The 115,343-nt window shown below is 33.8% G+C and carries 115 protein-coding genes, 1 tRNA gene, 1 pseudogene, 2 riboswitches and 1 other annotated feature (2 of these 120 cut by a window edge); of the genes and pseudogenes, 17 read left to right on the top strand and 100 right to left on the bottom strand.

The window, feature by feature from the left end:
* On the top strand, positions 1-506 hold the end of the coding sequence (locus tag LN736_RS05025) for a CotS family spore coat protein (RefSeq protein ID WP_179976980.1). Its footprint begins 538 nt before the window's first position; the window shows 506 of its 1,044 coding nt (coding positions 539-1,044); its start codon lies beyond the left edge, outside the window; its stop codon occupies positions 504-506.
* Between the two features lie 80 nt (positions 507-586).
* On the opposite strand, the gene ppdK is transcribed toward LN736_RS05025, so the two are convergent.
* The 24 genes from ppdK to gpr form a co-directional block, all read right to left on the bottom strand.
* Positions 587-3,217 (bottom strand): pyruvate, phosphate dikinase, encoded by a 2,631-nt coding sequence (ppdK, locus tag LN736_RS05020; RefSeq protein ID WP_229981093.1) that lies wholly within the window; start codon positions 3,215-3,217, stop codon positions 587-589.
* Between the two features lie 76 nt (positions 3,218-3,293).
* Positions 3,294-3,938: a helix-turn-helix transcriptional regulator gene (locus LN736_RS05015; protein WP_150357231.1), complete on the bottom strand. Its 645-nt coding sequence runs from the start codon at positions 3,936-3,938 to the stop codon at positions 3,294-3,296.
* 212 nt (positions 3,939-4,150) lie between these two features.
* A complete protein-coding gene (locus tag LN736_RS05010) occupies positions 4,151-4,750 on the bottom strand; it encodes a DUF4342 domain-containing protein (protein WP_150357230.1) in 600 nt (199 codons plus the stop codon).
* A gap of 14 nt (positions 4,751-4,764) precedes the next feature.
* Positions 4,765-5,550, bottom strand: a complete 786-nt coding sequence (gene recO, locus LN736_RS05005) for a DNA repair protein RecO (RefSeq protein ID WP_229981110.1) — start codon at positions 5,548-5,550, stop codon at positions 4,765-4,767.
* A gap of 50 nt (positions 5,551-5,600) precedes the next feature.
* A complete protein-coding gene (era, locus tag LN736_RS05000) occupies positions 5,601-6,485 on the bottom strand; it encodes a GTPase Era (RefSeq protein ID WP_150357228.1) in 885 nt (294 codons plus the stop codon).
* A gap of 15 nt (positions 6,486-6,500) precedes the next feature.
* Positions 6,501-7,199, bottom strand: coding sequence for a diacylglycerol kinase (locus LN736_RS04995; RefSeq protein ID WP_150357227.1), 699 nt, complete (start codon positions 7,197-7,199; stop codon positions 6,501-6,503).
* 37 nt (positions 7,200-7,236) lie between these two features.
* Positions 7,237-7,731 (bottom strand): rRNA maturation RNase YbeY, encoded by a 495-nt coding sequence (ybeY, locus tag LN736_RS04990; protein WP_150357226.1) that lies wholly within the window; start codon positions 7,729-7,731, stop codon positions 7,237-7,239.
* Positions 7,728-9,836 carry an HD family phosphohydrolase gene (locus LN736_RS04985; protein WP_179976977.1) on the bottom strand — a complete coding sequence of 703 codons (2,109 nt, stop codon included), beginning with the start codon at positions 9,834-9,836 and terminating at the stop codon, positions 7,728-7,730. Before LN736_RS04985 ends, ybeY begins: the two co-directional genes overlap by 4 nt.
* Positions 9,837-9,896: 60 nt before the next feature.
* Positions 9,897-11,048, bottom strand: a complete 1,152-nt coding sequence (gene yqfD, locus LN736_RS04980; protein ID WP_229981091.1) for a sporulation protein YqfD — start codon at positions 11,046-11,048, stop codon at positions 9,897-9,899.
* Complete coding sequence (yqfC, locus tag LN736_RS04975; RefSeq protein WP_268253773.1) at positions 11,035-11,304, bottom strand: sporulation protein YqfC; 270 nt, start codon at positions 11,302-11,304, stop codon at positions 11,035-11,037. Before yqfC ends, yqfD begins: the two co-directional genes overlap by 14 nt.
* 150 nt (positions 11,305-11,454) lie before the next feature.
* Positions 11,455-11,904 carry a GatB/YqeY domain-containing protein gene (locus LN736_RS04970; RefSeq protein ID WP_150358119.1) on the bottom strand — a complete coding sequence of 150 codons (450 nt, stop codon included), beginning with the start codon at positions 11,902-11,904 and terminating at the stop codon, positions 11,455-11,457.
* Positions 11,905-11,932: 28 nt separating this feature from the next.
* Positions 11,933-12,109 (bottom strand): 30S ribosomal protein S21, encoded by a 177-nt coding sequence (gene rpsU / locus LN736_RS04965; RefSeq protein ID WP_007061146.1) that lies wholly within the window; start codon positions 12,107-12,109, stop codon positions 11,933-11,935.
* Between the two features lie 173 nt (positions 12,110-12,282).
* Positions 12,283-12,627, bottom strand: a complete 345-nt coding sequence (locus LN736_RS04960) for a histidine triad nucleotide-binding protein (protein WP_150358120.1) — start codon at positions 12,625-12,627, stop codon at positions 12,283-12,285.
* A gap of 59 nt (positions 12,628-12,686) precedes the next feature.
* Positions 12,687-13,991 carry a tRNA (N(6)-L-threonylcarbamoyladenosine(37)-C(2))-methylthiotransferase MtaB gene (gene mtaB / locus LN736_RS04955; RefSeq protein WP_229981109.1) on the bottom strand — a complete coding sequence of 435 codons (1,305 nt, stop codon included), beginning with the start codon at positions 13,989-13,991 and terminating at the stop codon, positions 12,687-12,689.
* An 83-nt stretch (positions 13,992-14,074) separates the two neighbouring features.
* Positions 14,075-14,833, bottom strand: a complete 759-nt coding sequence (locus LN736_RS04950; RefSeq protein WP_150358121.1) for a 16S rRNA (uracil(1498)-N(3))-methyltransferase — start codon at positions 14,831-14,833, stop codon at positions 14,075-14,077.
* Between the two features lie 4 nt (positions 14,834-14,837).
* Positions 14,838-15,779: a 50S ribosomal protein L11 methyltransferase gene (gene prmA / locus LN736_RS04945; protein WP_179976975.1), complete on the bottom strand. Its 942-nt coding sequence runs from the start codon at positions 15,777-15,779 to the stop codon at positions 14,838-14,840.
* Between the two features lie 89 nt (positions 15,780-15,868).
* The gene (dnaJ, locus tag LN736_RS04940) at positions 15,869-17,017 is read right to left on the bottom strand and encodes a molecular chaperone DnaJ (RefSeq protein WP_150358123.1); all 1,149 of its coding nucleotides are present in this window, start codon (positions 17,015-17,017) and stop codon (positions 15,869-15,871) included.
* A gap of 140 nt (positions 17,018-17,157) precedes the next feature.
* Positions 17,158-19,050 (bottom strand): molecular chaperone DnaK, encoded by a 1,893-nt coding sequence (gene dnaK / locus LN736_RS04935; protein WP_150358124.1) that lies wholly within the window; start codon positions 19,048-19,050, stop codon positions 17,158-17,160.
* A 68-nt stretch (positions 19,051-19,118) separates the two neighbouring features.
* Positions 19,119-19,835, bottom strand: coding sequence for a nucleotide exchange factor GrpE (grpE, locus tag LN736_RS04930; RefSeq protein WP_268253767.1), 717 nt, complete (start codon positions 19,833-19,835; stop codon positions 19,119-19,121).
* Between the two features lie 80 nt (positions 19,836-19,915).
* Entirely contained in the window at positions 19,916-20,959 is a 1,044-nt protein-coding gene (hrcA, locus tag LN736_RS04925; RefSeq protein ID WP_150358126.1) for a heat-inducible transcriptional repressor HrcA, read from the bottom strand.
* A gap of 190 nt (positions 20,960-21,149) precedes the next feature.
* Positions 21,150-22,283, bottom strand: a complete 1,134-nt coding sequence (gene hemW, locus LN736_RS04920; RefSeq protein WP_150358132.1) for a radical SAM family heme chaperone HemW — start codon at positions 22,281-22,283, stop codon at positions 21,150-21,152.
* Between the two features lie 148 nt (positions 22,284-22,431).
* A complete protein-coding gene (gene lepA / locus LN736_RS04915; RefSeq protein ID WP_179976973.1) occupies positions 22,432-24,240 on the bottom strand; it encodes a translation elongation factor 4 in 1,809 nt (602 codons plus the stop codon).
* 92 nt (positions 24,241-24,332) lie between these two features.
* Positions 24,333-24,656 carry a hypothetical protein gene (locus tag LN736_RS04910; RefSeq protein ID WP_150358128.1) on the bottom strand — a complete coding sequence of 108 codons (324 nt, stop codon included), beginning with the start codon at positions 24,654-24,656 and terminating at the stop codon, positions 24,333-24,335.
* Between the two features lie 147 nt (positions 24,657-24,803).
* Positions 24,804-25,778: a GPR endopeptidase gene (gpr, locus tag LN736_RS04905; protein WP_150358129.1), complete on the bottom strand. Its 975-nt coding sequence runs from the start codon at positions 25,776-25,778 to the stop codon at positions 24,804-24,806.
* A gap of 302 nt (positions 25,779-26,080) precedes the next feature.
* Between gpr and rpsT the strand changes: the two genes are divergently transcribed.
* On the top strand, positions 26,081-26,347 hold the full coding sequence (gene rpsT / locus LN736_RS04900) for a 30S ribosomal protein S20 (RefSeq protein WP_229981088.1): 267 nt from the start codon (positions 26,081-26,083) through the stop codon (positions 26,345-26,347).
* 28 nt (positions 26,348-26,375) lie between these two features.
* On the opposite strand, the gene holA is transcribed toward rpsT, so the two are convergent.
* The 13 genes from holA to LN736_RS04835 all read right to left on the bottom strand — a co-directional run bounded on the left by holA (position 26,376) and on the right by LN736_RS04835 (position 42,870).
* Positions 26,376-27,410, bottom strand: coding sequence for a DNA polymerase III subunit delta (gene holA, locus LN736_RS04895; protein ID WP_229981087.1), 1,035 nt, complete (start codon positions 27,408-27,410; stop codon positions 26,376-26,378).
* 31 nt (positions 27,411-27,441) lie between these two features.
* Positions 27,442-29,190 (bottom strand): ComEC/Rec2 family competence protein, encoded by a 1,749-nt coding sequence (locus LN736_RS04890; protein ID WP_229981085.1) that lies wholly within the window; start codon positions 29,188-29,190, stop codon positions 27,442-27,444.
* Between the two features lie 79 nt (positions 29,191-29,269).
* Positions 29,270-31,858 (bottom strand): cation-translocating P-type ATPase, encoded by a 2,589-nt coding sequence (locus tag LN736_RS04885; protein ID WP_229981083.1) that lies wholly within the window; start codon positions 31,856-31,858, stop codon positions 29,270-29,272.
* Positions 31,859-31,981: 123 nt separating this feature from the next.
* A complete protein-coding gene (locus LN736_RS04880) occupies positions 31,982-33,448 on the bottom strand; it encodes a DUF4179 domain-containing protein (protein ID WP_229981080.1) in 1,467 nt (488 codons plus the stop codon).
* Positions 33,441-34,013, bottom strand: a complete 573-nt coding sequence (locus tag LN736_RS04875) for a sigma-70 family RNA polymerase sigma factor (protein ID WP_229981078.1) — start codon at positions 34,011-34,013, stop codon at positions 33,441-33,443. The genes LN736_RS04880 and LN736_RS04875 overlap by 8 nt, the downstream gene beginning before the upstream one ends.
* A 23-nt stretch (positions 34,014-34,036) precedes the next feature.
* A complete protein-coding gene (locus LN736_RS04870; protein WP_229981075.1) occupies positions 34,037-35,173 on the bottom strand; it encodes an acyltransferase in 1,137 nt (378 codons plus the stop codon).
* Between the two features lie 189 nt (positions 35,174-35,362).
* Positions 35,363-37,186 (bottom strand): glycosyltransferase, encoded by a 1,824-nt coding sequence (locus tag LN736_RS04865; protein WP_229981073.1) that lies wholly within the window; start codon positions 37,184-37,186, stop codon positions 35,363-35,365.
* Between the two features lie 68 nt (positions 37,187-37,254).
* Positions 37,255-37,980, bottom strand: a complete 726-nt coding sequence (locus LN736_RS04860; protein WP_150358100.1) for a DUF6385 domain-containing protein — start codon at positions 37,978-37,980, stop codon at positions 37,255-37,257.
* A 103-nt stretch (positions 37,981-38,083) separates the two neighbouring features.
* Complete coding sequence (locus tag LN736_RS04855; protein WP_179976966.1) at positions 38,084-38,932, bottom strand: DNRLRE domain-containing protein; 849 nt, start codon at positions 38,930-38,932, stop codon at positions 38,084-38,086.
* Positions 38,933-39,116: 184 nt separating this feature from the next.
* A complete protein-coding gene (locus LN736_RS04850; protein WP_229981071.1) occupies positions 39,117-40,721 on the bottom strand; it encodes an NAD(P)H-dependent oxidoreductase in 1,605 nt (534 codons plus the stop codon).
* Positions 40,722-40,966: 245 nt separating this feature from the next.
* The gene (locus LN736_RS04845) at positions 40,967-41,980 is read right to left on the bottom strand and encodes a CPBP family intramembrane glutamic endopeptidase (protein WP_229981068.1); all 1,014 of its coding nucleotides are present in this window, start codon (positions 41,978-41,980) and stop codon (positions 40,967-40,969) included.
* 185 nt (positions 41,981-42,165) lie between these two features.
* Positions 42,166-42,321, bottom strand: coding sequence for a hypothetical protein (locus LN736_RS04840; protein WP_229981067.1), 156 nt, complete (start codon positions 42,319-42,321; stop codon positions 42,166-42,168).
* Between the two features lie 186 nt (positions 42,322-42,507).
* Positions 42,508-42,870: a hypothetical protein gene (locus tag LN736_RS04835; RefSeq protein WP_229981066.1), complete on the bottom strand. Its 363-nt coding sequence runs from the start codon at positions 42,868-42,870 to the stop codon at positions 42,508-42,510.
* Positions 42,871-43,435: 565 nt separating this feature from the next.
* Here LN736_RS04835 and LN736_RS04830 point away from each other — a divergent pair.
* From LN736_RS04830 to LN736_RS04820, 3 genes are read left to right on the top strand one after another with little or no spacing between them, the layout of a single operon-like run.
* Positions 43,436-43,813 (top strand): GtrA family protein, encoded by a 378-nt coding sequence (locus LN736_RS04830; protein WP_179976963.1) that lies wholly within the window; start codon positions 43,436-43,438, stop codon positions 43,811-43,813.
* 24 nt (positions 43,814-43,837) lie between these two features.
* Complete coding sequence (locus LN736_RS04825; RefSeq protein ID WP_150358157.1) at positions 43,838-46,060, top strand: glycosyltransferase; 2,223 nt, start codon at positions 43,838-43,840, stop codon at positions 46,058-46,060.
* An 18-nt stretch (positions 46,061-46,078) separates the two neighbouring features.
* On the top strand, positions 46,079-46,222 hold the full coding sequence (locus LN736_RS04820; RefSeq protein ID WP_229981064.1) for a hypothetical protein: 144 nt from the start codon (positions 46,079-46,081) through the stop codon (positions 46,220-46,222).
* Between the two features lie 32 nt (positions 46,223-46,254).
* Here the strand turns inward: LN736_RS04820 and LN736_RS04815 are convergent, their stop codons facing one another.
* The 6 genes from LN736_RS04815 to LN736_RS04790 all read right to left on the bottom strand — a co-directional run bounded on the left by LN736_RS04815 (position 46,255) and on the right by LN736_RS04790 (position 50,299).
* On the bottom strand, positions 46,255-46,917 hold the full coding sequence (locus tag LN736_RS04815) for a GntR family transcriptional regulator (protein WP_229981062.1): 663 nt from the start codon (positions 46,915-46,917) through the stop codon (positions 46,255-46,257).
* A 78-nt stretch (positions 46,918-46,995) separates the two neighbouring features.
* On the bottom strand, positions 46,996-47,202 hold the full coding sequence (locus LN736_RS04810) for a helix-turn-helix domain-containing protein (protein ID WP_150358160.1): 207 nt from the start codon (positions 47,200-47,202) through the stop codon (positions 46,996-46,998).
* A 14-nt stretch (positions 47,203-47,216) separates the two neighbouring features.
* On the bottom strand, positions 47,217-47,690 hold the full coding sequence (locus LN736_RS04805; RefSeq protein ID WP_179976961.1) for a DUF2975 domain-containing protein: 474 nt from the start codon (positions 47,688-47,690) through the stop codon (positions 47,217-47,219).
* A gap of 159 nt (positions 47,691-47,849) precedes the next feature.
* Positions 47,850-49,007 (bottom strand): sensor histidine kinase, encoded by a 1,158-nt coding sequence (locus LN736_RS04800; protein ID WP_179976960.1) that lies wholly within the window; start codon positions 49,005-49,007, stop codon positions 47,850-47,852.
* Positions 49,000-49,683 (bottom strand): response regulator transcription factor, encoded by a 684-nt coding sequence (locus LN736_RS04795; protein ID WP_150358163.1) that lies wholly within the window; start codon positions 49,681-49,683, stop codon positions 49,000-49,002. The genes LN736_RS04800 and LN736_RS04795 overlap by 8 nt, the downstream gene beginning before the upstream one ends.
* 154 nt (positions 49,684-49,837) lie before the next feature.
* Complete coding sequence (locus tag LN736_RS04790; protein ID WP_229981060.1) at positions 49,838-50,299, bottom strand: DUF4342 domain-containing protein; 462 nt, start codon at positions 50,297-50,299, stop codon at positions 49,838-49,840.
* Between the two features lie 176 nt (positions 50,300-50,475).
* On the opposite strand from LN736_RS04790, the gene LN736_RS04785 reads away from it, so the two are divergent.
* The 3 genes from LN736_RS04785 to LN736_RS04775 all read left to right on the top strand — a co-directional run bounded on the left by LN736_RS04785 (position 50,476) and on the right by LN736_RS04775 (position 51,451).
* Positions 50,476-50,874, top strand: coding sequence for a hypothetical protein (locus tag LN736_RS04785; protein ID WP_229981058.1), 399 nt, complete (start codon positions 50,476-50,478; stop codon positions 50,872-50,874).
* 1 nt (position 50,875) lies between these two features.
* Positions 50,876-51,073, top strand: coding sequence for a helix-turn-helix transcriptional regulator (locus tag LN736_RS04780; protein WP_150358166.1), 198 nt, complete (start codon positions 50,876-50,878; stop codon positions 51,071-51,073).
* 114 nt (positions 51,074-51,187) lie between these two features.
* Complete coding sequence (locus LN736_RS04775) at positions 51,188-51,451, top strand: hypothetical protein (protein WP_229981057.1); 264 nt, start codon at positions 51,188-51,190, stop codon at positions 51,449-51,451.
* Between the two features lie 79 nt (positions 51,452-51,530).
* Here LN736_RS04775 and LN736_RS04770 read toward each other — a convergent pair whose 3' ends face one another.
* From LN736_RS04770 to LN736_RS04740, 7 genes are all read right to left on the bottom strand, one after another.
* Positions 51,531-52,865 (bottom strand): YeiH family protein, encoded by a 1,335-nt coding sequence (locus LN736_RS04770; RefSeq protein ID WP_229981055.1) that lies wholly within the window; start codon positions 52,863-52,865, stop codon positions 51,531-51,533.
* Positions 52,866-53,100: 235 nt separating this feature from the next.
* Positions 53,101-54,372 carry a nickel pincer cofactor-dependent isomerase, group 22 gene (locus tag LN736_RS04765; RefSeq protein ID WP_179976956.1) on the bottom strand — a complete coding sequence of 424 codons (1,272 nt, stop codon included), beginning with the start codon at positions 54,370-54,372 and terminating at the stop codon, positions 53,101-53,103.
* Positions 54,373-54,390: 18 nt separating this feature from the next.
* Positions 54,391-55,401, bottom strand: coding sequence for an ABC transporter substrate-binding protein (locus LN736_RS04760; protein WP_229981105.1), 1,011 nt, complete (start codon positions 55,399-55,401; stop codon positions 54,391-54,393).
* A 7-nt stretch (positions 55,402-55,408) separates the two neighbouring features.
* Positions 55,409-56,608, bottom strand: a complete 1,200-nt coding sequence (locus LN736_RS04755) for a threonine synthase (protein WP_179976954.1) — start codon at positions 56,606-56,608, stop codon at positions 55,409-55,411.
* Positions 56,609-56,778: 170 nt separating this feature from the next.
* Entirely contained in the window at positions 56,779-57,570 is a 792-nt protein-coding gene (locus LN736_RS04750) for an ABC transporter ATP-binding protein (RefSeq protein ID WP_150358172.1), read from the bottom strand.
* A gap of 15 nt (positions 57,571-57,585) precedes the next feature.
* Positions 57,586-58,389 (bottom strand): ABC transporter permease, encoded by an 804-nt coding sequence (locus tag LN736_RS04745; RefSeq protein WP_150358173.1) that lies wholly within the window; start codon positions 58,387-58,389, stop codon positions 57,586-57,588.
* Between the two features lie 355 nt (positions 58,390-58,744).
* Positions 58,745-58,851: riboswitch (SAM riboswitch) on the bottom strand.
* Positions 58,852-58,894: 43 nt separating this feature from the next.
* Positions 58,895-59,989, bottom strand: a complete 1,095-nt coding sequence (locus LN736_RS04740) for an ROK family transcriptional regulator (RefSeq protein ID WP_229981053.1) — start codon at positions 59,987-59,989, stop codon at positions 58,895-58,897.
* Between the two features lie 226 nt (positions 59,990-60,215).
* Positions 60,216-60,322, top strand: a riboswitch (SAM riboswitch).
* Positions 60,323-60,460: 138 nt separating this feature from the next.
* Here LN736_RS04740 and thiS point away from each other — a divergent pair.
* From thiS to LN736_RS04715, 5 genes are all read left to right on the top strand, one after another.
* On the top strand, positions 60,461-60,676 hold the full coding sequence (gene thiS / locus LN736_RS04735) for a sulfur carrier protein ThiS (protein ID WP_179976952.1): 216 nt from the start codon (positions 60,461-60,463) through the stop codon (positions 60,674-60,676).
* Positions 60,666-61,487, top strand: a complete 822-nt coding sequence (locus LN736_RS04730; RefSeq protein ID WP_150357097.1) for a HesA/MoeB/ThiF family protein — start codon at positions 60,666-60,668, stop codon at positions 61,485-61,487. Before thiS ends, LN736_RS04730 begins: the two co-directional genes overlap by 11 nt.
* Before the next feature lie 13 nt (positions 61,488-61,500).
* Entirely contained in the window at positions 61,501-61,911 is a 411-nt protein-coding gene (locus LN736_RS04725) for a M67 family metallopeptidase (RefSeq protein ID WP_150357096.1), read from the top strand.
* 17 nt (positions 61,912-61,928) lie between these two features.
* Positions 61,929-64,262 carry a sulfurtransferase TusA family protein gene (locus LN736_RS04720; protein WP_229981051.1) on the top strand — a complete coding sequence of 778 codons (2,334 nt, stop codon included), beginning with the start codon at positions 61,929-61,931 and terminating at the stop codon, positions 64,260-64,262.
* 69 nt (positions 64,263-64,331) lie between these two features.
* Positions 64,332-65,561 carry an O-acetylhomoserine aminocarboxypropyltransferase/cysteine synthase family protein gene (locus tag LN736_RS04715; RefSeq protein ID WP_229981049.1) on the top strand — a complete coding sequence of 410 codons (1,230 nt, stop codon included), beginning with the start codon at positions 64,332-64,334 and terminating at the stop codon, positions 65,559-65,561.
* A 6-nt stretch (positions 65,562-65,567) separates the two neighbouring features.
* Here LN736_RS04715 and LN736_RS04710 read toward each other — a convergent pair whose 3' ends face one another.
* Entirely contained in the window at positions 65,568-66,473 is a 906-nt protein-coding gene (locus LN736_RS04710; protein ID WP_150357093.1) for an MBL fold metallo-hydrolase, read from the bottom strand.
* Positions 66,474-66,684: 211 nt separating this feature from the next.
* Between LN736_RS04710 and LN736_RS04705 the strand changes: the two genes are divergently transcribed.
* Entirely contained in the window at positions 66,685-67,551 is an 867-nt protein-coding gene (locus tag LN736_RS04705) for a DMT family transporter (RefSeq protein WP_229981047.1), read from the top strand.
* A 141-nt stretch (positions 67,552-67,692) separates the two neighbouring features.
* Positions 67,693-67,829: pseudogene (locus LN736_RS19185) on the top strand (NAD(P)-dependent oxidoreductase); the annotation flags it as partial.
* Positions 67,830-67,947: 118 nt separating this feature from the next.
* Here the strand turns inward: LN736_RS19185 and LN736_RS04700 are convergent.
* The 5 genes from LN736_RS04700 to LN736_RS04680 form a co-directional block, all read right to left on the bottom strand.
* Positions 67,948-68,044 (bottom strand) — tRNA-Sec (locus tag LN736_RS04700).
* Between the two features lie 167 nt (positions 68,045-68,211).
* Positions 68,212-70,119 carry a selenocysteine-specific translation elongation factor gene (gene selB / locus LN736_RS04695; RefSeq protein WP_179976949.1) on the bottom strand — a complete coding sequence of 636 codons (1,908 nt, stop codon included), beginning with the start codon at positions 70,117-70,119 and terminating at the stop codon, positions 68,212-68,214.
* A gap of 45 nt (positions 70,120-70,164) precedes the next feature.
* Positions 70,165-71,547 (bottom strand): L-seryl-tRNA(Sec) selenium transferase, encoded by a 1,383-nt coding sequence (gene selA, locus LN736_RS04690; protein ID WP_150357090.1) that lies wholly within the window; start codon positions 71,545-71,547, stop codon positions 70,165-70,167.
* A gap of 28 nt (positions 71,548-71,575) precedes the next feature.
* Positions 71,576-72,622, bottom strand: coding sequence for a selenide, water dikinase SelD (gene selD, locus LN736_RS04685; protein WP_179976948.1), 1,047 nt, complete (start codon positions 72,620-72,622; stop codon positions 71,576-71,578).
* Between the two features lie 48 nt (positions 72,623-72,670).
* On the bottom strand, positions 72,671-73,288 hold the full coding sequence (locus LN736_RS04680) for a helix-hairpin-helix domain-containing protein (RefSeq protein WP_150357088.1): 618 nt from the start codon (positions 73,286-73,288) through the stop codon (positions 72,671-72,673).
* Between the two features lie 179 nt (positions 73,289-73,467).
* On the opposite strand from LN736_RS04680, the gene LN736_RS04675 reads away from it, so the two are divergent.
* Complete coding sequence (locus LN736_RS04675) at positions 73,468-74,691, top strand: D-alanyl-D-alanine carboxypeptidase family protein (protein ID WP_150357087.1); 1,224 nt, start codon at positions 73,468-73,470, stop codon at positions 74,689-74,691.
* A 122-nt stretch (positions 74,692-74,813) separates the two neighbouring features.
* On the opposite strand, the gene LN736_RS04670 is transcribed toward LN736_RS04675, so the two are convergent.
* The 19 genes from LN736_RS04670 to LN736_RS04580 all read right to left on the bottom strand — a co-directional run bounded on the left by LN736_RS04670 (position 74,814) and on the right by LN736_RS04580 (position 90,043).
* Positions 74,814-75,713: an RluA family pseudouridine synthase gene (locus tag LN736_RS04670; RefSeq protein WP_150357086.1), complete on the bottom strand. Its 900-nt coding sequence runs from the start codon at positions 75,711-75,713 to the stop codon at positions 74,814-74,816.
* A 103-nt stretch (positions 75,714-75,816) separates the two neighbouring features.
* Positions 75,817-76,197 (bottom strand): RidA family protein, encoded by a 381-nt coding sequence (locus tag LN736_RS04665; RefSeq protein WP_150357085.1) that lies wholly within the window; start codon positions 76,195-76,197, stop codon positions 75,817-75,819.
* A gap of 125 nt (positions 76,198-76,322) precedes the next feature.
* Complete coding sequence (gene yqeK / locus LN736_RS04660) at positions 76,323-76,898, bottom strand: bis(5'-nucleosyl)-tetraphosphatase (symmetrical) YqeK (protein ID WP_150357084.1); 576 nt, start codon at positions 76,896-76,898, stop codon at positions 76,323-76,325.
* A 32-nt stretch (positions 76,899-76,930) separates the two neighbouring features.
* Positions 76,931-77,542: a nicotinate-nucleotide adenylyltransferase gene (gene nadD / locus LN736_RS04655; RefSeq protein ID WP_150357083.1), complete on the bottom strand. Its 612-nt coding sequence runs from the start codon at positions 77,540-77,542 to the stop codon at positions 76,931-76,933.
* A gap of 25 nt (positions 77,543-77,567) precedes the next feature.
* Positions 77,568-78,842, bottom strand: coding sequence for a GTPase ObgE (gene obgE / locus LN736_RS04650; RefSeq protein ID WP_150357082.1), 1,275 nt, complete (start codon positions 78,840-78,842; stop codon positions 77,568-77,570).
* An 83-nt stretch (positions 78,843-78,925) separates the two neighbouring features.
* Positions 78,926-79,228: a 50S ribosomal protein L27 gene (gene rpmA / locus LN736_RS04645; protein WP_150357081.1), complete on the bottom strand. Its 303-nt coding sequence runs from the start codon at positions 79,226-79,228 to the stop codon at positions 78,926-78,928.
* Positions 79,229-79,232: 4 nt separating this feature from the next.
* Complete coding sequence (locus LN736_RS04640; RefSeq protein WP_150357080.1) at positions 79,233-79,559, bottom strand: ribosomal-processing cysteine protease Prp; 327 nt, start codon at positions 79,557-79,559, stop codon at positions 79,233-79,235.
* 3 nt (positions 79,560-79,562) lie between these two features.
* Positions 79,563-79,877, bottom strand: a complete 315-nt coding sequence (rplU, locus tag LN736_RS04635) for a 50S ribosomal protein L21 (RefSeq protein ID WP_150357079.1) — start codon at positions 79,875-79,877, stop codon at positions 79,563-79,565.
* Positions 79,878-80,020: 143 nt separating this feature from the next.
* Positions 80,021-81,460, bottom strand: coding sequence for a ribonuclease E/G (locus LN736_RS04630; protein ID WP_150357078.1), 1,440 nt, complete (start codon positions 81,458-81,460; stop codon positions 80,021-80,023).
* 31 nt (positions 81,461-81,491) lie between these two features.
* Positions 81,492-82,205 carry a TIGR03936 family radical SAM-associated protein gene (locus LN736_RS04625; RefSeq protein ID WP_229981042.1) on the bottom strand — a complete coding sequence of 238 codons (714 nt, stop codon included), beginning with the start codon at positions 82,203-82,205 and terminating at the stop codon, positions 81,492-81,494.
* The gene (locus tag LN736_RS04620) at positions 82,174-84,027 is read right to left on the bottom strand and encodes a TIGR03960 family B12-binding radical SAM protein (RefSeq protein WP_179976946.1); all 1,854 of its coding nucleotides are present in this window, start codon (positions 84,025-84,027) and stop codon (positions 82,174-82,176) included. The genes LN736_RS04625 and LN736_RS04620 overlap by 32 nt, the downstream gene beginning before the upstream one ends.
* Positions 84,028-84,169: 142 nt before the next feature.
* A complete protein-coding gene (locus LN736_RS04615) occupies positions 84,170-85,027 on the bottom strand; it encodes a M50 family metallopeptidase (protein ID WP_150357075.1) in 858 nt (285 codons plus the stop codon).
* A gap of 18 nt (positions 85,028-85,045) precedes the next feature.
* Positions 85,046-85,489, bottom strand: coding sequence for an endopeptidase (locus LN736_RS04610; protein WP_229981037.1), 444 nt, complete (start codon positions 85,487-85,489; stop codon positions 85,046-85,048).
* Positions 85,490-85,567: 78 nt separating this feature from the next.
* Complete coding sequence (mgsA, locus tag LN736_RS04605; protein WP_150357074.1) at positions 85,568-85,933, bottom strand: methylglyoxal synthase; 366 nt, start codon at positions 85,931-85,933, stop codon at positions 85,568-85,570.
* 15 nt (positions 85,934-85,948) lie between these two features.
* A complete protein-coding gene (rodA, locus tag LN736_RS04600; RefSeq protein ID WP_179976945.1) occupies positions 85,949-87,070 on the bottom strand; it encodes a rod shape-determining protein RodA in 1,122 nt (373 codons plus the stop codon).
* 76 nt (positions 87,071-87,146) lie between these two features.
* The gene (minE, locus tag LN736_RS04595; RefSeq protein ID WP_150357072.1) at positions 87,147-87,413 is read right to left on the bottom strand and encodes a cell division topological specificity factor MinE; all 267 of its coding nucleotides are present in this window, start codon (positions 87,411-87,413) and stop codon (positions 87,147-87,149) included.
* 12 nt (positions 87,414-87,425) lie between these two features.
* Positions 87,426-88,223, bottom strand: coding sequence for a septum site-determining protein MinD (minD, locus tag LN736_RS04590; RefSeq protein ID WP_150357071.1), 798 nt, complete (start codon positions 88,221-88,223; stop codon positions 87,426-87,428).
* Positions 88,224-88,414: 191 nt separating this feature from the next.
* Positions 88,415-89,353, bottom strand: a complete 939-nt coding sequence (locus LN736_RS04585; protein ID WP_229981033.1) for an AEC family transporter — start codon at positions 89,351-89,353, stop codon at positions 88,415-88,417.
* Positions 89,354-89,374: 21 nt separating this feature from the next.
* Positions 89,375-90,043, bottom strand: coding sequence for a GntR family transcriptional regulator (locus LN736_RS04580; RefSeq protein WP_150357069.1), 669 nt, complete (start codon positions 90,041-90,043; stop codon positions 89,375-89,377).
* Positions 90,044-90,516: 473 nt separating this feature from the next.
* On the opposite strand from LN736_RS04580, the gene LN736_RS04575 reads away from it, so the two are divergent.
* Entirely contained in the window at positions 90,517-90,750 is a 234-nt protein-coding gene (locus LN736_RS04575; protein WP_150358741.1) for a hypothetical protein, read from the top strand.
* A 69-nt stretch (positions 90,751-90,819) separates the two neighbouring features.
* Here LN736_RS04575 and minC read toward each other — a convergent pair whose 3' ends face one another.
* The 25 genes from minC to LN736_RS04450 all read right to left on the bottom strand — a co-directional run.
* A complete protein-coding gene (minC, locus tag LN736_RS04570) occupies positions 90,820-91,452 on the bottom strand; it encodes a septum site-determining protein MinC (RefSeq protein ID WP_229981029.1) in 633 nt (210 codons plus the stop codon).
* A 157-nt stretch (positions 91,453-91,609) separates the two neighbouring features.
* A complete protein-coding gene (locus LN736_RS04565; RefSeq protein WP_229981103.1) occupies positions 91,610-94,264 on the bottom strand; it encodes a penicillin-binding transpeptidase domain-containing protein in 2,655 nt (884 codons plus the stop codon).
* A 51-nt stretch (positions 94,265-94,315) separates the two neighbouring features.
* Positions 94,316-94,807: a rod shape-determining protein MreD gene (gene mreD / locus LN736_RS04560; RefSeq protein ID WP_150358739.1), complete on the bottom strand. Its 492-nt coding sequence runs from the start codon at positions 94,805-94,807 to the stop codon at positions 94,316-94,318.
* A gap of 11 nt (positions 94,808-94,818) precedes the next feature.
* Positions 94,819-95,682 (bottom strand): rod shape-determining protein MreC, encoded by an 864-nt coding sequence (gene mreC, locus LN736_RS04555; RefSeq protein WP_150358738.1) that lies wholly within the window; start codon positions 95,680-95,682, stop codon positions 94,819-94,821.
* Positions 95,683-95,691: 9 nt separating this feature from the next.
* On the bottom strand, positions 95,692-96,702 hold the full coding sequence (locus LN736_RS04550; protein ID WP_150358737.1) for a rod shape-determining protein: 1,011 nt from the start codon (positions 96,700-96,702) through the stop codon (positions 95,692-95,694).
* A 15-nt stretch (positions 96,703-96,717) separates the two neighbouring features.
* Positions 96,718-97,410 (bottom strand): RadC family protein, encoded by a 693-nt coding sequence (radC, locus tag LN736_RS04545; protein WP_150358736.1) that lies wholly within the window; start codon positions 97,408-97,410, stop codon positions 96,718-96,720.
* Between the two features lie 14 nt (positions 97,411-97,424).
* Positions 97,425-98,003: a Maf-like protein gene (locus tag LN736_RS04540; protein WP_229981028.1), complete on the bottom strand. Its 579-nt coding sequence runs from the start codon at positions 98,001-98,003 to the stop codon at positions 97,425-97,427.
* Positions 98,004-98,014: 11 nt separating this feature from the next.
* Positions 98,015-98,275 (bottom strand): DUF4321 domain-containing protein, encoded by a 261-nt coding sequence (locus tag LN736_RS04535; RefSeq protein WP_229981026.1) that lies wholly within the window; start codon positions 98,273-98,275, stop codon positions 98,015-98,017.
* Between the two features lie 180 nt (positions 98,276-98,455).
* Entirely contained in the window at positions 98,456-99,166 is a 711-nt protein-coding gene (locus LN736_RS04530; protein ID WP_229981020.1) for an SPOR domain-containing protein, read from the bottom strand.
* Between the two features lie 63 nt (positions 99,167-99,229).
* Positions 99,230-99,733, bottom strand: a complete 504-nt coding sequence (locus LN736_RS04525; protein WP_150358773.1) for a GNAT family N-acetyltransferase — start codon at positions 99,731-99,733, stop codon at positions 99,230-99,232.
* Between the two features lie 151 nt (positions 99,734-99,884).
* On the bottom strand, positions 99,885-100,784 hold the full coding sequence (gene thrB / locus LN736_RS04520; RefSeq protein ID WP_229981014.1) for a homoserine kinase: 900 nt from the start codon (positions 100,782-100,784) through the stop codon (positions 99,885-99,887).
* 53 nt (positions 100,785-100,837) lie between these two features.
* Positions 100,838-102,082 carry a homoserine dehydrogenase gene (locus LN736_RS04515; protein WP_229981009.1) on the bottom strand — a complete coding sequence of 415 codons (1,245 nt, stop codon included), beginning with the start codon at positions 102,080-102,082 and terminating at the stop codon, positions 100,838-100,840.
* A gap of 80 nt (positions 102,083-102,162) precedes the next feature.
* Positions 102,163-102,463, bottom strand: a binding site (T-box leader).
* A 45-nt stretch (positions 102,464-102,508) separates the two neighbouring features.
* Positions 102,509-102,946 (bottom strand): ACT domain-containing protein, encoded by a 438-nt coding sequence (locus tag LN736_RS04510; protein WP_150358770.1) that lies wholly within the window; start codon positions 102,944-102,946, stop codon positions 102,509-102,511.
* 145 nt (positions 102,947-103,091) lie between these two features.
* On the bottom strand, positions 103,092-104,936 hold the full coding sequence (locus LN736_RS04505; RefSeq protein ID WP_150358769.1) for an APC family permease: 1,845 nt from the start codon (positions 104,934-104,936) through the stop codon (positions 103,092-103,094).
* 289 nt (positions 104,937-105,225) lie between these two features.
* Positions 105,226-106,275, bottom strand: coding sequence for a PocR ligand-binding domain-containing protein (locus tag LN736_RS04500; protein ID WP_229981004.1), 1,050 nt, complete (start codon positions 106,273-106,275; stop codon positions 105,226-105,228).
* A 128-nt stretch (positions 106,276-106,403) separates the two neighbouring features.
* The gene (locus LN736_RS04495) at positions 106,404-106,952 is read right to left on the bottom strand and encodes a BMC domain-containing protein (RefSeq protein ID WP_229980998.1); all 549 of its coding nucleotides are present in this window, start codon (positions 106,950-106,952) and stop codon (positions 106,404-106,406) included.
* Entirely contained in the window at positions 106,949-108,295 is a 1,347-nt protein-coding gene (locus LN736_RS04490; RefSeq protein WP_179978251.1) for a 4Fe-4S dicluster domain-containing protein, read from the bottom strand. Before LN736_RS04490 ends, LN736_RS04495 begins: the two co-directional genes overlap by 4 nt.
* 43 nt (positions 108,296-108,338) lie before the next feature.
* Entirely contained in the window at positions 108,339-109,748 is a 1,410-nt protein-coding gene (locus LN736_RS04485; protein ID WP_179976940.1) for an aldehyde dehydrogenase family protein, read from the bottom strand.
* Positions 109,732-110,754 (bottom strand): cob(I)yrinic acid a,c-diamide adenosyltransferase, encoded by a 1,023-nt coding sequence (locus LN736_RS04480; protein WP_150355908.1) that lies wholly within the window; start codon positions 110,752-110,754, stop codon positions 109,732-109,734. The genes LN736_RS04485 and LN736_RS04480 overlap by 17 nt, the downstream gene beginning before the upstream one ends.
* 43 nt (positions 110,755-110,797) lie before the next feature.
* Positions 110,798-111,073, bottom strand: a complete 276-nt coding sequence (locus LN736_RS04475; RefSeq protein WP_150355909.1) for a EutN/CcmL family microcompartment protein — start codon at positions 111,071-111,073, stop codon at positions 110,798-110,800.
* Positions 111,074-111,103: 30 nt separating this feature from the next.
* Positions 111,104-111,910: a flavoprotein gene (locus tag LN736_RS04470; RefSeq protein ID WP_150355910.1), complete on the bottom strand. Its 807-nt coding sequence runs from the start codon at positions 111,908-111,910 to the stop codon at positions 111,104-111,106.
* Between the two features lie 35 nt (positions 111,911-111,945).
* Positions 111,946-112,782, bottom strand: a complete 837-nt coding sequence (gene eutJ / locus LN736_RS04465) for an ethanolamine utilization protein EutJ (RefSeq protein ID WP_229980992.1) — start codon at positions 112,780-112,782, stop codon at positions 111,946-111,948.
* Entirely contained in the window at positions 112,769-113,440 is a 672-nt protein-coding gene (locus LN736_RS19100; RefSeq protein WP_150355911.1) for a BMC domain-containing protein, read from the bottom strand. Before LN736_RS19100 ends, eutJ begins: the two co-directional genes overlap by 14 nt.
* Positions 113,441-113,483: 43 nt before the next feature.
* Complete coding sequence (locus LN736_RS04455; protein ID WP_150355912.1) at positions 113,484-113,927, bottom strand: glycerol dehydratase reactivase beta/small subunit family protein; 444 nt, start codon at positions 113,925-113,927, stop codon at positions 113,484-113,486.
* 15 nt (positions 113,928-113,942) lie between these two features.
* On the bottom strand, positions 113,943-115,343 hold the 3' portion of the coding sequence (locus tag LN736_RS04450) for a diol dehydratase reactivase subunit alpha (RefSeq protein ID WP_150355954.1). 438 nt of this gene lie beyond the right edge of the window; the window shows 1,401 of its 1,839 coding nt (coding positions 439-1,839); the start codon falls outside the window, past its right edge; its stop codon occupies positions 113,943-113,945.

Genomic DNA, 115,343 nt, shown 5'->3' with positions numbered 1-115,343 from the left:
ACTTTGAAATTAATTTTATACTGGCAAAAATATCAGCCAGAATATCCTCTACTATTGATTATAAAAATTTAAGCACTTGCTTATGCCATTTAGATTACGTAAATAAAAACATAATATTTGATGAAGAGGACAACATCTGGGTAATTGATTTTGACAAATGCAGCATGGACTACTGTGCCCATGATATATCCTATTTTTTAAGAAGGTTTTTAAAAAGAACCACTACCAACTGGAGGTTAGATAGCACTATATCCTGCCTTGAACTATATGAAAAAATTTTTCCATTAACTTTAGATGACTATAAATACATTATCTCTTATTTATCTTTTCCTCAAAAATTTTGGAAAATATCCAGAGATTACTACAATAATATATTAAAATGTAACCACAATTCCTTTTTTTATTTATTAAAAAAAGCTTCCAGCAATTGTATCAATCAGCTTGAATTCACAATAGAGTTTGGAAAATACGTTGAAAAAAAATTCAATATCAACTGTAAATTGTAAGCTATAAATTTGATAAATATCCAAACATTTGTAAAGCCGATCTTTCCATAAAAAGTGGTAAGATCGGCTTGATATTTTTATTATCTCGGATTTCTCACCTGAGCCTGGGCAGCAGCCAGTCTCGCTACAGGTACCCTAAAAGGTGAACAGGAAACATAATCAAGTCCAACATCATGGAAAAATTCTACAGATGAAGGATCTCCACCATGTTCGCCACACACTCCAAGGTGTATATCAGGTCTAGTCTTCTTTCCTAACTTTACAGCCATTTCTATAAGCTTTCCTACTCCAATTTGATCTACTTTCTGAAATGGATCAAATTCATATATCTTCTTATCATAGTAGGAGTTCAAAAACTTGCCTGAATCATCTCTTGAAAATCCAAAAGTCATCTGAGTCAAATCATTGGTGCCAAAAGAGAAGAACTCAGCTTCAGTTGCTATTTCATCAGCAGTAAGTGCAGCTCTTGGAATTTCTATCATGGTTCCCACTTTATATTTTAGTTCTACTCCGCTATTTTTTATTATTTCATCTGCTACTTTTACAACTGTATCTTTGATATATTTCAATTCTTTTAACTCTCCTATGAGAGGTATCATTATCTCCGGTACTATATCATATCCCTTTCTCTTCTTTACATCTACAGCAGCCTCTATAATAGCTCTAGTCTGCATTTCCGCTATTTCAGGGTAGGAAACAGTAAGCCTGCAGCCCCTATGTCCCATCATGGGATTGAATTCATGAAGAGATCCTATAGTGTCCTTCAATTCCTGGAAGTCTATACCCATTTCCGCAGCCAAATTTCTTATATCATCTGTATCTGTTGGCAAAAATTCATGTAATGGCGGATCCAAAAATCTGATCGTCACAGGTCTTCCCTCCATAGCCTCATATATACCGACAAAATCCTCTTTTTGTCTCGGTAAAAGCTTATTCAGTGCTCTTCTTCTCTGTTCCTCTGTCTTGGAAACTATCATCTCTCTCATTTCTGGTATTCTATCCTCATCAAAGAACATATGCTCTGTCCTACAAAGTCCTATTCCCTCAGCTCCAAATTCAACTGCCTGTCTGGCATCCTTTGGAGTATCAGCATTGGTTCTAACTCCCATCTTTCTTATATCATCAGCCCAGCTCATAAATGTACCAAAATATCCAGATATTTCAGGTGACACCGTTTTTATAGGCTCTCCATATACATTTCCTGTACTTCCGTCTAATGATATGTAATTCCCTTCTTTATAGATCTTGCCTGCTCCTTTAAAAGTCTTTGTCTCTTCATCTATTATCAGATTACCGCATCCAGCCACGCAACAAGTTCCCATACCTCTAGCTACCACAGCTGCATGAGAAGTCATTCCACCCCTTATTGTAAGTATTCCTTCTGAAGCTGCCATACCTTCTATATCCTCGGGGGATGTCTCTAACCTTACAAGTATTACTTTTTCTCCCCGATCATGATGTTTTTTCGCATCCTCTGCTGTAAAATATATTTTTCCACAAGCAGCTCCCGGAGATGCCGGAAGTCCCTTTGCTATTACAGCTGCTTTCTTGAGCTCATCCTTATCAAAATTCGGGTGAAGCAGTGTGTCAAGTTGTTTAGGTTCAACTTTAAGGATGGCCTCCTTTTTGCTGATAAGACCTTCCCGCACCATATCCACTGCTACTTTAAGTGCAGACTGTGCGGTTCTCTTCCCATTTCTAGTTTGAAGAAAATATAATTTTCCCTGTTCTATGGTAAATTCCATATCCTGCATATCTTTATAGTGATTTTCCAATTTCTGGGCTATATTCATAAATTGAGAATAACATTTTGGAAGATCTTCTTTTAACTTTGTTATAGGCTGTGGTGTTCTTATTCCTGCAACTACATCTTCCCCCTGCGCATTTATAAGATATTCACCAAATATAGACTTCTCCCCTGTAGCAGGATTTCTTGTAAATGCCACACCAGTACCTGAAGTTTCTCCCATATTTCCAAATACCATAGATTGTACATTTACAGCCGTACCCCATTCACTTGAAATATCGTTTAATCTTCTATACACTATAGCTCTCGGATTATCCCAGGACCTAAATACAGCAGTAATAGCTTGTATTAATTGTTCCTTAGGCTGTTGTGGAAAGTCACTTCCCATTTCACTATTGTAAATTTTCTTAAATTTCACAATTATTTCCTTTAAATCAGATGCATCTAAGTCGGTATCATATTCAAGATTCCTTGCATCCTTTACTTCATCCAGTATATCCTCAAATTTTCTTTTTTCAATTCCCATAACTACATCTGAAAACATCTGAATAAATCTTCTATAGGAGTCATAGGCAAATTTTTCATTTCCCGTAAGTTTACTTAATCCCCTGACAGTGTCATCGTTTAAACCTAAATTAAGTATAGTATCCATCATTCCAGGCATGGAAACCCTTGCTCCTGATCTTACAGAAACTAAAAGTGGATTTTCTATATTTCCAAATTTTTTACCTGTTTTTTTTTCAATTTTTTCAAGTGCGGCATAAATTTCATCCACAATGCCCCTGGATATGATCTTACCGTCTTTATAATATTTTGTACAAGCTTCTGTAGATATGGTAAAACCCTCTGGAACAGGTATGCCGATATTTGTCATCTCTGCCAAATTTGCACCTTTTCCGCCAAGTAGATTTCTCATACCAGCATTTCCCTCATTGAAAAGATAAACATACTTTTTGTCTGCCATATAGAACATCCCCTTTTTTATAAAATTTAGCATGTTTTATATATACATCAACGAATAAATTATTCCGTATACCAATCTATTTGTTTTCCCCTATTTTTACAAAAAGCCTTGTTATATTTGTCTTTGAAACTTTACCTACAATTTTAAGCACTTCATTATTCAACCTGTCTCGAGATTTTTCTACCACTGGCAAACTATCCACTTCATGCTCCATTATCTTTTTAGCTGCCATGTAAGCAACATCATCCTTTTCAACAAATATTATATTTGGCATTCTGGTCATTATTATTCCCACAGGTATTTTATGCATATCGGTACTTCCAATAGCTATCTTCAAAAAATCCTTCCTGGAAACAGCACCTATAAGAAGCCCTTTATTTTCTATAAACAAAGTGCCAACATCATTCAAAAATAAGTATACTATGGCATCATAAACGGTAGTATTCTCATCCACTACTACTGGTTTTGACATTATATCGCTTACTTTTATATTCATTATATAATCGTATATAAGGCTATGGGAAGGTTTTTTAGAATATATATATCCTACCTTAGGTTTTGCCTCCAATATGCCCGTCATAGTAAGTATAGCTAGATCTGGTCTAAGTGCTGCCCTTGTGACATTTAATCTAGATGCGAGCTGCTCACTTGTTATGGGTGCATTATCCCTTACTAATTTTATTATTTTCTCTTGTCTCGGTGATAATTTAATAATATTCACCCTCTCTCTTTGTAGTAAAGTCAATAATTTCTGCAGATATTCACTAAGAGGAAATTTAACATTAGTATTTAAGCTACAATATTACAAAATTATTATACCACATATATATTAATGAATAGTATATGTTTTTTTATTTTATCCAATATTATGAATAAATTTCAAATCTATATACTATTCATTATATGTTTTAACACTAATTGTATTATATAATTCTAATTTTTATCCTTATCAGTATCTTTCTCCTGTCCATTTTCATCATCATCTATATCATCAAATTTTACAGTATATTTATATGTGTTTTTATCCTGCTTGTCATCTTTGTGTTTGAATTTATCCTTAACTGAAGATGCAGCATCAAACACCCTATCCTTCATTTCATTTACAGTACTCTTCATTCCGCCTTTTATTACCTTATTCACCACTTCTACAGTTCCATCATCTTTCGTTATCTCTATAGTCACCTGTGTAATCACTGCAGTCAATATCCCTATAGCTATAAGCGGCGGCCATACAAGAGCTGTCAAAGTTGCTGCAATACCTGCATTTACAGGAATGTCAACTACCACCTTATCACCTTTTTTTATCTTTACTCTATTTACATTGCCTTTTTTCACTAAATCCTTCAGCCATTCCAAAAATTCATCCTTAGTGGTGTATAAACTATCCTTGGCCGATTTTTTATTTTGCTCTATATATATGAGAGCATCAACCACATTTCCTTCACAAACTTCTAATGCCTCTTTTGCCTCAGAATAATTTACCCCTGTTCTCTCTCTTATAATATCAATTTTTTCCAATGTTATCTCACTCATGTTTTTCTCTCCTTTTAGATTTTATTTTTCTCAAAATTTTCAAGATACCTTAAAGTGTCAAGACTTTTAGGTTTCCTAAAATAATTTTGGGAAATAACCAGGTTCAAAACCTTATACAGTTCTTTCTTTACTTTATCAGACAATACAACTTTATATACATTTTCAAGAGAAATCTTTGACAAATATTTAAGTGCACTGCCAGTGGCATAATCTATATGCAAACCATTGATCTTTTTACATTTATCGCAGACACCTCCTGAATATTGAAAACTGAAATAATTAAATGAAGCCATCTTTTTTCTACATATACAGCAGTAATCAAAATTCAACTCATAGCCTGTGGCCTGTAAAATTTTCAACTCAAATGATCTGGCTAGAATTTCAATGTCCACTGCATGACTCCTTATGAGATAAAACGCAGTAACCAGTTGTTTAAACATCTCTTCGCTTTTTTCCCCATCACTCATGGCTATATCTATGAGTTCACAAAAATAAGAAGCATAAGTTAAATCATTTAAGTCGTCCAATAAATCTTGAAAAGAATCTATTAAAATACTTTCGTTTATCACATATAGACTCTTTCCCTTGTATAAAACGTAGTCTCCGTAACAAAATTGAAGTGTAGTTGAAAACAATGAGTTCCTGCTTCTTTTTGCCCCTCTAGCTATGGTGGACACCTTACCCAACTTCTCAGTGAAAAGCCAAACCAACTTGTCAGATTCCTTTATATCTTGAGTTTTTATTATTATAGCTCTAGTTTTAAATATGGACAGATAATCATCTCCCTGTCTATAAGTTATATTATATCCTTTTTTAAGGAGAAAAACATTCCTTCTGAGTAAATATCACTTTATTTTTTATACCCTAATTCCTTCAGCAGTCTGTCATTGTCTCTCCACTCTTTTCTTACTTTTACCCAGACTTGCAGATATACTCTGGAATTTAAAAATTTTTCAATATCCTCTCTCGCATAAGAGGATATCCTCTTTAACATGGAGCCATTTTTACCTATTATTATTCCCTTGTGTGATTCCTTCTCGCAAATTATATTTGCCTCTATATTGTATATTCCCTTAGGATCCTTCCTCATAAATATTATTTCAACAGCTATACCGTGTGGAACTTCCTTGGAAAGGAGTCTGAGAGATTTCTCTCTTATAATTTCAGAAACTATAAATTTTTCCTGCCTGTCAGTAATAACATCTTCTGGATAATATTTAGGTCCTTCCGGCATATACTTTACCATAAGTTCCAATAATTCATCAGTATTTTTCTTTTTCAACGCAGATACAGGTATTATTTCCTGAAAATCAAAGAATTCAGAATAGTTTTTTAAAGTTTTTGCCACCCTGGAAGCAGGATTTTCGTCTATTTTATTCAACACCAAAAATACTGGTATCTTGGTGGTTTTTATATTTTCCAGTATATATCTATCCTCTCTTCCTATCCCATCCTGGGGAGTAGTCAAAAAAATTACCAGATCCACATCCTTGATGGAATCCTCCGCAGATTTCACCATATAATCTCCCAGTTTATCCTTGGGTTTATGAATACCGGGAGTATCTACAAAAATCAACTGGAAGTCCTCTTCCGTCAAAATGGTATTTATATTGTTCCTGGTAGTCTGCGGCTTACAGGATACAATAGACAATTTTTCTCCCATAATTCTATTGGTAAGCGTTGACTTTCCCACGTTCGGCCTTCCTATTATTGTAATAAATCCTGACTTAAACATAAATTTTCTCCTTATTCATCCAAATATTATAAATAAAAAAACTGTTATCAAAATGCCAAATACCGCTCCGAAAATCACTTCTGTAATAGAATGAGCTTCTGAATCCACCCTGCTTTGAGCCACTATAAAGGCCATGAGATAGCTCAATATAACTACCGCAAGCTGTCCCGTTATCAAAGCTATAGTAGTGGCTATGGAAAAAGCTATGGCACTATGTCCGCTGGGCATTCCTCCCTTAAGCGGAGTACCTTCTCCAAAAATGGCTTTTACAATTATGGTAGTTATACATACAATGGCAAGTATTATAAATATCGTATAGGGATTTGTACTTTTAACCTTTTTTATAACCATAAAATTTATATACTTCAATTTATCCCAAAATATTATATATCCCACCACTACAGCATTTATAGCCGAAATAAGCACTGCTCCCGCTGCAACATTTTTTGCAATTTTAACTAGTGGATGATAATAATTGGTAGTGGCATCTATGGCAAATTCCACTGCCGTATTAAAAAGCTCTGCCATGATGACCATACTTATGGTTATCACAATAGCTAAAATCTCCATTTTGCTCAAATCATAGAAAAAACACATAGTAAGTACTAAGACAGCTGCTATCATATGTATTTTCATATTTCTCTGTGTTCTAACAGAATATATTATCCCCTCAATTGCGTAATTGAAGCTATCCAACAATTTTTTAACTTTCATTGTACAATCACCATACTTCAGAATTTAAAATTATCTCTTACAGTTCAAATTCCCGTAATATTTCCTCTTCTCTCCTTCTCATAACTTTTTTGTCCTCATCTTCCATATGATCATATCCCAAAAGATGAAGCAGCGAATGTACTGTCAAATAGCATACCTCTCTTAAAAAGGAATGACAAAATTCTCTGCTCTGTTCCTCTGCTTTTTCAAGAGAAATAGCTATATCCCCCAATACTAAATTTTCCCCATCCATGTCACTTGGCTGAAAATCGTAATTGGTATATACATCCTTAAATACCCGGCCTTTTGGATATTCCAGCATTGGAAAAGACAACACATCTGTTGCTCTATCTATATTCCTATTTTCCCTATTTATATCTTTTATATGATCATTATCTACAAAAATCACACTTATTTCACAAGGTAAATTTACCTCTTCCTCTTTTAAAGCATACTCTATAATTTCTCTAATACTGTGTTCCATCTCTTTCGTAATCTCTATCTTATCCTGCCTATTGTCCAAAAAAATCACTTTTTATCCTCCTGTTTTAACTTATTCATGACTTTATCGGAAAATTTATCCGATGGATATTCTATTCTATGGTGATATATTCCAACCAAAACTTTAAAAAATTCATTCTTTATTTTATTTATATCTTTCAAAGTCAAATCGCAATTGTCAAGTTGACCCGCATCCAGCCTATCCTTTATTATATTGTCCACCATTCCCTGAATCCTGCCCTTATCAGTATCATTAATAGATCTTACAGCAGCTTCCACTCCATCGGCCAGCATTATTATACCAGCTTCTTTAGTCTCTGGTATAGGGCCGGGATATCTAAATTCATCTTCATTCACATCTTCTGGATCTTTACATGAGTTCTTCATGGTCAAATAAAAATATTTCACAAGGGATGTTCCATGATGTTGTTCTATAATATCTTTTATTATTTTAGGCAAATTATACTCATCAGCCATTTCCGCCCCATCTTTAACATGAGATATTATTATCAAAGTACTCAAATTAGGAGTTAATTTATTGTGTGGATTATCTTTTCCCACTTGATTTTCTTTAAAAAAATATGGCCTTTTTATTTTCCCTATATCATGATAATAAGCCGCAACTCTAGCTAAAAGTGGATTACCTCCAACTTTTTCAGCTGCCACTTCCGCTAAATTTCCAACTAATATACTGTGGTGATAGGTCCCAGGCGCTTCTATCAGAAGTCTTTTTAATAGGGCATTGTTGGGATTTGAAAGTTCCAAAAGCTTTATAGTAGTAACTATATTGAACACGCCCTCAAATAGAGGAAGAAATCCTATTACCAATATTCCGGAAGTTATACTGGCAATTCCTGCAAATATACCTTTTTTAGCTATATCCAACATATTGTTGCTGAGTAAAAACCCCATGGAGAAGGTAAGTATACCATTTATGACAAGCATGTAAAGAGAAGCAAATAATATGTCATTTCTCTGCTGCATTTTTTTAAGTATAGTAGCTCCCATTACTGCATTTACAAGAGCTACTATAGTTATATCCGGGCTAAATTCCACCGCTGCACTTATAAAAACACAATTCAACACATTTACAGCTAATGACACTTTATCATCTAAGAGCAGTGTCATTATCATAGGTACAAATGTCAGAGGTATTAAAAAAGGCGAAGCCAAATCGATAGTCCTAGATAAAAGCACACTCAAACAGCTGAGTGTATCAATCATTACAAGCATTTTGGTATCTTTATAAATCTTCCTACTATATTTATATAAATAAACCCATTGAATAGTCAATATCAAAAGTACCAATAAAGCCAACGGGAAATAAATATGCCATTGAAAATAGGGACTGTCATCTAAAAGTCCTAAATCATCCAGCATCTTTATCTGATATTTAGTTACAGGTTCCCCTTCTTTTACTATAGTCTGATCCTTTTTTATCATGACAGGCAGAACTTTTTTCTCCGCCTCTTTCCTCAATTCCTCAGTTTTCTCCTTGTCATAAAAAAAATTAGGTGAAATTAAAGAAAATCCTACATCAGTAGCCAACTGTCTTAAATTCTTATTGAAATTTGAAGTACTTACTTTAAGCAGTATGCTCTGCTGGGCTTTTTTAATATCTGCCTGGTTATCCTTCTGGGTATTATCACTTATATTATTATTATCATACATATCCGCTATAGTTTTTTGTAAAAAGTCCTGAAGCTGTTTTGCTTCGTCCTCGTTAAGTCCTATTATACTCAGGTAATCCTCATCATTTAAATTTATATTGCCTTCACTTTTTAATTTTTTCAATTTGCTTTTTTCATCTAATTGAGAAGCCCTTAACTGGTTCACTTTAGAAAAAAAGTCATTTAATTTATTTAAACTTTCCGTTTTCACTTCAGGTTTTTTGTTGTATTGAATAGGGACAGCATCCACTGCCTGCTGTATTTTTGTCTGAGTAGACAATTCGTCTTTAGCCTCTCTAGGTGCCTTTATATCAACTTTTGCAATATCCCCTTCCGATAAATTATATTTTTTTGTTGTAAGTCCAGACGCCAGCAAAGAATAAATAAATATAAAACTTATGATAAAAATAATTATCCTATCAGTCTTTTTCTTTAAAAAAATCTTCTTTAATGACAATTTTTTCAATTAAAATCACCCTTTGTTTTTACTACTCTATAAATTCACTTTAGTTTTTGAGCTTTCCCTTTATCTCTGAACATCAGAAACCGCTATATTTTCCTCCGCTGCGACCTGAACTTTCACTTTATAAGATTCACCAGGTTCATAGGTGACCCTTTTATCTACAATTTTTATGGATTTATCTAAATTGGAACATATACTTTTATAAAGTTTCTGTCCTGTATCCTTTACTATCTTCTGGGCATTCCCTTTTATTACTGTCTTTTTAACCTCATAGTAAGTTTCCCTACCAAAAATAAATTTGCTTTCCTCTATTTTATCATATTTATTAAATTTATTATTATCTTTTTTTAAATATAACTTCTTACCTCTCAAATTAATATAATAATTATCTACTTTCTTACCTGTTCTGATATTTTTTACATTATCTATTTTTACATCAGCACTGCTTTCATACAGTGTACTGCATATGACATACCCCGCGGCATGTACACTATAAGTAGATCCCTCAATTCCCTGCTCTCCTTTGACAAGAATCTGGCCCTTTTTTACCTCGTCACCCGCTTTTACAACTGGTGTACCCAGTGTAGTATATACTCTCAATACTTTGCCATCTTTTTTTGCCACCAAATTACACGGAGTATTATCCATACTTATATCCGGTGGAGATTTTTTCTCCACTACATTTATATTTAATTCAGAGCCCTGCATTCTCACTTTAACCCACATTATGTCATCATTGTCCTTCATAAGTTTCTGTTCTATTCTATATACGTTTATTTTATTTTTACTCGTCCCTGGTCCTATCCCATAAGCTTTAAGCTGCTGCCTTATTGTATAAGGTGGAATCCCTTCAGCAGAATCTATTTTTATATTCCATATAAATGTAGACAAGTAATATATTATTGCAGCAAATAAAATCACTCCTAAAACTAGGGTTATTTTTCTCTTAATCCTAATTATAAAAAAAGTAATACCCCTTCTTTTGATTATCTTTATTCTAGTACTGGTCTTCCTGGCTATATTTTCTACTTTACCATAATCTTTTAAATCTATCTCCATAGTCATAGTGGTAATACTTTTCTTTTTTATATTTTTTATACAGATGTCATTTTCCCACATAAGGTTAATAAACTTTTCAGGTATAAGGGATTGTATCTCAATTAAAATTATTCCATTTCTATAATTTTTAAAAGAAAATTTATCAGTTTCCCTCATAAACTATAGATTTAAATTTTCCTCCTATAGTTATAGTGCTTCCACCTATAAAAAGCACTTCAAATTTACTTCCATATATTGATATCAACCCTATACCTGAATTAATTTTTATCTGACTATCCTCAAATAGTATGATGCCCTTATGATTTTCTATTATTATCTCGTTATTTCCCATAACTTTAATTTGAGGCATATTCAAAATTATATCTCTTGGCAAATCCAGCTTATCCGCAATATTTTGTTTTGTGTCATACATTTTATTTTTCACGATATCACCTCTAAGAATTTATCTCCCAACTCTCTTACCTTTACTAATTTATGAAATACAGGAATGATAAATTACTTAAAGCTGTGAACTATTTAAATTTTTCCCATTAAAAAAGGTTGAGATATAATCTCAACCTTTCTATTTATTTAAATATTGTTTTACTATTTGACTTACAAGTTTGCCATCTGCTCTGCCTCTGGTTTTAGGCATTACAATTGCCATAATTTTTTTCATGTCTTTCATGCTCTGTGCCCCTACTTCATTAACTGCTTTCCGTACAATCTCGGAAATATCCTCTTTACTCAACTGCTGAGGAAGGTATTTTAACAAGATCTGTATTTCAGATTTTGTTTTATCTATTAAATCCTGTCTCTTGCCCTTTTCAAATTCAAGTATAGATTCACGTCTCTGTTTTACTTCTTTTGATATTATATCTATGATCTTTTCATCATCGTCAAGTTTTTTTCCATCAGCTTTTTCCACCAATAAAATAGCAGCTTTGACCATACTTATAGTACCTGCTCTAAGCTTATCACCTGACTTCAAAGCCTGCTTCCAGTCTTCTTGTAAATTTTCTTTAAGAGACATATTACTTGGTACCCTCTTTCAAAGAATTCTATTTAAACTTTCTCTTTCTTGCAGCTTCTGATTTCTTCTTTCTCTTTACACTTGGTTTCTCATAGTGCTCTCTTTTTCTGACTTCCGAAAGAACACCAGCTCTAGCACATTTTCTCTTGAATCTTCTCAATGCGCTTTCTATAGTCTCATTTTCTCCCACTTTTATTTCTGACACATTATCTCCCTCCCTCCGCTAGCTCAATCTAATTTTAAAAATTAAATACAGTTAACATAGGTCAAATAGCACATAGCAATTATACAATAGATCTTTGGACACTGTCAACAATTTCATATAGCTGCATATATTATTATCCCTCTGAATTCAGCATATACACCTTAATAAAATTTTTAGCCCGGCGGCCATTTAAATGATCTGCCACCTAATAAGTGAAAATGAATATGAGGTACTGTCTGCCCTGCTTCCTCACCACAGTTAGTCACAATTCTATATCCTTTTTCTGCCAAACCCAATTTATCTGCAATCTGTTTTGCAACCAAATATATATGAGCAATAATATTGGAATCTTCTTCAGTAAGATCATTTATACTCCTTATATGTTTTTTAGGTATTATGAGAACATGTACTGGAGCACCTGGTTCTATATCCTTAAAGCTTAACACTATATCATCTTCATATACTTTCTCAGATGGTATTTCACCTTTTATTATTTTGCAAAAAATACATTCTTCCATAGTCATCACCTCCTTAACAGTAATTATTCAATAATCAATATGAAATATCCTTCTGAAAGTCAAATAAAACTTTTTATTTTTCCATAAACACATCCATCTTTTACACTTTTCAGCTCAGTATTCAAAATTTTCCCTTCTAAATTCTGACCACATTTTCCTCTGGATATCACTTTTATATAATTGGGAGTATACCCCTCATAATAATCATTATTTTTCTCAAATTGGCTCTCATAAAGTACATCCATATTCTTCCCTAAAAATTTATTCATAAACTGTTTTTCCAACTTTTTATCCAATTCTATAATTTTGCTGCTTCTCTCTTCCTTTATCCTGCCATCTATCTGCTTCCTCATACTTGCAGCTCTCGTACCTTTTCTTGGACTGTACTTAAAAACATGAATTTTGGAAAACTCTATTCTATTCAAAAAATCATAGGTCTTACTGAACTCTTCTTCTGTCTCTCCAGGAAATCCCACTATAATATCCGTAGTTATAGACACATCTTTTATTTCATCTCTTAATTCTTTGACTATTTTCTCGTATTCCAGGACAGTATAGTGTCTATTCATTCTCCTTAAAGTTTCATCACATCCACTCTGAAGGGAAAGGTGGAAATGTGGACACAACTTTTTTAATCTTTTTATTCTATTTATGATACCTTCTGTAAAAAATTTGGGATCTATGGAACCAATCCTAACTCTTTCAATACCTTCTATTTTATCTACTTCTTCCAGTATCCCTGCAAGATTCCAATCATCTTTCATATCCATGCCGTAAGAGGCAATATGTATTCCTGAAAGCGTCACTTCTTTAAAATTATTTTGAGCAAGTTTTTTTACTTCCTCTACAACTTTACCTGGAGGTTTGCTGCATACTGCTCCTCTGGCAAATGGGATGAGACAGTAAGAACAAAATCTATTACAGCCATCCTGTATTTTGAGAAAAGCTCTAGTTCTGTACTGATATTTATCTATATTAAGTTCTTCAAAAACTCTGTTCTTAAGAACGTCATTGACCTCTATTATCTTGCGATGTTCCAAGCATACCCTCTTTATCAAATAAATTATGTCTCCCTTATTTCTGGTACCTAAAACAACATCCACACCCTCTATATTAGATACTTTTTCAGGTGAAATTTGAGAGTAACATCCAACTACAGCTATTATTGCGCTTCCATTTTTTCTCCTAGCCCTATGTATCATCTTTCTGGATTTCTTATCTCCCATGTTAGTTACAGTGCAGGTATTTATCACATACACATCTGCACAATCATCAAAACCAACTATATTATATCCCTCAGCTATAAATTTTTCTGCCATAGCTTCGGTTTCGTACTGATTCACCCTGCAGCCTAGAGTAAACATCCCCACTGCCTTTTTATGCCCATATACACGAAAAAATTCTTCATTGCCAAGTGATAAATCAACTTTTTCACTGTCAATTACCTTCACCTAATAATACCTCCTAAATCACCTAATTCATACATGAGAAGTGCTAGTGAAACAAAACCCGCAGTTTCTGTCCTAAATATTCTAGGTCCCAGTGTCACTATATGAGAATTCATGTTTTTGAGAAGTTCTATCTCATTTTCTTCAAATCCACCTTCAGGTCCAATTACTACAGCTACTTTTTTTATAGTATCCCTATTGTCTATAGAATCAATCACATTTCTTATGCCCAAATTTTTTTCGTTTTCATAGGGCACAAAAATCAAATCCATAGGCACTAATGATTGCAAAAGTCCTTTAAAATCAATAGGTCTATCCACTACTGGTATCCTGCTTCTCTTACACTGTTTACAGGCCTCCTTGGCAATTTTATTCCATCTTTCCGCCTTCTTAGATTGGGTAAAATCAACTTTAACCACTACCCTCCTGGTAATAACAGGAGTTATTTCATATGCCCCTATTTCCGTAGCTTTTTGTACAATCAAATCCATTTTGCTCGATTTTGGCAGTGCTTGAAATAGATACATCTTAACAGGACTTTCATTGCACAGTTCAATTTCCTCTATAATTTTTACTGTAACACTTTCCCTCTCGACACTCTCTATAGTTCCCAAAAATTCTTTGCCATCACAGTTGTTTATATTTACCTTATCCCCGCATTGAAGTCTAAGTACCTTATTTATATGCTTTACATCATCTCCCTTGATAAAAGCTGTATTACAGTGTATATCCTGTTCAGGCACAAAAAATTTATTCATCACTTCATATCATCCTTTTTGCAACTACACATATCCATTCCCCATCCTCATTTACTTCTTTTATTTTAAATCCACTATTCCTCAATTTTTCAATCACATCTTTCCTTCTGTCTTTTATTATACCTGAAGATATAAATATTCCTCCAGGAACTATAAAATTTTTTACATCATCTGTTAAGGATATTATAGCATCTGCAATTATATTGGCAACTACCACATCTGCCTTTCCATGAACCTTTTCCATGAGATTCCCTTGAAATACCTCTATGTTTTTTACATCATTATATTCAAGGTTTTTTAAGGCCGATTCCACAGCCGTACCATTTATGTCCACAGCTATAACATGTTTTGCTCCAAGTTTTGCTGCAGTTATAGCCAGTATTCCCGATCCCGTGCCTATATCAAACACCTGCGAATCCAGCTTAACATATTTCTCCAGAGCTTTTATACACATTCTCGTAGTTTCATGAGTTCCAGTTCCAAAGGCCATGCCTGGATCTAGCTGAACTACTAAATCATCTTTTTCAGGATTATAATTTTCCCAAATGGGCTTCACCACAACTCTATTCCCTGCCCTATAAGGTTTATAATACTGCTTCCAGTTATTCTCCCAATCTTCTTCATTCACTTTACTTACGGTGATAATGCCTTTTCCCTTATCTATCCCGCAGTTTTTTAAATTATTTACCCTTTCTTTTATATATTCCAGATAATTCTTAAGATTTTCATCTTCCTTATAATATCCTTTTATCACTGCGCCATCTTTTACCTTCAGCAAGCTTTCATCAAAATAATCCCAATCCTGGGGACGTTTCTTTTCAAATTCAATATCTTTAGGATCTTCTATGGACACACCTTGAACTCCTGTATTGTATAATATTCCAGAAACCGCTTCTACAGCTTCACTGCTAGTAATAATTGCCACTTCTATCCACTCTTTTTTCATGAATTTCCTCCTACACTCAATTTGGATCTACATTAAAACTATAAAGTTTGCTGACAGCCCTTAAGTTAAAAGCTGTCAGCATCTACAAATTATTTAAATCCATGTTTAAATTTATCCATAAAGGATTTTCTTCCAGTTCCTCCCGCAGGGATCTCTCCACTTGCCTCCATAAGCATCATAATAGCTTCCTTTTGCTTCTCATTTAAGTTCTTAGGCACATCCACAATCACTTTTACATATTGATCTCCTCTGCCTCTTCCATTGACTTTAGGTACACCTTTTCCTCTCAATCTAAATACAGTTTCAGATTGTGTTCCAGCAGGTACTTCATATTTCACATCTCCGTCTATAGTAGGTACCCTTATACTTGTTCCCAGAGCAGCTTTTCCAAAACTAATATGAGTATCCAAATAGATATCAAATCCATCTCTTTTAAATTTAGAATGAGATGATACTCTTATATTTATATACAGATCTCCTGGACTGCCTCCATTTTTACCTCCCTCGCCTTGTCCTCTTATAGGGATTACATTGCCATTATCCACTCCTGCAGGAATTTTTACTTTTATACTTCTACGCCTTCTAACAGTACCCGTACCCCTGCATTCAGGACATATATCCCTGTCTTTGATAATAGTACCCTTTCCGCCGCATTTGTCGCAGGTACTCATACTTACAAAACTTCCAAGAGGTGTATTTCTTTGAGTTCTCACCTGCCCCGTTCCGCCGCATTTGTCACAGGTATGTGGATGAGTTCCTCTTTTGGCACCCGTTCCATTACAGGCTTCACATTTTTCATTTCTAGTTATGGATATTTCCTTTTCCACACCGAAAACTGCCTGTTCAAAAGTCAAATTTAAGGTATATTCAAGATCTGCACCTTTTTCTGGCCCATTTTTTCTTCTTCTGCTTGAAGAAAATCCTCCTCCAAAGAAAGAGTCAAATATATCTCCAAAGCCGCCCATATCGGAAAAATCAAATCCACCAAATCCCCCTTCAAATCCAGAACCTCCGTTAAAATCAGCTGTACCAAACTGATCGTACTGAGCTTTTCTCTGTGGATCCGACAAGACCTGATAGGCTTCATTTATTTCCTTGAATTTTTCCTCGGCTTCTCTATTTCCTTGATTTCTATCAGGGTGGTATTTTAATGCTAATTTTCTAAATGCTCTTTTTATTTCATCATCACTGGCACCCTTTTTAAGGCCTAGTATTTCATAATAATCTTTTTTGGCCATCTTTTTATTTTTCACCACCTAAAACGAAAGTATTATTTAGTAAAAATCCAATTCTCTACTTAAATTAAGGGAAGAGCAAAAACTCATCCCTTAACTATTACTATTATACACGTTTATTATACAATCGTGAAGAGAAAATATTACTTATCATCATCTACTTTATAATCAGCATCAACTACATTGTCATCATTTTTATTCCCTGATCCACCCTGAGTGCCAGCTCCTGGATTTGGACCTGCTCCTGGGTTTGGACCTGCTCCTGGATTAGGGCCCGCTCCTGGATTTTGACCTGCCTGAGCATTTTGACTGTATATTTTTGATGTAACTCCATAGAGTGCCTGAGTTAGATCCTCAGTAGCTTTCTTTATTGCATCCAAATCATCGCCATCTTTTATTTTCTTAACTGCTTCTGCCTTTTCCTCTACATTTTTCTTGTCTTCACTTGAAACCTTGTCTCCTAGATCCTTTAATGTCTTTTCGCTTTGATACACAATTTGATCTGCATTGTTCTTAACTTCTATGGATTCTTTTCTCTTTTTATCCTGTTCTTCATATTTTTCAGCTTCCTTTACTGCCTTATCTATTTCACTGTCACTCAAATTAGTGGAAGCTGTAATTGTTATATTTGCCTCTTTTCCAGTTGCCTTGTCTTTAGCCGATACATTAACTATACCATTTGCATCTATATCAAAAGTAACTTCAATCTGAGGAATTCCCCTTGGAGCCGGAGCTATACCTGAAAGAGTAAATCTCCCCAGAGTCTTATTGTCAGCTGCCATCTGTCTTTCACCTTGAACTACGTGGATTTCAACAGAGGTTTGATTATCTGCAGCAGTGGAAAATATCTGGCTTTTTTTAGTTGGTATTGTAGTATTTCTATTGATGAGCGGAGTAGCAACTCCTCCCAAAGTTTCAATCCCAAGAGTAAGTGGTGTTACATCAAGAAGAAGTACATCTTTTACGTCTCCAGTAAGTACCCCTGCCTGAATAGCTGCTCCCACTGCCACACATTCATCAGGATTAACACCTTTTGAAGGTTCTTTACCAGTGAAATTCTTTACTGCTTCTTGAACCGCCGGTATTCTTGTGGAACCTCCCACTAATATAACTTTATTTATATCATTTATTGTAATTCCCGCATCATTTAAAGCTTTTTTCATAGGCTCTATAGTTTTATTTACCAAATCTCCCGTCAGTTCATTGAATTTTGCCCTTGTCAAATTCATGTCTATGTGCTTAGGGCCATTGGCATCTGCCGTAATAAACGGTAAATTTATATTTGTCTGCATGGAAGATGACAATTCAATCTTTGCTTTTTCAGCTGCTTCTTTTAATCTTTGAAGTGCCATTTTATCCTTTCTCAGATCTATTCCATTTTCAGCTTTAAAAGTATCTGCTATATAATCCATTATCTTCTGATCAAAATCATCTCCTCCAAGATGGGTATCTCCATTTGTGGCCTTAACCTCAAATACCCCATCTCCAAGTTCCAATATTGATACATCAAAAGTACCTCCACCTAAATCATATACAAATATCTTTTGATTTGTATTCATCTTATCCATGCCATAAGCAAGAGAAGCAGCCGTAGGCTCATTTATTATTCTTCGAACATTAAGTCCTGCAATCTTTCCTGCGTCTTTAGTAGCCTGTCTTTGGCTGTCATTAAAATATGCAGGCACGGTTATAACTGCTTCTGTTACAGGTTCTCCTAGATAGGCTTCAGCATCAGCCTTTATTTTTTGAAGTATCATAGATGATATTTCCTGAGGTGTATACTTTTTTCCATCTATATCCACCTTATGATCTGTTCCCATTTGCCTTTTTATTGACATTATAGTTCTATCTGGATTTGTTATTGCCTGTCTTTTAGCTACTTGACCTACCAGTCTTTCACCATTTTTCTGGAAGGAAACTACGGATGGAGTAGTTCTGGCACCCTCAGAATTTGCTATAACTACTGGATCTCCACCTTCCATAACTGCAACACAAGAATTTGTTGTTCCTAAATCAATACCTATTATTTTTGACATGTTAACTTACCTCCTAAATTTAACTCAGTTGAAATTGTCCTTATAACATTTCACTCATTTATTTAAACTTAATTTGCTACTTTCACCATACTATATCTTATTATTTTATCTCCTCTCTTATATCCTTTCTGAAATACCTCTACTATACAATTCTTATCATAATTATCATCCTCTATGTGCATAACTGCATTATGCACATTGGGGTCAAACTCTCCTTCTGAAGGAATTTCCTCCACATTTAGCTTTTCCAGTGCAGTATTAAATTGCTTCATTGTCATCTCTACGCCTTTTTTTAATGCATCCAAATTACCCTCTGACTTTGCTGCCCTTTCAAGGTTATCTAATACAGGAAGTATTTCCTTTAATATATCTTTACATGCATCAGAATAGATTCCCTCTTTTTCTTTTGAAGTCCTTTTTCTAAAATTGTCATATTCCGCCATTGTTCTGGAAAGTCTATCTTGAAGAGCTTTAAATTCATTCATAATTTTATTGTTTTCATCCTTTAGTTTAAAATTTTCCTTTTTTAATTCTTCCTGTAACTTCTTCCTTTTCTCCTCTAGTTCATCTACTTCTTCCTCTTTTACTTCTGCTTCATCCTCTGACTTTTTTTCATCGACTTTCTCTTCTTCGTCTATGTTTTCATTATCGGATTCCTGCAATTTTTCATCCAGGTCTATTTTTTCACCTGCTTTGGAATTTTTATCTTTTTCTAGACATTCATCTTCCTTTTCAGCACATTTTTTTTCAACATCCTGTGCATTCATATCCTCATCTTTCAACATTTAGACACTTCCTCCAATCCAACTAACATTTTATTGTTATCTCCAGCAAACGGCTTTCAGATTCATTCAGTATAATATCATCACTTATTTTCATCAGAATAAGCATGACTTAAAATACTATTCATTTCCTTCACCACATTTGCCAATACAGATATAACTTTAGAATAAGGTATTCTTGTAGGTCCTATTACACCAATTTCCCCTATTGGTTTTTCATTTAAACTGTACACTGCAGATATTACACTGCAGTCTTCTGCGCCTTCTATATAATTCTCATTTCCTATTTTTACCGAAATACTCGAGGCACTGTTTAATAAACTGCTTACCTTTTGTTTATTATCCAGCATAGATAAAAATTCTCTTGCCTTCTCTATGTCCTTATACTCTGGATAGTCAAATATATTCATAGCTCCCTGCATATATATTTCCGAATTATCTACATTATTCAATCTATCATACAAGACGCAAATTATTTCATCAACTACATCCTCATACCCTCTTAAATCCGACTTCAATTTGTCTACAATTTCTACACTTATATCATCAGCACATAAATTTTTTAACTGGTCATTCAATGCATTGCTCATCTTAACAAGAGTACCGTCAGAAATAGCCTTCTTAATTTTTATAAGGTTATTTTTTATAATTCCACTGTCAATTATAAGCACTAATAGAATACTGCTGTTAGATTCTATATTTATCAATTGCATATGCTTTATACGACCTTTTTTTGCAAAAGGTGCTCTAACCACAGAAGTAAGCCTCGTTAATTCAGACAAAAGATAAATAGCCTGCTTTATTATCTTATCAACTTCAAATAATGCGTCACTTATAATCTGACTTTTTATTATATATATTTCTTCCGGACTCAAATTGGGTATATGCATCAATTTATCCACATACAACCTATATCCTTTGTTAGAGGGTATCCTTCCTGAAGAACTATGAAGCTGTTCCAAATAACCCATTTCCTCCAAATCTGACATTTCATTTCTTATGGTGGCAGAACTCACTCCCAAGTTATATTTTTTAGCTATGGTTCTGGATCCCACAGGCTCAGCAGTATTTATATAATTATTTACTATTGCCTGAAGTATTTTTATCTTTCTCTCATCCATTTCCATAATATCACCTCTTTATTAGCACTCATTGCTGTTGAGTGCTAATCACTATGATTAAAAAATATCACTCATAATTTTTTTTGTCAACACCACATAAAGTATATTATTTTAACAAATAGAATAGTTTATTACATTTAAAATGAATTTTATGATATTTTCTCATGATTACTCAACATATCTGATACAAACGATATTATGTCAATATAAATTCACACATCACACTATTGGATACTTCTATTCCTCTCTTATTTAAATACATCCTATCTCCATCCACTATTAGTATTCCCTTCTCCACGTATTTATCTATTATACCGCCGTACACTGAATAAATATCCCTATTGAATCTATTTTTAAAATCTCTTATTGAAATTCCATTTATCTTTCTAAGTCCCATAAACATAAACTCTTCCATATCATCATAAATGGAATTTTTATGTTTATCCAGCCTTATAAATTTCCCCTCAATGCCTTCCAAAATATACTCTTCTATATCTGACGTATTTCTGTATCTATATCCATCTACATAGGAATGGGCACTTGAACCGCATCCTATATAAGATTTTAAATTCCAATACACCAGATTGTGCCTGCATTCATTTCCCATTTTGGCAAAATTGGATATTTCATATTGATTGTATCCACTTTTGTAAAGAAACTCCAATGTAAAATAATACATCTGCCTTTCCTCTTCCTCCCGAGGAAGCTTTAGTTCATGGTTTTTATACATGTTGTAAAAAGGAGTTCCTTTTTCCACTATCAGACTGTAACAGGATATATGTTCTGGTGCCATCCCAACCACATTCTCCAGAGATTCCCTCCAGTCCTTTAAAGTCTGCCCTGGAAGCCCAAACATGAGATCCACATTTATATTTGAGAAGCCCAGCTTTCTCGCCATCTCATAACCTTTTAAAAAATCATCTAAAGTATGAATTCTGCCAATTTTTCCAAGTAAAGAATTCTGCCATGCTTGAAGTCCTATACTCAATCTGTTGACCCCTATATTTTTTAAAAACCTTAATTTCTCTTCGGTAAAAGTACCTGGATTTCCCTCCACTGTAAATTCCAAATTGTCTTCCAATTTCAACTTTTTCAGAGCTTTATATATATTATTCCAGCTCTCAAGTGATAAATAGGTAGGTGTTCCACCGCCTATAAATATAGATTTTATAGATCTCTTACCTATAAAATCTATATCTCCAGCCAACGCCTTTGAATAATTCCACATAAATTCTTCTTTTCCACTGTAAGATGAAAAATCACAATAGAGGCATTTTTTCCTGCAAAATGGTATATGTATGTATAAAGCTGCAGGCTCCCCTGTAATCATGTTTCCTTTATCGTACACAAAAACACTCCCCAGTTTATAAATTTTACTTATAAAAAAAGCACATTCAAATATCAAATTCGGTTGATTTTCGTTACAGCCGAAAATCTTCATTAATTGTCAATTGTAAACTGTCAATTGTAAACTGTATTCAGTCTTCTGTTTTAAGTATTGCCATAAAAGCCTCCTGGGGAATTTCCACAGAACCTACCTGCCTCATTCTCTTTTTTCCTTCTTTTTGCTTTTCAAGAAGTTTTTTCTTTCTGGATATATCTCCTCCATAGCATTTCGCAAGCACATCTTTTCTCATGGCCTTGACAGTTTCCCTAGCTATAATTTTCCCACCTACAGCAGCCTGTATTGGTATTTCAAAAAGCTGTCTCGGTATTATTTCCTTAAGCCTTTCAGCTATACTCCTTCCTCTTTCATAAGCCCTTTCTTCAGGCACAATCATGGAAAGGGCATCTACAGCTTCCCCATTTAAAAGAATATCCAATTTTACCAATTCAGCAGCCTTATAGCCCTTTAATTCATAATCAAGAGATGCATAACCTCTTGTTCTAGATTTTAATACATCAAAGAAATTATATATTATTTCATTTAGTGGAATATCATAATTTAAGGATACCCTGGTGGTCTCTATGTACTGCATATCTCTAAAAGTACCTCTTCTGCCCTGGGCAAGTTCCATAACTGATCCTACATATTCCGAAGGAGTTATTATGGAAGCCTTAACTATTGGTTCCTCCATGTACTTTATCTCCGATACTTCAGGCATGTTAGTAGGATTGGTAAGTTCTATTAGAGTACCATCTGTCTTATATACCTTATATATAACAGATGGAGCCGTAGTTATTATGTCTAGGTTAAATTCCCTTTCAACCCTTTCCTGTATGACATCCATATGAAGCAGTCCCAAAAAACCACATCTAAATCCAAATCCCAGAGCTATAGATGTCTCCGGTTCAAAACAAAGTGCTGCATCATTAACCTGAAGTTTCTCCAGTGCTTCCTTCAATTCACTGTATTTTTTTCCATCTACCGGATATATGCCGCTGTATACCATAGAGACTACAGGTCTATATCCTTTAAGAGGTTCTGACGCCTCTCTTCTCGCTTCAGTTACTGTATCTCCAACCCTTGCATCTCTCACATTCTTAATGGAAGCTGTGAAATATCCCACATCTCCAGCCTTCAATTCTGATCTGGGCATGAAATCCGGGACAAATATTCCCGTTTCTGTAACTTCATATACCTTGCCTGTAGCCATGAGCTTTATCTCTTCTCCTGTCTTAATACAACCTTCTTTTACCCTTATATGACAGACCACTCCCTTATAGCTGTCATAATTTGAATCAAATATAAGAGCCCTCAAAGGCGCATTCTCATCTCCCTCTGGAGAAGGTATTTTATTTACTATGGCCTCCAAGACCTCATCTATATTTAACCCTGTCTTTGCAGAAACTAGAGGAGCATCTTCCGCATCTATTCCTATGACATCCTCTATCTCCCCTTTTACTTCATCAGGTCTCGAACTTGGCAAGTCTATTTTATTTATTACCGGAACAATTTCCAGATCGTGATCCATGGCCAAATAGCAATTAGCCAGTGTCTGTGCCTGTATGCCCTGGGTTGCATCAACTACTAAAACAGCTCCCTCACAGGCTGCAAGACTTCTTGAAACCTCATAATTGAAATCTACATGTCCCGGCGTATCTATAAGATTTAAAATATATTCTTCTCCATCAGGCCTCTTATATATAAGCCTCACTGCCTGGGATTTTATAGTTATCCCCCGTTCTCTCTCCAATTCCATATTGTCAAGTACCTGGGAATTCATCTCCCTTTCAGTAAGAGTTCCTGTTTTTTCAATTAACCTGTCTGCAAGGGTGGATTTACCGTGATCTATATGGGCAACTATAGAAAAATTTCTTATATGTCTCTGTCTTTCACTCTGCATACTACTTCCCCCAATATCAATGAAATTTCTCCACAATTCGGACCAACAACTACAGTAAATTATATCATAATCACCCTACAGTTAAAAGCACATTATTTGGTGAACCTATCCTCTATATTTTCAAATGTATTTTGAGTCATATCTATTATATAAGAAGTTCCAGAATATATTTTACTACCTACCACATCTATAATTTTTTTAGATCCGTTTTTAAAATTATCACCTATCCTATTATCTATGCTAAGTGAGTAATTTCCCATATCCACGCTAAAATCAAAAGGTGTCTGAGTGTAATCTATCTTAAAATCTGATTTATCCTTTATAAATTTAGGCAATCCTGCAGTTATAACTGTAAATCCTAAAATAATTATTACACAGCAAATTATCATTACAGTTGCAATAGCTTTCCTATTCATAAAAAAGTCACCCCCAAATAGGAATAAAATTCTCATTATAAAGGATGAGCTTTTTTATGAATTTTATACATTATATTCCAGATTATAATCCTACAGCCAATTACTTTTCACGTAATACTCAAAATTACTATAAAATATCATCTGCTACTAATTCAAGAAAGTATTTATATCGTCTAAGTCCAATGCAGGCTGGAGTGCTATGTTTATAGCATTTGCAATAACCTTTGAAATGGAATCCACTACCAGATCCACATCTTTAGGTGTAACCATGATATTTTCCTTATAAGGCTCAAGAAGTGCCCTTATCATCTGATGCTTTTCATCCTTATCCACGGATTTCAACATCTCATAAAATTTTTCTCCCTTTTTTGTCTGCCTTATCATTTCGTCCAGAACCATATCAATAGTATCATTGGCCATAGTAGCCGCATCCACCACTGTAGGAACTCCTATAGCTATTACAGGCACCCCAAGTGTTTTTTCACTCAATTCCATCCTTCTATTGCCTACCCCAGAACCAGGAGATATTCCCCTATTTCCTATTTGCACTGTATAATTCACTCTGTCCATCTTCCTTGACGCCAGCGAATCTATACAAATTATCAGATTAGGTTTTACTTTGTCCACAACACCCTGTATTATTTCACTGGTTTCAATGCCAGTAATCCCAAGTACCCCTGGGGATATGACACATACAGGCCTTATACCCTCATCTATCTTGTCAGGTACTAACTGCTTCAAATGCCTGGTAACCATAAGTTTTGAGACCACTTTAGGCCCCAGAGAATCAGGGGTTATGTTCCAATTTCCCAATCCCACCACCAATGCAGTCATGCTTTTATCTATATCTATCACACTTGACAATACTTTTCCCACGACCTTGCTCACTTTATCCCTTATTTCCCCATCGTAATGAGTGAGTCTTGGCATATCCACAGTTATGTAGGAGCCTTTTGGTTTTCCCATGATTTTTTCCCCAATATCCTCCACTATTTTTACACAGGTCACCTTTATACCATCCTCCATAGTTTCCTCCACTTCCACTCCAGGAACTTCCCCTCCTCTTTCCTTACGGCACTTTTCCCTGGCTTCTACCGCCAAATCCGTCCTTACATCAAACATTCACATATCACTCCCTTTACATTATTTAAGCTTGGTAAATTTTTTGATCAAGCTAAAGCCTGGATTTTTCTCTACATATTATTAGTTATTATCTTTTACAATATACCAGATCGACAATTCACAGTTTACAATAAACTTTTTACAATTAGATAAAAAGTTTGAAAGGCATATATTTTTGACAGTATAATTTTACTTGAAGTGGTTAAAATTTAATGCTATAATAGCACTTGTTAAATATAATGATTTGATGGCAAATTTCCCCAAAGCTATTGAAATCTATAAAAATACAAGGGGGTGAAAGCATGGCAAACATAAAATCTGCAAAAAAGAGAATAAAAGTTATTCAAACTAAGACATTGAGGAATAGAATAATAAAATCTTCATTAAAGACTACTATAAAAAAGTTTTTAACGTCTGTTGAGAATAAAAATGTAGAAGAAGCTAAGGTTACCTTCACTGCAGCTATAAAAGCTCTAGATATGGCGGCATCAAAAGGTGTTATTCACAAGAATAAAGCTTCAAGAGATAAATCTAAGCTGACTTTAAAATTAAATGGATTAGTTGCATAATAAATGACCGGCGGTGACCGGTTATTTATTATGCAATAGTATTTATTAATAAAAGCTCTAATTCGGTTTTCTCATTGAGAGAGAAACTTTTCATATCTTTTTCAGTATTCAAGCATAATTGTATGGACTTTTTAAGCTGTTTTAATGTAAATTTTTTGCTCTGCTGAACCATTATATTATATCTATATTGGGATCTAATGTTTAATAATTTCATAATCTCGGTCTTTTGTTTGCCATTTTCCAGAAGTAATTTAATTTTAAACAGAATACTAAATTGTCTTTCTATCATAACTAAAATATAATTTATTTTAGCACCGCTATATATGAGTTCATTTAACAGATGAAGTGCATCTTTTAAATTCTTATTGGATATAGCATTTACAACATCAAAGATATCCTCTTCACTGTTTTTTAGAAACATCTCCTGAATGTCTTTTCTTTTTATATCCCTGCCATAGGTATAACAGCATAGCTTTTCCACTTCATTTTCTATTGCACTTAAGTTATTCCCCTCCATGAGGTTACAGAACACTCTAAGATCAATCTTTTTTATATTCTTTCCCCTGAGTTGAAAAAATTCTTGAACTTTATTTTCAAGTTGATATCCCTTTATTTTATCAGCTCTGACCACACATATATCTTTATCCAGGCTGTATATCCTTCTACCCGGTTTATCCCTTTTACTTTTAAAAAGGTAATAAAATATTAAGACACAATGTTCGGGTATATTCTTTAAATAATCATGTATTTTTTTAAATTCACCAGAAAGCTTACTTTTACAGCCCTTTTCTTCTCCCATAAATGAAGCCCTATATATAAGTACAACTTTTTTATCACTCATAAAAGGAAGGGTTTCACAGGCATTTATTACAGTGTCAAAATCCTCCAGAGAACTTCCATCAAATTTTGCATAATTTAAATCAATAAAATCAGATTTCACGACCCTTTTGATCAATTTCCTTATATTTTCCTTTATAAGAAATTCATCACTGCCGCAGAATAAATAACAATTTTCTATATGTCCATTTTTTAAGTTCCTGTTAAAAGCAGTTATATCAATCAACCTTCACTCACTTCCTCCTTTGCTCCGATAATCATCGAAGCTTAAAAAGCATATTAAACATTATAACATAAGAGCTGCTATCTTTTATATCCATTTTCGGTATAAAAACAGCTTTTTCTCCGTCAAAAGCCAGTTTACTGTCTTTAGTATTTTTATTCAAAAGAAATTTGAATTTTTTATTTTTGGAATTAAGTGTTACCTCCATATGAGCTTTCGAGTTTTCGTTTACTTTTAAATAAGAACCATTACCTAAATTATATACAAAATTTTCATGAGGATTAGTTATAATTTTATCTACTGACTGCTGCATTTTAACTTTCCATATCCAATTGGCGTCTAAATAATTGTAATTGCATATCATAACTTTATTGAAACCTCTTTTTATAAGGGCTGCTTCTCCATTATCCGTATTTATAAAAGATATTCCGGTAAAAAAAGAATATCCTCGAAGTATCATCAGAATCACACAGGCAGCAGGAATGTGCCTGAATTTTTCATATCCCTTCTTGTACATTACAATAGCTGTAAATAATGCAATAGCCATCAATCCATCTTCATATTTTAAATACATCACTCCAGGACATAACTTCAAGGCAATTATACTTCCACCATCTATCACAGTAAAAATAAAATTAATAATTGTACATATGTATTTAAACAATATTTCCACGGGATATAGGCACAGTGCCCCATTTCCAAGCACAATTATTATCGAAAACAGGGGAATCAAGAATAAGTTTCCCAAAATAAATCCATAACTGAAATTCTGTATTGTAAAAGCTATATAGGGCAGTGAAAAAATCTGTGAGCTAAGGGTTAAACTTACACTGACCGCTAGTTTTTCAGGCAGTTTATACAATTTTCTGCATATGGCTTTACTGTATAGAAGTATACCTAAAGTCGCTAAAAAAGAGAGATCAAATCCTATATTTACTATATAATAAGGTTTAAATGCTATCAAAATAAGAGCTGCCAGACTTAAAGAGGATATGCTGTCATATTCTTTAAAAAATACACTTGACAGTTTAAATATAAGTATCATTATAAAAGACCTCATGGTTGCTGCTGCCATGCCTGTAAAAAATACATAGAATAGAGATACAAATACAGCCATTTTAAGCCCAACTGTAAACTCCAGCACTTCATATATCAATGCCATGTGGAATCCTGAAACACTTACAGCATGAATTATTCCCAATTCCTGAAAATTCTTCATCTGATCCTGGTTGATATAATTGGTTTCTCCATAACACAGAGCCATAACAAGAGCTGCTCTATCTTTTCCAATTATATTTTTGAATTTTTCATAAAGATTTTTCTTGAATTTATAAGAATAGTATACCAGATCCTTTTTACAATACTCATATCCCGTTAGATAATAGTTTCCAATAAATCCATTTTCTATATCAAAATTTTTTTGAAATCTCCCATATACTTTTGTTATCTTCTGACCTTCTTCCAGTCCCTTTGTTTTTCCCTCCAATATAATTTTTCTTCCCTTAAAATCTCCTATAAAATAATAGTTTTTACTATCTACAATTCTAATTTCAACAGGGTTCTGGATACTTACATTAAAATAAATACAAAAGCTGAATATTCCAAAGAGAAAAAATAGTACATTTATCGTAAAAGCTTTAATTTCCAATGTGAAAAATAATATTATAAGAAAAAAAGCAGCTACTAACGCTGCTGCCAAAATACTGTCTAAAAATAACAGGACAAATAAACATCCTAGATATAGGGATACAGAATAAAATACCAATGGCCTTTTCATAGTCATAGATGATACCTCCGGCTAATCTGATATTCACTGCATATGGCACAATTGCTATTATCTATATTTGCCTAAAAACAACTTATTAATCATATTGATTTTTATGAAATTTATAATTTATACATAAGATAGACCACAATATAATGCATGCAAAAAATATCTTCCAATAACCTAAATTAAATAGAATCAATAATTTGCTAGCAATGAAGATTATACCTAATTGTACAACAATATCTATAACTGTAATTATATTTGAAAGTCTGTTTTTAAAAAACTTTTCATTGGAAAAACTATATACAAATAATACAGCACAGACATTTAAAACTGAAATAGAAGTCAAAAACGGAAAACTGATTCTCCACAGTTCCGATACATACAAAGATGCAAAGGATAAAATACCCATGAAAACTCCACTAAAAAGTATAAAGCCTAAATTTTCTCCTATTATGCTTTTATCAATGGTAGATGGTATATAATCTCCCTCTTCATCCCTGTACTGATACATGATGGATAGAGATGATAAGAACATAATTACACCATTAAACCAAAGTGATTCTATAACAACATATCCGGAAACATCAAAGCCATATAAAAAGATCATCAATAAAAATGCTGCCAATCCCACACAACAGCTTATAATATACACAATTATCTTTTTAATCACACTTATAATTTTTCTTGAATCCTCTATAGTATTTAAGAAGCTCATGAAATCCATATTTTTAACAAAAATATCACATAATTTTCTCACTACTTTGCTCTTAGTATTGGTTATTCCTATATTTGATATTTTAAGTGCAGGTAAATCTGTAAGTTTCCACCCCGTTATAGCTGTTATATATCCATAACTTTTTAATGCTTTTATTATCTTCACCTTATGTTTAGAACTTATTCTGGAAAAAAAACTTACCTTTTCTCCAATACGATTGAATTCTTCATCTGTCATATTGTCCATCTCCACACCAGAAACTATCTGGGAAAGTCTGGATATAACGTTTATCTTTTTTCCTATTGCCAAAGCTGTAAGTTTGCTGTCATCTGTAACAATAATGGGTTTTACTGAAAGGGACAGAGCCTTTTTTATGGAATCTGATGCATTTTCTTTTAACATATTGTCAAAACCAATTAACCCTACGAATACCAAATTACTTTCGATATTTTCTTTAATACTCGGTTCATAATTAAAATTTCTGTAGGCAAATCCCATTACATACAAACATTCATTGGACATGCTAATATCTGCATTCTTTATAGATTCTATATCCTCCTCTGTTATTTCCAGTTCCAATCCATTTTTCAATATATGCGTACATCTGCTTAAAATAGAGTCCGTAGCCCCTTTTACGTGAGCTCTATATTTCTTGTCCACTTTATTTACAGTAGTGGTTATACGTCTCTCACTGTCAAATAAAATCTGAAATATTCTATCATATTTCTTATCCAGTTCTTTTTTATACATTCCATTTTTGGCACCAAACCTTACCAAAGATGACTCAAGCAAATTTTTTACCCAATTTTCTTCATTTTTCTTTACAGATTTTGTATCATTACATAAAAGTCCTATATTCATCATTCTATACAGGCTTTCACTTATACCGTCTTTTAAGGTCTCTCCATTTATATCTATAAGGCCATTACTTCCATAAGCTTTTACTACTTTCATTTTATTTTTAGAAAAAGCACCTATTTTATCTGTACAAACCGCTGAAACTTTTGAAAACTTCTCTACACTCAATAGGTCCTTAAAAGTTATATCCATTTTTTTGAATCTTTTTAGTAAAATTGCTCCCACAAGAGAAATAATAATGATCATCGCCTGTGGAACAGTACTTAAAAACGTAATTGATAATATTTCTAAATTGTAGGAAAAATCTTTATGAAAAATAAAATTTAACATAAATCCAAGTATTAGGATACAAATGGCCAGCAGCATACTAAAGGCATTCATTACCTCATATATTCTAGTCCCAAAAAATTCTCTCTTTTCTTCACCTTCAAGTAAAAGTTTTACTATATTTGCCACCTGAGTATCCATTCCCACTGCTGTCACCACACCTGTACCATCACCTGTAACTACAGAAGACGACTTAAAAAGCATATTTTTCATATCTGAAAGAGACGGTTCCCGATCATCTATTTTAAATTCGTATTTTTCTACTATAAAATTTTCTCCGGTAACGGAACACTCATCTACCTTTAGATCATTACTTTCAATAATTCTCATGTCCGCAGGTATTCCCTCTCCTTGTCCAACTATAACTATATCACCTACTACAAGTTTTTCAGATGGTATCCTAACAGTTCGTCCATCCCTTATTACTCTTGCCGTTCCTGAGTTCAACTTTCGCAGTTCTTTTATATCTCTTTCCCCTTTATATTGCTCCTGAACTATAAAAGACACATTTAAAAATAAAACGATTAAAGATATAATTCCATAGTTCCACATGCCTAAATATGCAAATAAAATTGCACAAAGGATCAATAACAACACCCATATTTCTTTAAACTGCATAAATATAAGATAAAATAAGCCTTTGGTCTCCGGCATTATAATTTTATTCTCTCCATACTTTTCTCTAAGAGGCCCTATTTGTTCTTCATCTAGTCCATAATATGTATCACTGTTCAGTTCTTTTATTACTTCACTCCATGTATATTTATACCACTCAATCATACATCTACAACCTCCAATAAAAAAGGACACTATTTAAATATCGTATTTACATACATTAACTTTAAAAAATCAGCTAAAAAATACCTTCACATTTTATTCTGTGAAGGTATTTTTTACGCTAAACTATTTATTATGAAGCTGTATTTTAAATTTCAAATCATTTCTCACATCGTAGGAACTTAAATCATTTGTACCTATTTTATATTTTTTGTTTTTACTCATAGGGTCAAATTCAAGTATATATTTTCGGGGATCAACGGTATCTCTTTTAACTTTATAATTCATGTCTTTTCTTCCTACTTGATTATTTTTATCATCCATTATATAAATTTCATTTGCCTGTAAAAAGGGCGCTTTACCCTCTGCTGTACATGTTACAATAGTCCTGTCCTTCTTATACTCTATACTGTCCACCGTTATTTTCCCCATATTTCCCTGCCTGAGCTCCATAGGGTATTTTCCATTTATATTCACATATACAGCTTTAGTTTCTGTTTCTGTCTTGCTGTAATTCATTTTATAAGGTATGACAGTTATATATTGGGGAATATGTTTTACATTTTCAAATCTGTACACATCCTCAAAGTCCATAGTATTGGATTTTTCAACTGCATGTCCTGAACTTCCCCTAAGTTCAATTTCATTTCCGCTGTCATCCAGTACAAAATAACTGTCATATAGAGTATTTCCCATAATCACATCTTCATTGAAGGCCTCTTTACGCTTATCAGGATTTTTATATTCTTCCTTTATATATTTCCCGGAAATTGTCATATAAGTGGCGATGGGTGTAAATCTCACTCTTTCTATATTCAAATAGGCATCAGGCATCTTTATTCTGTCATTAGGCTTATAATCTACAATATCTTTGGACATCCGTTTTTTCGAAACAATAAAGCTGAAATCCCATCTACCCTTTATCCCATATATGTCATTTATATTTATATCTACCTTGATTTTATCCGGGAGATCTTTATCACCCAGGTCTAAAATTTCAGAATTAACATAAGTATGTTCATCTTTGTATCTGCCGCCATAACTTGAACCACCTGCAGTCTCCTGGCCATTTATTTTAGCCTTTATAAAAAACGGTACAAAGCTGCTGTCTTTTGCCTGTTTTTCAATTATCTTATCTCCTGTTAAAACAAATTTTCTTATGTCGCCCTGGCTTTTTATGGTATATCCAATCATCAAGCTGCTTCCATCACAAAGTGCATCATTTATGGTAAAAGTCACTCCATTGTCTGTTATGCTCTCATTTATGGCCTGGGAATACCTCTCATACTTCGTATTGTCATTTTTACTTCCATATATATACTGAATTATTGATTTCAATCCAGGGATATTTTGGGCAAATATAGATACATTTGCAGTAATAAATACAAGTCCGATTACTATAGCTGCAGCTGCAGTTTTATATGAAAATTTTTTATGTCTGCTCTCATTTTTCACCTGCTTCATAATCCTTTTCTTCAATGCTTTTTTTCTTAAATCATCCATTTCAAATTCCAAATTCTCCTCTTTATCGTCAAGTTCAACATAATTGAACAATTCCAGCAGATCATTATCCTCAAATTTTTTACTACTCATTCATACATTCCCCCCTTTGCAGGATCTCAAGTCTTTTTCTAAGAATCTTTCTTCCCCTGGAAAGCCTGTTGTCAACTACAGATCTCTTTACCCCAAGTGAATCTGCTATATCAACTATATCCTCTTGTATTAAATATCTTTTTATAAATATTTCTCTGTCCAATCCTTTTAATTCTTTTATTGCCTCTATTATTTCTTTCTTATTTTCCTCTGAAATAACCAGGTTTTCCACTTGCTGTGAGGATTCAAAAATACAGTTTTCCATATACTCCGTATTTGTATTTCTAGTAATTTTTTTCTTATAATTTATAGCCTTATACCTGGCTACAGCCTTAAACCAGCACTTGAAGCTTCCCTTATTCTCATCAAACTTATCCGCATTATTCCACAGACACATGAATATATCATTAATGCATTCATCCATATAGGTAGAATACCTTTCAGAACCAAATACTGAAAACACTATTCTATATACATAATCACAATACCTGTCAAAAGCGTATTCAAGAGCTTTTGGATCTTTGCACTTCAATCTGTAAATAAAATTATCTTCTACAATCTTCATATTTTCCCCCTAGCAGCAGATTATCAATGTGCTGTTCTCGTATTCATTTTTATATTATGATGCAATTTATTTCCCCGGAAAACGGAATTTTTCCTGACTCCCGTAATATATCTGCTAAATGGAATAAAGCCTATGATGTAAAAAATACAGGGAGTTATAAATGCAGTCAACATCAAAAGTATAAAAGGCGAGTACAATTTCCCCGCCTGATGTATATTATTGGCAAAATACTGAAGTATCACTACATGAAACATATAGGATGGAAATGAATACCTGGCTATAAATTTAAAGAAACCGCACAATATTCTTTTTTTTACAATATGCAGTGAGATCAAATAAAAAAACATCATGCATAAAATATTGTGTATTATGCCTATTCCATAACTCAATTTATCATATACGAAAAATTCATCTCCAAATAAGTTCATGTTTTTGCAGTACACTGCTGCTGCAAAAAACGTGTACAATACAGTAATTGCCTTTCCATACCTCAAAACCATATTTTTAAACTTGCTGTAATTAAATATTATATAAACACCTATCACAAAATATATAGACCATGATAAAGGTGATATATTTATAAATTTTTGCTGAAGTTCTGTAGGATTTCCAAATATGATTCTTCCTAGAAAATTATAAACCCTATTACTATTTTGAATAAAAAATATATAGGCGGCACTGTATAATACAATAAAATTTATTTTAAATATGCCTGACTTTTTTCCTATGATTCCTATAATAAAAATTATAATTGGAAAATAAATATAAATTCTAATAGCCATGCCCATATACCAGAGATGATATGCCGCATTTCCCGTGACAATTTGTCCAAAAATATTCCTTAATTTCTCCCAGTCCTTCAGCAAGTACATGTCCAGTATTGAAAAAATCACATAGGGTACTATTAGAAATTTTATCTTTTTTATATAAAAGGATTTCCAATTAAATTTATCAATATATGTATATATAAGCGTCATGCCCATCAATATCAGAAATATTTTAACTGCCGGCTGGGCAATTGTATAAATAAATCTGGACAGTGCTAAATCCATGTATGATATATCTTTTAAATATGAATATCCCCCTATTGTGTGCTGAACCACAACCATGACAAACGCAATACCTCTGAGTACATCAAGTTCTACAAGTCTCTCCTTCATCTGTTTTACCTCAATTTCTATAATTTATTATCTTCATATATTAATACAATTTATTTTCATATTTCTATCAATAATTTCAGTAAAACATTTTAAAAATACTCAAATTGACAATAAGAAATTTCAATACTCCCTCATAAATACAAAACAATAAGGGCTTTAACTAATTTTAAAGCCCCCTGTTCATTAAAATCAACATCTTGAATTATTAAAATACAGTGCCTGTTTCATCATTTCAAGTCCTTCTACATCAATTCTATCGTATATTTTTATGGATCTTAAAAACTCCTTATAGGCAAGATCCATATATCCATTTTTGTAGTATAACTTTGCCAGATATAACAGTACATTGTCATCTTCAATTAAATTTAAAAGTTGAAGTCCCTTTTCAAATTCTTCAAAATAATTCATCTTTAACAAAATAGACAATAAATTAAATATTGGCTCCAAAAATTTTTGAGATGATTTTACATCTTCTGCCAAAGCCGTACACTTTTTCCCCTCAAGCAGATCTTTAAACTTCATGTATACCAGATACTTTTTATCATCTGGAATTTCTTTGGGATTGTCAATCAATATATCCCTAGTTGAAATGCTGTCATTAAAAGTACTGCAAAGTGCACTGTAATAAAATGCCCTATCAATAAAATCCCTTTCCGCAATTTTTCTAAATAAATTATATGACTCATTAAATTTTTTTTGATAAAATAAACAAATCCCCTTGTAGTAATATATTTTGGACATATTATATTTATCTTCACATATTCTTTCCGCTTTTTCTGTATAATCATAGGCAATATCAAATCTATTTTGACTGTAAAATACATCCGATAAAAACAAATACAGATTCTCGCCTTCACTTCCATCAAGGTAGCTGTCAAATTTCTCTTTCATTTCATCTATTGTGAACTTTTTAGCTCCCATTATCTGAGAAAGTTTGGAAAATGCCTTCATGTATCCTGAATTCAATTTCAGCACCTTGTCACAATAATACATTGCTCTGTCATATTCCCTCAGAACAAAATATATATCGGACAGAACATAATAAGTTCTATAAGAACCCACCCCTACCAATTCATTTATCTCAACAGGAGGTTCACCCATTTTAATACATTTATTCAATGAATCTATAGCTGCCAGATATTTGCCTTGTCCCATAAGAGTATTTCCTCTTATAAATTCCAAATCTGTAAAATTGGGATAATACTTCAACCCCTCGTCAATGAACTTATATTCCACTTCATAATCTTTCAATACTTGATTGCATGAAACTATCCTCAACATCAATTTAGAGCTAAATCCCTCCTGTGGTACAAAACTCTTATAACTTTTCATATAGTATTCCAGCGCCTTTTTATATTGAGCCATGGCATAGTATTCGTTTCCCATATTAAAAAGCATAAATGAGTTATTGGAATTTTGCTCCAAGCTTCTGCTTATCAAATTCATATTTCTCTTTCTCTTATTTTTATTCTTTATAATTTCATTCAAATATCCATAATGATAAAACCTTATATTTTCAACTTTTACGTCCTGTGAATGATAAGTATGATTTGGCGGAGGCACTATCTGTTCATGTATATCTCCTACGAATTTATATCCTTTCCCGTTTTTTATAAGCCTTACATTTAAATTCATAGTAACACTTTCAAAAGTAGGTCTGTCACCGGAATAACTTAATGTCCGTAGGAAATATACATAGGTTTGACTGTTCTTGTTATTGACCAGTTCAAGTAATTTGTCACTATCTTTTTTCTCGAATTCATCATCTGCATCCATTATGAGAATCCACTCTTTTGTAGCTTTTTCCAAAGAATAATTTCTGGCACTGCTGAAGCTATCATCCCATTTATAGTAAAAAATCCTGGCACCATATTTCTTTGCAATTTCAACTGTAGAATCTGTAGAACCTGTGTCTACTATTATAATCTCATCTACAATATATTTCACACTTTCAAGACATCTGATCAACACATCCTCTTCGTTTTTGACTATCATGCATAGACTTATCGACACGTCATGGCCTCCTTTTACAGAGCTATACTAATATGATGCAGTCCAAAAAAGAGGACAGCATCATCATATTAAACGCTTGCATTATAATAAGCTTCTAAATTAGCAGTGTTGTCACCAGTATCATAATAAAGCCTTGTATATTGTAGATAATACTGAGCGGTCAAAACCGTTGCAGTATTTGGAGCAACAGTTACAAAACCAGCAGCATCATTGATAAAATAACTTGAATTGCTGGTTGGAGAAATTTGGAGTGCAACTGTAACAGCATTTACAGCATCATTATTTTTAATATAATAGGAGTATATCTTTTGCTGTGAAATATCTTCCTGCAGTACAAAATTCATACCAGTCCCAGTAGTTTGAGTAATATTATCTGTGGTAAACAGCGTCCCTTCAGTTATTGAATTTACCGTTCCAGTTACGGTCACTGTATTGCCTACATCTAATGTTCCAGTCACAGTCACCGTATTTCCCACATCCACCGTTCCTGTTACAGTCACCGTATTTCCTACATCCACTGCTCCTGTTACGGTCACCGTGTTACCTACATTTACTGTCCCTGTTACAGTCACCGTGTTGCCTACATCTAATGTTCCAGTTACCGTTACCGTATTTCCCACATCCACCGTTCCTGTTACAGTTACCGTATTTCCTATATCCACTGCCCCTGACACCAATAAATTACCTGAATTATCCACTGTCAAGGCCTCAGCCTGATTTGAATTTATATTATAGGCATATAATTGAGTTCTTAACTGTTCAGCCACTTTGTTAAATACCAAATTATTAGGCATATCTTTTCATCTCCATTTTAATTTTAAAATATAGCCGGACTTTCCAAGCCTAATAATATATTATTCCTCAATTAATCAATTGTGCTTTCATACTATCATTTCTTTACCTATAAGCTTGATATATAAAGTTTACTCTTACAGTGCCCTGTTCTAAGCACTGTAATTTTACTCTATAATATTTCCCATAATATTTAGCTACTAAAATTCCAGAGCTATTGGAGTCCACTATAATTTCATCATCTTTAATCCAGCTGCACAAATCACAGCTAACTTCAACAGCAGCTTTCACTTCCCCATTACCTATATTGTCAATAAAAAATGTGCCTTGAATAATGCGCTCAACATTTATTGGCGGGGAACACCTTATTCTGCGAAACTCTAAATTCCAACTTTTTTCCATTACATTCACGGTTTCACTGCTATTGTTGTGATGATTCAACTCCGGAATACTAATTATAAGCTTGGGAATAAATTCGTAATCACAGATAGAATTGGAAGTAAAACTCCCAAGAGATTTTTTTCTCTCATTGCTTTTTATAATTATACCTTTATTTTTCATGTACCCACTGTTCCACTCATTAAATATGTCTGTTATTTCCACACGTACAGGGCCGTGAAAATTTTTATTTATTTCAAACTTAGCCTGTCTATTATAATATTGAGGTTGTTTTTCAAAGGTAGTATATTTATCAAAGTCCTCCTGAAGTGGTTGTATATAGAAAACGGTCCTGGAATGTTCAGTGTCAATTTTATTTAAGTATATATATAAATAGGCAGAATTTACGAACTCATCCTTAGGTATATTGTCTATATTAAAATACATATAACTTCTGTAAATATTTTTTCCATCAAATCCAATTTTCAAGGTATCATTTATTACATTACTTTTAGGCTTAAAATCCGTTATGGTAAGACTTCTCACACAAATGCTTTGCACTCTTATATAGGACAACTTAAAATCACCTCCTTATAATCATCATATGTACCATATGGGAAAAAATCCCGCAAAAAATATAACTTTTATAAGAAGGTTAAGACGGATATAAGAATAACTTGATAAAAATAGCGGCTGTAATCTCTACAACCGCTTATTTAGCTGATCTCCCAGCAAGAGTCAGAGCGAATTTAAAAATAAATTATCCCCTGGCAACTTTTGCAGGATACCAGCTGGCAAACCATTTTGTAAAAGCTCCCATAACTGCAGGCGCAATTGAATTCACAAGACCGGTATAACTTGATAAAACACTTCCCATCAGGAAATAGGTACAAAAGGCAATTATCAGGAAGAGTACACCCCAAGCTGCAGTCAAAATCCTATTTGTCTTCAAAAAAAGTGGATTTTCAAAGGCATCCTTCCCGTTGTAATCATTGCATGAATAGTATGCAGTCAAGGGTATTTTCCCCCAGCAGGACAATATCCACATAAAGCCAAATATCAGATATGAAAGACATATTAAAAATGTTGGATTAGTTCCAAACACCGCCAGAATACCCAGGACACAGATCAATGGAATACTTATTTCATCATAAATAGTAAGTTTAAACTTATAGGACAGAAGAGGTATAACGGAGCAAACGATTATTCCCACAACACCTCCCCAAATCTCATCTATAGGCAGTACTACCCAAAGTGCTATCCACTGAAACAAAAGCAGGGTCATATTTGTCTTATTTCCCGCAGATTTCTTCTCGGGTATCTGACTTTTTATTCCAAAATAGCCATCCATTTTAAGCATTATGCTGAAATCCCCCAGTACTCGGTACTGCTTTTTCATCAATGCCTTCGCCCCGTTGACCTTACCCTCTGAAATCTTTTTCCAGAGCTCAAAAGTAGTTTCAATTCTAGTAGTATAGGTCACAAAATTCTCAGTATTGACGGTGCATTTTTCCCTTCCCAGAAAAAGCTGATAAGTTTTGTCGATATCTGTAAAATATATTTCAATCAGAACATCCTTTGTATAACTTTTAGGATTGTATACAGCGGCCATCTGTTTCATAAAATTATATGATCTATCCTGCTGCTGCCTTTTCTCCATAGAGCCCTCTGAAATATTCCAGCTGGCATTTGCCATTTCCACAAACACATCCGGAGGATACAGCAATTTGCCAAGTTCATCTTTTGTATCACTGCTGATAGCAGAATTATATCCAAATTCTCTGCCAGCCTGTTTCGCATAAGACAGGTACTCTAAAATTCTTCCCTCAAGCTGGGAAACATGGAACAGCTCTCCTTCAGGACAAATTATTTTTGACAGTTTATCTCCAAACAGGATGTCAAACTGTTTAAAAAGAGCATCATAATTTTTCTTTGTGCTGTAAAATCCACAGGTCGAAATAAGAACATACCTTTGATTTGACAGATCATACCGGGAAGGGTGTCCGCTTGTTCCATCCTTGTTTAAACTCATATATGGCAGATTTGTAGGAAGCATTCGATCAAGAAATGCCTTGACTTTTGACGGCATACCAAAATAGTAAAGTGGAAAACTCCAGATGACAACATCTGATGTCACATAGCTTTCTATAAGCTCTCTCATGTCATCCCTTATTATGCATTTACCCGGAGTTTTAGTCCAGCAGGCAAAACATCCCCTGCAGTGTTCAATATTTTTCTCACTGATATTCACTATATTTACACTGCAGCTTTCAATTTCCTCTAGCCCTTCCAAAAAAGCTCTGGTTATCCTAAATGTATTGCTTTTTTCTCCTTTTGGACTACCATTGAGCACAAGCACCTTCATACTACTATACCCTCCAATTTATATAGATTATATCATATAACAATACAAACCTAGACAATTCACAATTTATAAATCTTAACTTGACTATGCTTATAATTATACAAATTTAGACATATGATTGCACTACAAATCCAAAAAATTAACTGTAATTAACTGTAATTAACTAGAATTTAACATTTAAACCGAATAAAAACTTTCTTATACTGGATAATTTGATGACATGAACGTGATGAAAGCGAATACCTTTAACTATAGAATTCACAGGTCCTTCGAGATGATTTTTTTCTGTACTCTTTAGTAAATATGAAGGGTAAAAATACAATTCCACAAACAGCGATATTCAATATTAATATTTCAGGTGTAAATACTATATTATTTGCATTACCGCTGCCAGAGGCCATGTAATTATTTATCAAATGAACAATTATAGTTGACCAAAGATTTCCCGTTTTCATATAGACAAGGCCTAAAAAGATACCGATGAATGTACAGTAAAATATATGAAAAATTAGGCAGTAAACAGGAGTTTTAGGACTGTACAGCATAAAGCAGAGGGGTAAATGCCACAGTCCCCATATAGGTCCCAATATTATGACACCAAGTTTTTTGCCAAACAGAACTTGAAGTCTAGGCTGCAAGTATCCCCTCCAGCCAAATTCCTCTCCAAAGAAACTTATAAAAGATATAAGAATACCCAGCAGTAAATTAAAAGGTAGAAACTCCAAAAGTTTGATGCTCTTTTCTACATTTTCAATAAAATTACCATAAATAAATCCATTTAGAATTGCTATTACAAATTCAATTCCTATAAATATCAAACATAATATAAAAACATTCTTAAAATTCTTTTGAAGAACCATACCAATCTTTTCAAAACAATTATTTCTATTGTTAAATATCAGGTAGAAAGCAGCAATACTAAATGCGCATATAAGCCCATACAATATTTTAGATATATATTGGGGAAAATCAGAAACTCCAGTGAGTAAAACAATCATGGATAAAATACATAAAACAATATAAATTTTAAAAAAATAAATCAAATTCCTGTCAATATTATTTTTTTCATTGTTAATCATCAATATAACAGCAGTTAAAGCCGGATAAAACATCTGTACTAAGGCAAAATCTGAAATAGCAGCCTTATCAATATATTTATATACAAAGAACATAACTATTCCCATGGAAAATGTAATGATAAAATTGACTGACACAAACATCAGTATTTCATTTTTAATTTTAATTGAATTGGTTTTCATAACATTCTCCTTTAATATTTGTAATTTCTGTCATAGCCTCAAGATTATTTTAAGCGGCAAAGAGATGCTCTTTACCAGTCAATTATGCATATAATTATATCATATATCAAGATAGTTTATTTTCCATAGCATTTTATATATTTCCCTCAGTTAAGTCCATTTCTTTATATTTTTTCTCCGCCGCTTCAATTGCCTGGACACCCGTTTTGCACAATACATTTACACCTTTGACAATAGTTACAATTACAAACTGGAGAATATTTAGAAAGTATTTCGGCAAAAGGTGGATTCCACTTTAACTCATTTTTATAATAATCAAGTATACCTTCAACATCTTTCATATTCAAACTTGCCCTCCCCCTATTTTACAATTATCAACTTCCTATAGTTCAATGTGCTTTACTATCGCATTTCGCCTGTTTTCTTTATAACTTCGCTGAATTCCTCAAGTTCCTTAATTATAATTTTTGCCTGACTCTTCCATATATCTGTTTTATACACCGTACCAATAACCGGGATCCCACAATTTAAAGCATTTCTCCCGGACCATCCGCAAAATTATTATTTGTCAGCTGTTCCGGCCTGCTCTCTATTAAAAGTAAATCAGGCTTTAAATTTTCAATTACTGCCTTTAGATTTAAATAGGAAAAATTTTTTGAATCCAAGCTCATGAAGTGAACAGTCCCCAGAAAATATATATTTTGATTTCCCTTAGTATATTTTTCAAAGGACGAATCTCTAAAATAAGTTGTCATAGATAAAGATGAATACATTCTGCCAGCAATTTTATTCAATAATTGAGGATAAATAACAAATAACAGCAATATTAGACATATGAACAAAATTACTATATTTCTAAATATTTTTAGCATTGATCTCAATTTATACACTGAAACTTGCACTCCTCCTATTTCATCCTTATTAGCATTATATAAAATAAATACCAACGTTATTCAATAAATCCATTTACACAATTGTATTCAACTCTCAGCTTCATATTTTTCACTCCTGTAATAAATATAAATGATTACGTCGTGTAAGGTACAAGTAAAATTTTAATAAACTTGCCGATTCGTATAAAAACCTACTATTTTATATTTTAATATGTTTATTTAATCACTATTTTAAAAAATTCTTAGGAATTTTTAATGCAATTTTAATATTCTGAAGTTACTATATTAAAGTTAAAAGGTTTTTTATAATTCTCTAACAAAAATATTTTAAAAATTTTATAACCACATATAAAAACATAAAATAGATTGGTGCATACATTATGGTATTCGTTGCAAACTATTTATATAACTTTTTTAATAATCTAATAACTTCATCAAAAGTATAATACTGGAAGGATTTATAAATTGCAATCTATAATACAACTTCTTAATCAATACGAATATATAGTTTTGTCAGGAGCACTGACGAAGGTAATTTTCCTGTAATAGGAGATGATATATATTGACTTTTAAATTCATTGGAAAATATACAATTATTTCGTTTATAGTTGGCAGCATAGATTTTTTTTTAGCATATTTTCTATATCAAGTCTTGGGATTACATTATATGCTGGCTAGCAATATCGGCATAGCTGTGGGATTCCTTCTGCAATTTATGGCAGGTATGAAATATGTGTTTAAATCTAATAGCTATACAAAATCTTTTGTTGTATACATTGTGTCACTTTTTCTAGGAGTAGCTGTATCAAATTTAATCCTGTGGTTTAGTTTCAACTTTATGAAAATGTCTTTTTTAATTTCAAAGTTTCTTTCCATGGTGCTTCCCTTTTTTATAGTCTATTTTATGCGGAGAGTTATGCTTGAAGTACATGACTCATGAGCAATAGAGCCGGTGGTGAAAATAATGAAAAAAGTACCCAATCTAAAAAGATACATTTATATAGATATACTTTTTTTATTTATATTAATTTTAATAAAAGCATACATATATTTTTTTGAAGCTGATTTTCAACATATGAATATAAGAAATATTGACGCAATCAAGACAAAAACAGAAAATAAGCAGAGTATTTCCTTTGAAGTATTGGGCAATGTCAATAATTCCATAACTATATTTGAAAACAGGATAATTAAGAAAATCAATAGTGATTTTCCTGATTTTGTTATTTTAAATGGGAATTCAGTGATTGATGGAGCAGAAGATAAATACAGGATGTTGTACAAAAGCTTAAAAAAAATAAACAGCTCAGTTATTGTTGGAATTGGAGAAAAGGAAATTAAGGATAACGGATTAAGTAGGTATTACAAACATTTCGGAGACACAAATTTTTCATTTAAATTGAGTAATTCTTATTTTATTTTTTTAGATACCACAAATGAGTCAGAAGAATCCTGGCAGAAGCAGTGGATAATCAGCGAATTAGAAAACTCACAATACAGTAAATATAAATTTATTTTTATGAACAGGCCTCCTTATAAATTACAGGATAAATCAATACTGGCATCAAATGATAAATTCATCCTGAGCGAAGAATTTAGAACTTTTTTAACTCAGGCTTTTTCCAAATATAATGTTACTGCAGTATTCGCTTCAAATATAGAGGGGCTTGATGAGCGAAAAATAAATGGGGTTTCCTATTTTACAAGCGGCGGTGCAGGGGGGATAATTACAGATGAAAATAATTTCTATCACTATATAAAAGTAAATGTTTCCCCAAAAGGTGTGTCATATAACGTCATAAAGCAAGAAAACATATCAAATTTGGGAGTGCATAATATAGCAGAATCAATATGGTTATACATTCATTCTCTATTCTACATCAACTTTATAAATATTCTTATTTTTTTAAGTATAGTAATATTGATATCGATGATAATTTATACAAAAGTATTTGTAGGCAAAGATTATTATAAAAAATACGACGAAATAACACAAACTCAGGATATAAATAAAGCGCTGAAAATAGCCATGTTTACCAATAATTTTTTACCATTTATAGGAGGTGTACCCATCTCCATAGATAGATTATCTAAAGGATTGAGATATCTTGGACACGATGTATACGTCTTTGCCCCTGAATATCCTGATTATACGGATAGCGAAAATTATGTTATCAGGAATAAACTTTTAATTCCCTATAAAACATTAGGATTTCAATTTCCTGTAATCAATATTTTTTCATCTGATATTGAAAAGATATTCAATGAACATGATTTTGACATTGTTCATGTCCATCATCCATTTTGGATGGGGAAAAAAGGGTTGAAATTAGCCAGGAAGAATAATATACCTGTTATTTTAACCTATCACACAAGGTTAGAGCAGTATGCTCATTATATACCAGTTTTTAGTATTTTATTTAAAAATGTTATATCCCATCATATGATTAAGAATTTTTCTCAAAAATGTGATGTTATAATTGCACCTACTATGAGCGCAAAGGAGTATTTGAGAAATATTGGTGTAAGCAGGCACATCGAAATTCTATCCACTGGTGTAGATTTTGAAAATTACCCTGAACCTGAAAACAGTAGTGTCAAAAATATAGAAAAAGTTTATAGAGGTGAAAGAAAAATCCTATTATGTTCGGTTTCTCGTCTGGCAAAAGAAAAGAATTTATATTTTCTTCTAGATGGAATTGAATATATTAAAAAGAATTTGGATATTTCATTTAAATGTATAATAATTGGAGATGGACCTGAAAAAGAAAATATTATTGAGGCAATAAATGATAGACATTTAAGAGATGTTGTTGAGTTGATAGGCTCAAAGAAACAGAATGAAATTTACAGCTTTTATACAGCTTCAGATATTTTTATATTTGCTTCTCAATCAGAGACGCAGGGAATGGTTATATTGGAAGCTATGGCAGGAAGGTGTCCTGTAGTATCTGTACGCTCTAGTGGAATAGAGGACATAATCCAAAACGGATTCAACGGGTTTAAAACAAGAGCTGATGTAAAAGAATGGGCAAATAAAATAATATATCTTATGAAAGATGATGAACTAAGGCACAAGATAAGTGAAAATTCTTTTGATTTTGCAAAACAGAATTCTGTAAAAGGAATGTCAAAAAAAGCTTCAGATATCTATCATAAGGCCATTATTAATAAAAGAAAGTTGTAAGCTGCAGCAGCATGAATTATGCTCATGGTAATAGATAAATATAGAAAGTTGATTTTATTATTTGCCTTATATAGTCTTTACGGTGCATCAACGGACGGCATACAAAAGGCATTAGTTTCAGATCTTGTAGATGTGTTTTATAAAAAACGGACTGCAATTTAAGCAGTCCACAATTTCATTTATATTCAAAGATGTTACCTATTTTGTTCGTTTCTTTTATTTAAATAGGATACAAGTGTACTGGATGCATTTTTCAGGTGCTGATTTATAGAGTCTACTGCTTTCTCTACGTCTTTCTGCCTGCATGCATTGAGTATTTTATAGTGCTCCTCCTGAGATTTTTTTTCAAAATTCATAAGATCCAGATATATACGAATATAGCGGGCTACATTAGTATGAAGATTCTTTATAATAGATAGAAGTCTTGGACGATTGGCTGGTAAATATAAAGATGAATGAAAATCCCAGTTAAGTTCAAGCCATTTGTTGGCATCAGGGGCATTGTCAATTTCTATCAATATATTTTCAGCCCGTTTTAAATCCTCTTCTTTCAAATTCATAATGGAAAGCTTTATAGCTCCTGTTTCCAAAAAAGATCTTATTTCATATATCTCCTGAACTTCACTGGCATTTAATTCAGAAATAACAGCACCCTTATTAGGATACTGCTTCACAAGTCCCTCCGCTTCAAGCTGTTTCAAGGCTTCACGCACAGGAATCCTGCTCATTCCAAACTCCCTTGCAATATCAGCCTGTATAAGCTGTTCACCTGCCTTTAACTGTCCCTTCAAAATAGATGTACGCAATATATCCGCTGCTATGGCTGCAGTAGTTTTTCTGTGTTTTAGCTGTTCCAACAATTTTTCATCAATAATCATATTTAAATTGTATATTTTATATTATTTAAAGTCAAGGGAAGTTTTTTTGACTTTAAGTCATTCATCTCTATACTCCAATAAATCTCCAGGCTGGCATTGAAGCTCCCTGCATATTGCCCCAAGTGTGGAAAATCTCACCGCCTTGGCCTTGTTGTTCTTCAATATAGACAAATTGGCATTGGTGATTCCAACCTTTTTCGCAAGTTCGGAAAGAGATATTTTTCTCTTCGCCATCATCACATCCAGATTTACCACAATAGCCACCTTCAACACCACCTTTATATAGTAAGATCATTTTCACTTTTTATTTCAACAGCCTTAGCCAAAACCTGAGAAATCACCAAAAATACACATCCAAGTACTATAAATACAACTACATCTATTTTCATAGAACCGTCTTTATTAAACGCAAATAATATATGAAATTCACCATTCAACATATCATTTACCATATAAAAAATGCCCAACAGGAACGTATAAATAGATACTCTTTTAAAACTCACTGCATTGTCCTGTGTGAAAACCTTTCTTTCTTCAATTCTCCCGGTTATACCCTTGAGCTCATAAATTACAAGCAATATTACAATAGAATTTATTTCTGCAATGGCAATATGTCTTACTACATGATTAGTATAATCAAAATTAAAAAACAATGCCGGAATGAAAATCAACACTATTATTGCCATTACGAAAAGAATATTAAGAAATACATATAAAAAAGTTACAATGGAACTACGGTCTTTATCAAACATATATATACCCCCAAAACAGAAAATTTACTTTTAATTGGATTATACAATATTTTTAATTGAAAATCAACAATTTTTTATTGTTTATCGATATTTTTATAACTTAATACAGCTCAAGGGCTGCAATTCGATTTACAATTGAGGATGCAGTCTTTTTACTCTTTAAACATGAAAAAGGGGAAATGTTATTTTCATTATGGTGCCAATCTGAAGCTCACTCCACACATCTATTTTCCCATAATGCTTGTCAATTATCCACTTTGCTATAGAAAGTCCAAGGCCTGTTCCACCACTGGATTTTGTTCTTGATTTATCCACCCTGTAAAATCTTTCAAATATATGAGGAATATCCTCTTTTGAAATTCCCACTCCGGTATCGGCTATAACTATAACAGCTGAATTTTCCTTTACATAGGAATCAACAGTTATAGTTCCGCCTTTCTGAGTATATTTAATACTGTTATCCACAAATATTCTCAATGCTTCCTTGATAAGCTCCCTGTCTCCATATATGCTGATTTTATCATTGTATTTACTTTCTAGGTTGTGTTCCTTATCTATAAGTTTTGTCTCTCTTATGATCTCGTCTATAATTTCATCAAGTTTGATTTTAGCTTTATTCACTTTCTGAGTGTTTTTGTCCCCCCTTGCCAGAAACAAAAGTTGTTCCACAAGCCCCTTCATATTTTCCGCTTCACTTCTAATGGATTCAATTGACTCCTCAAGAACTTTTTTGTCATCTTTTCCCCACCTTGCCAGAAGATTGGCATATCCTTGAATTACGGCAATAGGAGTCCTGAGTTCGTGCGAGGCATCTGATACAAATCTGTTCTGCTGTTCTACAGAATTCTGTATTCTTTCCAGCATTTCATTGAAGGTTTTTGCCAGATCTTTCAATTCATTTTTTGATCCCTTTACATCAATGCGCGTATCCAGATCCTCTATGGATATTTTATTTACAGTATCGGTCATCTCCTTAACAGGCAAAAGAAATTTTTTACTTGCCTTTAATCCAAGAAATATTATAATAATAAAGCCAATTACACCTGTAAGTAGCATAACTGCAGTTAAAAATTGAATATATTGATTTTTTCCTATATTTTCAACATAGTATTGGAGCGCAAACAAACTGCTTGTAATCATAAACACAAGAACTCCAAAAAATATGCAGCCATAAATTACAGTAATTTTAAAACTTATGGAAAATCTAAGTCTTTCCAGTATACTTTCCATAAGTTTGCAGATTATGTCGTACAAAAAAGCTAAAATATACCTGATTATACGATATGTAATTCTAAAAATTGATTTCGACCTATTCATATTTCAATTGATACCCCACTCCACGAATAGTATAGATGAGCTTTATATGGAACCTGTCATCAATTTTGCTTCTTAAATAACGAATATACACATCTACTACATTTGTATCACCCATATAGTCATATTGCCAAACATTTTCCAAAATATTCTCTCTGGAAAGAGCTATATTTTTATTTATCATAAGATATCCAAGAAGATCGAATTCCTTTTTGGTAAGTTCTATTAAATTATCATCATAAGCTACAATATGCTTATTTCTGTCCATCTTCAATTTCCCTATAATTATCACATTATCGTTGACTTTCACATTAGTCTTATATTTGAATATAACTCTTATACGTGCCAGAAGTTCTTCTATTGCAAAAGGCTTTGTTACATAATCTTCAGCCCCCACATCCAGTGCCATAACTTTATCTATGACCTCATCTTTAGCTGTAAGCATGATTACCGGAACATGAGATACCTTCCTAAGCCTCCTCAAAACCTCCATGCCATTTATAGAAGGAAGCATAACATCCAGTATTATAAGGTCAAATTTTTCGTTCAAGGCTTTTCCCAGCCCTTTTCTTCCATCTTCACAACAGTCTACCTCATATCCCTCATGCTGGAGTTCCAATTGAACGAACCTTGCAATTTTCGACTCATCTTCTATAATTAGAATTTTTTTACCGGCCATATTATCCTCCCTCTCTTTAAATTCATCATATTAACTTTATTATACCTTTTTTATCTCATCTTAACAGCCAAATATCCATCAAATGATCCTTAGGTTCAGTCAGATAAAAATTTAGAGGCTGTTGCACAACTAAGTTTGTACAGCAGCCCCTTTCCTAGGCATTCTTGAAATCTTCTACTATTTTATCTTTAGCATTGTTTACAGTGGAAGTTACTTTTCCTATTTTGTGGTTAATACTGCACTCCTCTCCACTGTCTTTGTGAAACCTTATCCTACAATTCGCGATTAATGCAATGACTACAGCAGCTATAACAGCTGGAAATGCAATTACGGTAAACACCACTGCCAATGTCAGCGGCAAGTTCAATATGGTCTTTTCATTTCTTGATATAACAATTCTTATTTTGTTTCCCTTTGAAATAATACTCTTAATTTTTTTTATAAAAGAAGAATCTTTAAAAACATCCTTTTCGGGCTTTATCTTATTTTCATCTTCCAGATACGAAAGTGCCTCCACTATATCCCCATTGCATCTCTCCAGCGCTTCTTTTGCCTCCTTATAACCCACATCTGCTCTCTTCCTCAATAGATCAATTTGTTCAATTGTAATAGACATATTATTCTCATTCTCCTCCAAATTTATTTGTTACTTCTATATTAAAGGGAAAACATTAGACAAAAATTAGCGAAAGATTAACATAAGATTAGAAATAGCTGCAGCAAAAATCAATTGATTTATAAATACAAATGTGATATATTTATATCATAATGAAGAAATGGATGTGATTTGTAATGAATGAAAACAATAAAATATTTACCGCAATATTTTTTATTGTTTGTACCATTATACCTATGTTCTTTGCAACTATGAACTGGTACAACACTTACAGCCATAAACCTAACTCAGGAGAAATCAACCCTGCAATATTATTAATTATAGGTTTAATTTCCCTTTTAATAATATTCATTGCTGTTTTTAAATTATTCCCTAAAATTAAAGATGAATTATTCAAATTAAATGTATTAAAGGCTTCTATGGTAGGTTTTATAAGTTGTATTATTGGTATCATCATAATGATATCAGTATTGTCGTTAAATATTATACCTAATTTTCTAGTAGTTTTATTAATTTTTTATTTTTCAATTATAGCAATTTTTATTTTCTCATTTTTTTATTTTGAGAGGAACTAAGATGAAATTAATAACAACAATTAAACAGTACAGAAAATTAAATAATATTACTCAAGAACAATTGGCAAAAATGGTCAATGTTAGAAGAGAAACTATACAAAGATTAGAAAAAGGCCGTTATAATCCATCCTTAAAGCTTGCATATGATATTTCAAAAGCCCTTAATACTCCAATAGAAAAATTATTTATATTTAAATAGAATTAGAACATTTAAGAGAGGAAGTGTTTAATAGTGGATGAAGATCAAATCACATGTATACAAAACGTCCGTATAATCTTTAAATTTTTTCAACCCTTCCCGGAAGCTTCTAAATTGGAAGACATTGAAACAGTTGTTGAATCACTGAGGAATCTAGGTCATTTGCTTGAACAACGTTTTTCGAGAATCGCCTCTATGGTGGAAATTTTAAAATCAGCTCACAATGACTGGAAAATAACTTCTAAGAAAGACAGAATAATCATGGAAACCGAAACCTTTGACTTCAACTATGCAGTTAAAATGTTAACAGAGAATGGATTCAAAGATGAGGAATACATTCTGAAAGTAGAATACGAGAGAAAATGGGGAATGCTTTAGCTTAATAGTTTTTCTCATGCAAAAAAAGAGGACATCCTGAATAAGGATATCCCCTCTCTCCTCAAATTCGAATTTCAACCTATAAGCTTGACCAATAGGATCCCAGAATTACTACAGAAACTAAATATCCAAGTATTACATTTATAACTGCACCGGTTGAAAATGCGGCAAAAGGCTTCCAGCCGACAGCTGTAAGCTGTTTAAATCGGGTGGTAAGTCCAATGGACAGAAAACAGAAAGTAAATGCCCAGGTTCTGATCTCCTTAATTGGAGCAATTACATTGGAATTGACAGTTACTGCTGCAGCAGGAGAAACACTTGAAAGCAAAATGGTGAGAAATATTGAGCCCACAAAAAATCCAATTACAAATTTGGGAAATCTATGCCAGATATCAGAAGCGTTGGCTTTTACTCCAGTTTCTTTATCCTCCCATTTTGTAATGGAGATTATAGCCAAAATAAAGCACCAGATTCCAATAAACATATCACGACCTACAACCTTCATAAGAGTAAACGTAGTTATGGCCTTATCTCCAAAAGAACTGGCTGCTGTAACTCCTGCGGCATCTGCAAATTCAGACGTTCCAATCCATGCTCCTGCCGCTCCTGCAGATATGCCTGTGACTTTTATAAATATGGAGAGTGCAAAAATCATCACCACTGCCCAAGCCACTACCAGAGAGATGGCCACAGACACATGTTCTTTTTTTGTCTGTATAGCACTTCCTACAGCTATGGATGCTGAAACTCCGCAGATAGAACCACCCGCTCCTAAAGTGGCAGCAAACCTCTTATCCAATCCCAGCCATTTCGTACCTACAAAATAAATTATCAAAAATGTAGATACAGCAATTACAGTTGCCTGTAAGAATGCAACAGGACCAGCTTTTACAATCAGTGTGAAGGGAAGCGTAGCACCTAAAAGCACAATACCCACTTTTACATATAATTCTGTCCTGAGCGCTGTTTCAAACCATTTTGGAATAGAAAACAAATTGCTGATTATAAGTCCTATGAACAGTGCAACAAGAGGCGCTTCCAAATTATACTTTTGCGCCCACCCCCAGGAACTAAAAGAATTGATTATAACACTTAAAATAAATAGAAGTAAAAATCCTATAAAAAAGTCCTTAAATCTGTAGTGTAAAAATAAATTTGCAATAGAAAATAAAATTAAAAATACAACGAACAGAAGTACAATGGACCAGATGTTATTTCCCAGTGCAGAAAAAAGAACACCTATATCTGTCCATTTTGGAATTTTGGCGGTAATAAATTTTATTGAACTTCCTAAAGACCAGAGAATAACTGCTGCCACCACCAGAATCAATCCTATCCATACTGCCCACCAATCTTCCTTTTTTACAAGATCGCTCCAGCCATTTTCCTTTGAGTTAAATTTCTTTTCAGACATATGAACACTCCTTTCATAATTCAAATATCAAAAGTTCAGAGCTAAAATATTAAATACTGTTCAATTAATATTGCTGCAACTGCTGCTCATAATTACAACACCTCACATTCCACTATATTTTTTAAAGTTATAAAAAGATCAGATTTTATTGGTATATCAATAAAACCTGATCTCTAGTTTTTCTAGTCAATCAAGTAAAAGTAAAAAATTTCTGTTAGCTTATAATAATTTTATCTTATAAAAACTCAGGCTCCCCTTTATAAAATTTCAAATCCCTTGGTTCAGTCAAAATATCTAAACTTGAATTAAGCTGCACTTCCTTCAAAAGAGGTTCGCTTACTAAGATATTCTCCAACTTCATCGTATTTTTGATCCAAACAATTTTTGTATCTTCATTTTTTATACCATTACAAATTTTTACTGCCATTTTTATTGCATCTTCTGAATTTGATGCTACCATAGGCACTTTAGCTGGCTCAACATAGGTACTTGTAAAACAATTAGTATACATTGTCTTAAAATCTATTTTATCAAATAACTTTCTGGTAATAACATCGGATACTCCTACACCATTGGCATTCCCATGAGATTCTTCAGTTAAGTCAAGTATTACACATTTTTTGAATTTCGGGCCTCCATTGGCATACTTTGTGAAATATAACCCAGTCACATTAGGATCCTGCCCATTACCGCTTATATTTTTTCCTATTTCACTTATCACAAGCACATCAAACTTAGGTATGAGTATCCTACCCATAAGTCTTCTACTTTCTTCAAGCAGCATTTCCTCTTTTTTTAAATTGATTATTTCATCTTTAGTCACAAATTCTATTTTACAAGTTTCATCATAGGCATTTTCAACTAAAGCCAGTGCAAATAGTAGATTAGTTTTTTCAGCCACCATGCACCCAATGCCTGGTATTAATTCAGAGAATCTTCCGAAGCCTTTGCTGTGTATCGAATCTGCTCCCATCTGTTTTCCAAGTCCTATCGATAGCATTTTACAAATACCGCTTTCAACTTTTCCCCTGAATCCCGTATGTGGCTTTATTCTTGGTATTATAACTATCCCATCAGCAGAAATGGCACTTTTCGAAATATATACAGGTAGCCCTGGTTCATACTCTCCTATAACTTGCACATCCATTGATGCATTTATAGAAACACCCATTGATTTTTCCGTAATACCATAAGAAGCCAATATTTCCTTTTGTCCACTTTCCGTTGATCCTCCATGGCTTCCCATTGCTGGTACTATGAATGGTACAGCTCCTTCTTCTTTCAATGAATCTACGACAGTTCTTGTTATTATATTTATATTGGCTATTCCCCTGCTGCCTACTCCTACAGCAATTCTTTTATTCCTTAAATTAATTATATATGGTTTAATACGTCCTCTTATTTTATATGATATATTTTCGATTTTATCTTTTTTAAATTTTTGTCTTATCTTGAAAAATTTCGGCAGCCTTATTTCTGAAAAACTATTTAAATCAAGTGACTCCATATGAATACCTTCTTATGATCATTTTATTCCTGCAGCATTCAAATAGGTTTTATCTACAAGTTCATCAACCTTTACATCTTTTCTTATAGTTTTATTTTGCCTTAAAGTTTTAATTGTAGATGAAAGTGAATTCGTAACCTCATCTGTCAACCTTATGTCAAAATCTTCTCTAGAAAGACCTTTTTGAACAACGACTTTATTTAATTTAAGCTCTTTAGCCATAATATTTGTTGCTTCATCGGGATTTGCTTTAACCCAATCTTCAGTCTTTTTATATACCTTCAGTAATCTCTTTACTATATCAGGGTTCTTTTTTGCAAAATCATTGTCTACTATAATAAAATTAATATCATATTTTAGATTTGTTCCATCACCTATCAATTTTGCTGTTTTTTCGTATTCAATAGAGGACGCATAGGGATCCCAAACAACTGCAGCATCAATATCCTTGGATGTAAAAGCTGTCTTTATATCGGGCGGCTGCAAATTGACAAGTTTTATGTCACTTTCCTTAAGTCCAGCAGATGCCAGATATCTTACGAGAAGGATGTGTGCAGATGACCCAACTGTAACTGCAACTTTTTTTCCCTTAAGATCTTTAGCAGATTTTATGTTTGAACCAGTAGCTGCCAATATTGAATTCAATTTATACCCTGCTGCGTAAACTCCTACTGCTTTAATGTCAATATTATTTGCCCTAGCCTGAATTGAAGGTTGATCACCAACTTCTCCTACATCAAGCTTTCCTCCCGCAAATGCTTCAATCATAGGAGGCCCTGAAACAAAACTTTGAAATTTTATTTTGATATTATCCTTTTTAAATTCTTCATCAAACCATCCTTTATTTTTAGCAATAATCAAAAGTGAATGATTTATTCCCGGCTGAAATCCTATATTTATCTCTTTAGGTTTTGAATCACTTTGTTTTTTACTGCTTGAAGTGTTATTTGTCTGTCCGCAGCCTGAAAATGCGAATATACTTATAAGTAGTATTGCAACTATGGAAAATATTTTTTTCACAACAACCATCTCCTTTTTAAATATCATTGTCAATTTCAATTACAGGAAGTTTTTCACTAACCAAATTAGGATATTTCAATCCACTCCCAGTATTTAAAAGCACAATTTTTTCATTGGATTTTAAGAAATTACTTTTTCTAAGCTTTTCAACTGCTGCAACAAGTGCCGCTCCTTCTGGGCATATAAATAGCCCCTCAGTTCTAGCAATCAAATTTATAGAATCTAAAATTTCTGAGTCTTTTACCTGAACTGCCGTACCTCCGCTCTTTTTTATGGCATCTAATACTATAAAATCTCCCAGTGCTTTGGGAACACGTATACCACCTGCAATAGTATTTGCTCCACTGCAGAATTCAGAAACATCCTTTTTCTTATTAAAAGCTTTAACTATAGGATTACAACCTTCTGCCTGAACAGAAATAAGTTTTGGTATTTTATCTTTTATCCATCCCAGTTGCCTTAACTCATTGAATGCCTTCCATATACCAATTATTCCAACACCTCCTCCTGTAGGATAAAGTATGGCATCAGGAAATTCCCAGTCAAAATATTCTGCTATTTCAATTCCCATAGTTTTTTTACCCTCGATTCTATAGGGTTCTTTTAAAGTCGCAGCATCAAACCAGCCATGCTTTTTTACACCTCTCGATATTATTTTACCTGCATCAGATATCAAACCTTTTACAAGATAAGTCTTTGCTCCATATATATATGCTTCTTTCTTAGCAAGCTCAGGAGCATCTTGCGGCATAGCAACTACAAGCTTAATGCCAGCTTTAGCCGAGTATGCCGACCACGCTCCCCCCGCATTTCCCGCAGTAGGCATAGCTATTGTTTTTATGCCCAATTCTTTCGCCTTCGACACACCAACTGCAGCACCTCTTGCTTTAAACGTTCCTGTCGGATTAAGCCCCTCATCTTTTATATACAGATTTTCAAATCCTATTCTTCTTCCCAAGGTTCTAGCCTCAGTTATAGGGGTATCACCTTCTCCAAGGGTTACTATATTATTCTCATCATCTATTGGAAGTAGTTCTTTAAATCTAAATAGCCCCTTCTTTCTTGTCTTAAAAATATTTTTGTCCACATTTTTTTTAATCTCATCAAAATCATACCTAACCAGCAGTGGTCCGCCACATTCACACAGATTATGAGGTTCATCCTTTGAGTACTTTTTACCACATTTTGAACATTCCAAATAACTATAATAGCTCATTTATTAAGTCTCCTTTATTTAAATATTTTCATTAATTTTAGTTATAAAAAAATCTCAGTGATTAAATTGAGATTTTTCAATCCAATTAAAAGTATAATCTTACCATTATTATGAATATTCCAAATAAATATATTAGCTAATTTACTTCTCTCTCCCATTATATTTTAAATCTACATACTACATGAAAATGGATTATCAACTTTCGTAAAAAACTCATCATATATTTCACTTTTAATCTGCGTAAAATCATAATTACCTCTATCCCTAGGTCTCGTCAAATTTACATGTATTATTTTTTTAATTTTTCCAGGCCTCTTTGATAATACTACAACCCTATCTCCAAGATAAATTGCTTCATCTATATCATGGGTTACAAGTATCATGGTTGTATTTTCCTTTTCCCATATTTTTAGAATCTCCTGTTGCATATTAATACGTGTCATAGCATCAAGCGCTCCAAATGGTTCGTCAAGCAATAGCAGTTTTGGTTTATTTATAAGTGCCCTTGCAATACTTATTCTTTGTTTCATCCCTCCTGAAAGCTGATTTGGATATGATCTTGCAAAGCCAGTCAGTTCGACTAATTCAAGTTGTTTATAAACTAATTCTCTTTTTTCTTCACTCGACATTTTCTCACTTATCCCAAATTCTACATTTTTTTCTACTGTAAGCCATGGAAAAAGTCTTGCTTCCTGAAATACCATTCCCCTATCTATTCCTGGTCCATTAACAGGTTTACCATAAGAAAAAATAGCTCCGCTATAATCTTTATCCAATCCGACTATTATTCTCAGCAACGTGCTTTTTCCACATCCACTTGCTCCTACAATACTTAAAAATTCTCCTTTTTTGACTGACAGGTTTATATCTTCTAACACATTAAGGTTTCCGCCATCTAATTTGAAATTTTTATTTAAATTTTTTATCTCAATAGCATTACAATTTTCTTGTTTATTCAAAATATTTATACTCCCTTCCTAATTTCCATTATTAACATCCCATTTTACAATTACATACTGTAATTTTTTTATGAAATAATCTATCAAAAATCCAATTACCCCTATTGAGAAAACTCCAACCAGCATTACATCAGGCTGTGATAACTCCCTTGCATAAGATATTGCATAGCCTATTCCAGAAGTAGCAGCTATTATTTCTGCTGTAATAACACTCATCCATGCACTTCCGATTCCGATGCGAAGTCCTGTAAAAATTGACGGAAGTGCAGAAGGAAAAACTATCTTTATTAGTTTTTCAAATTCATTTTTTTCCAATATTTCGGAAATCTCTAAATATTTTTTATCAGTACTTTTTATACCATAAATTGTATTTATTAATATTGGCCAAAAGCTGCCAATTACTATTACAGTTATTTTAGATGCCTCATCAATACCCATCCACAAAATAAGAACTGGTACCCATGCAACAATAGGAATTGGTCTTAAAAATTGTATCAGTAAATCTATGGCTCTCTCTGCTATTCTAAATAACCCAATAAATATTCCAAAAATTATTCCTAAGGCTGCACCTATACAATATCCTTTTATAACTCTAACTACACTTACATATAAATTTCTAAGAAGTTCTCCACTTTTAATCATGTCAATCAAAGTTAAGAATATTTTGGATGGAGAAGGAAGAACTGACTGTTTAATCAACCCCTTACTACTTAACACCTGCCATAATATCAATAACATTACTGGGACTATCAATGCAATAATTACATTCCCTAAAATTTTTAATTCTTTATAAGAGTTAATTTTTATATTTGCTGCCTTCATCTTTATTTTCTCCTTATAATTCAACTCATATTATTTTAAATATGTAAACATTGAAATTGTCATAATTTAGAATCACTACAGAATTCAATTCATTTATTTACACCCTTTTTACTATTTTGGTAAAAAGTATTTGAAATTTCTCTATTCTATATTTTAAATCTTCATATCACATCCTAACCTCCATTTATTTTATCAAGTAGATACACTAATACACAATAAAAGGCCAAGTATAACTTACTAAGTAGAGATTATATAATCCATCTCTATAATAAGTTCAACTTGACCTCTAGTTTTTCTAGTCAGTCCAATAAAAAAACTTCCTGTGGAGAAACCACAGGAAGTCATATCCTCTTGTCTCTCATCTTTCAGGGTATACCTGCTGGAATTAGCACCATTGAATACAAAATCTATTCAGGTTGCCGGATATCATAGGGCCAGTCCCTCCATCACTCTTGATAAGAAGTTATTCATTATTCATTTTTAATTTACGTATATGATATAACTTTTAAAATACTTTGTCAACAACAATTTTTTTATATTTTGAATTTTTATTATCAATACACCTTTCAAGAAAAAGAGCCGCTGCACCTACTGAAACCGAGTCTTCTTTAAAATATCCGTATCTTTTTACGGATACTCTTTCAGGAATATATTTTATACAGGTTTCATAAAACGTATCAAAATCAATCAGAAATCCGCTTAATACAATACATTCAATGTTCAATAAATTTGTATAGGATTCAATGCTTTTTCCCAGTTTTGATGCGGCATCTAAAATAAATTTTTCAGATGTTCCACAATTTTTCATACTCCTTGAATACACTTCATTAAAATCAATATAACCATAAATGTTTTCAATCATATGTTCAAAGGCATACTCATTATCTCCGGATGATCTCATAATCCTCCCCTGTATGACTGCCGCCTGCTTCAGTCTAGCACCACAATCAAAATAAGCCATATTTTCAAAATTCCTTCCTGCTCCATAAAAATACTCCGCAGTAACAGCTGAGTCTGCACAATTACCGCTGGTTACACTGCACCCCAACTTTTCTTCAAGTATTCTACTTATGCGCTCATTATCCCAAAACCCCGTTTCAACTGCAAGCCCAATTCCCACAAGCTGGAGAAGTTTTAGATTTAATTCCTCATAGGCACTCTTTATAATATAGAGAATTTCTTCTATGACTTCATCACAAGAATTGCAATAATCGATATAAAAGCCCTTTTTATAAAAAATTTCCATTCTCAAGTTCACTATAGATACCTGCACATGAGTGCTGCATATACTTATGCCCATAATATAAAACCTGCACACATTTACATCATACAGCACAGGTTTCCTTCCGCCTGTAGATTCGCCCATACATTTTTGAACCAAAATGGATTTTTTTTCAAGTGGGTTCATAACTCGATTCAGCGTAGTCAATTTCATACCTGTTTTAAATAAGATTTCATTCTTGGTCATAACACCATTTTTTTGTATTAAATTGAATATTTCTTTTTCTTCTGAAGCTAGATCTCTAAATAATCTGTAATTGTCTATCATAACATCATACCTTTTATCATTATTGTATACTTTAGTCAATGTACAATTCACATTTTACAATGCACAATTATGAAGATTTTCGGATAAATCGAAAATCTACCAAAATTGAATTCTTAATTCTTATTGAGAAAAGTATTCTTTGCAATCAAACTCTTTCTGCATCTAAGAACCTAATAAAAATATAGTACGAAAGGGAGGTAGGTGTCAATACGACAAAAATAAATTTATTGACAAATTTATTTTAAATGTGTTAGTATTTAATAAATTAAACATTGAATTCTTATCAAGAGAGGCAGAGGGACTGGCCCTATGATGCCCGGCAACCCGATTATTTTCAAAGGTGCCAATTCCAGCGGGTTATATAATTTGCCTGAAAGATGAGAAAATTAATTATAAAAATGACTTTCTTGTAAATTATAACAGGAAAGTTTTTTATTTTGTCACAGTTTAAATTAAGTGTAAATTCTTTTTTCCAAAATGGTTAGAAGATAAAAATGTTAAATGAACAACGAGGAGGGTATCATGAAAGTAACAATTAATGGTAAAATTAAAGATATAAAGGAGGGAGTCACTGTAACAAAAATTTTAAAAATAGAAAATGTAGAAATGCCAGACATGGTTTCTGTTCAGTTAAATGACGAATTCATAGATAGAGCCAATTTTAACAGCACCGTTCTAAAAGAAAATGACAAAATTGATTTTCTATACTTCATGGGGGGTGGAAATAGTGGATTTTAGTGAGGATCAGATAGAAAGGTATTCAAGACACATTATCCTGTCCGAAGTAGGTGTGGAAGGTCAGGAAAAACTTTTAAACTCCAAAATCCTCATTATAGGTACGGGCGGTCTGGGAGCACCTGCTGCCATGTATCTGGCTGCTGCAGGGATAGGAACTATAGGCCTTGTAGATGGAGACATAGTGGATCTTTCAAACCTTCAAAGACAGATAATCCATCGCACAAAGGACGTGGGAAAGGCTAAAGTTCAGTCCGGAAAAGAAACCATAAATGAATTGAATCCAGACGTAAATGTAATAACTTATAGGGAACTTGTAGACTCCAGCAATATCTTGGATATCATAAAGGACCAGGACTATGATTTTATAATAGACGGTACAGATAATTTTCCCGCCAAATTTTTAATAAACGATGCCTGTGTAATTTCCAAAAAACCATTTTCACATGGAGGAATAATAAGATTTCAAGGGCAGCTCACAACTTATATACCTGACAACGGTACTCCCTGCTACAGATGTATTTTTCAATCACCACCTCCTGCAGGTGTTGTACCAACCTGCAAGGAAGCAGGTGTTCTAGGTGTAATGGGAGGAATTATAGGATCACTTCAGGCAACAGAAGCCCTCAAGTATATACTTAAAATCGGCAGTACCCTTGCAGGATATCTTTTGACTTACAACGCAATGACAATGGAATTCAGAAAAATAAAGGTATCCAAGAACAAGAACTGCGGCATATGCGGTGAGCACCCTACAATAAAAAAGCTGATAGACTATGAACAGACAGCCTGTGATCTCAAAACAGCAAATTAAGCAGGTGATATTTATGATATATATAGACAAATTGCAATATGAAAAAATTTTAAAACAGGCCAGGGATGAATTTCCCGATGAATGCTGTGGTTATCTTGGAGGACTGGATTCTGGAAAAGATATTTTTATTAAAAAAATATACTCCTTGACCAATACAGATCACAGCAGCGAACATTTTTCCATGGATCCTGCCGAACAATTCAAAGCTGTAAAGCTCATGAGAAGTGAAAAATTTAATATGATTGGCAATTATCATTCTCATCCTTATTCACCTTCCAGGCCATCTGAAGAGGATAAAAGGCTTGCTTTTGATGACAAAATATTGTACGGAATTTTATCTCTTGAAAAAAAGAAACCAGTATTTAATTTGTTTAAAATCGACAAAGACAAAAATGTTGAAAAGCTTGAGTATGAAATAGTTTAAAAAAGGAGTGAGATATTATGATAAATATAAGTGAAGATCATTATAAATCCATAGAAGACATAAAAGAAAAATCACAGCAGTATTTAAACAATGCAATAGATCCTGTGAGATTTAAAGCTTTTAGGGTTTCCATGGGTGTATACGAGCAGAGAAAAAAGGAAACCTACATGGTGAGAACTAGAATACCCGGAGGAGTCATAACTTTAGAACAATTCAAACGTATAAGTGAACTTGCAGAAAAATATGCAAAAGGCAAATTGAAATTCACCTCCAGACAGGACATTCAATTTCAAAGTGTTGATTTGAAAGATGCCTATCCAATAATAAATTCTTTGATAGAAGTAGGCATAATAACAAAGGGCACTGGTGGAAATACCGTTCGAAATGTGGAGTGTTCCCCTCTTTCAGGTGTTTCAACAGACGACGTCTTTGACGTAACCCCCTATGTAAAAGCAGCCACCAATTACCTCATAAAAGATCCAACCACCATGAACATGCCCAGAAAATACAAGATAGCCTTCTCCAATAGTCCACAAGATACAGGCAATGCAACCATATCCGATCTGGGATTCATTGCAAAAATAGTAGATGGCAGGAGGGGCTTTGAGGTATATGGGGCCGGAGGATTTGGCGGAAGTCCGAGAGTTGCTTTAAAGCTTAAGGATTTCATACCAGCAGATGAAATACTATACTATATACAGGGCCTTAAAAATGTATTTGAAGTCGAAGGAGACAGAACCAATAAAAATAAGGCCAGAATAAGGTTCATACTCATGAGACTGGGTGAAAAAAAATTTGTTGAAGAATTAAGTTCAGAGATAAACAAACTAAAGGAAAAAGGCGGTCTCAACATACAGGTGGATGAAAATGAATTTATACTACACCCTGATGCCAAGATTGTCCGGGACGTAAATGTGGATGAAAAGCCTAAAAATGTACTGTTTCCGCAAAAACAGGAAGGCTACTATTCCGTCTATGTTCATCCTCAAAGCGGAAATTTAAAAGTTGAAAGCTTAAATAAAGTACTTGCTTTCATAGAAAATTTGAATTATAAAACATCCATCAGGGTTACAAACACCCAGGGATTTTTTATAAGAGATTTAAAGAAAAAAGATGCTGAAGCTCTTATAGAAATAACAGGCAGCTTTACTTCCATATACAACATAGATAACTCTGTAACCTGCGTGGGTGCTTCCACTTGCCAGCTTGGATTATGTCTTTCACAAAATCTGTTAAAAGCCATAAAGAAAGAATTTGAAGGTACATCACCTGAAATAAAAGCTGCCCTTCCAAGACTGTTTATATCAGGATGCCCAAATTCCTGTGCTCAGCACGAAAAAGGAGCCCTTGGCCTTCACGGCAGAGCCAGACGAACAAAAAACGGCCTGGTTCCAATGTACTCCATATCCTTTGGAGGAAAAATAGGATCAAATGTAGCCAGAATGGGAGATACCTATGGAGATGTACCTGCAAAGAAAGTTCCCCTGTTCATCCATGAACTTGCAGAACTAAAAATTAATTCCGGATATGAAGATTTTTATGATTTTCTGGATAACAGGTCATCGGATATAAAAACTCTTATGAGCAAGTACACCGATGTGGATAAATTTGTAGAAGATCCCGATATTTACTTTGATTTTGGAGCCTGCGAGAGATTTTCATTAAAGGGCAGAGGGCCTGGAGAATGCAGTTCCGGTGTAATGGATGTTATAAAACTGGATTTGTCAAATGCCAAATCCTCACTTGAGAAGTACAAAGACACAAAACAAAATTCCGATCTGTATTCCTCTGCACTGTCCTCGGCAAGAACCCTTCTGGTACTCAGAGGAGTGGATTCAAACAAAGACAGAGAGATATTTGAGGAATTCAACAAGAATTTTGTAGAGACAGGTTATGTAAAACCCTCAATTAAAAAGCTTTTTGGAGATCTCATAGACTACAAAATAGACGGTACAAATGATATATCCAGCAAAGCTTCAGAAGTAGAATACCTGTACAACAAAGTGGATGCAATGTATAGATCCTTAAACGGAAAATTGGAAATAACCCTTCCAAAAGAAGAGAATACGCAGTCAAAATCCTATAATGAAGACAATGGTGAAGTGAACGACCATGATAAAATTGGAGACCTTAAAATTGTGGATTTAAGAGGAGTAAAATGCCCTATAAATTTTGTAAAGGTGAAAATAGAACTTTCTAAAGTAAAATCCGGACAAAAGCTGGGATTTTATTTGGATGACGGCGATCCTATAAACAATGTTCCCCAAAGTGTAAAAAACGAGGGACACAAGGTAATCTTTAAAGATACAAACTATGACGGTTACAATCTATTGGTGATACAAAAAAAATAACATGAAGTCAATGGAGGGTGGTATGCTTGTCACACACCATCCTTCAAATAAATTACTGGGAGTGAAACAATGAAATTCAATACAAAACTCATACATGGAAATTTTAATATAGATTATACTGGAGCTACCAATACCCCCATCTACCTTTCAAATGCATATGCTCATAAAAGTGCAGAAAATCTAGAGGATATATTCACTGGAAAATCCATGGGCTATGCCTACACCAGGATATCCAACCCTACCGTCATATCTTTTGAAAGAAGAATGGCCAGCATAGAAGACGGACTGAGTGCAACATCTGCAGCATCGGGCATGAGCGCCATCTACCTTGCAATTATGAACGTATTGGAACCCGGAAACGAGATAATTGCTTCCTGTGGTCTCTATGGCGGCAGCTATACCTTGATAAGAAATTTAAAATCCTTTGGAATAAAGATAAAATTTTTAGAAGAATTAAACAAAGAATCCCTGGAACTGGCCATAAATGAAAATACCAGATTGGTTTTTGCAGAGACTATAGGGAATCCCAAGCTGAATGTTCTTGACATAGACCCTGTTTCAAAGATCTGCAGGCTGCACAATATTATTCTGATGATTGATTCAACCATGACAACTCCATATCTCATAAAACCTCTGCAGCATGGAGCAGATGTGGTAATACACTCCACATCCAAATACATAAACGGAACCTCCAACTCCATAGGTGGAATTATAATAGATGGTGGAAGCAGCAAATATTCTGACTCAAAATATAACAATTTTGAGCCTTATATAAAGAAATTCGGCAATATGTCCTTTACAGCCAAACTCAAAGATACAATAGGAAGAGATATAGGTCCTGCCATGTCACCCTTTAACGCATTTTTAAATCTTACAGGGGTGGAGACACTGGCTCTCAGAATGAAAGAACACTGTAAAAGTGCACTTACAGTGGCCAAGTATCTGGACTCTAACAAAAAAGTTTCAGAAGTAAACTATCCCGGCCTGGAAAGCTCCAAATACCATGACCTGATTAGAAAATATTATAAAAACGGAGCTGGTGGTATTTTAACTTTCAGACTGGGAACCAAAAAGAAGGCTTTTAATTTCTTAAACAGCCTGAAACTCATATTAAACCTTACAAATATAGGCGACACCAAATCCATAATAATTCATCCTTCTTCCACTATATGTTCCAATAATACAGAAGAAGAAAAAATACAAATGGGGATATATGATGATCTGCTAAGATTATCCGTGGGAATAGAGGATGTGGAAGACATAATAGAAGATATGGAGCAGGCTCTAGAAAATGTCTGAAAAGTTTTAATCAGGAGAATGTACTTTTGAATATTTAAGGAACCCACTATCTATGTTCAATTTTATAGCTCCCGTTTCATTTAAATACTCTACATAGGACTCAAGCATTTTCTTCATAATAGCATATTTGTATTTACTGTTTACATGCAGTGTAAATTCTTTTATAACAGCATTCATTATGTTTTCCATCGTCATAGAGTCCTCTATGGCATTATATATCTTTCTTGCTCTATTTCTATAAAAATGTATATTATCTGTTATAAGTTTTGTAATATCATCAAAAATACCTTTATGAGCCACTATATACTTACTACAGCTTAAATCATAGAGCTTTTTTTTGCTCTTTAAATCCTCTGTAAGTATATAGGCATAAGGCATCTTGGCTCCCTTCATAACTTCATAGCTTATGAGAGCATCTCCAAGATATGCAACATTGTCGGGAGTTACAATGCACATATGTGCAGGGCTGTGTCCTGGTGTATGAATAAGCTTAAATTCAATACCACCTACATTTATTCTGTCCTCATCATTTAAAATCAAAATATCAGTTTTACAGATCATACTGCCAAAATGCTCTTTGACTTCTGACAGCGTCTGGCTGTTGTAATAAAGTTTCAAATTTATTGCAGAACTGCAGATAAGACCCTCGTAAGCTGGCATGGCAATAACACATCCATATTTCTCCTTAAGATACGAATTATTCCCCACATGATCTATATGTGCGTGGGTGCATATTATTCCCTTAACCTTAAAGCCGTTCTCCTGAAGGATTCCATCTATTCCCTTTCTCTCTCCCTCTGCCCATCCTGTATCCAACATGATAATCTCCTTATCACTGATTTTATAAAAAGGTATATAAGTCATTCCCGTATCAATGCAAAACGTATTGTCTTTTACTCTTTTTACTTTCATAATTTATCTTTAGTAAACTTTACTAAAGCCCAGTCCACCTCTTTTATAGCATTTTAATAAAATTCTTTGCAAATTACAGTTTTTCATCAATGTAAAAATTATAACATCAATAAACTCAGAAAGCTATAAAATATATTTTTATATAGAGATATTTATTTTATAATTAGTCTGTAGACATTTTAAAAATAAAACTTTTTAGGGGGAAACGGAAATGAACGCTAAACTCAATATTATCACATCCATGCTTATATTTGGAAGTATTGGTGTATTTGTAAAAAATATAAACTTACCCTCTGCAGAACTCGCCTTTTTCAGATCTTTTATTGGAAGCTTATTTTTAGTCTGCGTGTGTTATCTCACAAAGAAAAAAATCTCCTTTCAATCAATAAAGCAAAATCTCCTGCTTCTTCTGATATCAGGAACAGCCCTCGGATTAAACTGGATTTCGCTGTTTCAGGCTTACAAGTACACCACAGTATCCATTGCAACTCTCAGCTATTATTTTGCTCCTGTGTTTGTAATAATATTATCTCCCCTGATTCTCAGGGAAAAGCTTACACCGCTCAAAACCGGATGCGTTATTATGGCACTTGCAGGACTATTTTTAATTCTCAATACTGGCAATAATGCCGCAGCAGCAGGATCCTATAATCATTTAAAAGGAATATCTTACGGAATTTTGGGTGCAGTCCTCTATGCCAGTGTGATTTTAATGAATAAATTTATTAAAAATTTATCAGGTTTTGAAACCACGCTGATCCAGCTTATAACAGCAGCTGTAGTACTGCTGATCAGTATACTTTATAGAAACAACATCCATATTGGCGAGATAAGTCATAAGGCCTTGGTTTTTATATTTATAGTAGGTATTTTACATACAGGCATAGCCTATTTACTTTATTTTACCTCTATAAAAAAATTAGATGGACAATCTATAGCCATCTTAAGCTACATAGATCCAATTTCAGCTGTATTTATTTCTGCCATATTTTTAGGTGAAACTATGACACTTATTCAAATAATAGGAGGTCTCCTTATTTTAGGCTCAACATTTTTAGGTGAAATTATAAAAAATTGAGCTACTTATTCCCGATTTTTATGCTGCATTACCTCTGTCTCTGCCCATATCCATATTTAGGTTACAAAACTCAATGTAGAAAAACCCCAATAGCTTTTCCACCTCATCATCAATCTGTTCAACCTGGTCTTGAATATATGTGGAGATTCGATTATAAATACAGCTTCAATTGTAGCTTACCAAGGCACCAAGGCCACAATTTACTCATCGATTATTCAGCTACAAAGGGAGCTATTGTCAGCCTTATGCGTTCGTTAGCACTTTCACTGGTATCTAAATGGCATTCGAAGTACAAAAAGGATACTTTCACAATATTTCCATTGTAAAAGTATCCTTTTAAATCCCCATAAATATATAATCAAATCAAGTAAATTCAATGGTTTTAGTAGTATAAGCTGGCGGGAATATGTGGGAATCGAACCCACCCGTCGTGGTCTTAGCACGGCAACACGGTTTTGAAGACCGGCAGGCACACCAGCACCTATCTACTCCCATTGAAAGCACAAGTATTATTATAGGTGAAATGCTGTTATAATGTCAACAAATTAATGAAATAGTAATCTATAAAATAATTTTATACATTTCATAAATATTTTATATAAGTGCTTTCATCTTTACTATAACCTCAATGTATTAATTACATACAGCATTTTCCGGATATTAGTAAAGAATTCTCTCGTCATCCACTCTTTTCGTAAGTTTTATGCCATCAAAATGTTCCATAAGTATTGTGGCATATTTTCTGCTAGTATTTAATTCATCCCTCAGTTGGGCAAGGGACATACTTCCCCGGGTCTTTATAAAATTTATTACGACATTTTTAGCCAATTCATAGTCTTTAGATAAAAACCAACAATTTTCTCCAACTTTTACTATGTCCCCATCCTCCACCAGGGATTCAAATACCATCTCGAAATTTCTCTTGTCACCGCAGCCAGCTTCCAATTCCAGATATTTAGGCGGAATAAATCCACTTTTATTGAATTGAAATAGTATATTTTCTCTAATTTTATTCTGTGCCGGAGTATATTCCACCTTGAAATTCTCTAGGGATATGAAATTTCCATAAAGTTTTATTTCATTTCTACCCTTCAGCAATTCTATTATATAGTCATATATTTTCTGCTTTATTTTATTTCCAAATACCCTGTTTTTAATCTCTTCTTTAGACATACCCCTTTTTAAAGGATTTTTACTGTGAAAATCCTTTAAAATGCCCTGCAGCATTTCAACCTTTTTATCTAAAAAGTCCCTGTGAATATATACTGGTTTATCGCCTTTGTTCAGCACTGCTATGGACTCATTTTCCATAAGTTTTTTCAGTTCCTCCTGAATATTATCATCCTTTTTCCCAATAGCCTTCAATATTTCCTCTTTTCCGGGATAAGTGCTGCTTAAATTTTTAATTGTATTTTCAAGTATGCTTTCAGTTTTCCCACTTTCCTTTAATTTCAATTCTTCTACATAATCCATATTGAATCTCTTGGCTTTTCTGGCCACTGGCTCTATTATAGTACCTCCACCTATGGTATACATTGGGGAGTAGCTTCTTATTACAAATCTGTCATTTCTCTGGGATGTAAGCTGTTTTTCCAGTCTGAGCTGGACATAAGCTTCCTCACCTGGATTTACTTTCTCACGGTCAAGTATTACCACTCTGCATATAATTTCACTGGTACCATGATACAATCGCACCCTCTGTCTATTTTCCAAAGGTCTTGAAGCACTTTTAAGATAGTATAATTTACAATCCACCATAAGGGAAGGTTCCATAAAATTTTCTACAGACACCACATCTCCCCTGTCTATATCAGAGGTTTTAACATTTGCTACGTTTATTGCACACCTTTCACCTGCTTCTGCTTCTCTCACCTGCTGTCCATGGACTTGTATTCCCCTTACCTTGGATTTTATTTTTAAGGGATATATTTGTACGTTTTCCCCTTCTTTAATTTTTCCACTAATTATAGTTCCCGTTACAACAGTTCCAAATCCGCTCACTGAAAATACCCTGTCTACAGGAAGCCTGAAATGACCGACAGTATCTCTGGCAGGTACAACATCTGTAAGCCTATCTATATCCTCTATTAGAGAATCCAATCCCTCTTTTGTTTTCGAGGAAACTTTATGAATGGGAACGTCCTCCAGAAAAGTTCCTTTAAATTCATTTTTTACATCTTCCACTACCATTTCCAGCCAGTCCTTGTCAACTAAATCAATTTTAGTAATTACTATAATGCCCTTATTTACATTTAACAGCTGAAGTATTTCAAAATGCTCTCTAGTTTGGGGCATTACTCCTTCATCTGCTGCAATGACCATAAGCACTAGATCTATTCCACTTACTCCTGCCAGCATATTTTTTATAAACTTTTCATGGCCCGGTACATCTATAATTCCAGCTCTCTTCCCGGAGGGCAAGTCAAAAAAAGTAAATCCAAGGTTTATGGATATCCCTCTTTCTTTTTCTTCTTTCAAGGTATCGGTTTCTCTCCCCGTGAGAGCCCTTATGAGTGTAGTTTTACCATGATCTATGTGACCTGCTGTTCCTATTATAATGTGCTTCATACAAATTCCCTCCAAACTTAAACCGATAAACACAATACAAGAGTTTTACAAATCTGCGAATTCATTTACCAAAGTATCAAAATCTTTGTCTAATATAGTTCTTAAATCCATTACAACTTCGTCATTAGCTATACGTACAATTACGGGAATATCAGCCCTTCTCAATTTCCTATCTACTTCCTCGGGAGATATTCTATTACTTCTGGTCCTGATTACATAAGTTGGTATCTTTTCTTCAGGCATGGAACCACCGCCTACCATTGAATAGTCACTATCCACAGTGAATTTGAAATCAGGCACTCTCTGCTCCAACTTTTCTTTTAAGATCTGCGCCCTGCTTTTCTGATTCTCACTGCTGCTGAGCATCATGTACAGAGTGGGAATATTTCTTACAGCTTCTTTTTCATCTACATAATAATTAAGAGTAGCTTCAAGAGCGGCAAGAGTCATCTTATCCACTCTTAAAGCTCTTAAAAGCTGATTTTTTTTCATCTTGTCTATATACTTCTTTTTCCCCACAATTATACCCGCCTGAGGTCCTCCCAGCATTTTATCGCCGCTGAAGGTAACTACATCTATACCGCTCTTTATACTTTCCTGCACTGTAGGTTCATGGCTAAAACCATATTTGGAAAAGTCTATAAGAGTGCCGCTGCCTATATCTTCAATAACTGGAATTCCCTTTTCTGCTGCAAGCTCAGACAGATCCTCTGAAGATACTTCTGCCGAAAATCCAATTACTTTAAAATTAGAGGTATGCACCTTCATAAATACGCCTGTATTCTCATTTATGGCATTTTCATAATCTTGAATATGTGTCCTGTTGGTAGTTCCCACTTCCACAATAATGGAGCCACTAAATTTCATAACTTCCGGTATTCTAAAAGAACCTCCAATTTCCACAAGCTGTCCTCTAGATACTACAGCTTCCTTTCCATTACACATGGTATTTAGAACCAGCAGTACTGCAGCAGCATTATTATTGACGACCAATGAGCTCTCTGCACCTGTAACCCTTTTAATTATTTCTTCCACGTGTTTATACCTTGAACCTCTGGTGCCGCTTTCCAGATTATATTCTAAATTGCTGTAACTGCTAGATACATTAATTACATTTTTTAAAGCATTTTCACATAAAAGAGACCTGCCTAAATTAGTATGTATAATAACCCCCGTAGCATTTATCAGTCCCTTAAAATTCGATTCCTTTTTTTTATCAACTATTCTTTTAAATTTTTCAAGTATTTCTTCTTCTGAGAAATCCTCTATCTTTTCCTGTAAAATGAGATTCCTGTAAAAATCTATGGACTCCCTGAGTGAATTCATCACAAGTATTCTCATAGTATCAGCCAACTCAACTTTTACAACTTCATGATCCAGAAGTTCATCAATTTTAGGAAGCTTTCTCAACAGCTTATTTTTCTCCAAATTACAACCTCCTTATACAACTCCAATTTTACTCTACAATTATATATTTCTTGCCTTGCAAAGGTACAATTTCACCTATTATGGAAGGCTTTATCTCCAGCCCACATGTTTCATTCATGATTTTATAAGCTTCACTTTCAGAACACGTAAAGAGGAGGCCTCCTGAAGTTTGCGGATCAAATAGTATATCTTCCATCCATCCTGGAATATTTTTTATACTGTATTTGCCTTCTATATATTTCCTGTTTTTATATGCACCTGCAGGAACAATTCCCATCTCCGCATATCCTTTAGCTTCACTTATATACGGAATTTTATTCCCATAAAGTTTCAAGGTTACATCAGACGCAGATGCCATTTCATAGCCATGGCCCATAAGTCCAAAACCAGTTATATCCGTGCAGGCGGTTATATTATATTTTGTTATTATCTCTCCTGCATATTTATTCAACGTGGACATTATTTTAACTGCCTTATCATAAGCATTATCGGATACAATTCCACCTTTTATGGCGGTATTTATTATGCCCGTACCAACGGGTTTGGTCAATATTACCTTATCTCCTACTTTACACCCATAATTTCTGAGTATTTTATCGGGATGCACCAGCCCCATAACTGACAGTCCAAATTTAGGTTCATTGTCATCTACCGTATGACCCCCTATTACAACAGCTCCAGCTTCAATAACCTTATCTGCCCCTCCCTTTAATATTTCCCCCAGTACATCCACTGAAAGACAGGAAGGGAAACAGACTATGTTAAGCGCCACTTTAGGCTTACCGCCCATGGCATATATATCACTGAGAGAATTTGCTGCAGCAATTTGTCCAAAAGTATAGGGATCATCCACCACTGGAGTAAAAAAATCAAGAGTTTGAATTACTGCTGTTTCCTGATTTAATTTATATACTGCGGCATCATCTGAAGTCTCTATTCCAACTATTAAATCTTTATCTTCCATTTTAGGTAGTTTACCTAATATACTCGAAAGAGTCCCCGGCTCTATTTTTGCAGCTCATCCTGAAGTCCTCGTAAGCTCAGTCAATCTTTTAGCCACACTCGCCACCTCCATTCTCCACTACAATTATATAATATCTTACAATATTTTTGAATAAACAATCTATCTTACATCTATTTTATCTCTCATTTTATCAAGAGTTTTGTCACCTATTCTATCTATTTTCTTCAAATCTTCCACAGAAGCAAAATCTCCATTCTGTTCTCTGTAATCCATTATTTTTTGTGCAGTTATGTCCCCTACACCGGGTATGGTTTTAAGTTCCTCTTTAGATGCCCTGTTTATATTTATTTTACCATCACTGCCTATTTGACTTTCAGATAGTGCTGAAGAATTAGGGCCTCCAGAGGTATTGCCTATTTTACTATCTACATATATATAATCCTCGTCTTTTAATTTTTTAGCCAAATTTAACCTACAGCTGTCAGCTTTATCTGTAAAACCACCTGCTGCCTTTACCAGGCTTTCCACTCTACTATTGTCTTTCAGCTTATACACTCCTGGATTCTTAACCTGTCCATTTATATAAACAGTTATCTCTTTGGAATAATTGTCATCCCCAGTTTCATTGGAATCCTTAGAAGTAGCTCCCTCTTCAAATATATCCCTGCTGTTCTCATCGATTTTTACTGGTCTAGAATTGATGTATCCCACTATGAGGAATACAAAAAATACAGCCAAAATCACAACGGAGCCTATTATCTTTTTCTTATTTTTCATCTTATTATATCTCCTCCTCCAATATCAAACTTAAAACTCATTGTACTCTTAAAGCAGCTGTAATTTGCATTAAAATATATTTAAGTTTATAATTTAGATTATTGACAGTTTCAAAAAATTTTTGTCACTTATATTATTTTTTTGTATACTGTCTAAAGACAATTTCAAAGGAGGAAAAAATGAAAAAAACAATTACATTTATATTACTGTTTTTGCTTATCTGTTCAGGCAGCTCATATAATGTTTATGCTAAAGAAACACCTCCTTCTGTTTCTGCTGACAGCGCAGTTGTATTAGATGCAGCAACCGGTGAAATTCTGTATGCTAAAAATCCCGATTCTGCTTATCCACCGGCATCTACCACCAAAATAATGACTGCTCTATTGACATTGGAAAATACAAACTTAGATGACAAAGTAGTAATCGGTAACAACCCACCGGCTGTAGAGGGAACCAGATTGGGCCTTTTTCCGGGTGAAGAGTTGACCGTCAGGGATCTACTATATGGATTGTTATTGGCCTCTGATAACGATTGTGCTGAAGCACTAGCAGAACACATCAGCGGCTCACTGCACAAATTTGCAGCAAAAATGAACACCAGGGCAAAAGAGTTAGGAGCAAAAAACACCAATTTCATAAATCCCACTGGATTGTTCAATGAAAAACACAAAACTTCTGCAAGAGATCTATCTCTTATAATGAGGGAGTTACATAAAAATCCTGAATACTCAAAAATTGCCACCTCTATATCCTATACCATTCCACCTACTAATAAGTCCAGCAAGCCAAGAACTGTGTGGAACGAAAATAAGCTTGTGCAAAAACAATCTATGTATTACTACAGTGGGTGCCAGGGCGGTAAAACAGGTTACACAATTCAATCACTCCACTCATATACTGCGGTAGCTACAAGAAATGGCGAAACACTAATCGTAGCTTTAGTTCACGATAAAAATAAAACTTTTTTTCCAGATTCAATATCTTTATTTAATTTTGGATTCAACAACTTTCAATTGGTAAAACTGTATTCAAAGGGAGATTTAGTTACAACCTATAACAAAAATAAACTTTCTGTCCCTCTAATTGCAGATTCTAATTTTTATTATGTAAAGGAAAAAGGTGATAAAGCCCTTCCCCATTTAAGTATTAAAAATGAAAATCTGTCCTTTAAACTTTTTAAGGTAGGGGATGTAGTAAGTAGTGCTGATATCTACTTTAAAGGAAAAAATATAGGAAAGTTAAACCTTTCAAGCGGCATCAGCCATGATGAAAAACAGATATTGAATTCAGACATTATTGAAAACATAATAATAAGGAATAAATATGCAATTCCAGTTGTAATAGCACTGTTAGTCGTAATAGCTATCTTTACTGTAAAAAAAATATATACTCTAAGTAAATGATTTTTTATATCAGATTATTTGTGAATTCAAATGGAATTTACTTATGAAAAATATGCAGAAAATAAAGCATTATATTATATACGATAAGTTGAAGTTTAAATGTTTAAAAATAGCTAAAAGCTTCAACTTATTTTTTCTATCAAATTCATGATATCCCGGGGTATATCAGATTCCAGTTCCATTATCCTGTTCCCCCTTGGATGCGGGAATTTGAGCCTATAGGCGTGAAGTGCCTGTCTTTTTATATACTGACTATCATCTTCTGTACCGTACAGTGTATCTCCATACAGTGGATGGCCTAAATAACTCAGATGAACTCTGATTTGATGGGTTCTGCCAGTTTCTAAAGTAATCCTCAGCAATTGATCATTTTTAAAATTATCTATTACCTTGTAACGGGTTATACTTCTCTGCCCTCTTTCATCTACCACTCTCTTTATGCCAGTTTTTTCATCCCTGTATATAGGTAAATCTATAATTCCTTCATCATCTTCCATTTTTCCATGGATAACAGCTATATAGCTTTTTTCAAAATCTTTGCACTTCATATCTCTTGCCAGACACATATGCGCAAATTGATTTTTTCCAACTATTATAAGGCCTGAAGTACCCATATCCAACCTGCTCACCAATCTAACTATACAATTTTCACCTTTCTCTCTAAAATAGTAAACAATCCCATTAGCCAGAGTACCATTGGGATAGTTCCTGGTAGGATGAACTACTATACCGGGTGGTTTGTTCACAACTATTATGTCCTTATCCTCATATACCACCTGTATATCCATTTTTTCGGGTGATATATTTTGGGATTCTTCTTTTATAAGATTCAGTGATATGTTTTCTCCTACCTTCACTATATGATTTAACTTTACTCTTCTATTATCTATTTCCAGTCTTCCACCCAAAGCCGCCCCCTTTATAAGCCTGCTGGAAAGCTTTTGCACCTTTTTTAAATATGCTCTTAATTTCAATCCCTCTTCTCCCGTTTTTACTTTAAATACTATTTTATTTTCGTCCACTATAATATTCCTTTCTACATTGATGCTGCCTTGATACAAAATGAAATTTAATATTCAAAGAGTGAACTTTTAAAAGTTCACTCTCTCTTCAAATATGTTCTATTTAATCTACCAATGCTATTACTTCGACTTCAACTAATGCATCCTTTGGAAGTTTCACTTCCACACAAGATCTTGCTGGCATATCTTTCTGAAAATATTTTGCATAAACCTCATTTACAGCTGCAAAGTCTGACATGTTCTTTACATATACAGTAGTCTTCACAACCTTGTCAAAGGATGTTCCCGCTTCTTTAAGTAGAGCTTTTATATTTTCAAGTGATCTTTCAGTAGCTTTTTTTACATCCCCTGAAACCAACTCTCCTGTTGCAGGATCCAATGGAATTTGTCCCGATGTAAATAAAAAGTTCCCAACCTTAACAGCCTGTGAATATGGACCCACAGCTCCAGGTGCCTTTTTTGTACTTATTATGTTCTTCTTCATAATAAAACCTCCTAAAATCTAATTAATAAAATATATCAAAAATAATGTTCTTCAATACAACAACACTATTATATCAAATTTTTGTCCTCTGTGTTAAATATTTTTATAAAATTACATTTACGAATTTATTTATGCAAAGTTCTGTAAATTAAATAATTTCTTCCTTCAATTGTGTCTATATGTAGCAGCTGATTCCTTGCTATAACAACTTCTATAGTATTGTTAAAGGCATCCAGCATGGCAGCATTTAAATCCACAAGAGCTTTTTCCCTAAGTTTATCCACTCCTGGAAAATCTCTTAGAGGCTCTATATAATCCGAAATATATATTATCTTTTCCAAAAGATTCATATTCTTCTTACCTGTAGTATGATATTTTATGGCATTTAACACTTCTTCATCATAAATCCCCATAATATTTTTTGCTATTATGGCAGCAATACTGCCGTGTAGAAGCTGAGGATTAGCTCTTGTTATTTCATCTATACATATATTATTTTGATCTGCTATATTCAATATCTCTTCATTTGACATGTATTTGGCACAATCATGAACAAGCCCTGCCATTCTTGCCTTTTCAACATCGGCATTATAGATTTTTGCCATCTTTACAGCTGTATCTCTTACACTCAGACTGTGATCAAATCTGCTTTTTTTAAGTTTTTCTCTTAAATACTCTATAATCTGTTCCTCATTCCACATCACTTATCACTCCAAAATTAAAATTATAAACATTACTTATAAAGTCCAAATTTTTCAATAATATCAGAAACATTTTCCGGCAAAAGATAATCCACTCTTCTTCCCTCTCTTATGCTGTTTCTTATATTAGTAGACGAGATATCCAAAAGAGGTGCATCCAGATATATGACTTCAGTAGAATATCTGTCTTCAATCTTTTTCTTTTGTTTTCTTATACTCTCCATAGTAAAGGCTGGAAAGTTCGGTCTATTAAATACAATAAATTGGCACAGCTTAAATATGTCTTCTACTTTATTCCAATTTTGAATATCCATCAAACAGTCCATACCGGTAAGAAAATACCATTGAGTATGTTTTTCCAGGTTATTAAAATATTCTAATGTATTATAGGTATAGCTTAAATTTGGCCTATTTATTTCATAATCACTTACAGTAAATTTACTTTCTGATTTAATGGCATCTTTTACCATATTGTACCTTAATAAAGCATCCGTTATATCTTTTTTTAATTTATGAGGTGGATTACCCGTTGGCATAAATACTATCCTATCCAGCTTGAGCCTGTAAAGTGCCTCATAGGCTATGTGTATATGTCCAATGTGTATTGGATCAAAGGTTCCTCCAAAAATAGCTTTTTTAATCATATGTCTCTCCCCATTTGTTTATAAATTACATGACATAATCAAATTCAAAATCATTGAGTCTTACTACATCTCCGTCTTTAATTCCTTTATTCTCTAACTCCTCAATAACTCCTTTATTTTTCAATACCTTGTAGAAATATCTCAATTCATCAGGATCATTTACGTTTACACTATCAAGCAGCCTGTCAACAAAACTTCCCTCAACTATATAGACATTTCCCTCTTTCCGTACGTTATAAGTAAATTTCTTTTCCTCCGGTACAAATCTATCCTCTTCATTTATTTCTATATCTACAACAGGTATAGAAACAAGCATCTTTGCTGTTTCCTGCATAAGCTCTTTTATCCCACTCATTGTAGCACAGGATATCTTAAAAACTTTAGTATATCCAAGTTTTTTAAGTTCATTTTTAAAATTCTCAAAGGACTTATCATCATATAACATATCCGCTTTATTTGCAGCAATTATCTGAGGTCTATCCCAAAGTTTTACATCATATTTTTTCAACTCATCATTTATTTTAACAAAATCATCAACGGGATTTCTTCCTTCTATCCCAGATATATCAACTACATGTATGAGAACCCTGGTTCTTTCAATATGTCTCAAAAATTCTGTTCCAAGTCCTACACCTTCTGCTGCCCCTTCAATTATACCTGGTATATCGGCCATTACAAAACTTTTAATTCCCGGTACATCAACCACCCCAAGATTAGGTGATAACGTTGTAAAATGATAATTGGCAATCTTAGGTGTTGCTTTAGTAACTACTGACAAAAGAGTGGATTTACCTACATTTGGAAAGCCTACAAGACCTACATCAGCTAATATTTTCAATTCAAGACCTATATATCTTTCCTCACCCGGCATTCCCGGCTCAGCAAAATTTGGTGCCTGTCTTATGGAAGTAGTAAATCTTACATTTCCTCTGCCGCCTTTTCCGCCTCTTGCCACTAAACACCTGTCACCGGCATGAGATAAATCAGCCATTATTTTGTTGCTACTCACATCTTTTACAACCGTGCCCAGAGGAACTTTTATATAAAGATCTTCTCCGTTTTTTCCAGAGCACTTTGAACCAGAACCATTTCCACCTTTTTCAGCCGCATATTTTTTTCTATATGCAAAATCCAGCAGTGTAGTCATATTAGTATCCACTATAAGTACAACATTTCCACCTTTTCCACCGTCACCACCATCTGGACCTCCAAGGGGAACATATTTTTCTCTTCTAAAAGATACGGCTCCGTCTCCACCATCGCCAGATCTTACAAATATTTTAGCTGTATCCACAAACATTTCAATTCACTTCCCTTCTGTACTTATATTTATACCTGCGAGTTTTAAAAAAGCATCCTTTGCCAGGATGCCTTAATAAAACACTATTCAGCTACCAATTCCTCTACCTCTACAGGGTATACACTTGCTTTCTTTTTAGTCTTTCCCATTCTCTCATATCTAACTACACCATCAATTTTCGAAAACAGTGTATCATCAGATCCTCTGCCCACATTATTTCCCGGATGAATCTTAGTTCCTCTCTGCCTCACCAATATATTGCCGGCCAAAACGAACTGTCCATCTGCAGATTTAACTCCAAGTCTTTTGGATTCACTGTCCCTACCGTTTCTTGAGCTGCCCACTCCTTTTTTATGGGCAAACAGCTGAAGGTTCATAATCAACATACAACTACACCTCCTTAACTTTTACACTTATATATTTACTAAACTTAATTTCTATACTTTTTAAAGCAAGCAACATAGTTTCCACGAGTACCTGACATTTTATGAGGTCCTCTTTTTTCATACCCTCCAGTGAAAAACTTAGAAATCCTTCCTCCATGGAATAATCAAGCTCTAATTTCAATACTTCCGTTATTCCAATTACAGTACCTTGTGATATGGCAGAAACAGCACTGCAAACCAGATCATATCCTTGTTTTGGCCACCCTGCATGACCCTGAAGTGAAACTGAAACTAAATTGCCAGATTTTTTTTCAAATACTGCCTTAATCATAATTTATGCATCGATCTTTTCAATCTGTAATTTTGTATAAGGCTGTCTATGCCCCTGCTTTCTTCTGTAATCTTTCTTGGCCTTATACTTGAATACTATTATCTTCTTGGATTTTCCCTGTGCCAAAATTTTAGCGCTCACTTTGGCTCCCTCAACTACAGGTTTCCCAATAACCACTCCTGCATCATCCTTATTTACAATAAGCACTTTGTCAAGTTCAACAGTTGAATCCACTTCACCATCTAATTTTTCAACGTAAACAACGTCTCCTTCTGAAACTTTATACTGTTTTCCTCCAGTTGCTACAACTGCATACATTTAAAACACCTCCTCAATCCAGTCTCGCCTAAAAGGTATATGTAAAATATTCACCTACATAGTTTATAAAACCTTTTTTGAGCGGTCTACAGGTGTCATTTTAACACATATATATTTTTTTGTAAAGTTTTTTAGATTGGTTTTTAATTCACCTTAAACATTCTAAATTTATTCAGCTGACTGTCAAATACAAGTGGTTCCAATCTATAATAGGATGCTTTATCATCATAAGTAATATATACTCCCATTCTCTCGGCACCTATATTTTTCACAAACCCACTGATATCTTTTTCTACAGAATCTCTATAATATGAACCAATTTGAATATGAATATTTTTTACACCTTTCCCCTCATTCAAATTCAAAATTTCATCTCTAATGAGTAAAGTGATATAGGACAATTTTAGCTTTTTGCCAGTCCCACTGCAGCATACACAATTTTCCTCTATATAATCATATATTGGCTTTCCTTTTCTTTTTCTAGCTATTTGCACCAAATTCAATTCCGTGAAACCATATATTACAGTTTTATTCTTATCATCTAGAAATCCACTCTCCAGCTTATTCAACACTTTTTTTCTATTATACTCTTCATCCATATCTATAAAATCTATTAAAATTATACCATTTAAATTTCTAAGTATTACCTGCCTAGCAATTTCCTCCGCAGCCTGCAAATTTGTAACTAACACGGTTTTGGCCATAGCACTGCCCTTTACATTTTTGCCAGAATTGACATCTATTACGAACATAGCTTCTGTTCTATTTATGATTATGTAGCCGCCGCAATTTAATTCTACCCTGCTGTTTATCAATTTGAGTATTTCTTTTTCCAGATTATAAGCTGAAAATAAATTCATTTTACCGTCATACAAAATCATCTCTGCATCCACATTACTTACATATTTTAAAAATTCTTCTGTATAAGAGTAGTCCTCTTCCTCATTTAAGTATATTTTAAGTCTGCTGTCATCTAACTTATCTCTTAGGGTTTCCCCAAGTATTCCACCACTTTCAAATATCAGTCCTGGCTTCAAGAAATACATACCTTTCTTTTTTACATCACCATAACATTTGTACAAATTATTTATCTCATCGTTTATAACATCTAATTTCACATTTTGGGCATCGGTTCTTATCATGAGACCTATATTTTCAGGCAGTTTAACATTTTTTTCTATTCTCTTTTTAAAATCCGCATCATTTATTTTTTTGGAAAATCGTATACTATTTCCATAATTATATAGAACACAATATTTGCCCGGTATACCTATGTCTTTTACAACCTTAGCTCCCTTTTTCCCATAGCTTTCTTTGACAACCTGAACCATAATTTTCTGTCCTTTTTTCAAATTGAGATTCTTAAACTTACTATCCATGTACATATAAGCATTTTTACCACATCCTATATCTATAAAAGCACACTTTATAGCAGAAATTATGTTCTTCACTACACCGTTATATATATTTCCGGGGTAGGCACCGCCATTTTGCTCCTCCATAAGACATTCTTTCAAAATTCCCTCTTCTCTTATAATAATTCTCAGGAGCTCTACACTCCTTTCAATAAATATTTCCCTCAACCATAATCCTCCCTTTTAAAATTATTCTCTATCATATATGTTTTACATATTCATAAAGAGGAATAAGGTCCTCCTTTATTTTTCCATACATTTCTTTTCTAATTATGCTGACAAAATGCTCCATATTTGCATTTTCTGTATTATGCTGTATGAAATGAACTAAAAGCTGTGGAGATAAATTTTCCATACTTCCACAGGAAATCAAGACATGAAGAAGCAATCTATTGCCCTGGACAGTATACTCCATACTTTTTACAAATTTTCTAATATCAACCCTGCCTTCTCCTCTTTTGGTCCTCTTTAAATCATACCAGTGATCCATGTCCATTAAATCATCCATATTTTTTTCCAATCTGTCAGTATTGTTATATCCCATATTTATCAGATACTCAGCTGCACTTATTTGTGCCATGGATTTGAACACCTTTTTATTTTCAGCCCTTTTTACTTTATTGACCTCCAGTATTTCTACTCCTCTAGGTGCACTGTCATTTAACTTTTTCATAATCTCGTCTACTGAAATCTCCCTTTCCAGATACAAATCCATATATTCTCCAGTAGAATAAATTCCCACTGAAAGAGGCTGTGCTATGGACATATTTATATGGGGATTAAATCCCTTTGAATATTCTGCAGGCATTCCGGATCTTCTTATCATTCTCTGCAGGGCCCTCATTAAATCCAGGTGGCCTATAAATTTTATATCTTCACCTTTACTGAATTTTATTAAATACTGCTCCCTCAAAACATTTCCCTCCCAAATTAACGCTGACACCGCAGTTTTTACATCCAAGTCTACAATCTGGAGTTACACGTGCATTTTTGGCTTTTTCATTTTCCTCTATTAAAAAACTTTTATCAACTCCTGTATCTATAAAATCCCAGGGAAGTATTTCCTCATAACTTCTATCTCTATAAGCATAGAAATCCCCATCTACACCACATTCTTCGAAGGCCTTCTCCCATATATGAAAATTAAAATACTCCGACCAGCTATCAAATTTAGCTCCCTTTTCATAGGCTTTTATCAATACATTACACACTCTTCTATCTCCCCTGGCAAACACAGCTTCTAAATAGCTGAGAGGGGTTTCATGCCAATTATACACTATGTGCTTACTCCTTATAGATGTCCTTATCGTTTTTATTTCCTCCTTTACATCCTTCATGGATATTTGGTGTACCCATTGAAAGGGTGTAAATGGCTTAGGTACAAATATAGATGTACTCACATTTACTTTAAGTCCCTTTTTCCTCATCCCTCTTGGAATCCTATAATATTCTTCTACCACCTTTTCGGATAAATATGCTATTCCCTTTATATCCTCCATGGTTTCATAAGGAAGCCCTATCATAAAATACAACTTTATAGTAGACCAGCCAGATTTAAAGGCGCTGCTCACACACTCCATCAAATTTTTTTCCGTAACTCCTTTATTTATTATATCTCTCATTCTCTGACTTCCTGCTTCAGGTGCAAAAGTAAGTCCGGTTTTTCTGACTTTTTGTATTTCATTTATAAGTTCCACAGAAAAAGAATCTATTCTGAGGGAAGGCAGTGAAACTCCAATCCTATTTTCTGAATATTTCTCAATAAAATTATAGATGAGATTTTTCAAATCTGAATAATCACATATACTCAAGGATGTAAGCGAAACTTCTGAATAGCCTGTGCTCTTTATAAGTTTATCCACCTGTTCCAATAATTTAGGAGCACTTTTTTCTCTTACAGGTCTGTATATCATGCCAGCCTGACAAAATCTACATCCTCTTGTACATCCTCTAAAGGTTTCCAGAACTATCCTGTCATGTACTATGTCAGTAAATGGTACTACAAGTTTGTCTGGATAATCTGCTTCATTGAGGTTCTCCACTATCCTCTTAGTTACTTTAGCAGGTACATCTTTATAAACGGGTTCAAAGCCCTTTATAGTACCATCCTCATTATAACTTACATTATAAAGTGATGGGACATAAACTCCGCCTATATGACATACTTCCCTTAAAAACTTCAATTTACTGCCCTTATATTTTTTATAGAAATCCATAATTTCATTTATCTGTTCTTCCGATTCACCTATGGCAAATAAATCCGCTATATCCCAAAGAGGTTCTGGATTATATGCACAGGGTCCACCGCATATAACTATTGGGTCATTTTCACCTCTTTCAGAGGCCCTGATAGACAATCCTGCAAGATCAAGCATATTTAAAACATTTGTATAACTCATTTCATATTGAAGGGTAAATCCTATAAAATCAAAACTTGATATTGAATCTTTACTTTCCAGACCGTATAAAGGTATATTATTTTTTCTCATAAGTTCTTCCATATCAGGCCAGGGTGCAAAAACCCTCTCACAATAAGTGTCATTTCTTTCATTTAATATGTAATAGAGTATCTTCATCCCAAGGTGGGACATTCCTACTTCATAGACATCGGGAAAGCAAAACGCAAATCGGATATCCACCTCATTTTTGTCCTTTATATAGGAATTTATTTCCCCGCCAGTATAACGGGCAGGTTTTTCCACTTTAAACAATATGTCGTCAGAAATTCTATTCATGAATAATCCTCCTCTTAGATATCATCCCTATATTTTAGCATAAGCATACACAATTTAAAACCCAGGAAATAAAAACAAAGTCCAAAGTTCAAACTCTAATATCTAAATTAAGTTCGAACTCTGAACTTTGAATATGTCTGTCTTAGGAATCATCCGTTTCACTTATTTTGATAAATTCCTCTATAGTCATGTTTCCATATGACTTCAAAGCTTCTATTATTTCCTCTTCATAGATTACATCCACTACATTCATCTCTTCATCCAACACCATAAATATATTGTATTTGCTTTTATCAAACAGACCCATTGCAGTAAGCAGGTCCTGCTTATGGTATATGGATATATTCCTGTTTTCAATGTAACCCCTCTTTATAAATTTATATTTTTTCTTTACAATGTCTCCCATTATTATATATGACACCCTCTCACTTTCTTTTAAAGATGACATTACTATAAGTACCCCTATTATTCCAATATTAAAATTACTATTCCCGTTGAGAAATAATAATATATAAAAAAACATAAGTACTATTCCTATAAATACACTTGAAACCATCATTATCTTATTTGCCTTTTTATAGGTTATTTTTAAATTCAATATACTTCTAAGTATTCTTCCTCCATCCAGAGGAAAAGCCGGGATCAAATTAAATAAGCCTATGACTAGATTTATAGAAAAAAGCATATACCACAGGCTTGAGTTAAAAATTTGATATATATAATAAAAAAATATACTTAAGATCAGATTGGCAATTGGTCCGGAAGCTGAAATTATCAAGTCCTCTTTCGGAAATGCCTCATCTATATCCTTAAGCCTTACAACCGCTCCCACAGCTATAAATTCTATGTCAAATCCCGAGAATTTATAATATCTAGCTGTAAAATAGTGAACCATCTCATGGAAAAAAACTACTATAAATGTATAAATAAGCTGTCCTTTATAACCTATGATAATTAAAAACACTACATAGGGAATAAAATATTTACTCATCCTAATCACAGAAATACCTCTTAAAACTTAATCTTTTTCATCTATTCTAAGTTGTTCAACTACATCTTTAACTCTATCTCCAATATAATTCACATTTATATTTTTCAGCTGAGCTTTCAATTTACTATAATCATAATTTTCATTGACAATCTTTTTAGAATAATTGTATACATTTTTACTTTGAGAATTCGAAAGCAGTTTACAGGTTGTAATAAATACAAATAAAATTAATACCCCAGCTAAATCCCTTATAATTCTTTTAGTTAAATAATTTGTTCTCTTAGTACGGGAATTACCTCTATCATACAGTCTGCTGCGATAAGGCGAATAATTCAATTTCCCTTTCAGGGAATTATAATACTTTTCATATTCTGAATCATAATGCCCCATCTTAAAACCCCCTTTTGAAATACACATATTTAATATATATTTAAATATAGTCTCAATTATGACTACATCCACTTTACTCATCTATTAACTTCCCTATAATTTCAACAAAATAAAAGGATTTAACACCAAAACCAAAGAGTTTCAGTATTAAATCCAACTTTACCTTTTTAAAGCTTTTACAAATACCTCTGCTGATCCCAAGTTAGTGGCCAGTGGTACACAGTGGACATCACAGATCCTAAGCAGTGCCGAAATATCCGGTTCATGCGGTTGAGCAGTAAGCGGATCCCTTAGAAATATAACTATATCCATTTCTCCCTGGGCCACTCTCGAACCTATCTGCTGATCCCCGCCCATAGGACCTGAAAGGAATCTATGTACCTTTAAACCAGTCATTTCACTTATCAATTTTCCAGTAGTTCCTGTAGCAAAAATTTCGTGATCTTTAAATACATCTTTATATCTTTTTACAAAATCCACAATATCATCTTTTTTCTTGTCATGCGCTATAAAAGCAATTTTCATAATATACTTATCTCCCTAAAAATTAATTTTCTTTCTTCTCATACCTATATTTAAGATCAAAGACAATTCTATAAAAGCTGATAGAATGGAACTACCTCCATAACTCATAAAGGGAAGAGTAATACCGGTTATAGGCAGCAAGCCAACTGTCATACCTATGTTTTGAAAAATTGAGAACAGAATGGTAGATATTATTCCTATACACACCATAGTTCCAAAAATATCCTTGGATTCTTTAGCTATTTTTATAGCCCTGTACACTATAATTATGTAAAATATTATCAGCGCCAGACATCCTATAAGACCCCATTCTTCCCCTACTACAGCAAATATAAAATCAGTATGGGATTCCGGAACATACCCCCCTGAAATCTGAGTACCTTTCAAAAAACCCTTTCCCAAAATCCCCCCTGAGCCAATTCCTATCTTTGACTGTGTAACCTGAAGCGAAAAAGATTGCTGATATTTCTCAGGATTAAATAAAGATACTATTCTCATCTTTTGATAATACTCTATAAGCGATGACTTCCAGGCAATTGTTCCCAGAGTAAAGAGTCCCAAAAATCCTCCCAATATAACTTTAAAATTCAATCCCGCTATAAAATATATCCCAAGAACGGCAAAAAAACACACCATAGTCATTCCCATGTCAGGCTGGCTTATAATCAAAACCACGGGAATAAGGGCATATATTGTAAGTTTAGTAATATTTTTAAAATTATTAATTTTTCCTTCCATGTCATCCAGCTGTTTTGCCAGCATCAATATAATTCCAACTTTAGCAAACTCAGAAGGCTGCATGGAAATGCTCCCAATCCTAATCCATGAAGATGCTCCATTTACAGTGTATTTAAAAAACGGGATACAATTAAGTACAAGCAGAAATACACCAAACCAGTAGATTAAAGGAGCAAGATCTTTTATAACAGAATAATCTATTAAAAGCAACAAATAAACTAAAATAAGTCCTACGGCTATCCAGATAAGCTGTGTCTTCAAATAATATGAACCATAGCTTACATGAGATGCGCTGTAGATATTCAAGCTGCCAAATAAACATATAATTATAACAGTAGTAATTATAGGAAAATCAAGTTCTTTTAAAAGTCTTCTGCTTATGGTAAATTTTTCAAGCATTTTATATATCCCTCCAGTATAACTATAATGATTATACCACAGGGAAATAAAAAAACTATGTATAAATTATCAATAGTTATCTGTTATTTTTAACCTTTTTTATAGGTATACTAGCCACTAAAGCAGCTGAATTCCCCTTTATTTCCTCTGGGGTTGTCATCTTCACATCTATTTCCGAGCAATCTATTTCCATATATTTTGAGAGCACTTTTAATATATCCTCTTTTATGCTTTTAAGTACTTCTTCAGACATATAACACCTGTCATGTATCAATATTAATCTCAGTCTTTCCTTGGCTACATTCTTAGAAGACGATCTGGAGAATATTTTAAATAAGTCCATTGTCTTACCTCCCTATTTAATACCAAATAATTTTTTTATAGATGAAAAAAGACTTTCTTGTCCAACACTCAAATCCATCATAGGTACTTTTTCTCCTGTAATTCTTCTGGATATATTTCTAAAAGCTTGTCCTGATATAGCTTTATCATTTAATACTATCGGCTCTCCTCTGTTGGTTGAAACTGTTATATTTCTATCATCTGGTACTACTCCTATGAGTTTTATAGCCAAACTATCTAATATATCATCTACATCCAGCATATCCCCACTTTTTGTCATCTTATAATTCAGTCTGTTTATTATAAGCTGATGATCTTCCAATCCTTTAGAATCAAGTTTCCCTATGACCCTATCAGAATCTCTGACAGAAGTCACTTCAGGATTCACTACGATAAGTGCCCTATCTGCGCCTATTATGGCATTTTCAAAACCATGTTCAATTCCAGCTGGACAATCTATTATCACATAGTCATATTCTTTTTTCAATTCATAGATCAAGTTCATCATCTGCTGAGGACTCACATCCTCCTTATCCCTGGTCTGTGCTGTAGGCAGAAGATAAAGGTTTGTCAATCTCTTATCTCTTATAAGAGCCTGTTTTAATTTACATTTATTTTCAACTACATCCAATAGAGTAAATACAATTCTATTTTCAAGACCCATGAGCACATCTAAATTCCTGAGTCCCGTATCTCCATCTACTACTACAACACTTTTCCCCAAAGCAGCTAGTCCAGTACCTATATTAGCCGTAGTAGTAGTTTTACCTACCCCGCCCTTACCTGATGTTACTACAATTGCTTCTCCCATTACACTGCCTCCTTTAAATCACTCAATCAACTGAATATCGATTTATATAAACAAATAATCCTTTGTAAATAACCAAGCAATAAAACTCTTTATAAAACATTATACTAAATGTAGTAAAAATAATCTATAATATTTATCGAACTTTCGCTTTCCAAAATAAGTACCTATTTGTTATAAATCACACAATTTACTTAATTTAATATTAACATGTATGTGGGGATAACTAGCAAGCTCGCAATAGTTGTTATAACCGTATTCACTGTAGCATACTTGTAATCTGCATTATAGCTTCTTGAGACTATGGCCGTATTTGTCATAACGGGCATAGCAGCCTGAATCACAAATACATTTTTCATAAGCATGGGGACAGTTGAGCCGTTACATAATAAAAGCATTACCACCGGACAAACAAAAAACCTTCCAACAATTATCGCCAGCACATCTTTCCCTAGTTTTAACTCTTTAAAATTGACAAAATAAATAGTTATACCTATAAATATCATGGCTAAAGGAGTAGTTAAATTTCCAAAATATTTACACGTATCCATGAGGAATTTGGGAAGACGAATGTTCAGCAACACCAATACAGCTGCCAATATGAAACTTATCAGTGGTGCCGACATGATCCTCTTCAGTGTATTAGCTGAAAATATCTTAGCAGTACCATCTTGTCCATCTCTGCTTATTTCATAGGCACCGATTGTCCAAAAAAATGCAGTATTAGCTATATAATACAGTAAAACATCAGGTATACTCTTTGTCCCAAACAAGGCCATGTTCACCGGCAGGCCAATGAATATGGAATTGGATACAAAGAACATAGATCTAAAGGTGCCAATTCTGCCTTTTTTAACTTTGATGACTTTAGAAATTATCACTGCAATTACATAACAAATTGCCATAGAGACAAATGGGATATACAATCCTTTTGCCATGGTAATCAATTTATCTTTATTAAAATTTTCCTCAAATTGGGATATCATGAGACATGGAATAGCTAAATTGCAGACCAATTTTGAAAAAGTCTTCGAAACTTTTTGATCAAGCCATTTCTTACGACATAAAAAATACCCTGTAGAAACCATTAAAACTATACTCAATACACTTTCCAATGCAGTTAAAATTATCATTTTATACTCTCCTTGTCAATATTAAATAGCCAAAACTTTTTTTAGATGTTCTAAATCATTAGCCAGATGTTCATCCATAACCTGAGCAGCCATTGATTCATCTCTTTGTTTAATAAAATTGAATATTTCAAGGTGATATTTATAAATATCCATTCTACGCTTATATCCATATACATCTATAAATCTGTAAAAGTAAATAAGGGATTTTAAATCATCACTCTGCTTTTGAAGTCTGCTATTTTGGCTAAAGCAGAGAATTAAATTATGAAATTTAGAATTGAGCAAAACAATGGTTTTTTCGTCGGTATCATGAAAACGCCTTATATTTTCCTCAGTCCTCATCAACACATCTTCAATCTTATCCAGATCATCCTGGCTTGCTCTAACTGTAGTTAATCTGGCGGCCATTGATTCTAAAGCACGGCGGCATTCATAAATATCTTCAATATCTCTTATAGTTGGCTTGTATACTGTAATTCTAGATTTATTATCAATGCATAAAAGTCCGTCTTTTTCCAGAGAACGTATGGCTTCTCTTACAGGACTTCTGCTGACTTGAAATTCAGCTGCAAGTTTCGACTCATAAATTCTTTCCCCTGGTTTAAAAATACCATCAAAAATCATTTCTTTTATATTTTTATAAACCTGATTGTAATATGAAACTGGTTGTTTTATTTTGTAAGTATCCATTATTTCCTCCTTTAGCAATAAAACCTACGGTATACTGTCGACACTATTTTAGTATATGCTTCAAGCACAGATAAATCAAGCTGCTGATTGTAAAAGCAATTAAAAATCATACGTAAAATAAGCACCCTAAATGACAGATGCTTATTTTACAATACAATTAAAGGAAACCCAATTTTATAAAGAGTCCATTGGTGGTTGCATTTAAATTTACCGTGCCCTGCAACCACAGACACTAATCATAGATTGAATTTAAAAAAGTTGGAAATTCAACTAGCATTATTATACATGTAAATTATTAGTATTTCAAGTACTAATTTCTAAATTATTAAAATATATCCAATTAAAAGCTGAATTTTTTCTAAATTATCTTTATATATTCAATATCCTTTTCATAGGTTTGCTCTTGAGTTCTTCCTGATATTAAATGTACCTATCGTGAATACTTTAATATAATAATTTTGAGGTGAATTATAATGTCAACTTTTGGCTCAATAACACCTGAAGAATTATCTCTCCTAGCAAATTTGGTTGCATTTCAACTTACAGAAGGAAAATCATCTGACGATAATAACGTATTAGGTAATTTTTTAACTGCCGTTGCAGCTAATATACTTACTATTGCAGCACAACAACAGAATCTTGAATCCTTAAAGGAAAAACAAGACCAAATTAAAAATCTTAAAAATCAAATCAAAGACTTAAAATGATGATTATAATACACGGATAGCAGCCTATCTGTGTATTTTTATTGACTGTATTCATCAGTTTTATTAATTTTAGACATATTTATTGGGAAGATACGGTTCCACTACAATCGTATTTCCCCTTATTCTGGCTACTTCAGGATATCCAGGCTTAATATTATCCTCGGGAGATCTTGTAACTATATTTGAAATCTGAAGCATTTCCGGTTGAAGGCAAATCGATGCAACTATGGCTTTAGAGTTGCCCCCAAATCCAGCATGAACATATCCTCTCAGTGATCCGAAGACTATTACGTTTCCACCTGCGTATATTTCTGAGCCAGCATTCACATCCCCAATTACCACTATATTTCCCGAATAATTTATAACTTGTCCACTTCTTACAGTTTTTCTTAGAAACTTAGTCCTTCCCTCATAAATTCCTGAAAATATTTTATTGGGTTTTTCATTGCTGTCTTCAAATATACAATCTTTCACCAAGAATTTTTCAAATAATACATCTTTCAATTTAGCAAACTGTCTCTGATTTATGTACTCCAATTCCGTAGTTATTTTAATAGTACATCCTTTGTAAAACATACTTCCAACAGAAAGTCTTTTAACTAAAGATTCCAGCATATCTTCAAAATCCTTAAATTTATTCATATTTATTATTATATTTATTCCATCTCGGTTGCCTTTAACCATTATATTATTATCTATCATACCAGCCTCCATAAGTCACCTCTAAAATAGTAATTCAACACTTTTTGTATAATTCCTTCTTAAATTCCGTCTTTATTTTTAAATACCACCTGGTATCAAGCTATTATGACATAAAATTTGCGAATAGATCAGTCTATTCGCAAATTACTTTTATTGACTATTTTGTTCCAGTAGTAGTGGAGCCGCTTATAGTACCATTTGAAGTAAAATATGCAGAATAGATATCTCTAGCTATAGAGGCTGCTCCCACTCCTCCCTGACCACCGTCAAACAAGACCACACATACGGCTATCTGAGGCTTGTCAATTGGGGCAAATCCAATGTACTCAGCATAGTCGGTTCTTCCCACCTGGTCTTGATTAGCAAAGCTGGCAGTACCTGTTTTACCTGCAGTACTTATGGGAAATCCGCTGAATACGGCTGCTGCCGTACCTTTCTCATTAACAGCACTCATCCCCGCTTTAACAGTCTCCAAATTAGCAGAACTAACTCCAGTTTTTTCTATAATCTCTGGATTAACTTTTTCAATAACTTTCCCGTCTGCATCCAAATACTGATCCACAAGATGCAGTTTATACCTGGTTCCGCCGTTGGCAATAGTAGCAACATAATTTGCCATTTGGAGAGGTGTGAACTGGTTCAGCCCTTGACCTATGGCTGCATTTTCTATGTTGGCAGGAACCTTCAGCTGGGCATTGGCATCCGAAATAGTTATACTGTATATCACATTTATTAAATTGTCCATTTGGCTGCTGCTGATATCTTTTTTATTGTTGGGATCTTCTAGTGCAAGCTGCGAAAACAATTCCTTGTATTTTGACCTGTCAAAAGATTCTTTCCCATTTTTTATGGAATCCTTTATGAGTGTTTTAATACTGTTTTTAGTTGCAGTAGTCTGTTTTGAATCACTGCTGTTGTCATATAAATCTACAGTAACAACCTTGTGGCCGTAGTCATCCTGTCCATTTTTAAGTATGGACATGGTTTTCCAGAGATAGGTATTGGCATAGGTGTTTTTATTTGAAACAGTATTATATACTTGTCCAAACTTTTCCGGTATCTCTATTCCCGTAGTTGGTTTAACACTGCTGTTTGGATCTACACCAAGTCCAAATTTCCATGCATATTTGGCCAGAATATCGTCTCCGAAGGCATTTCTGAGTTTTTCCGCCACCGTCATAAAGTAGGGGTTACTGGATTTCTGTATGGCAGTTATGAGATTTACAACTCCATTGGGACCATCCAATTCAAAAGGTACCTTTTTACTTCCCTGATAGAAATAGCCCTCGTCATCCACGGAAAAATCAGGAGTTATAACACCGGTTTCAAGTCCTGCAATAGCCGTCATAGGCTTGAAAGTGGATCCTGGAGGTATAAGAGACTGTGTGGCATAATTGTAAAATGGCTTTGGGTATATGTCGTAGACGTCTTTTCTTATAGTGGTGTTGTTTTTTATACTTTTGTCTACCGGGAAAAGGGTGTTCAGCACTTCATCCTCACTTTCCCCTGGATAATTACCTGTAATACCCCGTGATTCAATATAATTTTTCCCAAACTGTTTCAAATCAGGGTTGAAGTACTGGCTGTACATTTCCGAAGTCAATCTTCCTGGAACAGCAAAATCATTTGGATTATACCGCGGCACCTGTGCCATTGCCACTATAGCTCCTGTATTCACATTAACTACCACTGCAGTGCCCCTCGTAGCATTTGAAGTGTTGGAACGCCTCATCTGATATGGATTAGCTCTAAGACTTGCCAGGGTATTTTCAAGAGAAGCCTCTGCTGCCTTTTGAACATCCTTATTTACTGTAAGTTGTACCGTCTGACCCGGATAGGGCTCCCTTTTTCCAAGTTCTTCAGTTATCCTTCCATTTTTATTGAGTTTTACTATTCTTCCACCTTTTGAACCTTTCAGTCTATCTTCAAGAGCTCCTTCAATTCCTGCCTGACCTACATAATCACTGCTCACGTCATATCCTTTTTCCGTATACTTTTCATAGTCAGAAGATATCTTCGATATATATCCTATAAAGTTGGATCCCAAATTACCGTTGGGATAAGACCTTATAGGCTGGGTAGTTACATCTATTCCTGGAAGTTCATTTAACATCTGTAAAAACTTAAAAGCGGTTTCCTTTTTTATATTGCTGGCCACTGTCACAGGCTTATATCCGGAAAAGCTCTGCATTTTCAAAGTATCCTTTACAATCATAAACCTTCTCTGCTGCTCAAGTGAATAGGCACTGCTGATGTTGTACTGTTTTACAAGTTTTTTAAAAGTATCTTCCGGAGATATCTTCAGAAGTTCTTTGTTGACTAAAACTTTTAGCTCATCATCAGAAATATTTTTATTCTTGTTTTTAATGCTTTTCTCGATATCTTCATTCAATCCCCTGTCCCTTTTAAATTTAATTTCAAGATTTTTTCTGGTTTCCTCATCGTCACTTCTGAATTCAAATTTAAAGGGATTTATCTTGAGCTCAAAATCATCCTGCTGACTTTCACCGCTGTCATCCAATATTTTAAACACCCTGCTCATAGTAGTGAAAAAAACTTCATCATTGTCATCTGTCTGGTTATACACCAGCATATATCCCTGAGTACTGGTAGCCAAAATCTTGCCTTTACTGTCCAAAATCTTTCCTCTTGGAGCTATATCTGGAATTTCTCTTATGGATTTATTATTAGATTGTTCTTTATACTCCTGTCCCTTTACTACCTGAAGAAAGAAAAGCCTTCCCGCTATAGTAGTAAAGACAACTGACATAATTATAATGAGCGCAGTGTATCTTGTCATACTAGAGTGCATTTTTTCCCTCACAAGGTACCACCTCCACTTTTATAAATTTTTCTCCTTATTTTAAAATTTCCATTTAACCTGCATATAATCTTTTCTACAAAAATTATAAACTGGTTTATATATAAAAACACACAGAATCATATCATAAATAGCAGAGAAAAATACATTTGACATATTTACATATACTTTACTTAAGTAGAGAATACTCCATATTAAAATTCCTTTAAAAAGGATTAGCGAAAAGCAAGAAATAATGGGGATGATTCTCTTTTCTTTAAATATACTATTTCCTATTGCTCCCGCCATAATACACACTATCATATTGGTAAAAGAATTTATTCCAATTCCCTGGGAAAAATATATATCCTGAAGGATTCCTGCAAATATTCCCAACCATAATCCTTCCCATTTTCCATTTACAATAGAATAGCAAATTATAAAAATCAACAATAAACTTGGATAAAATGTTTTTACAGCAAAAAAAGGCATCAATACATTGTCTAAAATAAATAATAAAATTGATAAGAGAACAAGAACTAATATTTTTTTCATTTTATCTCACCCTAGTATTTAATATCTATTTTATTCTTAGGAACCACTATTAACAGCTCCTGAATTTTATCAAAATTCACATAAGGTTTTATCACAGCATTTTTCATTACCTTTCCCTTATCATCTTCTACGCTTATTACGGATCCAATTCTTATTCCCTGAGGATATGAATTGTCAATTCCTGAAGTTAAAATTTCATCGCCTTTTTTAATAGTGGATTCCTGAGGTAAGTAGTAAAGCTTAGCTAAATATTTATCTTCACTGCCCTTATATCCCTTTACAATGCCGCTGTTTACTACTCCATTTGTATCCGCCGTTGCTCTTGCAATAGTACCCCCTACCGCCAAATTTTCGTTAGTCAAACATTGAACTATAGACCAACTCTTTTCTACATGAACAACCTGACCTACAAGACCTTCTGCGGTAACAGCCACCATTTGCTTTTCTATACCATCTGCACTTCCTCTATTTATTACAAGTTCGTCTAGAATTCCATCACTGCTCTTGCCTACTATGTCACAGCCTATATAGTCATATTCTGCCCTTTGTTTTTTGAAATTAAGTTCCTTTCTAAGCTGTGAATTCTCACTTTTCAAGGTATTATATTCTACCAGTTTATTTTTTAATGAGCTGTTTTCCTTACTTAATTCCTCATTTTCACTCTTTACTTCAGAAAAATTTATGAGAAAGCTTATGAAATTTTTCAGCCCACCATTAAACTTATACAAACCTCCCTGAACTGAACTAAAAGTAACACCTATTCCATTTCTTAAAACCGATCCACTGCCGCCCTTGATACTAAAAGGAATTAGAAATAAAAATACAATCGAAAGTATTATTATAGTTACTATCAACTTATTTTTTAAAAATCTCATAACCTATCACTATTTTCTACTGGCTACTATCTTATCAATAGTATCTAGAGCTTTCCCTGCACCAAGCGCAACACAGTCAAGAGGTGACTCAGCTATATGAACAGGCATATGGGTCTCCTGATTTATCAGTAAATCCAGTCCTCTCAGCATAGCTCCTCCTCCCGCCAGCATAATTCCTTTGTCCATTATATCCGATGCAAGTTCTGGAGGTGTCTTTTCAAGTGTAGTCTTTATAGCATCAATTATGGCTATTATAGGTTCTTTTAAGGCTTCCCTGACTTCAGTTTCAGTTATATTTATGACCTTAGGCAATCCTGAAATCAAATCTCTGCCCCTTATCTCCATGGATTTATTCTCATCCATATCAAAAGCCGAACCCAATTCAATTTTTACGTTTTCTGCCGTCCTCTCTCCTATCATCAGGTTATATTCCTTTTTTATATAGCTTATTATAGCTTGATCTAATTCATCTCCTGCAATCCTCAAAGACTTGCTCGTTACAATTCCTCCCAATGATATTATGGCAACTTCTGTAGTTCCTCCTCCTATATCCACAATCATGCTTCCCGTTGGTTCGTTTACAGGCAGGCCAGCTCCAATAGCAGCCGCCATAGGCTCTTCCATAAGGAGCACGTCTCTAGCACCTGCATGTTTTGTGGCTTCTTCTATAGCCCTTTTTTCCACTTCAGTAACTCCTGAGGGAAAACACACAAAAATTCTAGGACCTGCAAATGCAGATTTAGGGCTTACTTTTTCTATAAATTTTCTCAGCATAGCATGTGTAACATCAAAATCGGCAATAACTCCATCTTTAAGAGGTCTTATAGCCACTATATTTCCCGGCGTTCTTCCTATCATATCCTTGGCTTCATTGCCTATTGCCATGACCTTCTTAACGTCACTGTTTATAGCTACTACAGAAGGTTCCCTAAGTACTATTCCCTTTCCTTTAACATATATTAAAGTATTAGCTGTTCCAAGGTCAATTCCCATATCTCTTGACATTCCAAAAAATCCCATTTATATTTTCTCCTTTCAATCACTCAAAATTCCTTTTTCTTTTAAACTCACGTATATTCCCCCGCCTATTATCAAATGGTCAATTAACTTTATACCTAAAAGTTCACCACATTCTTTTAATCTATAAGTTACATTTATATCTTCACTGCTGGGTGATGGATCCCCAGAGGGATGATTATGACAAACTATTATAGAAGCAGCATTCTTTTTTATGGCATAAAAAAACACTTCTCTTGGATGGACTATGGAAGAATTTAAACTTCCAACAAATACATTCTTAATTCCCATAACTACATTCTTGGTGTTTAATATCATGACTTTGAGATATTCCTGCTTCAATTCTTTCATCTCTTCCATAACCAACATTGCTGCATCCTCAGGACTGCATATTTTATAATCACTGCCGCCCCTATAGGATCTAAATCTCTTTGACAGTTCCACCACCGCCATTATCTTAGCAGCTTTCGCTCTTCCAATACCACAAGTATCTGTGAGATCTTCCGTTGTAGAATTGAGAATCCCATTTAGTCCCCCGCTGTTTCTTATAATTCTATTACTCAAGGATATTATATTTTCTTTCTTGGATCCACATCCAAGTATTATAGCTAAAAGCTCTGCATTGGACAGCACTTCTGAGCCATATCTGAATAATCTTTCCCGTGGTCTTTCATTTTCTGGTAAATCCATAATTTTTAACATGTCTTTCATTTAAAAACTCCCTATTATAAATTTACCCCCATCCTACTTAACATATTATACAACTTATTTAAAGGTAATCCTACCACATTATAATAACATCCACAAATTTCCTCTACGAAAATTCCTCCATAACCCTGTATGCCATAGGATCCTGCCTTATCTATGTACTCTCCAGTTTTTAAATATTTTCCTATTTGCCTATCATCTATTTCAGAAAATTTTACAGTAGTACATACAAAATCGTTATAGATTTTATTTGAACTCTTGTCTATAACCGATATCCCTGAATATACTCTGTGTTCATTTCCACTTAAGGATTTTAACATATAAAAAGCCTCTTCGCCGCTGCTGGGTTTCCCCATTATCTTTCCATTAAAAAATACTACTGTATCACACCCTATTATAATTAAATCCCTATCTGTACATTTATCACATACATTTTTCGCCTTGCCCTCAGCTAATTTCATAACATATGAAGCACAGTCTTTATGAAATACAATAGAACTTTCATTAAAATCACTTACTATTACTTGAAAGCTCTTTACTAATCTTTTTAAAAGCTCTTTTCTCCTGCTAGAGGCTGAAGCCAATACAATTTTCAAGTTATCACTTCCTAATACCTTCTATATAATATTATAGCCATAATTATTCCTACTATAGTCATAATATTTATTTTAAAATTTACACCAAAAGTCACTGCCAAAACTTTAAGATTTAATACCAGTGGTTTAGGCATTCCAACCGAATAAGAGTCTTTAAGAAGGCTTAGAAAGTCCAAATTATTTCCAATTGCATCTCCAAGAACACTGCCCAATATAGCTCCCAGAAATATAAAAAGCCATAAAAGTCCTCTTTTTTTCCCTGCTTCTTTCACATAAAATCCCCTACCTTAATGATATATCTTATATAGTTTATCATTTAATAAATACATAAACAAGTAAATATATTATTGTTAAAAAAATTTTTTAAATTTAATATAAAAATGGCAGGTACTGGTATAAATATACCCTTACTAGCCATTGCCGATAATAACCATATTTAGAATATTTTAAACTTAATTAGAGCCTATTTTATTCAACTTGTTAAATAAATAAACATAATTCTCATCATTATTATCCTTTGTTATTTCCTTAGGAAGTTTATTTATATATTCCTTCAATTCTTTTAAGATCGATTTATTCCTATAATTTCCTGCTTCTCCTTTTTCAATAGAAGAGCACCATCTTTTTAATTCTACAGTCTGTATTGATTTTACATCTTCTGAGGAAAGTTTATTCAGTATCTTCAAGTTTGCATCTATTATCTGAATTATCTCAGTATCACATATATCATCCTGTTTTATCGTAAACACCTTTGGGGAAGTTTCAATATTTTGTTCTCTAAGAGATTTCATAATTTTATCCGCATCATCTTCTGAAAAAATTCCTAAAAATACTCTTGTTTTACCCGATTCCGTGATACAAAATGGTATTCCATGTTTAGAAAGCACTTCTTTTTCTTTCTCCACATTATTTCTATCCTTGTAAATACCGCCCTGAACAGCTACAAATTTTACATCTTCATTTTTTAAAACTGAATTACTTTCATATTCACTTTCTGTCTTATTTTGGGATGTATTGGTATAACCCAGGTTAACCGGGTTCTTTACTATAATCTGGAATATAAAAGTTCCCAATATAAATGCTGACAAAAGTATTATAAATATAAAAATCACAAAAGTTTTAGTACTATTATCCTTTTTTAAATCGTATCGTGTGTACTTCATTTTTTTCACCCCTACTTTATGCTATTTATATATATTATTAGGGTGTAAAAAAAAATATTACCTTTAGCCATTAACTTTTCCCATAATTATCATATCCATATATCTATCATTTACATTGTAAAAATTTTTTACCATTCTAATTGTTTTAAATCCCATTTGCTTCCAAAAATTCAAATTTTCAATTTCGTTTTTAATTACTCTCGTAAAAAAAACAGTCGCATTGTATTCTTTTGAAAAATAATTCATAAGTTCAATTATTATAAAGTCCCTCAAATCATCGTATATTTTATCCAGATAGAAAAACCATATCCAGAGTTCATTTTCAACTTTGAACTCAATCCTTCCCTTCAATATACCTACTAATTTGTTATTTTTTTTTATCTTCAAAAAAAATTCACATTCACTTATATAGCTTTCCAAAAATCTTTCTGTGAGTTTATCTAGATCTGTCTCCTCTCTGGCAAAAGCATTTTTCATCTCCATCCATTTTTTTATCTCGATTAAATCCCGATGATGCACATTAGAAATTTCTATATCATCTCTAAGCATCATTTCAACATCAAGCATAGCTTCACCTCTTTTGTATATTAAATTATCAATTTTAGAATTCTATACAAGCAATCAAAACTCCTTTATTTCATATTCTTATCTTCTATAGCACTAATCAATAAGCAATATACAAAAATACAAATGTTCCATTTGATCCGCACGTTAACCATCAACTGGCAATCTTAGCTCCCTCTAAATCCGGTTCAAGTAGCATTATATTCCAATTATCTTCTAACTTATCTAAAAAATTCTTCATTGACTTCATAAACTCATCTACATTTTCATCCAGCACAGCCATAAGTGTAGATCCTGAACCACTTATAAATTCACCTATAGATCCCAGTTCTTTTGATCTTTTAAATATGGCCTCGGAATGTTTTATTAAATTTTTTCTATAAGGCTGATGCACCCTATCCCCAAAGCATATCCTCAATTTATCAAATTCACTGTTATAAAGAGCACTTATAAGCATAGCAGATCTCGATATATTGAATATGCAATCTTCTTTTAAATAAGTAGCTGGCAGCACTTCTCTTGAGAGAGCTGTACTAACTTGAAAAGATGGTATCATAGCAACAAATTTCAATTTACTTGGAATTGTCACCTTAGAATACTTTATCTTCTCCCCTACCCTAAGAGATATAACCATTCCCCCCAGAGTAGCCGGCACTACATTATCCGGATGACCCTCTATTTCTGTGGCCAGATCAATTATATTCTCCAAACTCATCTTGTTTCCCATAATTGCATTAGCAGCCGATATTCCACCAACTATACAGGCAGAACTGCTTCCCAGGCCTCTACAAATAGGTATATCACATTTAATTACGTTTATTTTAAGCCCCTCGTAGGGATATTTTTGTCTATTCATAGTTTCCGCTATACTTTTATATATGAGATTATCTTTAAAATCCTTCTCTAATTTCAAATCATTGTTGTATATTTCTGTGGGTCTGTCTATTTCCTCGACTTCAATTTCATTATATAACTTTAAAGCCATACCTAAAGTATCAAATCCAGGTCCCATGTTAGCAGTAGTTGCAGGTATTCTAACTCTTACCTTAGCCATTTCTTATATCACTCCTATCCATAAAAATTTATTATTTTGAGAAATACAATCTACTATTTATCTAGAACCAAAATTTTTTTTACTGATTTAACGCATTTTTTATCTCCTATTTTTTCAATATAATTATTCACAGCATTTTCATTATCTGAGATTACAAAAGCTGCCACCTCATTTTTATTTCCTGAAAAATCATTAGATAAAATATAGCATTTTTTGAAATTTACAGGTAAGCTCTCTATAACATTCATCCTGTTATCTGTCTTTATTCGCATAAACCATTTACCCTTCAACCCCCAGCTTCCATTTATCTTTGCTTTTTCTTTACCGAATACAATAGATTTTTCGTTCTTGTGTTCAATTATATCTGCTATGTCTCCAAAAACTGCACTGGCCGTTGGAAACATTCCAGCACCCTTTCCTGAAAACATCACATCTCCTACAGCATCACCTTCTACTAAAATTGCATTGTACTCATCCTCTATTTTTCCAAGTACCGAATCCTCTTTCACCATGACAGGCATAACAGATGCATATACATGATCATTGAAAACCTTACTGATACCCAGAAGCTTTATATTACATTTTTTTAACTTTGCATACCTAAAATCATCGCTGTCAATTTCTGTAATTCCTTCAATATTTATATCTTTCCAACTCACCCTTATATTATAGGCAATAGTGGACAAAATAGAGAGCTTTCTTGCAGCATCATAACCTTTTACATCTGATTCAGGATTTGCCTCTGCAAAGCCCAGTTTCTGTGCAAGTTCTAGTGCATTTTCATAGCTCATCCCATTATGGTTCATTTTGGATAGTATAAAATTCGTAGTACCATTTAATATGGATTTTATACTTTTTATTTGGTTTCCTACAAGGCACTCATTTATCGACTTCAGTATGGGTATTCCCCCTCCTACACTTGCTTCAAAGTGAATTGTAACTCCATTTTCCCTGGCCAGCCTCAGAAGTTCATATCCATATTCTGCAATTAAATCCTTGTTGGCTGTAACAACATGTTTTTTCATATTTAAGGCCCTTTTCACATATTCGTAGGATGGATCAAGTCCACCCATGGCTTCTACTACAATATCTACTTTTTCTTTAAAAATATCCTCTATATTTTCCGTTAAGAGTTCCCTGTTCTTATTATTTGCATGTCTTTCAAGATTTCTGACCAAAATTTTTGACAATACAAGTTCTTCGTTTAATTCAGTTTTAAATTTATCCTTATTTCTCAATATCAATTCAGCTACACCGCTGCCTACTACTCCATATCCCAGCATTGCTATATTTATCATTTAACAGCCTCCCTTTTATTTTAATAATCTAAATTGCTAAAGTATCAAATTATAGCTAAAAAAATAAAAACCCATCCCCTTTATGGGACGAGTTTTATCGTGTTTCCACCCAAATTAGCAGCAATGTCAAAAGAATGCAGAACATACATTCCCCTCTATATATGTTACATACATCAATAATAACTGTAAATACATGATACAATTAAATTACTGCCATCTCTAAAATCCTTAACGCAGACCTGCGGAAATATCTACTGTTTAAGCTTCAATATACAACTCAAAGGTGGTTTTCAACAACTCTCGCTTGAGGAATATTTCAGCCTATGAATTCCCCTCTCTAAAAACAGTTGATTGTTTACTCTTCCTTGTCATAGCTTTTTTATTTGAAATTAAATACTATATGTATAATTAAACACAATTATATTTCTATTCTACTGCGGCTAAATTAACTTTTATAACGTTCTTTAAATTCCTTATATCTTCCAACAATTCGTTGACCTCTACTTCTAATTTAGAAGCATCAAAAGTTATAGATACAGTAGCAGCATTATTGATAGGTATGTCCTGATTTATAGTGAGTATGTTACCTTTTTTTTGAGCTATTATATCAAGTATCTTAGACAAAGTACCTGCTTTATGGGCTAAAATCAATCCAATAGTTATCTTGTGACCAATTATGCCTTCAGATAATGTAAAAACTGCATCCTTATATTTATAATAAGTGCTCCTGCTTATACCAACTTTCTTTACTCCTTCTGATATATCTTTTACCTCTTTAGTTCTCAAGAGTTCCTTCACTTTTACCACCTTAGTAAATACATCAGGAAGTATTCTAGTATCAATTATGAGAAACTTAGCATTCATAAAATCCCGTCCTTGTTCGCAAATAAAATACACATGTACTTCACTTGAATATGTAAATTATAATATCACAATTTACATAAATAATCAACAATTTTCATAAAAAAATTTTGTAAAATATAAAAATGGCATTTTGCCATTTTTATATTTAATCCTCAAATATTATATACGGAACTGTAACTACAGCTATATTTCTTCTTCTAAGAAGCATGGTTCTGATAAACAATGCAGTTTGATTGTGAAGTATATTCCCCCACCATTTTGTAACCACAAGCTGGGCCAGAACCACTGTCACAGTATCTTTAGGTCCCGCTGCATATTCTTCCGACTCTATAAATTTGACCAAAGGCCCCAATATACTTCTATAAGGGGATCTTTTCACCACTATGGGTATATCTACATTATACTCGTGCCATTTTTTTAAAAGCTTTTTTGTAGCCTCATCATCTACTGACACGTGAAAAATTATTATATTGTCTGATATTGTTCTGGCGTAATTTAAGGCTTTTAAAAAAGACTTATTCAAAGTATCTATAGGTACTATTACATATCGCTTTTGTTTAGATATATCCACTTTTTCCTTGGGTCTCTCATTTAACGTAAGTTTCAACTGTCTGGCCACTTCAGAATAATGTCTCCTAACAGCTATCATAAGATAAACCAATGCAGGTATAAGTATGAATACAATCCATGCTCCATTTAAAAATCTAGTTATCCCCAGTATAACAGCTGTGGCAAAGGTAACAAGCGTACCTATACCATTTATGGCAGCCCTGCGGATCCAGCCTTTACTTTTGAGCCTTATCCATCTTTTAAACATTCCCGCCTGGGACAATGTAAAGGATATAAAAACTCCCACTGCATACAGTGGCATCAAATAGTGAGTATCTCCTTGAAACATAACAACCAGCATGGCTGAAACCAATCCAAGGGTTATGATTCCATTTGAATATCCAAGTCTTTTTCCCCTCTTGGCAAACTGCCTTGGAGCAAATCCATCCTTAGCTATAAAAGCCAGCAAGAGCGGAAGTCCTGCAAAGGCAGTATTGCTGGCCATTATGAGTATAATGGCAGTAGTCACTTGGACCAAATAAAACATAATATTGCCGCCAAATACCTGATGGGCGATTTGGGCAACTACAGTTACATCTGAATTAGGTACTGCATGGTAGAGAGTGGCAAGATAAGACACTCCTCCAAATATTACAAGCACCACCAATGCCAAAAGTTCTAAAACTCTCTTGGCATTTTTCTGTGAAGGTTCCTTAAAGCTGGGGATACCATTGCTCACTGCTTCTATTCCAGTAAGTGCCGTGCATCCTGAAGAAAAAGCCCTTAAAAACAAAAACACAGTTATATTAGAAACTGCTGTCGGTATTTTATACATGGGCTCAGGTACGTATCCCAACACCTTCACTTTAAATATTCCAAAAAATATCATAGACAATATCACAATCATAAATAAATAAGTGGGGGTACCGAATGCCTTTGCAGATTCCCTTATCCCCCTTAAATTACCTATGGTTATAATAAATATAAATAATAGGGTTATAGTAACCCTATAAGGTAATAGTACAGGCACTGCAGAGATTATAGCTGCTGTACCTGCAGATGTACTTACTGCTACGGTCAAAACATAGCCAATAGTTAAAGATGCTCCTGCTACAAGTCCAGGGATTGTTCCAAGATTGTCTTTTGCAACAATATAAGACCCCCCTCCTTGAGGATAAGCATCTATAGTTTGTCTATATGAAAGTGTGACCAAAATCATTAAAAACACAATGCAAAGTGCTGAATAAAACATGTATTTATATGACATTATACCTAAAACAGGTATTAGTACCCAGAGTATCTCTTCACCTGCATATGCCACTGAGGATATCGCATCGCTGGACAGTACTGGTAGTCCCCAAAATACATTGAATTTCTCGGATTTCAATTCATTGGTTTTTAAGCTTTTACCAATTAATAATCTTCCCAATTTAGATACCATTTTTTGCACCTCTAAAAGTAAATTTTACTTTAACTTTAGTATGGAATGATTATATATTATTATTCACTTTTATGACAGCTTTCTTTTTAAGATTTTAAGACTATTTTAAATAGAATTGGACAATCTACCTGTAAATATTTTATATTCTATATATTTTTTTAATTTATACTTCATCTTATTTAAATATTCATATATTTAAACAATTTAAAATACTTCGTGGACAATTAGAGTAAAAAATTGCAGGTATATAATATAAAATTTTCTGTACTAATATTCGAAAAATTTAATATTATTTAAAGCTCTGTGCCAGTTCATTCATATTGGAAACCAGTGACAGTACCTCCTGCAAACTTGCGCTGATCTGCTCAGCAGCTGATGCCTGATTTTCGTTTGCCTTTAGAGTATGATCTGAAACTTTAACTGTTTTTGAAACTGAATCCTGAATACTGGAATTAAGTTTTACAATATTCAAAGCTGTCTCTTTGGAACTATCTGAAAGCTTTCTTATTTCATCTGCTACTACACCAAAGCCCTTTCCATATTCCCCCGCTCTAGCAGCTTCAATAGCTGCATTAAGTCCAAGCATATTTGTCTGATCTGCAATGCTCTTTATATAGTTTATAATTTTGTGTATCTTTTCAGAAAGTTCCTTTATATTTTGTACTTCTCTATTTAAAGATTGCTGATCCTCTGACACACTTGAAGCAGATGAGGAAAGTTCCTCCACAGCTGCAGCTATCTGTTCTAGATTTTCATTTATATTTTGACTTAGGTTCTTTAACTGATATTGATTATATCCAAGTTTTGAAAGGATGTTTGAAATCATATAGAGTACATTTGCCGCAGCTTCTACTTTATCTCTTTCTACAATTTTAACTTTTCTAAGGGCTTTTATATATTCTTCCGGATCAACGCCTATCTCCTCAGCTATTTTTTTAAATTTATTTTCATCAGGTTTTTCAGTCAGGACCTGTCCTCCCAGCATGTTTCCAATAACCCTTCCCTTCAAAAGTATGGGGGCAGCAAAATCTACAAGACCAGCATGGCACTGATAAACAACAGGTCTTCCTTTTCTGTAGGATTCCATGCCGCCATTCTTGTCACATTCCTGGCATCTTTCATTTCCAATTCTACATCCCCTTGTCAACTTCATACAAAAATCTGTGAATTCACTTTCTTTTACTACGGGTTTACCTGTATCATCTGAAGCTATAGCAGCTACTCCTACACTTTTAGCAAAATTATCCTGAATCTTCTGTAAAAAATCAAGATCTATTATATCTCCTATCTCGACATCGTTTACATCTTCAAATAACTCTTCTTTACTATTCATACTCATATAAATATCCCCCTTTTTGTCCATTAATATTAACCCTAAAAATCAAGTGATTCTTAGATTCGGATAAAATTTATAAATTCCAGCAAATAAATACTTTACTGGAATTTAATAAGATAATCTACTCTTTTTTACAGAAGATATTGCAAAAGCTCCTTACTTGGCCTTGATATAACTGCTTTGTTAACCAGCATTCCACTTTCCAGAGCTGTATTTGATCCAACTGTAACCGCATTTTTAACTGCACTTACATCCCCTGTAAGGGTTACAAAAGCTTTCCCGCCTATACCCATGCCCAGCCTTACCTCTATGAGCTTTACATTGGCAGATTTAGCCGCTGCATCTGCCGCTATAATAGCAGAAGCTACTCCGAAAAATTCCATAACTCCCAGATCATTCAATTCGTCAATTCCCGTGGCCTCACTAATTGCAGCAATCACCTGGGGATGTACATTGGGGAGCACCAATTTATCTACCACATACTGTGCCCCTATATTTTGCCCGCTTTGAACTGCCGATTTCACAGCTCCTACATTTCCTGTAATAAGTATCATATACTTTCCGGGGCAAATGGTTTTTGCTAAAAGCAGTTGTACCTCTCCACTCTTAATCATCACATCTGCCGTCTCAATTCCCCTGGCTATACTATTTAATTCTATTAAACCTATAGTTCTTATCATGGTATCACCTCAACTTGCATAGTCTTTATGACTACATTTTGACCTACTTCAATAACTTCACCGTCAACGCTGGCATGTACGTTTGAACCCATTTTACCCTCTTCTATTTTTCCAATCAGCTGTCCTTTTTCAACCTTATCTCCCGTTTTTACCACAGGAGAAGCCGGTGCTCCTATTCCCTGCTTTAATGGAATACTCACTTCTTCGGGACTTATTTCTTCCCCTTCTTCAATTTGCTGATCTACATATTTGTTCAATGCCAATCTTGATATCAACCTTTTTGTAGGTACTTTCCTGTAATCTCTGAGAACATGTCCTTCAAATATATTCGTAACATTTTTCCATTTTATACCTTTTTCTCTTAACTTTCCCTTAAAGTATACATTTATACGTTTAGGAGACAGTCCCATTGGACAAGCATATAATTCGCAAATACCGCATTCACAACATATGAGTGCTTCCTTAAACAATTCATCATTATCCTCGCTCAACGCAACAGCTCTCATTATCTTATGAGGATGAATCGGATGTCCAATTAAAAATCTAGGACACATATCAGTACAATAATGACATTGTATGCAAGCTGATTTAGCCTGATTTTTCATATGTTTTATAGTCATCTTTTCTCTCTGAGCTAAATAGTGATCCGCTGGAATTACAAGAACTGCACCATCTGTTTTGGTAATAACCCTATTTTCGAATGATTCTTCTGAAAGTAATTTTCCCATCATAGGTCCGCCCATTATAACCACATAATCATCTACGGTAGTTCCGCCGCATTTTTCAATGCACTCTTTAACCGATGTACCTATTGGAACTTTGATAATTGAAGGGTTATATACCTCTCCTATGACAGTTACAAATTTATATATAACTGGTTTATCCTGTATAGCTTCAAATATATTAAATACCGTTCCCACGTTTGATACCACTGCACCTACATTTAAAGGGATTCCTCCAGGAGGTATTGTTCTGCCCGTTACTTCATAAACAAGCGTCTGTTCATCTCCTGCAGGATAAAAAGCACTGCTTAAATGAAGTTCTACTTTAGAATTCAGCTTTTCTATGGATTCTCTAAGAGCACGGATTTCATCATAGTACTCTTCCTTTAAACCTATTACAATGTGTACAGCTTCAATTTTATCACCTATCTTCTCCGCTGTACTCACTATCTCATCGCTTTTATTTCTCATTAAATATTTATCTGATTGCAAAAGTGGCTCACATTCCAGACCATTTATTATAAAATACTCAACTTTACAATTTAGCTTGATATAAGTTGGAAATCCTGCTCCTCCAGCACCTATAATACCTGCTTCTTTAATCTTATTTAATAAATCCAACATTACACCTCTCTTTCCCCCAAGGATCCTAATATAGACTTATTTAAACTATTCTAAATGAATCCACCATAGAGCATCTTCTTATTCTAGTAAAGGAAACAGCATTCGTAAGCCCCTCACCTGTAGGTCCTGCTATAGTATAAGTTGTATAACCCTCTCCTCCAAAACCTATGCCTGCATAAGAAGGTGCATTTTTAACAAATATGGTAGTATCTATTTTTCTTGCCATTTCAGTCAAATTATCTATATTCTTGGAATGCATTATAGCGGTATGTCTGTTACCATGCTCATCTTCTACGGCCAGTTTTAATGCCTCTTTAAAATCTTTTGTTTTAACTATTGGCAGTATAGGCATCATCAATTCCAACTGTACAAATGGATGACGATTTTCAGTTCTGTAAATCAAACATTCCGTTTCATCCGAAGCTCTTTCACCTATGCTATCAAGAAGATATTTAGCACTTTTGCCAACAAAAGTTTTATTTATAGAATATTGGCCGGTTTTGCTATCCTGATTTAAAACCTTTCTAACCAATTTATCTGCCTGAGTATCGTTTATCTCATAAACCGCCCTATTTTCCTTCATATACTCAATAAGCTGTTCATATACATCCTCAACTACCAAAGCTTCTTTTTCTGCTATGCAAGGTAAATTGTTATCAAAACTGCACCCTGATATTATATCCTTGGCTGCTTTTTTAATATCTGCGGTTTCGTCAACTACAACAGGAGGGTTTCCTGCCCCAGCACCTATAGCTTTTTTACCTGAAGACAGTACCATTCTTACTATTCCAGGTCCACCTGTAGCAACAAGCATTCTTATTCTCTTATCCTTTAAAAGTACATTGGTATTTTCAAGTGAAGGTTTTGCAACAGCAGTGAGTAAATTGTCCGGTCCTCCTGCTTCCTTTATAGCTTTATTTAAAACTTTCATAGTTTCTATAGATGACTTAAATGCACCTGGATGTGGTGAAAATACCACCGTGTTTCCTCCTGCCAGCATGCATATTGCATTGCAGGCAACTGTAGCAGCAGGGTTAGTAGACGGAGTTATAGATCCTATCACTCCAAAAGCACCCCGTTCAACCAATGTAAGACCCTTATCGCCCGTATAAGCTTCAGTCTTCAGAATTTCTGTACCCTGGGTTTTTTCAGCCACCAGCTTTAATTTCAAATACTTATGATCGACTCTGCCCATTCCTGATTCTTTTACACAGAGATTAGCTATATTCATCGCATTTTCCAGCAGTGCTTTTTTCATAGAACTTATCAATTTTTCACGCTGTTCAAGAGTATATTTCTGATAAACCTTTTGAGCCTCATAAGCTGCTTCTATAGCTTCATCCATAGTCTTAAATACTCCATCGCTGACTTTCTCTTTAGTATCTTTTTCATTTAACTCTTTTAACACTTTTTCTATTATCAGGGATAAATCATTACCTTTTAATTCCATACTTTACTACCTCCTCAAAAACTTCTACTCCATATTTTGAAACGCTGGTATCTTCATCTACTGTACCCCCGCTTACTCCTATAGCTCCTACAATATGCCCATCTATTTTTAAAGGAAATCCCCCTGCAAAAGTTATTATGTTTTCATCGTTATTAAGCCCATAGAACTCTCCTCCTGGCAGTAATGCCTTATATAGTTCTCCTGTAGGGCTTTTAAGAGCTGCAGCCGTATATGCTTTTTTAAAAGCAACTTTCAAGCTTATTAAAAGAGAGTTATCCATTCGCTCCAGCAGTATCACATTACCGTCAAAATCTACAATACATATTACCATTGGTACACCTATATCATAAGATTTTTCTATGCATTTCCCGGCTATATATTCAGCAGTCTCCCTGTTAAGTACTGTATTTGTCAGCAAGTTTTTTTGGGGATTGCCTCTGCAGTCGATTTTCTCGCCACTGTTTAAGCTAGTTAGCTTCTCTTCTGTCTTTTTTAAAATATCCTTATAGTCGAAATACCTAGCTACAGCATATATAGCATCAGATAACCTATTTACATATTTTTGCAAGCTGTCATTTACTTCATAATGATTTCTGAGTTCTGATATATATCTTTCTGCCCTTCTCACATCTGTTCTAGCCACATCAAGATGAGCAGATTCCACAGTACCACCTGGTACTATAAATCCATTTTGTACAGGACGCATTCTATCCAGTTCATCTATAGTATCTTCTAAAAATACAACATCCTCCTCTTCTATCCTGGACCTATAATTTTTAGTTCCCAGCGATGCCAATTCTGCTGCAACCTCAAAGAGAGTTTTTTGTATTTTTAAAAGTTTGCCCTTTAAATTCTCATCTTCCATGCAAGCTCTAGCAAGACCAATAGATGAATTTGCCTCATCTATACTCCCGTAGGCCCACACTCTAAGATCATATTTGTTTGTTCTCTCTCCACCCACCAAACTGGTACTTCCCTTGTCACCAGTTTTAGTGTATATCTTCATACCAATCACCACCTAAAATGCCATTTTAAAAAAGGCAAATACATCAGTGTTTGTTCCACTCCACCTCATCTACAATCCCGACGATAGACGCATCTGCCGGTATATCACTTCCCGACTCGCTGGCATTCCTAGCTCCACTTCCCGTAACCACAATGACAATTTCATTAATTCCAGCTCCTACTGTATCTATAGCCACCACAGGTTCTCCTATTATATTTTCATTTTCATCTATTTTTTTTATAATAAGCAGTTTACTTCCAACCAATTTTTCATTTTTTTGAGTAGAAACAACATTTCCAACTACTTTAGCTAAATACATGCTCATCCCTCTTTCTTAAAATTCAGGTGATCAATAATATTTTATAACTATATTATTATTGTCCACATAATCTTTCGCCAGAGGAGTTATCAATGACCCTTGCTTTATATAAATTTCCCTTGAATTATCCATATTAGCTAAAATATCTTTCGCAGTTACAACATCGGATAATATTTTATTTTTTCCACAGGGTTTTGGTATATTATGGTCAGTTATATTTTTATCCTTAACCTCCGTATTGGATGCAGTCTTCTTTTCCTGACTACCTGCAGACGAATCATTTAAAAGGAGAAATTTGCTCTTTAAAGTTCCACCAAGCTGATCTCCCTCAATAAAATCAACTCCCAAGCTGGACAAATTATCTCTGTAGCTCAATATAAATCTATTATATGCTTCATTTCTACTTAATCCTAAACCTACATTCTTAGAATTCTGAGGATCAAAACTGTCTGATACAGCAATGATTTCCCTATCCATCATAAGAGCTTCGGCTATTCCCAGGGTAACCAAATTATCCTCTATGCCAACTGCACATTTTGCCAGTGTATTTCTAGTCATCACCGGTATCAAAACCAGATCATCTTCTCTCACTGCATTAGTCAGTTCTTCTTTACATTCTATCAGTTTTCCATTGAGAGCATCCACATATTTTTGTGGTATTACCCTTTTTGCAGATTCTGTCATTACTATATCGTACTGCAATATACTCATAGAGGCCAGCATCTCAAATATATCCTTTATATTTACCGCTCCTCCTGATATAAACAACAATATTCTCCTATTTAACATATTCATAATTTGGGCAACCATAGGCCTTAGCAAATCTTTTATATCCATTTATTCACCCCACTTATATAAGCTGACAGCTATACTTACTTCTTGATATCATTCATAGCTATTCCCATAGGCGTTACAAGAAGAGGATTATATGGCTTAATAGTTTCTATACCAGTATATTTTTTAAATATACTCTCTATATTTTTTAAACAACAAGTCCCCCCCACCAGGTATATAGTGCTCACATCATATCCTTCAATATTTTTCAATACTATATCCGCCATTTTTTCAATTACCGGTCTGACTAGAGCAAATACCTCATCATAATTTTCCTCGTTTATCTTATATTTTTCTGCCTCTTCATAATCCATATGAAGTGCTCCGGATACAACTAAGCTCAAATGATGTCCTCCTGTAGGTTCATCTGCTGAATGTACCACTTTGCCATCTTTTAATACTGATATTCCAGTAGTTCCTCCTCCTACATCCACTACTGCACCATCTCTTATCTTCAAAACATTAGAAGCTGCAGTGGGTTCATCTATTATATTGGTAACTATAAAATCAGCGGCCTCAACTACATTTGCAATAACCTTCGTATTTCCGGAACTTATTCCCGGTGGTATAGCTGTAGCAGCATATTCCAGCTTTCTATCTAAAACAACCTCTAGCTTTCCCTTTAATTTTCTAAGTATATTCACAGCATTCAAATATTCAACCACTATACCGTCCCTTACCACATTGGCGGAATACAGTTCCCCAGTAACAGGTCTATTATTTTCGTCCAGAACTGTTATCACAATATTAGAAGTCCCTAAATCCACCCCAACTTTTAAATTTTGATCTACATGAATCTTATTAGGACTTTTAAATGATTTCTCCATTTCCATAATAAATGAATTGGCCTGCTTTAACATATTAGTTTCCATCATTCTCTATCGCCTTTCCATGATTTTTATAGTGAATACACAGATTTCTCGGCTGTCCCTTTCTCCTAGGGCATTGAGGATCATGGCATATATTGCATACTTCCTTATTATCTTCTTCATTTTTCTTTTCCTTGGAGGAATCATCATTTTGAACTTTAACAGTCTGCTTCCTTTCAGGTACAGTTTCCTCAACTACGTCAGTGGAACCTTCCTCTTCAATTTCTTCACTCAGATTAGCTTCTTTCTGGATATCTCCATTTTTTTCATTCAAATGAGGTTTCTGTGAATTAGAATTTTCCAATTTTTCATTCTGTCCTATTTTTACTTGAGAATCTGTATCCTCATCCTCAGCTTTTTCACGTTTTTTTTCAAGCCCCACTGTTTCTTTTGATTCTATAATACTATCTAAATTTTCAGCAGGCCTTGGTATAACAAGAGTAGAATAGACACCGTTGACCTTACCTGCACTTACCTTTGCTGCGTTGATTGCAGCTTTAACCGCTCCCACATCTCCCTTTATCTTAATTGTTACAAGGCCTCTCCCTCTGGTCAGTTCGTAACCTATAAGAGTTACATTTGCTGATTTTACACAACTATCTGCAGCTTCTATTGCCGCAGCCATTCCAATAGTTTCAATAATACCAAGGGCCTCTCCATTCATAAAAATCCCTCCCTTGTTACATATGGAGTAACTACATAAAATTTTAGGAAATATTCAAATTAAAGTCCTTCAAAGCAGAAATAACCGCTGATTTTACCTGCTGACCCAATTGATTTTCATCTGTATCTTCAAAGGATTTAAAAGGCATTACTTTATAAAGTCTGGCAGCATTACAGCCAATTATCCTGGCTTTACGTTTTTCATAATAATCAAGCCTCATATCTATAAGAGGATGATTTTCTTTAAGCTTACTATAATGGAGTACTACTCTATCATTTTTCAATGCAATGGCTATTCCCATTCTAGATTCCTCAGAAACCTCATAAGCAATTTTAATTATTTCATCCTGGGTAAAATTCATATTTTTCAATTCATAGGGAATGCCCTCTTCTTCTAACCCGGCGAGAATCTCTTTTAAAAGAGATTCTGCAGGATTATCCAGGCATACATTTATACAAGGTCTATTTACACTTACATTATCAATCATATCAAACTACCTCTTTTATCCTCTGGATTTATCAGAATGTATACTCTGGTAATAGGCAATTACCAGACCTGTAGCTACTGCATTTCTAGGTCCCATAAGGCCCCGTATATTGCCGCTGCCGCATATTACTCCATAATGGGACAATTCATCGGATATCATTTCAGGTATTTCAAAATCCAGTGCAGATCCTCCCACAAGCACCACAAAGTCCACAGATCTTATATTATGATCAGGTGCTATATCCTTTAGAGCTCTTTTAATATTTGTTACAAATACTTTTTCTTTGGATTCTCTCCTGACCATTCTTATCTTCTCTATAGAATGCTTAGTCGGAATTGGGATCAGATCATTTTCACTTTTTACAATTACATTTCTCGCAAATAGAGAAGAATCCAGCTGATTTTGATAAAAACATACATTTCCATCTTCATATCTTATATTAAAAAGACTTTCAACTTTAGCCAGAGGATATCTCTTTATATCCTCTGCTAAACTCACGTCATCTAATCCCAACTCTGAATTTATCAGCATTGTAACCATCTGACCTGCTCCTGCATGATGAATGGATCTTATATTATCCTCTCCACTTATATAGGCTGAATCTGTAGAACCTCCTCCTATATCGAGTATTACCAATGGTTTATCCGTACCCGGAGTAGTAAGCGCTCCCCTAACTGCTACATTTGCCTCAACTCCGCCTATTATAACTTTTACCTTGGTTTCATTTTCCAATTTTTTAGCAATACTCTCCATAGGTAACCTGCTGGTTTTTACCATGGCTGCCAGTGCCACCGCATTTTCAAGGGAGAATTCACCGGCCACTCCCCCTTGAACTTTTTGAGGTATAAAGGTATCCACAGCTAAAATATCCTGAATTTTCACATTGTCTATACTCTGACTTGTAAGCTCGCTCATTACCTGTCTTACTCTTTCCAACATTCCGCCTACATTGGTTCCTGATTCACCTGTTACATCTTTAATAGGCCATAATTTTTCCAATTCATTCATTATCGTTTCTGAACCATTTTCTATTGGAATCTGCTCTTTTTGTTTTTCTCCCATAAGTATCAATTTTCCGGCAGGTATGACTCTCTCTTTCACATCTCCTTCAGGAGTCCTTATTACAACGGCGGATCTATTTCCAATCAGGGCCCTTGCTATTGGAATAACATGTTTGGTTTCCTCTGGCGAAAGTTTAAAAACTGTAGCCAGTCCATAGGGATTTGACAACACCTTTATAGTCCTTCCAAGAGATGCAACCTCTACTGCTGCCAACATTCCCATAGGAACTTTATCTATATAAGATACTTCATCTACAATAGGAATATGCTTTTTCAGTCTATTGTTTATTATGACCCCATCATCACCTTGTACTATGGCAGCAGTGATATCAATATTATTGTCAAAGGCCTCATT

This window comes from Clostridium aromativorans (assembly GCF_020908015.1).
GTDB lineage: Bacteria > Bacillota > Clostridia > Clostridiales > Clostridiaceae > Clostridium_B > Clostridium_B aromativorans.
Note: the sequence above shows the minus strand (reverse complement) of the source record. Positions and strands in the feature narration are given on the sequence as shown.

What these genes read in the sequence shown, in the direction of transcription:
- ppdK (WP_229981093.1), bottom strand. Translation starts at nt 3,217, where the DNA reads ATGGCAGACAAAAAGTATGTTTATCTTTTCAATGAGGGAAATGCTGGT.
- LN736_RS05010 (WP_150357230.1), bottom strand. Translation starts at nt 4,750, where the DNA reads ATGAGTGAGATAACATTGGAAAAAATTGATATTATAAGAGAGAGAACA.
- era (WP_150357228.1), bottom strand. Translation starts at nt 6,485, where the DNA reads ATGTTTAAGTCAGGATTTATTACAATAATAGGAAGGCCGAACGTGGGA.
- LN736_RS04995 (WP_150357227.1), bottom strand. Translation starts at nt 7,199, where the DNA reads ATGAAAGTTAAAAAATTGTTGGATAGCTTCAATTACGCAATTGAGGGG.
- yqfD (WP_229981091.1), bottom strand. Translation starts at nt 11,048, where the DNA reads ATGAGGGAAACTGATAAATTTTCTTTTAAAAATTATAGAAATGGAATA.
- yqfC (WP_268253773.1), bottom strand. Translation starts at nt 11,304, where the DNA reads ATGTATGACACAAAACAAAATATTGCGGATAAGCTGGATTTGCCAAGA.
- LN736_RS04970 (WP_150358119.1), bottom strand. Translation starts at nt 11,904, where the DNA reads ATGTCTCTTAAAGAAAATTTACAAGAAGACTGGAAGCAGGCTTTGAAG.
- LN736_RS04960 (WP_150358120.1), bottom strand. Translation starts at nt 12,627, where the DNA reads ATGGAAGAATGTATTTTTTGCAAAATAATAAAAGGTGAAATACCATCT.
- mtaB (WP_229981109.1), bottom strand. Translation starts at nt 13,991, where the DNA reads ATGTTTACTCTAGGCTGCAGGGTGAATCAGTACGAAACCGAAGCTATG.
- LN736_RS04950 (WP_150358121.1), bottom strand. Translation starts at nt 14,833, where the DNA reads ATGAATAAATTTTTTGTGCCTGAACAGGATATACACTGTAATACAGCT.
- prmA (WP_179976975.1), bottom strand. Translation starts at nt 15,779, where the DNA reads ATGAAAAAAGAGTGGATAGAAGTGGCAATTATTACTAGCAGTGAAGCT.
- dnaJ (WP_150358123.1), bottom strand. Translation starts at nt 17,017, where the DNA reads ATGGCCAAAAAAGATTATTATGAAATACTAGGCCTTAAAAAGGGTGCC.
- dnaK (WP_150358124.1), bottom strand. Translation starts at nt 19,050, where the DNA reads ATGTCAAAAATAATAGGTATTGATTTAGGAACAACAAATTCTTGTGTT.
- grpE (WP_268253767.1), bottom strand. Translation starts at nt 19,835, where the DNA reads ATGTTGAAAGATGAGGATATGAATGCACAGGATGTTGAAAAAAAATGT.
- hrcA (WP_150358126.1), bottom strand. Translation starts at nt 20,959, where the DNA reads ATGGAAATGGATGAGAGAAAGATAAAAATACTTCAGGCAATAGTAAAT.
- hemW (WP_150358132.1), bottom strand. Translation starts at nt 22,283, where the DNA reads ATGATTACAGGGGAGCCTGCAGCTTTATACATACATATACCATTTTGC.
- lepA (WP_179976973.1), bottom strand. Translation starts at nt 24,240, where the DNA reads ATGCAGAGTGAAAGACAGAGACATATAAGAAATTTTTCTATAGTTGCC.
- LN736_RS04910 (WP_150358128.1), bottom strand. Translation starts at nt 24,656, where the DNA reads ATGAATAGGAAAGCTATTGCAACTGTAATGATAATTTGCTGTGTAATA.
- gpr (WP_150358129.1), bottom strand. Translation starts at nt 25,778, where the DNA reads ATGTTTGATGTAAGGACGGATTTGGCGGTAGAAGCCAGGGAAAAGTGC.
- rpsT (WP_229981088.1), top strand. Translation starts at nt 26,081, where the DNA reads ATGGCAAACATAAAATCTGCAAAAAAGAGAATAAAAGTTATTCAAACT.
- LN736_RS04890 (WP_229981085.1), bottom strand. Translation starts at nt 29,190, where the DNA reads ATGACTATGAAAAGGCCATTGGTATTTTATTCTGTATCCCTATATCTA.
- LN736_RS04885 (WP_229981083.1), bottom strand. Translation starts at nt 31,858, where the DNA reads ATGATTGAGTGGTATAAATATACATGGAGTGAAGTAATAAAAGAACTG.
- LN736_RS04880 (WP_229981080.1), bottom strand. Translation starts at nt 33,448, where the DNA reads ATGAGTAGTAAAAAATTTGAGGATAATGATCTGCTGGAATTGTTCAAT.
- LN736_RS04875 (WP_229981078.1), bottom strand. Translation starts at nt 34,013, where the DNA reads ATGAAGATTGTAGAAGATAATTTTATTTACAGATTGAAGTGCAAAGAT.
- LN736_RS04870 (WP_229981075.1), bottom strand. Translation starts at nt 35,173, where the DNA reads ATGAAGGAGAGACTTGTAGAACTTGATGTACTCAGAGGTATTGCGTTT.
- LN736_RS04860 (WP_150358100.1), bottom strand. Translation starts at nt 37,980, where the DNA reads ATGCCTAATAATTTGGTATTTAACAAAGTGGCTGAACAGTTAAGAACT.
- LN736_RS04850 (WP_229981071.1), bottom strand. Translation starts at nt 40,721, where the DNA reads ATGAAGGTGCTTGTGCTCAATGGTAGTCCAAAAGGAGAAAAAAGCAAT.
- LN736_RS04845 (WP_229981068.1), bottom strand. Translation starts at nt 41,980, where the DNA reads ATGAAAACCAATTCAATTAAAATTAAAAATGAAATACTGATGTTTGTG.
- LN736_RS04840 (WP_229981067.1), bottom strand. Translation starts at nt 42,321, where the DNA reads ATGAAAGATGTTGAAGGTATACTTGATTATTATAAAAATGAGTTAAAG.
- LN736_RS04825 (WP_150358157.1), top strand. Translation starts at nt 43,838, where the DNA reads ATGAAAAAAGTACCCAATCTAAAAAGATACATTTATATAGATATACTT.
- LN736_RS04820 (WP_229981064.1), top strand. Translation starts at nt 46,079, where the DNA reads ATGCTCATGGTAATAGATAAATATAGAAAGTTGATTTTATTATTTGCC.
- LN736_RS04805 (WP_179976961.1), bottom strand. Translation starts at nt 47,690, where the DNA reads ATGTTTGATAAAGACCGTAGTTCCATTGTAACTTTTTTATATGTATTT.
- LN736_RS04800 (WP_179976960.1), bottom strand. Translation starts at nt 49,007, where the DNA reads ATGAATAGGTCGAAATCAATTTTTAGAATTACATATCGTATAATCAGG.
- LN736_RS04795 (WP_150358163.1), bottom strand. Translation starts at nt 49,683, where the DNA reads ATGGCCGGTAAAAAAATTCTAATTATAGAAGATGAGTCGAAAATTGCA.
- LN736_RS04790 (WP_229981060.1), bottom strand. Translation starts at nt 50,299, where the DNA reads ATGTCTATTACAATTGAACAAATTGATCTATTGAGGAAGAGAGCAGAT.
- LN736_RS04785 (WP_229981058.1), top strand. Translation starts at nt 50,476, where the DNA reads ATGAATGAAAACAATAAAATATTTACCGCAATATTTTTTATTGTTTGT.
- LN736_RS04780 (WP_150358166.1), top strand. Translation starts at nt 50,876, where the DNA reads ATGAAATTAATAACAACAATTAAACAGTACAGAAAATTAAATAATATT.
- LN736_RS04770 (WP_229981055.1), bottom strand. Translation starts at nt 52,865, where the DNA reads ATGTCTGAAAAGAAATTTAACTCAAAGGAAAATGGCTGGAGCGATCTT.
- LN736_RS04765 (WP_179976956.1), bottom strand. Translation starts at nt 54,372, where the DNA reads ATGGAGTCACTTGATTTAAATAGTTTTTCAGAAATAAGGCTGCCGAAA.
- LN736_RS04760 (WP_229981105.1), bottom strand. Translation starts at nt 55,401, where the DNA reads ATGGTTGTTGTGAAAAAAATATTTTCCATAGTTGCAATACTACTTATA.
- LN736_RS04755 (WP_179976954.1), bottom strand. Translation starts at nt 56,608, where the DNA reads ATGAGCTATTATAGTTATTTGGAATGTTCAAAATGTGGTAAAAAGTAC.
- LN736_RS04745 (WP_150358173.1), bottom strand. Translation starts at nt 58,389, where the DNA reads ATGAAGGCAGCAAATATAAAAATTAACTCTTATAAAGAATTAAAAATT.
- thiS (WP_179976952.1), top strand. Translation starts at nt 60,461, where the DNA reads ATGAAAGTAACAATTAATGGTAAAATTAAAGATATAAAGGAGGGAGTC.
- LN736_RS04725 (WP_150357096.1), top strand. Translation starts at nt 61,501, where the DNA reads ATGATATATATAGACAAATTGCAATATGAAAAAATTTTAAAACAGGCC.
- LN736_RS04720 (WP_229981051.1), top strand. Translation starts at nt 61,929, where the DNA reads ATGATAAATATAAGTGAAGATCATTATAAATCCATAGAAGACATAAAA.
- LN736_RS04715 (WP_229981049.1), top strand. Translation starts at nt 64,332, where the DNA reads ATGAAATTCAATACAAAACTCATACATGGAAATTTTAATATAGATTAT.
- LN736_RS04710 (WP_150357093.1), bottom strand. Translation starts at nt 66,473, where the DNA reads ATGAAAGTAAAAAGAGTAAAAGACAATACGTTTTGCATTGATACGGGA.
- LN736_RS04705 (WP_229981047.1), top strand. Translation starts at nt 66,685, where the DNA reads ATGAACGCTAAACTCAATATTATCACATCCATGCTTATATTTGGAAGT.
- selB (WP_179976949.1), bottom strand. Translation starts at nt 70,119, where the DNA reads ATGAAGCACATTATAATAGGAACAGCAGGTCACATAGATCATGGTAAA.
- LN736_RS04680 (WP_150357088.1), bottom strand. Translation starts at nt 73,288, where the DNA reads ATGAAAAATAAGAAAAAGATAATAGGCTCCGTTGTGATTTTGGCTGTA.
- LN736_RS04675 (WP_150357087.1), top strand. Translation starts at nt 73,468, where the DNA reads ATGAAAAAAACAATTACATTTATATTACTGTTTTTGCTTATCTGTTCA.
- LN736_RS04665 (WP_150357085.1), bottom strand. Translation starts at nt 76,197, where the DNA reads ATGAAGAAGAACATAATAAGTACAAAAAAGGCACCTGGAGCTGTGGGT.
- yqeK (WP_150357084.1), bottom strand. Translation starts at nt 76,898, where the DNA reads ATGTGGAATGAGGAACAGATTATAGAGTATTTAAGAGAAAAACTTAAA.
- nadD (WP_150357083.1), bottom strand. Translation starts at nt 77,542, where the DNA reads ATGATTAAAAAAGCTATTTTTGGAGGAACCTTTGATCCAATACACATT.
- obgE (WP_150357082.1), bottom strand. Translation starts at nt 78,842, where the DNA reads ATGTTTGTGGATACAGCTAAAATATTTGTAAGATCTGGCGATGGTGGA.
- rpmA (WP_150357081.1), bottom strand. Translation starts at nt 79,228, where the DNA reads ATGTTGATTATGAACCTTCAGCTGTTTGCCCATAAAAAAGGAGTGGGC.
- LN736_RS04640 (WP_150357080.1), bottom strand. Translation starts at nt 79,559, where the DNA reads ATGATTAAGGCAGTATTTGAAAAAAAATCTGGCAATTTAGTTTCAGTT.
- rplU (WP_150357079.1), bottom strand. Translation starts at nt 79,877, where the DNA reads ATGTATGCAGTTGTAGCAACTGGAGGAAAACAGTATAAAGTTTCAGAA.
- LN736_RS04620 (WP_179976946.1), bottom strand. Translation starts at nt 84,027, where the DNA reads ATGAATAGAATTTCTGACGACATATTGTTTAAAGTGGAAAAACCTGCC.
- LN736_RS04610 (WP_229981037.1), bottom strand. Translation starts at nt 85,489, where the DNA reads ATGAGTAAAGTGGATGTAGTCATAATTGAGACTATATTTAAATATATA.
- mgsA (WP_150357074.1), bottom strand. Translation starts at nt 85,933, where the DNA reads ATGAAAATTGCTTTTATAGCGCATGACAAGAAAAAAGATGATATTGTG.
- rodA (WP_179976945.1), bottom strand. Translation starts at nt 87,070, where the DNA reads ATGCTTGAAAAATTTACCATAAGCAGAAGACTTTTAAAAGAACTTGAT.
- minE (WP_150357072.1), bottom strand. Translation starts at nt 87,413, where the DNA reads ATGGACTTATTTAAAATATTCTCCAGATCGTCTTCTAAGAATGTAGCC.
- minD (WP_150357071.1), bottom strand. Translation starts at nt 88,223, where the DNA reads ATGGGAGAAGCAATTGTAGTAACATCAGGTAAGGGCGGGGTAGGTAAA.
- LN736_RS04585 (WP_229981033.1), bottom strand. Translation starts at nt 89,353, where the DNA reads ATGATAATTTTAACTGCATTGGAAAGTGTATTGAGTATAGTTTTAATG.
- LN736_RS04580 (WP_150357069.1), bottom strand. Translation starts at nt 90,043, where the DNA reads ATGGATACTTACAAAATAAAACAACCAGTTTCATATTACAATCAGGTT.
- LN736_RS04575 (WP_150358741.1), top strand. Translation starts at nt 90,517, where the DNA reads ATGTCAACTTTTGGCTCAATAACACCTGAAGAATTATCTCTCCTAGCA.
- minC (WP_229981029.1), bottom strand. Translation starts at nt 91,452, where the DNA reads ATGATAGATAATAATATAATGGTTAAAGGCAACCGAGATGGAATAAAT.
- LN736_RS04565 (WP_229981103.1), bottom strand. Translation starts at nt 94,264, where the DNA reads ATGCACTCTAGTATGACAAGATACACTGCGCTCATTATAATTATGTCA.
- mreD (WP_150358739.1), bottom strand. Translation starts at nt 94,807, where the DNA reads ATGAAAAAAATATTAGTTCTTGTTCTCTTATCAATTTTATTATTTATT.
- mreC (WP_150358738.1), bottom strand. Translation starts at nt 95,682, where the DNA reads ATGAGATTTTTAAAAAATAAGTTGATAGTAACTATAATAATACTTTCG.
- LN736_RS04550 (WP_150358737.1), bottom strand. Translation starts at nt 96,702, where the DNA reads ATGGGATTTTTTGGAATGTCAAGAGATATGGGAATTGACCTTGGAACA.
- radC (WP_150358736.1), bottom strand. Translation starts at nt 97,410, where the DNA reads ATGAAAGACATGTTAAAAATTATGGATTTACCAGAAAATGAAAGACCA.
- LN736_RS04530 (WP_229981020.1), bottom strand. Translation starts at nt 99,166, where the DNA reads ATGAAGTACACACGATACGATTTAAAAAAGGATAATAGTACTAAAACT.
- LN736_RS04525 (WP_150358773.1), bottom strand. Translation starts at nt 99,733, where the DNA reads ATGCTTGATGTTGAAATGATGCTTAGAGATGATATAGAAATTTCTAAT.
- thrB (WP_229981014.1), bottom strand. Translation starts at nt 100,784, where the DNA reads ATGGCTAAGGTAAGAGTTAGAATACCTGCAACTACTGCTAACATGGGA.
- LN736_RS04515 (WP_229981009.1), bottom strand. Translation starts at nt 102,082, where the DNA reads ATGATAAATATAGCAATGCTGGGATATGGAGTAGTAGGCAGCGGTGTA.
- LN736_RS04510 (WP_150358770.1), bottom strand. Translation starts at nt 102,946, where the DNA reads ATGAATGCTAAGTTTCTCATAATTGATACTAGAATACTTCCTGATGTA.
- LN736_RS04505 (WP_150358769.1), bottom strand. Translation starts at nt 104,936, where the DNA reads ATGGTATCTAAATTGGGAAGATTATTAATTGGTAAAAGCTTAAAAACC.
- LN736_RS04500 (WP_229981004.1), bottom strand. Translation starts at nt 106,275, where the DNA reads ATGAGTATGAATAGTAAAGAAGAGTTATTTGAAGATGTAAACGATGTC.
- LN736_RS04495 (WP_229980998.1), bottom strand. Translation starts at nt 106,952, where the DNA reads ATGATAAGAACTATAGGTTTAATAGAATTAAATAGTATAGCCAGGGGA.
- LN736_RS04485 (WP_179976940.1), bottom strand. Translation starts at nt 109,748, where the DNA reads ATGGAATTAAAAGGTAATGATTTATCCCTGATAATAGAAAAAGTGTTA.
- LN736_RS04480 (WP_150355908.1), bottom strand. Translation starts at nt 110,754, where the DNA reads ATGAAGATATACACTAAAACTGGTGACAAGGGAAGTACCAGTTTGGTG.
- LN736_RS04475 (WP_150355909.1), bottom strand. Translation starts at nt 111,073, where the DNA reads ATGTATTTAGCTAAAGTAGTTGGAAATGTTGTTTCTACTCAAAAAAAT.
- LN736_RS04470 (WP_150355910.1), bottom strand. Translation starts at nt 111,910, where the DNA reads ATGGATATAAAAGATTTGCTAAGGCCTATGGTTGCCCAAATTATGAAT.
- eutJ (WP_229980992.1), bottom strand. Translation starts at nt 112,782, where the DNA reads ATGATGGAAACTAATATGTTAAAGCAGGCCAATTCATTTATTATGGAA.
- LN736_RS19100 (WP_150355911.1), bottom strand. Translation starts at nt 113,440, where the DNA reads ATGAATGGAGAGGCCCTTGGTATTATTGAAACTATTGGAATGGCTGCG.
- LN736_RS04455 (WP_150355912.1), bottom strand. Translation starts at nt 113,927, where the DNA reads ATGATTGATAATGTAAGTGTAAATAGACCTTGTATAAATGTATGCCTG.